The sequence below is a fragment of the Sutcliffiella rhizosphaerae genome (assembly GCF_917563925.1).
Lineage (GTDB): Bacteria > Bacillota > Bacilli > Bacillales > Bacillaceae_I > Sutcliffiella_A > Sutcliffiella_A rhizosphaerae.
Map to the genome: position 1 here is coordinate 26,683 of NZ_CAKJTJ010000004.1, position 115,343 is coordinate 142,025.

At 38.3% G+C, this 115,343-nt stretch carries 113 protein-coding genes and 2 riboswitches (1 of these 115 running past the window's edge); of the genes, 27 read left to right on the plus strand and 86 right to left on the minus strand.

The annotated features are described in order from the left end of the window. A partial coding sequence (locus tag LRP81_RS04980) for a hypothetical protein (protein ID WP_230500158.1) occupies positions 1 to 260 on the plus strand: 260 nt, incomplete at its 5' end. Positions 261 to 500: 240 nt separating this feature from the next. Here the strand turns inward: LRP81_RS04980 and LRP81_RS04985 are convergent. From LRP81_RS04985 to LRP81_RS04995, 3 genes are all read right to left on the minus strand, one after another. After that, a complete protein-coding gene (locus LRP81_RS04985) occupies positions 501 to 1,925 on the minus strand; it encodes a PTS mannitol transporter subunit IICB (RefSeq protein WP_230500159.1) in 1,425 nt (474 codons plus the stop codon). 582 nt (positions 1,926 to 2,507) lie between these two features. Further along, complete coding sequence (locus LRP81_RS04990) at positions 2,508 to 3,665, minus strand: ABC transporter permease (RefSeq protein ID WP_230500160.1); 1,158 nt, start codon at positions 3,663 to 3,665, stop codon at positions 2,508 to 2,510. Then, a complete protein-coding gene (locus tag LRP81_RS04995; RefSeq protein WP_230500161.1) occupies positions 3,655 to 4,407 on the minus strand; it encodes an ABC transporter ATP-binding protein in 753 nt (250 codons plus the stop codon). Before LRP81_RS04995 ends, LRP81_RS04990 begins: the two co-directional genes overlap by 11 nt. Positions 4,408 to 4,674: 267 nt before the next feature. Between LRP81_RS04995 and LRP81_RS05000 the strand changes: the two genes are divergently transcribed. The 3 genes from LRP81_RS05000 (at position 4,675) to LRP81_RS05010 (ending at position 7,579) form a co-directional block, all read left to right on the plus strand. Then, entirely contained in the window at positions 4,675 to 5,373 is a 699-nt protein-coding gene (locus tag LRP81_RS05000) for a LytR/AlgR family response regulator transcription factor (protein ID WP_230500162.1), read from the plus strand. 14 nt (positions 5,374 to 5,387) lie between these two features. Continuing rightward, the gene (locus LRP81_RS05005) at positions 5,388 to 6,362 is read left to right on the plus strand and encodes a sensor histidine kinase (protein WP_230500163.1); all 975 of its coding nucleotides are present in this window, start codon (positions 5,388 to 5,390) and stop codon (positions 6,360 to 6,362) included. Positions 6,363 to 6,565: 203 nt separating this feature from the next. Next, entirely contained in the window at positions 6,566 to 7,579 is a 1,014-nt protein-coding gene (locus LRP81_RS05010) for a UvrB/UvrC motif-containing protein (protein ID WP_230500164.1), read from the plus strand. 51 nt (positions 7,580 to 7,630) lie between these two features. Here the strand turns inward: LRP81_RS05010 and LRP81_RS05015 are convergent, their stop codons facing one another. The 15 genes from LRP81_RS05015 to LRP81_RS05085 all read right to left on the minus strand — a co-directional run bounded on the left by LRP81_RS05015 (position 7,631) and on the right by LRP81_RS05085 (position 23,328). Continuing rightward, on the minus strand, positions 7,631 to 8,227 hold the full coding sequence (locus tag LRP81_RS05015) for a class I SAM-dependent methyltransferase (RefSeq protein WP_230500165.1): 597 nt from the start codon (positions 8,225 to 8,227) through the stop codon (positions 7,631 to 7,633). Between the two features lie 87 nt (positions 8,228 to 8,314). Beyond that, on the minus strand, positions 8,315 to 8,707 hold the full coding sequence (locus tag LRP81_RS05020) for a bifunctional adenosylcobinamide kinase/adenosylcobinamide-phosphate guanylyltransferase (RefSeq protein WP_230500166.1): 393 nt from the start codon (positions 8,705 to 8,707) through the stop codon (positions 8,315 to 8,317). After that, complete coding sequence (locus tag LRP81_RS05025; protein ID WP_230500167.1) at positions 8,701 to 9,321, minus strand: histidine phosphatase family protein; 621 nt, start codon at positions 9,319 to 9,321, stop codon at positions 8,701 to 8,703. The genes LRP81_RS05020 and LRP81_RS05025 overlap by 7 nt, the downstream gene beginning before the upstream one ends. Continuing rightward, positions 9,273 to 10,034: an adenosylcobinamide-GDP ribazoletransferase gene (gene cobS, locus LRP81_RS05030; protein ID WP_230500168.1), complete on the minus strand. Its 762-nt coding sequence runs from the start codon at positions 10,032 to 10,034 to the stop codon at positions 9,273 to 9,275. Before cobS ends, LRP81_RS05025 begins: the two co-directional genes overlap by 49 nt. Then, the gene (locus LRP81_RS05035) at positions 10,031 to 10,576 is read right to left on the minus strand and encodes a bifunctional adenosylcobinamide kinase/adenosylcobinamide-phosphate guanylyltransferase (RefSeq protein WP_230500169.1); all 546 of its coding nucleotides are present in this window, start codon (positions 10,574 to 10,576) and stop codon (positions 10,031 to 10,033) included. The genes cobS and LRP81_RS05035 overlap by 4 nt, the downstream gene beginning before the upstream one ends. Further along, positions 10,573 to 11,652 carry a threonine-phosphate decarboxylase CobD gene (gene cobD / locus LRP81_RS05040; protein WP_230500170.1) on the minus strand — a complete coding sequence of 360 codons (1,080 nt, stop codon included), beginning with the start codon at positions 11,650 to 11,652 and terminating at the stop codon, positions 10,573 to 10,575. The genes LRP81_RS05035 and cobD overlap by 4 nt, the downstream gene beginning before the upstream one ends. Next, positions 11,649 to 12,623, minus strand: coding sequence for an adenosylcobinamide-phosphate synthase CbiB (gene cbiB / locus LRP81_RS05045; RefSeq protein ID WP_230500171.1), 975 nt, complete (start codon positions 12,621 to 12,623; stop codon positions 11,649 to 11,651). Before cbiB ends, cobD begins: the two co-directional genes overlap by 4 nt. Beyond that, positions 12,616 to 14,094: an adenosylcobinamide amidohydrolase gene (locus LRP81_RS05050; RefSeq protein WP_230500172.1), complete on the minus strand. Its 1,479-nt coding sequence runs from the start codon at positions 14,092 to 14,094 to the stop codon at positions 12,616 to 12,618. The genes cbiB and LRP81_RS05050 overlap by 8 nt, the downstream gene beginning before the upstream one ends. After that, entirely contained in the window at positions 14,087 to 15,160 is a 1,074-nt protein-coding gene (locus tag LRP81_RS05055; protein ID WP_230500173.1) for a FecCD family ABC transporter permease, read from the minus strand. Before LRP81_RS05055 ends, LRP81_RS05050 begins: the two co-directional genes overlap by 8 nt. After that, positions 15,126 to 16,106: an ABC transporter substrate-binding protein gene (locus LRP81_RS05060; RefSeq protein WP_230500174.1), complete on the minus strand. Its 981-nt coding sequence runs from the start codon at positions 16,104 to 16,106 to the stop codon at positions 15,126 to 15,128. Before LRP81_RS05060 ends, LRP81_RS05055 begins: the two co-directional genes overlap by 35 nt. Before the next feature lie 168 nt (positions 16,107 to 16,274). Continuing rightward, positions 16,275 to 16,487: riboswitch (cobalamin riboswitch) on the minus strand. Positions 16,488 to 16,545: 58 nt separating this feature from the next. After that, positions 16,546 to 17,586, minus strand: coding sequence for a nicotinate-nucleotide--dimethylbenzimidazole phosphoribosyltransferase (gene cobT, locus LRP81_RS05065; RefSeq protein WP_230500175.1), 1,041 nt, complete (start codon positions 17,584 to 17,586; stop codon positions 16,546 to 16,548). Positions 17,587 to 17,811: 225 nt separating this feature from the next. Then, positions 17,812 to 19,308 (minus strand): cobyric acid synthase, encoded by a 1,497-nt coding sequence (locus LRP81_RS05070; protein ID WP_230500176.1) that lies wholly within the window; start codon positions 19,306 to 19,308, stop codon positions 17,812 to 17,814. Next, entirely contained in the window at positions 19,301 to 20,677 is a 1,377-nt protein-coding gene (locus LRP81_RS05075) for a cobyrinate a,c-diamide synthase (protein WP_230500382.1), read from the minus strand. Before LRP81_RS05075 ends, LRP81_RS05070 begins: the two co-directional genes overlap by 8 nt. A 20-nt stretch (positions 20,678 to 20,697) precedes the next feature. Then, entirely contained in the window at positions 20,698 to 21,261 is a 564-nt protein-coding gene (locus LRP81_RS05080) for a cob(I)yrinic acid a,c-diamide adenosyltransferase (RefSeq protein WP_263458227.1), read from the minus strand. A 134-nt stretch (positions 21,262 to 21,395) separates the two neighbouring features. Next, positions 21,396 to 21,585: riboswitch (cobalamin riboswitch) on the minus strand. Between the two features lie 189 nt (positions 21,586 to 21,774). Further along, a complete protein-coding gene (locus tag LRP81_RS05085; RefSeq protein WP_230500178.1) occupies positions 21,775 to 23,328 on the minus strand; it encodes a DHA2 family efflux MFS transporter permease subunit in 1,554 nt (517 codons plus the stop codon). A 182-nt stretch (positions 23,329 to 23,510) separates the two neighbouring features. Between LRP81_RS05085 and LRP81_RS05090 the strand changes: the two genes are divergently transcribed. Next, complete coding sequence (locus LRP81_RS05090) at positions 23,511 to 24,377, plus strand: TetR/AcrR family transcriptional regulator (protein WP_230500179.1); 867 nt, start codon at positions 23,511 to 23,513, stop codon at positions 24,375 to 24,377. 405 nt (positions 24,378 to 24,782) lie between these two features. Here LRP81_RS05090 and LRP81_RS05095 read toward each other — a convergent pair whose 3' ends face one another. Both LRP81_RS05095 and LRP81_RS05100 read right to left on the minus strand, forming a co-directional pair. After that, positions 24,783 to 25,772, minus strand: coding sequence for a hypothetical protein (locus LRP81_RS05095; RefSeq protein ID WP_230500180.1), 990 nt, complete (start codon positions 25,770 to 25,772; stop codon positions 24,783 to 24,785). Continuing rightward, complete coding sequence (locus tag LRP81_RS05100) at positions 25,759 to 26,109, minus strand: PadR family transcriptional regulator (protein ID WP_230500181.1); 351 nt, start codon at positions 26,107 to 26,109, stop codon at positions 25,759 to 25,761. Before LRP81_RS05100 ends, LRP81_RS05095 begins: the two co-directional genes overlap by 14 nt. Before the next feature lie 298 nt (positions 26,110 to 26,407). Between LRP81_RS05100 and LRP81_RS05105 the strand changes: the two genes are divergently transcribed. Together LRP81_RS05105 and LRP81_RS05110 are read left to right on the plus strand one after the other, a co-directional pair. Continuing rightward, entirely contained in the window at positions 26,408 to 27,136 is a 729-nt protein-coding gene (locus LRP81_RS05105) for an alpha/beta fold hydrolase (protein ID WP_230500182.1), read from the plus strand. Positions 27,137 to 27,473: 337 nt separating this feature from the next. Next, positions 27,474 to 28,847 (plus strand): DUF4910 domain-containing protein, encoded by a 1,374-nt coding sequence (locus LRP81_RS05110; RefSeq protein ID WP_399207169.1) that lies wholly within the window; start codon positions 27,474 to 27,476, stop codon positions 28,845 to 28,847. Positions 28,848 to 28,867: 20 nt separating this feature from the next. Here the strand turns inward: LRP81_RS05110 and LRP81_RS05115 are convergent, their stop codons facing one another. The 3 genes from LRP81_RS05115 to LRP81_RS05125 are packed head-to-tail and all read right to left on the minus strand — an operon-like array spanning position 28,868 to position 31,207. Further along, positions 28,868 to 29,812 (minus strand): SDR family NAD(P)-dependent oxidoreductase, encoded by a 945-nt coding sequence (locus tag LRP81_RS05115; RefSeq protein ID WP_230500184.1) that lies wholly within the window; start codon positions 29,810 to 29,812, stop codon positions 28,868 to 28,870. 52 nt (positions 29,813 to 29,864) lie between these two features. Beyond that, the gene (locus tag LRP81_RS05120; protein WP_230500185.1) at positions 29,865 to 30,434 is read right to left on the minus strand and encodes a TetR/AcrR family transcriptional regulator; all 570 of its coding nucleotides are present in this window, start codon (positions 30,432 to 30,434) and stop codon (positions 29,865 to 29,867) included. 35 nt (positions 30,435 to 30,469) lie between these two features. Beyond that, entirely contained in the window at positions 30,470 to 31,207 is a 738-nt protein-coding gene (locus LRP81_RS05125) for a MerR family transcriptional regulator (protein ID WP_230500186.1), read from the minus strand. Positions 31,208 to 31,354: 147 nt separating this feature from the next. On the opposite strand from LRP81_RS05125, the gene uvrA reads away from it, so the two are divergent. Continuing rightward, a complete protein-coding gene (uvrA, locus tag LRP81_RS05130) occupies positions 31,355 to 33,823 on the plus strand; it encodes an excinuclease ABC subunit UvrA (RefSeq protein WP_230500187.1) in 2,469 nt (822 codons plus the stop codon). 78 nt (positions 33,824 to 33,901) lie between these two features. Then, on the plus strand, positions 33,902 to 35,632 hold the full coding sequence (locus LRP81_RS05135; protein ID WP_230500188.1) for an ABC transporter ATP-binding protein: 1,731 nt from the start codon (positions 33,902 to 33,904) through the stop codon (positions 35,630 to 35,632). 385 nt (positions 35,633 to 36,017) lie between these two features. Here the strand turns inward: LRP81_RS05135 and LRP81_RS05140 are convergent, their stop codons facing one another. Then, the gene (locus tag LRP81_RS05140; protein WP_230500189.1) at positions 36,018 to 37,487 is read right to left on the minus strand and encodes a protein adenylyltransferase SelO; all 1,470 of its coding nucleotides are present in this window, start codon (positions 37,485 to 37,487) and stop codon (positions 36,018 to 36,020) included. A 145-nt stretch (positions 37,488 to 37,632) separates the two neighbouring features. Between LRP81_RS05140 and LRP81_RS05145 the strand changes: the two genes are divergently transcribed. Further along, the gene (locus LRP81_RS05145; RefSeq protein WP_399207099.1) at positions 37,633 to 38,136 is read left to right on the plus strand and encodes an acyl-CoA thioesterase; all 504 of its coding nucleotides are present in this window, start codon (positions 37,633 to 37,635) and stop codon (positions 38,134 to 38,136) included. A gap of 78 nt (positions 38,137 to 38,214) precedes the next feature. Here the strand turns inward: LRP81_RS05145 and LRP81_RS05150 are convergent, their stop codons facing one another. The 3 genes from LRP81_RS05150 to LRP81_RS05160 form a co-directional block, all read right to left on the minus strand. Beyond that, a complete protein-coding gene (locus LRP81_RS05150) occupies positions 38,215 to 38,946 on the minus strand; it encodes a hypothetical protein (RefSeq protein WP_230500190.1) in 732 nt (243 codons plus the stop codon). Between the two features lie 140 nt (positions 38,947 to 39,086). Next, entirely contained in the window at positions 39,087 to 39,377 is a 291-nt protein-coding gene (locus LRP81_RS23325; protein ID WP_317987036.1) for a hydrolase, read from the minus strand. Positions 39,378 to 39,577: 200 nt separating this feature from the next. Beyond that, positions 39,578 to 39,961, minus strand: coding sequence for a VOC family protein (locus tag LRP81_RS05160; protein ID WP_230500191.1), 384 nt, complete (start codon positions 39,959 to 39,961; stop codon positions 39,578 to 39,580). 203 nt (positions 39,962 to 40,164) lie between these two features. On the opposite strand from LRP81_RS05160, the gene LRP81_RS05165 reads away from it, so the two are divergent. The 5 genes from LRP81_RS05165 (at position 40,165) to LRP81_RS05185 (ending at position 44,053) form a co-directional block, all read left to right on the plus strand. Beyond that, the gene (locus tag LRP81_RS05165) at positions 40,165 to 40,980 is read left to right on the plus strand and encodes a YitT family protein (protein ID WP_230500192.1); all 816 of its coding nucleotides are present in this window, start codon (positions 40,165 to 40,167) and stop codon (positions 40,978 to 40,980) included. A gap of 461 nt (positions 40,981 to 41,441) precedes the next feature. After that, complete coding sequence (locus LRP81_RS05170; protein WP_230500193.1) at positions 41,442 to 42,134, plus strand: RNA polymerase sigma factor; 693 nt, start codon at positions 41,442 to 41,444, stop codon at positions 42,132 to 42,134. 14 nt (positions 42,135 to 42,148) lie between these two features. Next, positions 42,149 to 43,156 (plus strand): hypothetical protein, encoded by a 1,008-nt coding sequence (locus LRP81_RS05175; RefSeq protein ID WP_230500194.1) that lies wholly within the window; start codon positions 42,149 to 42,151, stop codon positions 43,154 to 43,156. Positions 43,157 to 43,176: 20 nt separating this feature from the next. Then, the gene (locus LRP81_RS05180; RefSeq protein WP_230500195.1) at positions 43,177 to 43,641 is read left to right on the plus strand and encodes a GyrI-like domain-containing protein; all 465 of its coding nucleotides are present in this window, start codon (positions 43,177 to 43,179) and stop codon (positions 43,639 to 43,641) included. Between the two features lie 13 nt (positions 43,642 to 43,654). Beyond that, entirely contained in the window at positions 43,655 to 44,053 is a 399-nt protein-coding gene (locus tag LRP81_RS05185) for a VOC family protein (protein ID WP_230500196.1), read from the plus strand. 107 nt (positions 44,054 to 44,160) lie between these two features. Here LRP81_RS05185 and LRP81_RS05190 read toward each other — a convergent pair whose 3' ends face one another. The 17 genes from LRP81_RS05190 to cpaB form a co-directional block, all read right to left on the minus strand. Further along, on the minus strand, positions 44,161 to 44,694 hold the full coding sequence (locus LRP81_RS05190) for a hypothetical protein (RefSeq protein ID WP_230500197.1): 534 nt from the start codon (positions 44,692 to 44,694) through the stop codon (positions 44,161 to 44,163). A 32-nt stretch (positions 44,695 to 44,726) separates the two neighbouring features. Next, a complete protein-coding gene (locus LRP81_RS05195; RefSeq protein ID WP_230500198.1) occupies positions 44,727 to 44,978 on the minus strand; it encodes a hypothetical protein in 252 nt (83 codons plus the stop codon). A 422-nt stretch (positions 44,979 to 45,400) separates the two neighbouring features. After that, positions 45,401 to 45,598 carry a hypothetical protein gene (locus LRP81_RS05200; RefSeq protein WP_230500199.1) on the minus strand — a complete coding sequence of 66 codons (198 nt, stop codon included), beginning with the start codon at positions 45,596 to 45,598 and terminating at the stop codon, positions 45,401 to 45,403. Between the two features lie 15 nt (positions 45,599 to 45,613). After that, positions 45,614 to 46,300: a hypothetical protein gene (locus LRP81_RS05205; protein WP_230500200.1), complete on the minus strand. Its 687-nt coding sequence runs from the start codon at positions 46,298 to 46,300 to the stop codon at positions 45,614 to 45,616. A 1-nt stretch (position 46,301) separates the two neighbouring features. Further along, positions 46,302 to 46,469 (minus strand): hypothetical protein, encoded by a 168-nt coding sequence (locus LRP81_RS05210; RefSeq protein ID WP_230500201.1) that lies wholly within the window; start codon positions 46,467 to 46,469, stop codon positions 46,302 to 46,304. Positions 46,470 to 46,490: 21 nt separating this feature from the next. Continuing rightward, a complete protein-coding gene (locus LRP81_RS05215; RefSeq protein WP_230500202.1) occupies positions 46,491 to 46,979 on the minus strand; it encodes a hypothetical protein in 489 nt (162 codons plus the stop codon). Between the two features lie 143 nt (positions 46,980 to 47,122). Further along, on the minus strand, positions 47,123 to 47,944 hold the full coding sequence (locus LRP81_RS05220) for a hypothetical protein (RefSeq protein ID WP_230500203.1): 822 nt from the start codon (positions 47,942 to 47,944) through the stop codon (positions 47,123 to 47,125). Positions 47,945 to 47,986: 42 nt separating this feature from the next. Continuing rightward, complete coding sequence (locus LRP81_RS05225) at positions 47,987 to 49,222, minus strand: hypothetical protein (RefSeq protein ID WP_230500204.1); 1,236 nt, start codon at positions 49,220 to 49,222, stop codon at positions 47,987 to 47,989. Between the two features lie 71 nt (positions 49,223 to 49,293). Beyond that, a complete protein-coding gene (locus LRP81_RS05230) occupies positions 49,294 to 49,959 on the minus strand; it encodes a Tad domain-containing protein (protein WP_230500205.1) in 666 nt (221 codons plus the stop codon). Between the two features lies 1 nt (position 49,960). Beyond that, positions 49,961 to 50,359: a TadE/TadG family type IV pilus assembly protein gene (locus LRP81_RS05235; RefSeq protein ID WP_230500206.1), complete on the minus strand. Its 399-nt coding sequence runs from the start codon at positions 50,357 to 50,359 to the stop codon at positions 49,961 to 49,963. 83 nt (positions 50,360 to 50,442) lie between these two features. Further along, entirely contained in the window at positions 50,443 to 51,864 is a 1,422-nt protein-coding gene (locus LRP81_RS05240) for a vWA domain-containing protein (protein WP_230500207.1), read from the minus strand. Between the two features lie 6 nt (positions 51,865 to 51,870). Then, complete coding sequence (locus LRP81_RS05245; protein WP_230500208.1) at positions 51,871 to 52,104, minus strand: hypothetical protein; 234 nt, start codon at positions 52,102 to 52,104, stop codon at positions 51,871 to 51,873. 126 nt (positions 52,105 to 52,230) lie between these two features. Continuing rightward, positions 52,231 to 53,166, minus strand: coding sequence for a type II secretion system F family protein (locus LRP81_RS05250; protein ID WP_230500209.1), 936 nt, complete (start codon positions 53,164 to 53,166; stop codon positions 52,231 to 52,233). 4 nt (positions 53,167 to 53,170) lie between these two features. Then, a complete protein-coding gene (locus LRP81_RS05255; RefSeq protein WP_230500210.1) occupies positions 53,171 to 54,100 on the minus strand; it encodes a type II secretion system F family protein in 930 nt (309 codons plus the stop codon). Further along, positions 54,097 to 55,440 carry a CpaF family protein gene (locus LRP81_RS05260; protein WP_230500211.1) on the minus strand — a complete coding sequence of 448 codons (1,344 nt, stop codon included), beginning with the start codon at positions 55,438 to 55,440 and terminating at the stop codon, positions 54,097 to 54,099. Before LRP81_RS05260 ends, LRP81_RS05255 begins: the two co-directional genes overlap by 4 nt. A gap of 30 nt (positions 55,441 to 55,470) precedes the next feature. Continuing rightward, complete coding sequence (locus LRP81_RS05265) at positions 55,471 to 56,634, minus strand: AAA family ATPase (RefSeq protein WP_230500212.1); 1,164 nt, start codon at positions 56,632 to 56,634, stop codon at positions 55,471 to 55,473. Between the two features lie 15 nt (positions 56,635 to 56,649). After that, positions 56,650 to 57,465, minus strand: coding sequence for a Flp pilus assembly protein CpaB (gene cpaB / locus LRP81_RS05270; RefSeq protein WP_230500213.1), 816 nt, complete (start codon positions 57,463 to 57,465; stop codon positions 56,650 to 56,652). Between the two features lie 502 nt (positions 57,466 to 57,967). On the opposite strand from cpaB, the gene LRP81_RS05275 reads away from it, so the two are divergent. The 4 genes from LRP81_RS05275 (at position 57,968) to LRP81_RS05290 (ending at position 62,107) form a co-directional block, all read left to right on the plus strand. Next, the gene (locus LRP81_RS05275) at positions 57,968 to 58,360 is read left to right on the plus strand and encodes a RidA family protein (RefSeq protein WP_230500214.1); all 393 of its coding nucleotides are present in this window, start codon (positions 57,968 to 57,970) and stop codon (positions 58,358 to 58,360) included. Between the two features lie 317 nt (positions 58,361 to 58,677). Next, positions 58,678 to 59,967, plus strand: coding sequence for a UDP-glucose dehydrogenase family protein (locus LRP81_RS05280; RefSeq protein WP_230500215.1), 1,290 nt, complete (start codon positions 58,678 to 58,680; stop codon positions 59,965 to 59,967). Beyond that, positions 59,964 to 60,920, plus strand: coding sequence for an NAD-dependent epimerase/dehydratase family protein (locus tag LRP81_RS05285; RefSeq protein WP_230500216.1), 957 nt, complete (start codon positions 59,964 to 59,966; stop codon positions 60,918 to 60,920). Before LRP81_RS05280 ends, LRP81_RS05285 begins: the two co-directional genes overlap by 4 nt. Next, entirely contained in the window at positions 60,917 to 62,107 is a 1,191-nt protein-coding gene (locus tag LRP81_RS05290) for a glycosyltransferase family 4 protein (protein WP_230500217.1), read from the plus strand. Before LRP81_RS05285 ends, LRP81_RS05290 begins: the two co-directional genes overlap by 4 nt. Before the next feature lie 140 nt (positions 62,108 to 62,247). Here LRP81_RS05290 and LRP81_RS05295 read toward each other — a convergent pair whose 3' ends face one another. The 4 genes from LRP81_RS05295 to LRP81_RS05310 form a co-directional block, all read right to left on the minus strand. Further along, on the minus strand, positions 62,248 to 62,526 hold the full coding sequence (locus LRP81_RS05295; protein ID WP_230500218.1) for a hypothetical protein: 279 nt from the start codon (positions 62,524 to 62,526) through the stop codon (positions 62,248 to 62,250). A gap of 159 nt (positions 62,527 to 62,685) precedes the next feature. Continuing rightward, positions 62,686 to 63,156, minus strand: a complete 471-nt coding sequence (locus LRP81_RS05300; protein WP_230500219.1) for a hypothetical protein — start codon at positions 63,154 to 63,156, stop codon at positions 62,686 to 62,688. After that, on the minus strand, positions 63,157 to 64,218 hold the full coding sequence (locus LRP81_RS05305; protein WP_230500220.1) for a CotS family spore coat protein: 1,062 nt from the start codon (positions 64,216 to 64,218) through the stop codon (positions 63,157 to 63,159). Between the two features lie 16 nt (positions 64,219 to 64,234). After that, positions 64,235 to 65,374 (minus strand): glycosyltransferase family 4 protein, encoded by a 1,140-nt coding sequence (locus tag LRP81_RS05310; RefSeq protein ID WP_230500221.1) that lies wholly within the window; start codon positions 65,372 to 65,374, stop codon positions 64,235 to 64,237. Positions 65,375 to 65,620: 246 nt separating this feature from the next. On the opposite strand from LRP81_RS05310, the gene LRP81_RS05315 reads away from it, so the two are divergent. Together LRP81_RS05315 and LRP81_RS05320 are read left to right on the plus strand one after the other, a co-directional pair. Beyond that, positions 65,621 to 66,697, plus strand: a complete 1,077-nt coding sequence (locus tag LRP81_RS05315; protein WP_230500222.1) for a CotS family spore coat protein — start codon at positions 65,621 to 65,623, stop codon at positions 66,695 to 66,697. 356 nt (positions 66,698 to 67,053) lie between these two features. Further along, entirely contained in the window at positions 67,054 to 67,482 is a 429-nt protein-coding gene (locus LRP81_RS05320; protein ID WP_230500223.1) for a hypothetical protein, read from the plus strand. Positions 67,483 to 67,644: 162 nt separating this feature from the next. On the opposite strand, the gene LRP81_RS05325 is transcribed toward LRP81_RS05320, so the two are convergent. Both LRP81_RS05325 and LRP81_RS05330 read right to left on the minus strand, forming a co-directional pair. Continuing rightward, a complete protein-coding gene (locus LRP81_RS05325) occupies positions 67,645 to 69,438 on the minus strand; it encodes a YhgE/Pip domain-containing protein (protein WP_230500224.1) in 1,794 nt (597 codons plus the stop codon). Positions 69,439 to 69,440: 2 nt separating this feature from the next. Further along, positions 69,441 to 71,498 (minus strand): efflux RND transporter permease subunit, encoded by a 2,058-nt coding sequence (locus tag LRP81_RS05330; RefSeq protein WP_230500225.1) that lies wholly within the window; start codon positions 71,496 to 71,498, stop codon positions 69,441 to 69,443. Between the two features lie 165 nt (positions 71,499 to 71,663). Between LRP81_RS05330 and LRP81_RS05335 the strand changes: the two genes are divergently transcribed. Beyond that, complete coding sequence (locus LRP81_RS05335) at positions 71,664 to 72,230, plus strand: TetR/AcrR family transcriptional regulator (RefSeq protein WP_230500226.1); 567 nt, start codon at positions 71,664 to 71,666, stop codon at positions 72,228 to 72,230. Positions 72,231 to 72,657: 427 nt separating this feature from the next. On the opposite strand, the gene LRP81_RS05340 is transcribed toward LRP81_RS05335, so the two are convergent. The 8 genes from LRP81_RS05340 to LRP81_RS05375 form a co-directional block, all read right to left on the minus strand. Next, the gene (locus tag LRP81_RS05340; RefSeq protein WP_230500227.1) at positions 72,658 to 73,905 is read right to left on the minus strand and encodes a VanZ family protein; all 1,248 of its coding nucleotides are present in this window, start codon (positions 73,903 to 73,905) and stop codon (positions 72,658 to 72,660) included. A gap of 253 nt (positions 73,906 to 74,158) precedes the next feature. Further along, a complete protein-coding gene (locus LRP81_RS05345) occupies positions 74,159 to 75,349 on the minus strand; it encodes an iron-containing alcohol dehydrogenase (RefSeq protein WP_230500228.1) in 1,191 nt (396 codons plus the stop codon). 200 nt (positions 75,350 to 75,549) lie between these two features. Continuing rightward, positions 75,550 to 76,800: a methyl-accepting chemotaxis protein gene (locus LRP81_RS05350; protein WP_230500229.1), complete on the minus strand. Its 1,251-nt coding sequence runs from the start codon at positions 76,798 to 76,800 to the stop codon at positions 75,550 to 75,552. 159 nt (positions 76,801 to 76,959) lie between these two features. Then, a complete protein-coding gene (locus LRP81_RS05355; protein ID WP_230500230.1) occupies positions 76,960 to 78,657 on the minus strand; it encodes a methyl-accepting chemotaxis protein in 1,698 nt (565 codons plus the stop codon). Positions 78,658 to 78,929: 272 nt separating this feature from the next. Continuing rightward, a complete protein-coding gene (locus LRP81_RS05360) occupies positions 78,930 to 80,678 on the minus strand; it encodes an ATP-binding protein (protein ID WP_230500231.1) in 1,749 nt (582 codons plus the stop codon). Continuing rightward, complete coding sequence (locus LRP81_RS05365; protein WP_230500232.1) at positions 80,678 to 81,841, minus strand: beta-ketoacyl synthase N-terminal-like domain-containing protein; 1,164 nt, start codon at positions 81,839 to 81,841, stop codon at positions 80,678 to 80,680. Before LRP81_RS05365 ends, LRP81_RS05360 begins: the two co-directional genes overlap by 1 nt. A gap of 316 nt (positions 81,842 to 82,157) precedes the next feature. Next, complete coding sequence (locus tag LRP81_RS05370; RefSeq protein WP_230500233.1) at positions 82,158 to 82,640, minus strand: hypothetical protein; 483 nt, start codon at positions 82,638 to 82,640, stop codon at positions 82,158 to 82,160. Between the two features lie 129 nt (positions 82,641 to 82,769). Beyond that, positions 82,770 to 83,450, minus strand: coding sequence for a C40 family peptidase (locus LRP81_RS05375; RefSeq protein WP_230500234.1), 681 nt, complete (start codon positions 83,448 to 83,450; stop codon positions 82,770 to 82,772). Positions 83,451 to 83,533: 83 nt separating this feature from the next. Here LRP81_RS05375 and LRP81_RS05380 point away from each other — a divergent pair, with 83 nt between their 5' ends. Then, positions 83,534 to 85,702 (plus strand): diguanylate cyclase, encoded by a 2,169-nt coding sequence (locus LRP81_RS05380; RefSeq protein ID WP_230500235.1) that lies wholly within the window; start codon positions 83,534 to 83,536, stop codon positions 85,700 to 85,702. A 94-nt stretch (positions 85,703 to 85,796) separates the two neighbouring features. On the opposite strand, the gene mdh is transcribed toward LRP81_RS05380, so the two are convergent. From mdh to LRP81_RS05470, 18 genes are all read right to left on the minus strand, one after another. Beyond that, a complete protein-coding gene (gene mdh, locus LRP81_RS05385; protein WP_230500236.1) occupies positions 85,797 to 86,732 on the minus strand; it encodes a malate dehydrogenase in 936 nt (311 codons plus the stop codon). 84 nt (positions 86,733 to 86,816) lie between these two features. Continuing rightward, positions 86,817 to 87,173, minus strand: a complete 357-nt coding sequence (locus LRP81_RS05390; protein WP_230500237.1) for a BMC domain-containing protein — start codon at positions 87,171 to 87,173, stop codon at positions 86,817 to 86,819. After that, positions 87,148 to 87,450 carry a EutN/CcmL family microcompartment protein gene (locus LRP81_RS05395; protein WP_230500238.1) on the minus strand — a complete coding sequence of 101 codons (303 nt, stop codon included), beginning with the start codon at positions 87,448 to 87,450 and terminating at the stop codon, positions 87,148 to 87,150. The genes LRP81_RS05390 and LRP81_RS05395 overlap by 26 nt, the downstream gene beginning before the upstream one ends. Before the next feature lie 2 nt (positions 87,451 to 87,452). Continuing rightward, entirely contained in the window at positions 87,453 to 88,121 is a 669-nt protein-coding gene (locus LRP81_RS05400; RefSeq protein WP_230500239.1) for a hypothetical protein, read from the minus strand. Next, positions 88,118 to 88,774 (minus strand): phosphate propanoyltransferase, encoded by a 657-nt coding sequence (gene pduL / locus LRP81_RS05405; RefSeq protein ID WP_230500240.1) that lies wholly within the window; start codon positions 88,772 to 88,774, stop codon positions 88,118 to 88,120. The genes LRP81_RS05400 and pduL overlap by 4 nt, the downstream gene beginning before the upstream one ends. A gap of 28 nt (positions 88,775 to 88,802) precedes the next feature. Beyond that, positions 88,803 to 89,096 (minus strand): BMC domain-containing protein, encoded by a 294-nt coding sequence (locus tag LRP81_RS05410; RefSeq protein WP_230500241.1) that lies wholly within the window; start codon positions 89,094 to 89,096, stop codon positions 88,803 to 88,805. A 13-nt stretch (positions 89,097 to 89,109) separates the two neighbouring features. Continuing rightward, positions 89,110 to 90,645: an aldehyde dehydrogenase family protein gene (locus LRP81_RS05415; protein ID WP_230500242.1), complete on the minus strand. Its 1,536-nt coding sequence runs from the start codon at positions 90,643 to 90,645 to the stop codon at positions 89,110 to 89,112. Between the two features lie 35 nt (positions 90,646 to 90,680). Next, complete coding sequence (gene eutL / locus LRP81_RS05420; RefSeq protein WP_230500243.1) at positions 90,681 to 91,334, minus strand: ethanolamine utilization microcompartment protein EutL; 654 nt, start codon at positions 91,332 to 91,334, stop codon at positions 90,681 to 90,683. A gap of 17 nt (positions 91,335 to 91,351) precedes the next feature. Next, on the minus strand, positions 91,352 to 92,362 hold the full coding sequence (gene eutC, locus LRP81_RS05425; protein ID WP_230500244.1) for an ethanolamine ammonia-lyase subunit EutC: 1,011 nt from the start codon (positions 92,360 to 92,362) through the stop codon (positions 91,352 to 91,354). Between the two features lie 11 nt (positions 92,363 to 92,373). Beyond that, the gene (locus LRP81_RS05430) at positions 92,374 to 93,738 is read right to left on the minus strand and encodes an ethanolamine ammonia-lyase subunit EutB (protein ID WP_230500245.1); all 1,365 of its coding nucleotides are present in this window, start codon (positions 93,736 to 93,738) and stop codon (positions 92,374 to 92,376) included. 18 nt (positions 93,739 to 93,756) lie between these two features. Continuing rightward, positions 93,757 to 95,205 carry an ethanolamine ammonia-lyase reactivating factor EutA gene (locus LRP81_RS05435; protein WP_230500246.1) on the minus strand — a complete coding sequence of 483 codons (1,449 nt, stop codon included), beginning with the start codon at positions 95,203 to 95,205 and terminating at the stop codon, positions 93,757 to 93,759. A 163-nt stretch (positions 95,206 to 95,368) separates the two neighbouring features. Next, entirely contained in the window at positions 95,369 to 95,869 is a 501-nt protein-coding gene (locus tag LRP81_RS05440; RefSeq protein ID WP_230500247.1) for a EutP/PduV family microcompartment system protein, read from the minus strand. 19 nt (positions 95,870 to 95,888) lie between these two features. Further along, the gene (gene eutS, locus LRP81_RS05445) at positions 95,889 to 96,230 is read right to left on the minus strand and encodes an ethanolamine utilization microcompartment protein EutS (protein ID WP_230500248.1); all 342 of its coding nucleotides are present in this window, start codon (positions 96,228 to 96,230) and stop codon (positions 95,889 to 95,891) included. 31 nt (positions 96,231 to 96,261) lie between these two features. After that, the gene (eutH, locus tag LRP81_RS05450) at positions 96,262 to 97,530 is read right to left on the minus strand and encodes an ethanolamine utilization protein EutH (RefSeq protein WP_230500249.1); all 1,269 of its coding nucleotides are present in this window, start codon (positions 97,528 to 97,530) and stop codon (positions 96,262 to 96,264) included. A gap of 178 nt (positions 97,531 to 97,708) precedes the next feature. Beyond that, a complete protein-coding gene (locus LRP81_RS05455) occupies positions 97,709 to 98,281 on the minus strand; it encodes an ANTAR domain-containing response regulator (RefSeq protein ID WP_230500250.1) in 573 nt (190 codons plus the stop codon). Between the two features lie 4 nt (positions 98,282 to 98,285). Continuing rightward, positions 98,286 to 99,701 carry a sensor histidine kinase gene (locus LRP81_RS05460; RefSeq protein ID WP_230500251.1) on the minus strand — a complete coding sequence of 472 codons (1,416 nt, stop codon included), beginning with the start codon at positions 99,699 to 99,701 and terminating at the stop codon, positions 98,286 to 98,288. Between the two features lie 125 nt (positions 99,702 to 99,826). Continuing rightward, on the minus strand, positions 99,827 to 100,684 hold the full coding sequence (eutC, locus tag LRP81_RS05465) for an ethanolamine ammonia-lyase subunit EutC (RefSeq protein ID WP_230500252.1): 858 nt from the start codon (positions 100,682 to 100,684) through the stop codon (positions 99,827 to 99,829). Between the two features lie 48 nt (positions 100,685 to 100,732). Beyond that, complete coding sequence (locus LRP81_RS05470; protein ID WP_230500253.1) at positions 100,733 to 102,094, minus strand: ethanolamine ammonia-lyase subunit EutB; 1,362 nt, start codon at positions 102,092 to 102,094, stop codon at positions 100,733 to 100,735. A 283-nt stretch (positions 102,095 to 102,377) separates the two neighbouring features. On the opposite strand from LRP81_RS05470, the gene LRP81_RS05475 reads away from it, so the two are divergent. Then, positions 102,378 to 102,800: a hypothetical protein gene (locus LRP81_RS05475; RefSeq protein ID WP_230500254.1), complete on the plus strand. Its 423-nt coding sequence runs from the start codon at positions 102,378 to 102,380 to the stop codon at positions 102,798 to 102,800. 146 nt (positions 102,801 to 102,946) lie between these two features. Then, positions 102,947 to 103,381 carry a hypothetical protein gene (locus LRP81_RS05480; protein ID WP_230500255.1) on the plus strand — a complete coding sequence of 145 codons (435 nt, stop codon included), beginning with the start codon at positions 102,947 to 102,949 and terminating at the stop codon, positions 103,379 to 103,381. Between the two features lie 172 nt (positions 103,382 to 103,553). Here LRP81_RS05480 and LRP81_RS05485 read toward each other — a convergent pair whose 3' ends face one another. From LRP81_RS05485 to LRP81_RS05520, 8 genes are all read right to left on the minus strand, one after another. Then, a complete protein-coding gene (locus LRP81_RS05485; RefSeq protein ID WP_230500256.1) occupies positions 103,554 to 104,255 on the minus strand; it encodes a metallophosphoesterase family protein in 702 nt (233 codons plus the stop codon). 255 nt (positions 104,256 to 104,510) lie between these two features. Further along, on the minus strand, positions 104,511 to 105,164 hold the full coding sequence (locus LRP81_RS05490; RefSeq protein WP_230500257.1) for a permease prefix domain 1-containing protein: 654 nt from the start codon (positions 105,162 to 105,164) through the stop codon (positions 104,511 to 104,513). Continuing rightward, entirely contained in the window at positions 105,148 to 105,507 is a 360-nt protein-coding gene (locus tag LRP81_RS05495; protein WP_230500258.1) for a PadR family transcriptional regulator, read from the minus strand. Before LRP81_RS05495 ends, LRP81_RS05490 begins: the two co-directional genes overlap by 17 nt. 398 nt (positions 105,508 to 105,905) lie before the next feature. Beyond that, positions 105,906 to 106,058, minus strand: coding sequence for a hypothetical protein (locus tag LRP81_RS05500; RefSeq protein ID WP_230500259.1), 153 nt, complete (start codon positions 106,056 to 106,058; stop codon positions 105,906 to 105,908). A gap of 17 nt (positions 106,059 to 106,075) precedes the next feature. Next, positions 106,076 to 106,228 carry a hypothetical protein gene (locus tag LRP81_RS05505; protein WP_230500260.1) on the minus strand — a complete coding sequence of 51 codons (153 nt, stop codon included), beginning with the start codon at positions 106,226 to 106,228 and terminating at the stop codon, positions 106,076 to 106,078. A 12-nt stretch (positions 106,229 to 106,240) separates the two neighbouring features. After that, a complete protein-coding gene (locus LRP81_RS05510) occupies positions 106,241 to 107,449 on the minus strand; it encodes an excalibur calcium-binding domain-containing protein (protein ID WP_230500261.1) in 1,209 nt (402 codons plus the stop codon). Positions 107,450 to 107,556: 107 nt separating this feature from the next. Then, positions 107,557 to 110,148 carry an Ig-like domain-containing protein gene (locus LRP81_RS05515; RefSeq protein WP_230500262.1) on the minus strand — a complete coding sequence of 864 codons (2,592 nt, stop codon included), beginning with the start codon at positions 110,146 to 110,148 and terminating at the stop codon, positions 107,557 to 107,559. A gap of 48 nt (positions 110,149 to 110,196) precedes the next feature. Next, on the minus strand, positions 110,197 to 110,850 hold the full coding sequence (locus LRP81_RS05520; RefSeq protein WP_230500263.1) for a DNRLRE domain-containing protein: 654 nt from the start codon (positions 110,848 to 110,850) through the stop codon (positions 110,197 to 110,199). A 289-nt stretch (positions 110,851 to 111,139) separates the two neighbouring features. Between LRP81_RS05520 and hemF the strand changes: the two genes are divergently transcribed. Together hemF and yiaA are read left to right on the plus strand one after the other, a co-directional pair. Next, the gene (gene hemF / locus LRP81_RS05525; RefSeq protein WP_230500264.1) at positions 111,140 to 112,063 is read left to right on the plus strand and encodes an oxygen-dependent coproporphyrinogen oxidase; all 924 of its coding nucleotides are present in this window, start codon (positions 111,140 to 111,142) and stop codon (positions 112,061 to 112,063) included. Between the two features lie 44 nt (positions 112,064 to 112,107). Continuing rightward, positions 112,108 to 112,581, plus strand: coding sequence for an inner membrane protein YiaA (gene yiaA, locus LRP81_RS05530; RefSeq protein ID WP_230500265.1), 474 nt, complete (start codon positions 112,108 to 112,110; stop codon positions 112,579 to 112,581). Between the two features lie 148 nt (positions 112,582 to 112,729). Here yiaA and LRP81_RS05535 read toward each other — a convergent pair whose 3' ends face one another. Next, a complete protein-coding gene (locus LRP81_RS05535; RefSeq protein WP_230500266.1) occupies positions 112,730 to 113,509 on the minus strand; it encodes an alpha/beta fold hydrolase in 780 nt (259 codons plus the stop codon). A gap of 435 nt (positions 113,510 to 113,944) precedes the next feature. Next, a protein-coding gene (locus tag LRP81_RS05540; RefSeq protein WP_230500267.1) for an Lsa family ABC-F type ribosomal protection protein crosses the window boundary here: on the minus strand, positions 113,945 to 115,343 show its 3' portion. The gene runs 89 nt beyond the window's last position; only the last 1,399 of its 1,488 coding nucleotides appear in the window; its start codon lies off the right edge, out of view; the stop codon is at positions 113,945 to 113,947.

Here is a 115,343-nt window from a genome sequence, read left to right on the forward strand (position 1 = left end):
ATTTTTCGGGCACTTATTTTCCTTTTAAGTGCCCGGTTTTTTCATTTTGGGATTTTCCGGGCACTTATTTTCCTTTTAAGTGCCCGGTTTTTTCATTTTGGGATTTTCCGGGCACTTATTTTCCTTTTAAGTGCCCGGTTTTTTCATTTTGGGATTTTCCGGGCACTTATTTCCCTCTGAATTTTCAGTTTTTAAAATCTCTGTTTTTCGTACTTTCTATTCCTTATGGAAACCTCATTATCACACTACTTATTATGTAAAGACTGCTTTCGCAAACTTTGCTGCTTTTACGAACTTTATTAGATACTCGTAATTATCGTTACTGTCGTGCTCTTTTCCTGCCGTTTAGGTTAGGTCAAAAGGACAAGTTTTCAATGAACATTCAGGTAAAAAGTCCAGAACCCGACTTTTTACCGGTTACTAGCAACAACAATCTTTTAGAAAAGAGCCTATGTAAAAAAGGAAAGAGCTCACATCACGAAGCTCTTTCCTTTGGAGTATTACTTTTTCAATTTTTCAATTAGCTCATCATATTTAGGACTGTTTAAGAAGTTGTCTACGGAAATATGCGTTGCATCTGGATGCTTTGCTCTTGCACGGTCCGTTAAGTCTTTATGTGTGATGACGATATCAGCGTCCAACGGAATATTGTTGATCGAAGAATTCGTCACATCAATGGACAAGTCTGCTTTTTTCACTTTGTTTTTCATGATGGAAGCACCCATAGCACTTGAGCCCATTCCAGCATCACATGCGAAGATGATCTTGTTGACTTCTTTTTCTTCCACAGGTGTTTCTTCCTTTGCAATAAGTGTGCTTGCTCTGCTTTCTTTTCCTTTTAACGCAGAAGTTTTTTCTGTTGCTTTTGTAAGATCGTCATCTGTTGATTTAGATCCTTTTAAAATAATGGATGAAATTAAGAATGATACTGCTGCTGCCACCAGGACACCCGCCATTACTGCCAAGAATCCACCTCTTGGAGCCATTGCCATGACTGCGAAAATACTACCAGGAGATGGTGCTGCCACTAGTCCACCATTAAATAGTAGAAGTGTGAATACCCCAGCTGCTCCCCCACCGATAGCCGCTAAAATTAAAGCTGGCTTCATTAAAATATAAGGGAAGTAAATTTCGTGAATACCACCGAAGAAATGAATGATAGTTGCACCAGAAGCTGATTGTTTTGCCATCCCTTTACCGAAGATGACAAATGCTAGTAAGATTCCGAGTCCTGGTCCAGGGTTTGCTTCAAGTAAGAACAGGATGGACATACCTTCACGTGCAGCCTGCTCAATACCAATAGGACCAAGGATACCGTGGTTAATGGCATTGTTTAAGAATAAGACTTTTGCTGGTTCGATGATAATACTTGCCAGTGGAAGTAGGTTAGCTTGAACTAGCGTTTCTACACCTGCAGCAAGCGTTTTGTTTAAGGTTAATACGATCGGGCCAATACCTTTGAATCCGATAATTGTTAAGATCCCGGCAATAATCCCGGCTGAAAAGTTATTAACAAGCATTTCAAATCCTTGTCTTACTTTTCCTTCAATTGCTTGGTCGAACTTCTTGATGGCATATCCACCAAGTGGTCCCATTACCATTGCTCCAAGGAACATCGGGATATCCGCTCCGACGATAACACCCATGGTTGCTGTCGCACCGACTACCCCACCACGAAGGTCATAGACGATACGTCCGCCTGTGAATCCAATCAAGATAGGTAGTAGGTAGTTGATCATTGGGCCAACAAGTTTAGCTAGTTCCTCATTTGGCCACCAACCAGTTGGAATAAATAATGCTGTTATTAATCCCCAGGCGATGAACGCCCCAATGTTCGGCATGATCATCCCACTGAGATGACTACCGAAGCGCTGTATTTTCACTTTGAAGTTAGAGTTTGACTTTGCTGTTGCTTCAGAGCTCATAGTTTGTGCCCCCTTAATTATTAAAAAGTAGTATTGCTTATTTCTTATAGTAAAGCGGTTTCATGAAAGTTTCCATTGTTACTAATGACCTATTTGGCAAGATAATTGTTGACATAATTAAAATAGAAAGAGTAATAAAGTGGGAAGCCCAAGTTAATCAGGTGTAGTAATGCCTGAGTAGACAGCGGAAAAGAGTGGTTTTGTTATTAATAAAAATTATTGCCAAGTTTGAACGAATTATTAATATTCGTGCAAAAACACCTGAAAAAGATAAAAACACCAAGGTTTCCCTTGGTGTCAGACTGTTGACAAACCCAAATTATTTGTAGATTTGCATTTAACTGTTGCTCTTCGTTGCAGATGCTTCGCTTTCCGCGTGCGGTCCGGGAAGGCTTCGACAGCAATTTATCGCACGAAGAAAATGTGGTAGCATTTTCGAGGAGTCTTCGCGTCTTTCACTACGATCAACATAGGAATCGCGTTAACTTAAGAAAAGTACCTTTGTCTACACACTGAGACCGAGGTTTCCCTTGGTGTTCTAACAGCTAATACAGTATTCTCATTTTAATGAACTGATAAGTTTTAGTTCATCACCCATTTATCCTTCATAAACATTATTCTGCCAGCAATTACCGCGATTCCTACGCATAATAGGTTACTTCCAATCATTATTCCGAGATGTTGGTAATTAATGATTCCAAAGCTGAGTTCTTTTAAAATCGTAAATATGTTCATGAGTGGTATAGCATAATGGTGGAATTCAAGTTCGTTGATACCGATGCTTGAGATTATCATAATCGGAAATATTGCAATCATCATGATCGGCGAGCTATAGCTTTGCGCTTCTTTTACCGTTTTCCCCATGATGCTTGTAACCATTTGCAATGTGCCCATAAACATTGCATACACGATGGATACCAAAATGGCAAAACCAACAATTAGGAACGTATTGTCCCCAAAGGAAACCGCAGCCTTCATATATTTCGTTAAGAAGTTAATTTCTATTGCTACAACTATTAGTGTGATAATACCTGTAATTGATCCGACTGTGGAAATCGTCATCCATTTTGCAATTAATAATGTCAAGCGATTTATTGGTGTCATTAAAAGGGCTTCCATCGTCTTTTTCTCTTTTTCTCCTGCAAACAAATCGGATGCAGCCGGAGAAGCACCAACTCCTATGGCAAGAGCAAGAATTAACGGAATCAGCATTGCTATCATGTTGATACCGGCAGTTTCTTCTGTAATTTCTATTTGCTCGATAGTGAATGGTTGAACTAATTCTTGAGGTGTACCTTCTGCCTCCAATCGATCAGCAACAACAAGCTTTTCAAAGTTACTAAGTGCTGCCGTAACTTGAGCCATTAATATTGAAGAATTTTGACTGAAAGAGTTCCCAAGGACCGTGACATTTGCCGCTTCCCCATTTTCTACTTTTTCAAAGAAACGCTCTTCTAATACTAATGCTGCCTGCGCGTCTCCTTCTTCTAGCACTGCTTCTGGATTTGCCGATTTAATAAATTCAATATTATCCATTCCTATGAACAGAGCTTCTTCCTGTCCACCAAAACCGTCATTCACGGCAAGGGTAAAAGTTTTCCCTTCCCCATCTGAAAGCATGTTTTCGTAAAATAATACTAGACCACTCATCATAACTATCGGTAGCAAAACGGTTAATAAGAGGGTACGTCTGTCTCGGAAAGAATCTTTCATTTCCTTCAAATAAATTTTAAGAAGCATAGTGGTTGTTCCTCCTTACAAGCTTGCTCATGAAAATATAGTTCAGATCTTTACTTTCTTCTTCTTTGTATAGAGCTTCCAGAGAACCTTGATAGACAAGTTCTCCTTTATGCATCATTGCTACAGAGTCACATAGCATGCTGACTTCTTCCATAATATGGCTCGAAAAAATAATCGTTTTGCCTTCACGTTTTAACTGATGTACGAGCTGCCGAAAAACATTGGATGACGTAATATCAAGACCTGTTGTCGGCTCATCGAACAGGATAATCTCTGGATTGTGGATCAAGGTTCTAGCGATCGCCACCTTTTGACGCATCCCTTTGGAAAAACCACCGACTTTCCGATTCATGTAATCCCTCATACCGAACATTTTAGCCAGTTCATCGATACGAATTTTTGTTTCGTGTTTACTCATTCCATATAAAGCTGCAAAATACTCCAGGTTTTCTCTGGCTGTTAAGCGGTCATAAAGTCCTGTTTCACCACCAAACAAAACACCAATTTTCTTCTTTATCGCATCTGGATTTTTGATAGTATCATATCCTCCAACTGTTATGCTGCCATCAGATGGTGTTAGCAAGGTTGCAATGGATCTTAACAATGTGGTTTTCCCTGCACCATTTTCTCCGAGTAAACCTACAACTTGTCCGTTACTTACAGAAAAGCTAACATGTTTTAATGCGGTGATATGTACGTTTTTATCTTTAAACTTTTTTGTTACTTGATTAATTTCAATCATTTCATTCACCTCAACTGTTTCATATTCTTGGTACTATCATACAAACTAATTCTCATCAATTCTCTAACTTTGTCGTGAAAAATCCATTTGATGTCGTGAAAATAACCTATTTCCCTCTAATAATGGTAAAATAAAGATAAATCCATCCGTTAGCAGTGTGTCGAGCACACCTATATTTTCAAACTTGATTAATTAGTGTCCGAGTTATGATGAGCATGTGTTTGTCAACAGTTGGAATATCTTTCTTTGCAAGGTGAGGCGGTAACAATGAGAGTTGGACTCGTTGATGATAGATATATTGATTTAGATAAATTGAACGGCATTGTGGCAGCCATTCCGAATGTGGAGATCGTTTTTTCTACTCAATCTGCAGAAGAAGCCTATAATCAAATAAAAAAGGAAGCGATCGATCTATTAATTGCAGACATCGAAATGCCGAACTTGTCAGGTTATGAGCTTGCGGATATCATCCATTCCCACGCCCTAAACATCTCGGTCATCTTTGTTACTGGCAGTAGTGGCTATGCTGTACATGCTTTCGAGCTGAACGTGCATGATTACATAATGAAACCATATCCGAAAGAACGACTTGTGAAAAGTATTGAGAGACTACTTGAGAAAACAAAATCTGCCGAAATAGCCGGCAGACTCTATCTAAAACAAAAAAATGATATTCATATTATCCAAAAGAAAGACATTATTTTTATTGAACGTTCCGGACGTTCGACTACTATTTATACGAAAAGTGGACCTATTAAAACCTATCAAACATTAAATGAACTTGAAGGAGAACTACGGGAACGTGATTTCCTCCGTTCTCACCGCTCCTTCATTATTAATATCCATTACATCAAAAATTTCTCCCTCTATGCAAAAAGTTCGTACATCGTTACCTTTGAAGGTTTAGAAGAACAAGCGATGATTACAAAGGACAAAGTGGAATTTTTGCAAGAGAATTACTTTTAAAAGGTGGATTGATCTTGAGTACTTCTTCTATGTATTGGAGAGCATTTGCTGCATTTGTTTTTTTACATCTACATGTCATTGGCGGTGAGTGGTTCCCCTTTTATGTGAGCCTAATCTTAGCAGGTATAATCGCTTATTATTTTCACAAAAAAGTTTTAGTTGAAATAGAAAGTCTAGGCTGGCAAGTGAACACTTCCTTAACGATGGTCCAGGTGATAGTCGTGTTGCTATCTTACTTTGGAATGGATGCGCTTGTGGTGTCAGTGGTATTTTTTATCATCTTTGTCGTTTTGGAATATTTACGGTTATCACTTGGCCGGAATATGAGCGAAAAGAAACGAGAGCTTCTTCAACACAGAGAACAGCGGCAGCATATCAATGAAACATTCCGGGTAGTGCGCGGAGAGCGGCATGATTTTTTAAAGCATGTATCTGCCGTTCATTTTATGTTGGAAAATAACGAGGCAAATGATGCAAAGCGTTATTTGGATGAACTGGTGGAAAACTACGAAGAGACGAATTACTCCATTAAAGGTGAGCGTGGAGTAGTAGCTGGAGTTCTGCACCAAATGTACCGTCGGGCAAAAGCTGCCGATATCTCCATTGTTTATGATTTGGATGTTCCGCTATCAACATTGCCAATTCGTGATCAAAAAATGGTAGAGTTAGTAGGCAATCTATTAGGGAACGCATTGGATGCTTGTGAAGAGTATCAACTGAAACGTGGAGAACAAGCGCTTGTTTCACTGCAATTCTACAAGCGGAGCGGATTGTTTATACTGATATGCAAAAATAGTACTCTTCCTGTTCCTGTCGATGTCTTGGATTCACTATTCTATACATATGGCAAAACTACAAAGAGTGGAGAACATGAGGGACTAGGAACGAAATTAATCAAAGATATCGTCACAGATCATCAAGGTTTTCTCGATTTTGTATGTAAAGATGGAGAGTTTACGTTGAACATTAAAGTTCCTGCGATAAAATAAGCCGCTTGAATAGAGGTCTTGTTCAAGTGGCTTTTGTATTTGCAGGGAGTTCGTCATTTATCTTGTTGTTTTTTCGTAATATCTGCTACTCTTTACAGTAGGAAGTTGATATAAATGAAGAATCCATCTATCTAGAAAGGTGGCCTGACATGAGCCTTTCCGAAAAAATAAAACAACTCCCTCCTACTCCAGGAGTCTATCTAATGAAAGATGCTTTGGGACAAGTCATCTATGTGGGAAAGTCGAAACGATTGCGTCACCGGGTCCAATCTTATTTTCGAATCACATCGAATCATTCAACCAAAATTCGTAAGCTCATTACCCATATTCATGATTTTGATATCATAAAAACCGATACGGAATTTGAGGCACTTCTGCTCGAGTGGCAACTGATTCAGGAAATCCGTCCAACCTATAATCGGCAGATGAAAACGCCAGAAGCATTTACCTACTTAACAGTTAAAAAAGTCGGCAAGCTTTACCGGATGCGTATGTCCACTCATCCCCTGCAAGAAAGTAATGGTTGGAGCTTTGGACCTTATAGCAGCAAAAAGGCTGTAAACAGGGCTATTCAAGGACTAAAGGAAATGTACCAATTAGAATGCTCAAATCCAGCTATCAATGGATCGCCATGTTTGAATTATTCCATTGGTCTTTGTCGTGGAATTTGCCTTGGAGGAAAAGCAGTTGACGAACATAATGAAATACTGAGGAAATTCACTTCACTTTTGCTTGGAAAAAACAATCAGCTACTTATGGAAATGCAAGCAGAAATGGAACGGCTCTCCCAAGCGCTTGACTTTGAAAAAGCGGCTACTTATCGTAACTACATTCAAGCATTCTTATCCCTTTTACAAAAAGAAGAAGTAATGGATTTTACAGAAGGAAATCATCAATTTCTTGTTGCAGAAAAGCTAGATAATGACAACGTTAAGATTTTTGTTATTTGGCGGACAGATGTCTTATTTAGCAAGCTTTATAAACAAGGTGCCAACTTGGAAGAAATAGAAGTCGATGTGCTTCATACATTACATCGTGCCACTCCTATTCAGCCTGAGCAAGTCGGGCGTTACGAAATAGATAAAGCACAAATTATCTATAGTTATTTACGTAGTGATAAGTGCCAATATAAGTTATTGACTAAAGAGGAAATACAGTCGTTAGGGGAAATACTGGTGGACTGGTTAAGCTGTAGGAGCTGTCCAGAAAGGGAGTGAATATCTTTCTGGCAGTACCTTTTTAATAAATAGGATCACACTCCACTCCCTTTAGAAAGCGAGTTCATACACTAAAAAACGCTCGTTTGCATTTTTATTATATCCTTCTAATGGAACCTCTAATTTATAAGAAAACATCGGATGTTCCTCCAAAAAATACACATAGTCAGGGGCAGGATAATATAAGATAATGTTCACAGGCCTGTTCACCTTTTCCACAGAAAGCAAAATATTGTTGATAACACTCCGGAATATATCCACAGTAAAAGGATTAAAGAAATAAAATCGATTGGCAGATAACATAATATCAAAATCCTCTGCCATCACATGTTCAAAAGCAATCTTTTCTTTATATTTTCCCCGGTAATCGGCCAGGTTCATCAAACTATCTTTATAAAATAACTCATTCATTTCAATTCCTGTCGCCTTAGCACCAAACTGATTCGCCACATAAAAGTTTAGCCGACCTTTACCGCAACCAAAGTCGATAAAGTGGTCTTGAAGCGTTACCTTATATTTCTCAAAAAAAGCATCTAGCGCTTCATATGGAGTTGGCTCGTACCGATGATAAGTATAGGAGCGATGTATGCCCATCTGAATATCCGCGGTTTTAATATTCCAATTCTCCTCATAATTAACTGTTTGCATGGGACATCCCCCTTTCGCTAACATCAATCTAGCAAATCCATTTCATAATGTAAAGAAGTATACAAGAGAGAGAAGATACCAACTACATCACCTTACTTGCTCACCAATCCCGTGCCATATGTAATGAACCTCTTCACACTGAGAGGCAGCATCCTGGGTAAGCCAACCGGAAAGATCTCGTAGTCTGCGCAAGTGCGCCTCAACTGGAACAATGCCACGTCCCACTTCCAGCATGATTAAAATAACCCGCCCTTCTCTTTCCATCTCTGCTTGAGCTAACTCCTTCAACAGTGCAAGAAACTTTTTTCGAACAATAAAATCATCATTTTCCACTTTCAACGCTTCCTCCAGCCAAATTTCCCATCCTTCTAGAACCAAGTTACTTCCTTTTTCCCACGAATCTTTCCATCCGTCAACTGCCTGACTTTCATAAGCAGAAAACCATACTAACTTCTCGTTTTCATATGTTTTTCTTACCATGTTTCTTTTTCCACTATAGGCACCGCCGATATAGAGCTGCATCTCCACACTCCTGTCTGTTCCTCTAATCTTACTAATACACCTTGACCGTGCGTTGGCTGTGGTGCTTCCCAAAAGGAATTTGTCCCAATATATCGGGAGAGCAGATAGCGAACAACACCACCATGGGTAACAAGGAGAATGCTCCCCTTTTTTTCTGCCAAAAGGTCCTCCAAAAATGCATCTACCCTAGCTGTAAACCCTGTCCACGATTCTCCATTTGGCGGACTGACTTTTTCCAGGTTGTCGAGCCACTTACAATAGTCGGGATTCTCCTTAAGTTCATGGTACGTTTTGCCTTCCCAATCTCCGAAATTCATTTCTCTTAATCTCACATCAACTACTTCTTGCTTTTGGATGTCTAAATACCTTAGCGTACTCCTGCATCTTTTCAAATCGCTTGTATACACCGCATCAAACATAACATTCTCAAGACATTTCTTTACATTCTCAAGTTTTCCAAGCTCTCCTATTAATATATCTCTGTCTGTATACCCAAGATAGCGCTTCTCTCTGTTCCAATCTGTCAGCCCGTGACGAATGAGATAGAGATCCATACAATGGCGAGCCCCCATAGTTCTCCTCCTTCAATTGCTGTTCCCATCAGATCTCCATTGCTACCTTTAAAAGTTTTCATCATCCACCTTCCAAATATCAAGCCAAACAGTAGATAAGCAGGGAGTAGGAGTAGATATGTCGGCATGAGGATAAATAGTACTGCAATAGGGATGAAAGCGATGATCACATCCACTTTCGTTAGATTCTGTTTCCATTCCCATGCAAGACCGTTTTGCTGGGCAGTTGGATAAAAATACATAAGAACCACTGCTAAAAATCTTGAAAACGCAAGAATAATAAACAAAGTAAATAAATGTAAATAAGATGATTCCAATAGTAAATAGATAAAGATAGTTTTCCAGGTTAATAAAAATAGTAGACTTAATATACCAAAGCTTCCTACTCTAGGGTCTTTCATAATCTCCCATTTCTTCTCCAATGGTGCATTGGACCCAATCGCATCCCCAACGTCCATCCACCCGTCCAAATGCAACCCACCTGTTAGCCAAATCCATACAGTTAGTACTAAAAACGCAAGGACCCAAAGAGGAAGATACGTATGTAAAAATAGGACAAGCATCACTAGTATACTAGACAAAATAAGGCCAGCAACAGGATAGCATCTGAGTGCCCACCTGCTAGTTTCTTTATTCCAGGGACACTCCAACGACACTGGAATCCTTGTTAAAAACTGCAATGCCAGCAGGAATCCATATACTCCATTTTTCATTTGTGTATCCCTCTTCCTTTCCAATACTTGGGCAAACCTGCTCGAACTTGAATTACCTCATTTGAATGCTCCACTAGAAATCTATGTAACTTTTCCAACTGAATAATATAGTTTCTGACAAGCTCATACGGTGAGGGAAGATCTTCATTTACATCATTTGAGACAATGAATAAAGTTAACTCTTTCTCAGCTGCAATCCTCTTCCATTCATGTACACATTCTAAGCACTCCTCAAGGTCAAAATCAGCTTCTCCAAACATGACATTACTTAACCAAATGGTCAGGCAGTCCAGAAGAATCACATCTCCATTTTTACAAAGATGTAAGACTCTCGCTACGTCACACGGCTCTTCCACCAAATCCCATATGTTCCCTCGAATTTGTTGATGGATTTGAATACGCTGTGTCATCTCCTCATCACTTTTGTTCGCAGTCGCCAAGTAGACGAGACGAGTTCCCTTTTTCACATAAGTAGTTATGGCCAGTTTTTCTGCAAAACTACTTTTTCCAGAGCGCGCCCCACCTGATATAAATATAATCATTGGCTCCTTCTCCAATCACGAAGAGTATCCATTAGTCTAGTATTCTCCGTTTTAGACCGAACTGCAAATCGCATATATCTTCCTTGCAGTCCTTTGAAATTATGAGTATGTCTCGGCAAAACTCCTCGCTTAAACAAAAAGTTGAAGATTTCATTTGTCCGCTCCGGTTCTCTTTTATCCTGAAGTAAATAGAAATTCACCTTGGTCGGAGACATATAAAAATCATATTTTTCATAAAAGGCATGCAGTATTTCTATTTCTTCCTTAAGCCATTTCAGTGTTGTTCTTACAAAAGTGTCATCCTTTAATAGCTTCGGTGCCACAGAATCTGCAAGCGCATTTACACTCCAAGGAATCTGCGCTTTTTCCATGGCTTCCACCACAGATTTATCTCCAAGCAGAAATCCTAGCCTTAAGCCAGGGATCGTATACATTTTTGTTAAGGAGCGGAGTAAGATTAAATTCGGATAGCTTGTTAAGAGGAACGTCAACTCCTCTTCTGGAACAAAATCAATAAATGCTTCATCTACCACGATATAGGTGTCACTGTTCAACCCTTGGTCAAGTAACAGCTTCACTTCTGCTTTTGGAATAAGTGTGCCTGTAGGATTGTTAGGACGACAAAGGAAAAGTACATCAATATCACGCAAAGTATGGAGTAGTGATTCCATTGGTAGTTTAAAATAGTTTTCAGCTGTTAGTACAAAACTCTTCACATCCAAATGATAGTGCTGACATGCCCGTTCATATTCAGAAAAAGCCGGATGCACAATGGCTGCCCGTTTTCCTTCAAAATATTTTGCGGCAAGAAAAATCGCTTCTGCCCCTCCATTTGTGAGCAGGAGTTGTTCTTTTGTGACTCCAATGAAAGAGGCAAGTTCCTCTTTACTCGCAGCATAATGCGGATCTGGATAGCCCAATAGCTTGTCCCATTGTAATTCAAGCTCGCCTTTCAACCATTGGGGTGGTCCCAATGGATTGAGATTAGCGCTAAAATCAAGTACTTTCATACTTTCGTCCATTTTGTAAAGCTGCTTCATAGTTGTCGGCTGTCCCCCGTGATCTGGCCATTTCATGTTATCCCCTCCGTCCATAAAAAAAGTAAAAATAGTCCAACCAGCAAAAATCCAATCCAACCACCATGCATATAACGGATGGATGTTGTGATATCAGCAATTGCTAGTTCTCTCATCGGGTCCCCCATCCTTGCACGGTCTGACTTTACCCCACGATAATAATTGATACCTCCAAGCTGAATGCCCATCAACCCTGCAGTCATTGCTTCTGGCCATCCGCTGTTAGGACTAGGATGCTTTCTGGCATCTCGCCATGTAATCATCCATGCTGTTTTTCGCTTTGAGTTTTTAATAAAAATAGACATGAACCACATCGTTAAAGCTGTCAGTCGTGCAGGGAGGAAATTTGCAAGGTCGTCTAATCTTGCAGATGCCCAACCAAACTGCAAGTATTTTTCACTTTTGTACCCAACCATGGAATCCAACGTATTGATAGCACGGTAAGCCATCGCAAGTGGTGCTCCGCCAATCAGTGCCCAAAAAAGTGGCGCAGTAATTCCATCGACTGTATTCTCCGCAACTGTCTCTACTGTCCCTCTGACAACTTCACATTCTGAAAGTGTTTCGGTATCTCTGCCGACAATCATGCTCAAGCTTTTCCTCGCTTCTCCTATATTGCCTGTTAATAAAGGCTTCAACACATTTTTCCCCGCATCTGAAAGTCCCTTAATGGCAATAGTCGTCGATACTAGATAAATTTCTACTGCTAATCCTGCCCAAAAAGAAAGCTGATGTGCAACAAATACAATCGCAAAAGTCAGAGCATACACTGTAATCACCACCGTTGTGGCAAGCAGTACTCCTTTTTGCTTCTTGTAACTCCCCTTATTCCAACTTTTATCTAAGGAAGTAATTAACTTACCCATTTGGACAACTGGATGTGGTAGCCAGCGTGGATCTCCCATTAGTAAGTCAAGCAAGACAGCCCCTAACAGAACGATACTCCCTATATAAAAATAGCTTTCAAGCATTTAAACCGACTCTTTTCTGATATGTCAAAATAGCTTCTGTTACGGCTTTATAAACAATATGCCCTATCCCTTTACCTATTAGAGTGCCTGATCCTGCGTATGGAGTAGGTTCTCCATGTTGGGTTACTGCCAACACCATCGCATCTGTTGAAGTACCGGTGGCTAACGTGTTTGTTTGTGGATCCATAATCTGCAGATCATGCATCGCTTTCGTTTTTGCTTCCACTGCAGAGAGAAGTCCGTTCACTAACGCTCCATCTGTTAAGTGTGCATGAATAAACAGCATGATATTAATTGTTCCGATTGTTACTGGTATTTGTTTAAGAGCTGTCTTTGTGATATCAACTGCGTTACCAACCCCTGCCGTTACGACTGCCATCAGTTCCAAATCTTCTATTTTTTCCTTTTGGACCACCACATCAGAGAGCTGCACAGCCGTCATCATCCCAACCGTCTGCTCATGAGGGATAGATCTCTCTGTGAGCCACTGTTGGATGTCATTTATCGGATCGTTGCAATGATAGGTTTTGGAAACATGGAAATTACAAAAATGCTTGTGCCACTTAATCCCTTCACCTACAACACCATTAGAAATTGTCCGCAGTGGAGCAGAAGATTTTATATGCACATATTCTTCATCTTGGTAAAAAGAGAAATTTTCACTAAATGCTACTACTTTTTCTTTTTCGACATTACCAGGTGTCATTAAGAGCTGAGGTTTTGGGACAACTGGATGGGACTCTGCTTTTATCAGAACTTCATATACTTTTGCGAGTTGCTCTTCCTTTCGCAACGTTTCAGAGTCACCCACCTCTAAAAATTTGCCACCATGCAAAAGTGCAAGACGGTCTGCATATAAAGAAGCAATATTCAGGTCATGCAATATCGCAAATACTGTCAATGATCTTGTCCGTTGCCACTCCTTTATAAGATCGAGCATTTGAAAAGTATGCTTAATGTCCAGATGATTGGTCGGTTCATCAAGGAGGAGAATTTCCGGTTCTTGCGTCAGTGCTTTAGCCAATAACACCCGCTGCTTCTCCCCACCACTCAAGTTTCGGAACTGTTTATCTTTATACTTTTCTGTATTGGTGAGCTGCATTACTTCACGCATAATAGTTTTATCCTTCGTAGACAAGCTTTTTAAAAAGCCAGTCTGATGGGGATATCTGCCAAGGCTAATGATTTCCTCTACCGTGTAATCAAAGGAAATTTGAATTTCCTGCGTGAGAACAGCAACTTTTTTCGCTTTTTCTAATTTGGAGTAGTATGAAATGGGGTGATTGGTGAGAAGGAGTTCTCCCTCTAACACTGGCAATTGTCCTGTTACAAGTTTGAATAAAGTTGTTTTTCCACTTCCATTTGGGCCGAGTAAGGCAAAGAATTCCCCTTTTTCAATATGAAGATCTATCCCGTTAATAATGGGCTTTTCAGAACTATAGCCACCTACTAGGCCTTGGATTTTAATCATGTGCCTTCCCCTTTCCAATTCTCTCTCTCACCAAAAGTGCGGCAAAAACTGGTGCGCCAATTAGGGCCGTGATTACACCAATAGGTAATTCTTTTGGTGCAATAATGGTTCTTGCCATCAAATCAGCGAGGACTAGAAAACCACCACCAACGAGCATTGATAAAGGCAGGACATGCCGATGGTTCGGTCCTGTTAAAAGACGGACTAGATGTGGGATGACTAACCCAACAAATCCAATAGAACCAGATACAGCTACTGCTGATCCTGTTAAAAGGGAAGCACCAAGTAGAATCAAGATTTTTCCTCGTTTAACATTTACTCCAATATGGTCTGCTGCCTCTTCCCCAAGTGCCATCGCATTGAGTTCGCGATAATGCAAAAATAGCAGGATTGCCCCTACTATCATGAATGGAAAGATAAGCTGTACATGCCCCCAGCTACGCATTCCTACACTTCCATACAACCAATAAATAATTTGGGTCATGGAATCCTTGTCCCCTAGAGCAATAATTAAAGAAATGAGAGACCCGATAAAAGCGCTAATGATAATTCCAGCGAGGATAATCGTTTCGATCGCTAAGCCCCTGTTACTTAAACGGACAAGTCCAAATACCAATAATAAAGACAACAACCCACTAATAATTGCGACCACAGGCAAGGTAAAGCTACCAAGGCCAATAATGGTTATGTTAAAAAACAGGACAGCCACTGCTCCAAGTGCAGCTCCTGAAGAAACTCCTATTGTATAAGGATCTGCAAGTGGATTTCGTAATAATCCTTGGAAGGCAGCTCCCGCAAGTGCCAGAGAAGCCCCAACAAACATCGCAAGTAAAACACGCGGAAAACGGATATTCCAAATAATCATTTCCTCGTTCTTCGGAACATCTGCCAACCATCCGAACCCAAAGGCATTTTCACTTAAAATATGTAAGATCGTAGGAATAGGGATGGCCACACTACTATTTAATAAACCAAGAAGGGCTGTACCAAGTACAAACCCTCCACACAAAATATAAAGCCAGACAACTTTTTCACTCAAAAATCTCCGGATAGATAAGCTTAGCAAGGTGCTCCACTCCTTCAATTAAACGTGGTCCTGGTCTTGTTACAGTATCACTGTCCACATCATGAACTTCCCCACTCTTTATAGCAGGAACTTCTGCCCAACCAGCACGTTCCAAGACACCTTCTTTTGGGTTATCCACATAGTATCCATAAGTAGTGATAATAACATCAGGATTAAGCTTTACGATTTCCTCTTCCGTCAGTTTGACCCATCCTTCTTGATCACCAGCTGCATTCTCCGCCTGGATTGCTTCAAGCATTTCATGCATAAATGTCCCCTGACCAGTCGTAAAAATATCAGGAGCAGGAGAAACCTCTACCCAAACTTTCTTTTTATCTGTCACTTCTTTCGCTTTTTCTTCAACGGCTGCTAAGCGCTCCTTCATGTCAGCGATTAACGCTTCCGCCTCTATCGTCTTACCAGTTGCTTTTCCAATTAACTCCATCGTCTCATATACATCGGCAAAGGAAGATTCACTTCCTATAACAACAACTGTTATGCCAGCCTCTTCATATTGTTTAAGGATAGGCTCATGATTTTGGTAATGATAATCGGTCACAAAAATTAAATCAGGTGTCAAACTTAAGATTAGTTCCACATTCATATCCTGTCCGCCAACCTTTTCCACATCTGCAGTTTCACCGGGATAATTACAATAATCGGAAACCCCAACCATCTTATTACCTAATCCTAATGCATACGCTACTTCCGTTGTACTCGGTTGCATAGATACAATACTTTCTGGTTCCTCTTCAATGGTTATTTCCTTCCCTGAATCATCCTTAAATGTGACTGGGAATAACGATTCCTGTGTCGCTTCCTGCCCCTTAGCAGGTTGTTCATTAACCGACCCATTTGCTTCATTTGATTCTGCTCCACATCCTGCTAATAACCCCAGAGTCAGTGCAAGGATAAAGGCTAACATTTTACTTCGAACATGTTTCATTTTATTTTCCCCTTTTTTATTTTCTAAAATAAAAAAACGCCATCCCAAAGGAAAGCGTTGAACGTTAAAGAGCATATTAGATATCCTGCTTCTCAAATAGATTGTTAGTAAAATAGAATCTATCAAAACAGAAGTGGCTGCACTTTAAACATCCTTTTCCTCGAAGGAGCTTAAAAGACGAAATAGGCAGGTCTCCTGACTTACGCTTCATTAGTCAGCTGCGCCTTCCCATGTACTTTTCATACACAGTGGACTTATGCAGCTTCCTTCCACGCTTACAGTGGCGGGACCGTGTTGGACTTTCACCAACTTCCCTTTTCACCCTACCGTCACAACTTAAAAGCTGCACCCCGATAGGGAACCTATTTGTCATACTATTCGTTTTTTTATCCTGTCGTTATTATAAAATAACTTTCTAGAGTTGTAAATTTTTATATTACTAAACTTTTCCTGAAACACCAGCTGATTCGAAAGTGGCCATCTCTTTTACAATATTAGTAGCCGCCAAAAGGATTGGAAAAGCAAGCGCTGCACCGGTTCCTTCTCCAAGTCTCATCCCAAGGTCAAGTATGGGGTCTTTTTTTAACAGCTTAATAGCATATTGATGACCATATTCTGCTGACTTGTGACCAATAAAGAGATATTCTGCTGCTTCTTTATACAAACGCGTAGCAATTAATGCAGCAACAGTACTGATAAAACCGTCAATTAGAACAGGAATTTTTCGTTCAGCTGCAGCCAAAATAGCTCCAGTGATTCCCGCAAGTTCAAGACCTCCTATCTTTGCAAGTACATCGATGGCATCATCGGAATTAGGTTGACGTTTCACAACGGCTTGACGGATAACCTGTTTTTTATAGTTCTGCTGTTCTTCTGTGATACCAGTACCTGCACCAACTACATGCATCGCATCCATTTCACTTAAAACAGATAGAATAGCGCTGCTGCTTGTCGTGTTGCCAATACCCATTTCACCCAGTAAGAGGCAATTTATTCCTTTGTCCAGCATGCTAGTAGCGATATCCGCACCAGTTTCTATTGCCTGCATTGCCTCACTGCGACTCATCGAGTCCTCTTTTAAAAAGTTCGCAGTACCGTAGCGGATTTTTCGTTGGAGTAAACCTTTCCTATCTATATCGGTTGCCACACCAATGTCCACAATTTCAAGTTGGGCATTAATTTGACGAGCCAACACATTGATTGCGGCTCCTCCATCTAAGAAATTATGAACCATTTGAGCAGTCACTTCTTGCGGATAAGCAGATACTCCTTCGGTAGCGATTCCGTGATCAGCAGCAAAAACTAAAATTCCAGGCAGAGTAATATCTGGTATCTTATTACCGGTAATCCGGGAAAGCTGAACCGCAATTTCCTCCACGATTCCAAGACTTCCTTGTGGCTTTGTTAAAGTATTAAGATAAGCACCCATGTTATCTCCTGCTATGTAGCTGACTGGCTTTATGTTAAACGATCTCATCATATATACATCCTTTTTATCTAAAATAGATTCGGTTTTTCGTAGAGTTGGAGCGCTTTTTCAATGATTTTTTGCATTTGGACAAAGTTGGATGCTATTTCGGACATATTGCTCGCCCAATCGGACAAATCACGCCTCTATTTCCTATTTTTATACAAATAACTTATAGATCTTATTGGCATTCGGAAAAACACTCAATTAATATGGACATAACACCAAAAGCCCCTTCTACCTCTCCTGAAATTCTGCCATTCTTCTTTTTATCGTCTCCATATCTAGATGTTCTCTCACTACATCAGCGAGACGGTCAAACGACTTCTCCCGCAACTGTTCAAACGAAGCTCGTCCATGAATAGATGACAGCCCCTTAGCTTTTCTTATCTTATTCAAATAAGCCTCTCTAAACTCATCATTTTGAAAAATGCCATGAAAGTACGTGCCTATAACATGATCAATTTGTATACCTTCCACACGATTCTTTAAAGACACAAAAGGCGACGTGCCGGGTTCGACTTCCGAAACCCCCATATGAATTTCATATCCTTTTACAGGTATCTCTTCTCCCAGAAATGTTACCATTCCTTGAGACAATACCGTAGTTTTTTTGTTGGCAAGGAAGGTTTTCATCGGCACAAAACCTAAGCCCGACACAACTTTTAGCGATGATTCCACTTCATACTCATCAATAACAAGCTCACCAAGCATTTGAAAGCCTCCACACACACCAAATATCTCCACACCTTCCGCTTTGGCTGCTTGAAGCCTATTGGCCAACCCTGTCTCATGCAAAAAAAGCATATCACTTAAAGTGTTTTTACTACCAGGTAGAATAATGATATCTGGACTTCCAAGCTCCTCTGCTTTTTTCACATAGCGCACATGGCAATCCGGCTCCGCAATAAGTGGGTCCATATCGGTAAAATTAGAAATTAACGGAAGGCGGATCACCGCAATATCAATTTCTTTTTCCTCGTTCTTGCTTGTAGAATAGCTATCTAAAATAACGGAATCCTCTGCTTCAATGTTTAAGTTAGGGACATACGGAACAACCCCTAAAACTTGCAAACCTGTGTATGCTTCAAACCACTCCAATCCTGGCTGAAGAAGCTTCACATCTCCCCTAAATTTATTGATGACTACACCAATGACCCTCTCTCTATCTTCTTCCTCCAACAGTTGCAATGTTCCAACCAAGCTAGCAAATACACCGCCCTTTTCAATATCCCCGACAAGTATGACTGGTGCATCTGTTAAATTGGCTACTCGCATATTTACGAGCTCTCTGTCATTCAAATTAATTTCAGCAGGGCTGCCAGCGCCTTCTATCACAATTACATCAAACTGATTTTGCAACCGGTGAAACGATTCTGTTATGAGCTGCAAGCCTTGTTTATAAAAATCCTGACGATATTCCCCTGCTTTCATATTTTTGAATGGTACCCCATGAACAACTATTTGAGATTGATAGTCACCAGTAGGTTTAATTAATATTGGATTCATATCGGTTGTGGCTGTTACACCAGCCGCTTCAGCCTGTACTCCTTGGGCACGACCAATTTCCCTTCCATCCACTGTGATATAAGAGTTTAAGGACATATTTTGTGATTTAAATGGCGCTGTCCGCAAACCATCCTTGGCAAAAATCCTGCACAATGCAGTTACAATTGCACTTTTCCCCGCATCCGAATGCGTTCCCTGCACCATAATTGGCGTTCCATCAAACATGCTGTTTTACCTCTAAACAGCGCTGAATCCAGTTGTCCACAAGCTTAGGTTGGGAAGCAAAATGGAGATGAGTGTAGCCAGCTACAAGATTATCCAACAAGTATCCTTCCTGAGCAGCACCACGAGTTCCCTTCACTTCATAAGCCTTTGGATTGGCACCTACTGGATGAAACGTCGAGTAATGGAATTCATGCCCCCTTGCAATTTCCCCTTTTTGTAAAAGAAAATTATCGCCTATGCCTTGAATTTCCCTATAACCAAGTGCAGCCAAATGCTGCTGCATGACGACAGTACCAGGGATAATACCAATCATCTCGTGACTCTTCCCATCTACCTTTACCAACTCGTTTGCTAAATACATAAACCCACCACATTCCGCGAGCGTAGGTAATCCTCTTAAAATTGCTTCACCAATGGAATCTGCGCTATTTTGTTGAACCGACAGCTGTTCGGAAAACTCCTCTGGAAAACCTCCCCCAATATAGAGTCCATCCACATCCTCAGGTACCCGTTCATTTTTCAACGGAGAAAAATACACCAATTCTGCCCCCATATGTTCCAAGAGCTCCAAATTTTCTTGATAGTAAAAGTTAAACGCCGCATCCCTTGCAACAGCAATTTTCACAAGTTTCCTTTTTTTAGGTAATGTAAAAATACTGTTTTTAACGTCAAAATCCTGTGCACCCTCAGCAAGTTCTACAATCTTCTCCAAGTCCACCGTTTTTGTACATAACTCACCTAACTCTTCAAAAAATCCATTAAGATCGCCTCGTTCAATAGAAGGAACTAAACCAAGGTGACGCTCTGGCATCACTATTCCCACTTCTCGTAACATATAGCCTACAACCGGAATGCCACACTCCTGTTCAACAGCAGCTTTAATGAGTTGAAAATGCCCTTCACTTCCAACTTTGTTAGCAATCACTCCTGCGATAAGTACGTTTTTATTTAACAGCTGATATCCCTTTACCATCGCAGCTGCACTTCTTGCCATTCCGCTACAATCAACCACTAGCACAACTGGACTTTTAGTAAGCGTGCTAATTTCTGCTGTGCTTCCTGTATCACTTCTTGGATCTTTTCCGTCATAAAAGCCCATTACACCCTCAATAATAGAGATGTCGGCTTCTTCACTCCCTTTTTTGAGTACTGCTTTCACCGCCTCAAGAGGAAGCATCCAGCTGTCCAAATTTCGCGAAGGTCTCCCAGTTACTGCTGTATGATAGGAAGTATCAATATAGTCAGGTCCACATTTAAATCCTTGTACCCGTAGTCCCTTTTGTTGCAGGGCAGCCATCAATCCAAGCGTTACGGTTGTTTTGCCTACCCCACTTCCTGTCCCCGCAATTACGATTCGTCTACTCACTATTTCTCCCACCCTCAGATTTATTAAAATTCAATGCCCTTTACAGCAGGTATCCCTTCATCATAATAGTGCTTTTCTGCTCCTATTACAGAAACAAGATCCGCAGCACTCTTAACCTTTGAATGAGCACTTCTCCCTGTAATGACTAAGTGCACATGATCTGGCTTATTTTCTATCAAGTCCACCACTTCATCTAATGGCAGCACATCATCAATTGGAAATGTTTCTATCGCAAGTGCATTATTCAATTCATCCAAAATCACCACATCATATTCTCCACCCATCACAGCCTCTTTCGCTTGTGGCCATGCACTTTTTAAAGCTTCCCGATGTTCTTCAGGTGTTTTTGTCCAAGTAAACCCAATACCAAGCTGCTTCACCTCTACACCTAGCTTCTCAAGTGCAATTTGCTCTCCATATGTGCGCTCTGGTGACTTAATAAACTGAAGAATTTTCACTTTCATCCCCCTGCCGACTGCACGGACTGTCAAACCTAGTGCTGATGTGGTTTTCCCTTTTCCATCACCTGTGTAAACTAACGTAAGACCCTTTTGTTTTCTTTGTTTATTCATGTTCTTCTCCTCCATCATTTTAAATTTCTAAAAATAAAAAACGCCTTTCTGCAACAGATGCAAAAAAGCGTTAAAGGTACATTCTTTTTATTAAAAAGACATAGGTCATTATTAATGAATGTCACTTCAAGCATTCCCTCCTCGCAGAATCCTTAAAAAACAAATAGGCAGGTCTCCTGACTTACGTCTCAAGCACTTTACTGATCCTTCCCATGTAAAATTACACAGTGGCAAACTTCAGCAAAACTTAACGCTTACAGTGGCGTGGCCCGTGCTGGATTTTCACCAGCTTCCCTTTTAACCTTTTATAAAAAAGGCACCTAAATGTTACAGCATTATGTAATTATCTTCAGGTTAATTGTAGCTTATCTGTGTATAAAAGTCTTTCGTTTTTTAAATTTTAGAAAAGTGGTTGCTCTTAATAATGTATCGGGAAAACCTAGCTCCACTTAAATTTTGGTAAGGCTTCTTGACTGCTAAAAAGCAAAAAGCCCATCCCCACCAACGCTGGCAGGAATGGACCTCCGTTTAATTATTTTCCACTAATTTTGCCTTTAGCGTAGGTTTTTCTGTAATATCTCCCATAGGCTCTGGTTCAGCTTCCAGTGGATCTGGAGCCTGTGTGGCACGTTTAATAAAGAACGCCAGTACTAAGGCGACTACAGCAATAAAGGTAGAGACGAAAAATGCAAAGTTAATACCCTCAAGCAAGCCTTGCATTAACACCTGTTGCTCGACAGCTGCAATTGCTTCAGGTGTAGGATTTGCACCCAAGTCAGACATAGCGCCGCCAGTCAGCTCACGTCCATAGTTTGCAGCTCTTGTAGACATCAGTGTTACCAGTAGAGCTGTTCCTATTGCACCAGAAACCTGCTGCAAGGTGTTGTTCATTGCGGTACCGTGCGGGTAAAAGCGAGCAGGCAGTTGATTCAACCCGTTCGTTGATACTGGCATGAATACCATAGACATACCGAACATGCGGACAGTATAAAGAATCAATAGCTGAGTGTAAGTCGTTTCAAACGTCAGCTGACTGAAAAAATAAGTGGTCACTACGGTAATTGCTAAACCAGTTATAGCCAGCACTCTACCACCATATTTATCGAATAGCTTACCAGTAATCGGTGACATCAATGCCATGACAATAGCACCTGGAAGCATTAATAAACCAGCGTCAAGTGGGGAGATACCACGGATATTTTGCACATAAATTGGTAGCAAAATCATCCCCGAGAACATGGCCATCGTCACCACCATCGATATGGCAGAGGATAAAGCAAACATCGGATACTGGTATATTGTAAAGTTTAACATAGGTTTTTTCTGTCCAAGCTGGCGCAAAATAAACCAAACTAGCGCTGTGACTCCAACAGCAATCGTACCGTACACAAGCGGACTATCCCAACCTCTAGATCCAGCAGAACTAAAACCGTATAATAGCCCACCAAATCCAACACTAGATAGAACTACTGATACTAAATCTAAACGGATATTCTGCTTTTCCTTTTTATCTTTCAATAAGAAAATTCCGATAAAGAAAACGGCTAATGCAATGGGAGCAACTACATAAAATAGCATTCTCCAGTCGTAATGCTCAATTAACCAACCGGAAAGAGTTGGACCAATGGCTGGAGCTCCCATCATAATGAGTCCAAAAAAGCCCATAGCCGTTCCGCGCTTTTCGATTGGGAAACTGACAAGCATCACGTTCATCAATAGCGGCATGAGAATGGCGGAGCCACAAGCTTGAAGCATACGACCAGTCAATAAAATACTAAAAGCTGGCGCAATTCCCGCTAATATAGTACCGACCGCAAACAGTCCCATCGCAACAATAAATAAGTTTCGAACAGAATATTTTTGAATTAAAAAGGCTGTCGTCGGAATTAAGATCCCGTTGACTAGCATATAACCAGTGGTCAACCACTGAACGGTGGATGGACCAACCTCAAGTTCTGCCATAATGGAAGGCAGAGCAATATTTAATAATGTGTTATTTAAAAATGCGATAAATGCTCCAATCATTAAAATGGCAAGGATACCATATGGCGGTCTGCCTGTTGTTTTTTCTGCTTGTTGCATACATACCCCTCCGTTTTATACTTACAGTTCAAATTTTATACTACTATTTCACCTTCGTATATTTTATACCATCAGTCTATTTTTAGCAATCTTGAAATCTTTGCTAATTTGGTATTTGTTAAAAGCAAAAATATCATGTACTATTATTTTTGTACCAACAGTCTATTTAATAAGGTGATAAGATGAAAAATCGAAAACAGCATGTTCTTGCGTGCGCCCATAAACTATTTATTGATAAAGGTTTCCAAGCGACATCCATTCAAGATATCTTGGATGAAAGTAAAATCGCTAAGGGGACGTTATATAATTATTTTTCTTCAAAAAACGAACTTCTAATCGAACTTTTTAAAATGTTATATATAAAAATGGAGAAAGAACGCGATGACCTGCTATTAGGCGAAGATCCAACAGACATTCACGTATTTGTGAAACAATTCGAACTGCAAATGGAAACAAACCGCGCAAACAAACTTATCTCCCTTTTTGAAGAGGTCATTTTTATCAACGATCCAGAATTGAAGCAATTTATTCGCAATGGGCAAATGAGAATGCTCTCATGGGTCCACCAACGCTTTGTCCAAATTTTCGGATACGAAAAACGAGACTACCTATGGGATTGCGCCATTATGTTTCTTGGCATATTAAACCATAATATTCGGTACTACTCCATGACACATAATAAACTAGACATTCCTCGAGTCGTCCATTTTAGTATTAACAGGTTAGTTAACATTGTGGAGGATGTTTCTAAAACTGGGGAGGTACTGTTAGAAGCGGACGTGATGGATCGGTTGTTCCCAGAGGACGCTTCCAAAAGCCGTGGGTCATTGTGTCAGATAATCAATGAGCTCAAAACAGATATTCGGGACACCATTGAAGGAGAAAAAATCACGGAACTTTTAGACTTTATTCACGATGAATTCTCAGCCATTAACTCGAGAGAACCGCGTAGATTTCTAGTGGAAAGTGCAATGAAGACACTTGGAGAATATGAGGTTGTTCATAGGCATAAGGGTTGGAATAAGTTAAAGGATTTAGTCCTTAACTAAGGGGTGTAGCAGAAATACTAAGGGGAAAATAAGATAATAATATAAAAAATCCGAGCTTTAATTCAAAACTGAAAGAATTTGAATTAGTCCGGATTTTTTTATCAACATTTTTTCAAAAATTTTATGCTTTATAAAATTGGACATATTAGATAAATCTATGCCTCCTTTGTAGTTGTCGTGTAAGTTGACATGATAATATCCTTATCTTCCAATACTCTCTACAATATCTATATCACCAAACCTTTAACAAAAAACAACCTATCCTCAAAAATAATAAGTGTTGGGAAGGGGCAAGTGCCAATGGGAAATTTAGTGCAAAATACTAGGACATTTCTGAGAAACATTCACAAAACAGAAAAAGGCTAGAAGCATTTGTGCCCCAGCCCCAACAAAACTTATTTACTATCAATACTTTGCTTTTCGATATCCTTGAAAAATGTCAGATGCAGAAGATACTATATAGATCACAATTGCTCCCCAAGTAAACCAATGCAAGTTGGTGATTATCCCAAGTCTTTCTTCAAAATAGGTGAAAAACTCTGGATTAAATATAGATAAATTGCTGAAGATCAAGATAAATATCGAAAGGGAAATGAAATGAATGACAGCATTGATGGCAGCAAGTTTTTTCGTCCATTCCCCAAGTTTCCACTTGTATGCAATAAGACCAATCTCTATAAGGATAACAAAAACAACTAGTGGCCAATAGGTAAGCAGATTACTTTGGACAAATAGAGGTACCTTCATTTCCAAGCCATTTGCACCTTTTTCAAATACTCCAAGAAAATGATTTGCATTAAAGTAAAGTGATACCCAAATAACGGTCCAAATGAGACTACCAAAAAGCTCTATTTTTGAAATAGCCCGTTCTTTTGGTATATAGGAAACTTCTTTTAAATCATCTGGGGTCCATTCTTTCCAATTTGCTGTAATTGGAGTTGTACTTGTTGATTTTTCTACCCTTTCTGCTACTGCAAATGTTAAGGTAATCCAAAAAACAGTTTGCATCACAGCTCCAAGACTACCCCATATTCCTTCTCCGATAATGGACAATAGGAAATTGATTACCTCTATTTCACCTGAATGGGAATAGATTGCGACAAATGTTGTGATACTGAACGAAATGATGAGCACAATCGGAATAAGTAATTTCAAAAGACCTACATACACATCAAAAAATCTGGGACCTATCAAATGCATGGGCTTTTCATTATATCCATTCGCCATTTTTGCCGGATGCCCAAGCTCCGTAAGTGCTATTTTTACATCCTCTTCTGTATAATCATTAGGCAACATATCTTCAATGGTCGATCTCAACTCCAATCCGATATCTTCTCGCAGTTTTTCCGGCAGCCTTATGGTCACTTCCTGTACATATAACTCAATCAGTTTCATTTTTTTCCTCCTCCTTCAATAATATCGTTAACTCTTTAGACATCTTCTCCCATTCCTTTCTTAACTTTTCTAGTACCTCAATCCCATAACTGCTCAATACATAATATCTACGAGGTCTACTTTCTATTTTATCCCAGCAGCTAGTAACTAGCTCCTGCTTTTCCAATCGGCGGAGCAATGGATACAATGTACTTTGCTCAATGGTAATTTCACTTTTCTCTAACAATTGCACAAGTGAATACCCATACTGGGGAGTTCTCAATTGACTTAAAACTGCAAGTGTCAACGTTCCACGCCTAAGTTCGGTTGTTAATGACTGTAATAACGTATCACTCAATGTAATTTCACCTCGCCTCATACACTATGTGTCATACAGTATAATTTATACTATGTATCATACAGTATAAAGGTGAAATATGTCACCTATTTATGGAAAATATTTTTTTAACTCTTATACTTGAAGTAGAGATAGTAGACTTTAAGTTGCAAAGGAGGACGGAAATCGACGTGCAACATATGTAATTAAGGAATTTTTTATAAAAATGCTCTATCCAAAAAAAATCGGGTAACTGAGATAAAGTACTTATGAGGATTATATTAATAATTACAAATAGCAATAAAGGAGCATGAGCAGTATGACAAAAGAGATGGTCGTCCAGATAAGTGATTGTAAACTTTTTGCAAGATTTGCAGGAGTGGAATATGAAGATAAACCTACTATTATAATGGAAGCTGGGTATGGGGATCACTCAAAAGTATGGGATTCCATCATTCAGGATATTTCCATTTTTTCAAGAGTACTAGTTTATGACAGAGCTGGGCTTGGTAGGAGTGACTTCAGTACAGCACCGAGGACTAGTCGTGAGATGGTAAAGGAATTACACGAGCTCCTTCATAAAACAGGAGTAAAACCGCCTTATCTTTTGGTTGGACATTCATTCGGTGGAATTATTGCACGCTTGTTTGCAACAGAATATCCAGATGAGGTATGGGGACTTATTTTGGTTGACTCGACGCCAGAGGATTATAGAGAAAGGTTTCTTCCATTAATGTCAAGTGAGTTCCAAACGGCTTACAGCAAACAGTTCATCCATGAGTGCAATTACGATGAATTTATGGAAAGTTTACAACAAGTCAAAAAGTCTAAGAAAGAATTATCTATTCCGCTAATAGTTCTTTCTGCGGGGAAAAAAGCACATTACTCCAAAGAATCACAAGCATTATGGCACGAAATGCAACAGGAAATCCTTGAGATATCGACAAATGGTGAATTCATTATTGCAAAAAATAGTGCCCATTATATTCAACATGATGAACCGGAAATCGTGGTTGATGCAATAAAGCGATTGATAAGCATCTATTAAAACTAAAAAAGCTTTTTCATCGATCATTTTTATACTGGTTATGAAAGGCTTTTTTTATATCTAGGTACGACCGCTCCCAATATATCAAAAAGATCCTTGAAAATATCGAATACACCAGCTGACCCATTAAACTCAACCCGAGATCTGAAAATTATCGGGGACTCTAGTAATCGTTGCATTCTCCATTATTTTAAGATATTTGTGTAAAATCGGGTCATGTGCCCTGCTAAAATTAGGAAATTCTCCCCTTAAAAACATGAATATTTTCAATTATTATAAAAATTAAATCTATTTACTAGGAGTGATTGTATTGAAAAAGAAAAAGAGATTAATAACGATGGCCTTAGCTGCAACTTTGGCATTCGGGGCGTTTAATGTTCAAGCGAATGCACAACCTACAGCCATTGCAGAGCAGTCATTCCAGGGAGTCAACGGGCTGGATAATAAGATATTAAAGCAAATTAATGTGGACAATATCTACAATCATATCGCCCATTTAGAACAAACCCCACGTGTAGCTGCTTCTCCTGAGGAATATGCAGCGGTGCAATACATAAAACAACAGTTCGAAGCGTATGGGTACAACGCAGAAATACAACCATTTGAGTTCTTTGGCTTTACTACTCCACATACAGTTGCGCTTACTGTAAACGGGACAAGCTTACCAGCTGGATTTTTTACGTATACAGCAAGTGGTGAAGTTACTGCTCCGCTAGAATATGTAGGACTTGGGAGATTAACAGATTTAGAGAATAAAGATTTAACAGGAAAAATTGCCCTTATACAGCGTGGTGACATCCCTTTTGGTGAAAAGGTGCTTAACGCTGCAAGAAGTGGTGCAGAAGGAGTCATCATATTCAACAATGCTGCTGGTTCTTTAAGTGGAACATTAGGTGGAGCAAGTGAGGAATATGTACCAGCAGTTTCCCTTTCCTTAGCACAAGGACAAGCATTAGTGGCACAGCTTGAAAATGAGGAAGTGACAGCCTCTATTAAAGTACTTGGGGCTTCATCTGGGTTAAGAACTTCCCATAATGTCATTGCATCGAAAAAAGCAACCAACAAAAATAAGGATAACGGGAAAGCGATTGTGTTAACATCCCATCATGATTCAGTTCCTGGTGCACCAGGAGCAAATGATAATGCCTCTGGAACGGCAATGGTGCTAGAGCTTGCACGAGTTCTTAAAAACCAACCAACAGACACAGAAATCCGCTTTATTACATTTGGGGCTGAGGAGCTTGGATTAATTGGTTCCCGTCATTATGTGAGTAATTTACCAGATAGTGAGCTTAATAGAATTGCAGCAAACTTTAACCTTGATATGGTTGGAAGTCGGGATGCAGGTGACTTAGTGATGAGAACGGTTGATGGACAAGCGAATCTGGTAACTGAACTTGCACAAGCGACAAGCACACGACTTAATGGAGAGCCTACACCATTCGCCCGTGGAGGAAGCAGTGACCACGTACCATTTGGAGAGGCGGGTATACCTGCTGCATTGTTCATCCACAGCCCACTTGAGCCTTGGTATCATACACCAGAAGATACGTTGGACAAAATCAGCAAAGAAAAATTGCAGGACGTAGCACAGATTGTTGGAACGGCCATTTATGATTATGCTCGATTTGATAATCAAGGACCGAAGCCAAAACGAGTGAAGCCAGCTAGTATCCCACAACAAATGTATTTTGAAGAAGACGTACAATAATAGGTTGGGCCTTGGGTGGTTTATTGCTGCCTAAGGCTTTTCATATGTTCAATTGTTTCTGTAAGGCCTTGCTCGTAAGAAGTCCACGTTGCTTTCGGTAGAAATTTCTTTAGCTTATCACCACAAAGAATGGTTGCTTCCTCGTTAATATATTGTAATTCAGATGCTTCTCTAATATCCCTTCCTGCAAAAAGCCCCAGAAATTGAAACATTTTTCCTGTTATAAAATAAAATCGTTTTTCTTCACCTAGTAGTGTTTTTACAAGACCCTCGAGTGTTTTCCCTGTGATTGGTTTTATGGCAGGGACATTCCAAGACTGACCGTAAGCATATACATCAAGAGCCAAATCCACCATAATTTGAGCACCGTCATATGTATATAGAAACTCCCTTGGGATCTCCTTTCTGCCTATATAACCTGCTCTTTTTTTCGTAAGAAGCTGCTCTAATGTAAAATGCATATAAGTATTGTCTGCGTTAGGTCCATAAAAATCAGGGAAATGGCAAATAAATGCAGGGATTTTCGCTTGGTCCACCACCTTTCCCATCTCCATGCGTAAACGCCCTTTTTTTGTAGTTGGCATTTTGGGCTTATCTTCCATTATCGGTCTTCCACTGCTGCTCCCATATGCATAAATGTTATCCACTACCGCAAGCTTTGCCTGAGTTTGTTCCGCTGCTTGCACAATATTTTCAGTGATGGTTATTAAGTCATTTTCCCATTGGTGATAAGGTAGATTAAGAGCATGAAAGATGATATCGACCTGAGCTGCAGCCTCGATAATCATTTCTATATTCCTCGCATCCCCACTAACAATTTTGACTGAATCTAGATGCTGAAATAGTTCCTTCAATTTCTCTTCCCTCCTAGCAAAAGCAACCACTTCAAATTTACGCTTTACCAATTCCTTTACTAACGCATAGCCCATCCCACCAGAAGCTCCAATTACTAATGCTTTTTTCATCATATACATCTCCTTTTTCAAATTAACCAATGGTCAATAAAACTCAAAAATTTTATCCTAAAGCCTTTAGGATAAAATTCACATGTTCATTTGCTAATGTTTCCACTTGATCATATGTCTCTTCCCTACGACAATAATGACTAACAAAACCGTGTAAAGAAAGGAAAACGGACCATATTTCTTGAATGTTCAACTCGCGGCTGGACCATTGCATAAGAAAGCTTGCAAATACTTGATAGGTCTCATTCGGTCCTTCCAACACATAACTTTTCACTTCTTTATCTGTCATCATAAACATCATTTCATATTGACTTTTATGAGTCAGACCAAACTTTATAAAGGTCAAAAATAGTTCCGTTAATTTTTTTTCATCAGAAAGATTCTGGTCTGATACCTTTCTTATTAAGTCGTTTAATAATTGGAAATCCTTTTCGATCATGGCATAAAACAAATCCGCTTTGTTTTTAAAATGATAATAAATAGCACCATGGCTGTATCCTAATACAGAAGCAATTTGTCTCATGGAAACCTGCTGATAACCTTTTTGATGAAAAAGATCACGGGCTGCTTTCAACACCATTTCCTGAGTTAGTTCTTGTGTTACTGCTTTTCTTGGTGACATTAAAAATCCCCTTTTATTGACCATCGTTTAATTAACTATATCTGTTTAGAAAGCCCAAAGTCAAGGTTTATTTCGTTATTATCTTTCTCCACCATCTCACACAATCTATAAAGATAGCTTACTCCTCGCAATTGCTGTTTTAAAAGATAGTCGAGATAATCAAGAGAATCCTGCATCTTTTGTATGGCATCATTGACATTATGGTAGTTTAATTCATCTAAAATGTCGCGTACAATATCTAAGGAATAAACGGCATTTTGCAAAGTACGTATAATAAGAAGCTTTCGTAGATCACTCTTGGAATAACAACGGTAGCCATTGTCTGGATTACGCTCTGGCACTATTAGTTGTTCTTTTTCCCAGTGCCTTAAAGTAGACATAGGCACTCCAATTGCTTCTGCCGCTACTTTTATTGAGTACCATTTCTTGTTTCCTTTCGGTGCATCTATCTCATAGTTTTCATCTTCTAATAGTTGCAGAGCTTGTTCTGCTTTTATTTTTTCTTGATATAGATCAGACTGGATTTTGCTAACCTTCCATAAGGTTTCAGAAATTTTACCCCTTTGTATGAGAGGCATAATCTCGCGAATGACGTTCATCCCAAAACCTGTGTTCATTGCCCTGATGCAATCAAAATACGCGACATGTAGCTCTGTATACATCCGGTATCCGTTTTCATTTCTGTTGACCTCAGGAACAATTCCCCATTCCTCATAATGACGCAAAGTGCTTGTGCTTACCCCGAGCCTTTTGGCAATATCAATTGGCCTCATCGGTATCCCACCTTTAAACATTCATGTAAAACATTAAAGTAACATGATAAACTTACCTTTATTATACCAATTATTTATACGTAAAACATTATCACTTGCATCAATGTTGTAGAATAAAGTAGTAATTTTCAAAAAGGAGTGAAGTGAATGAGTCAATTTATTGAGATTATCGGGGCACGCGAACATAACCTGAAGCATTTATCTCTGAAAATCCCTAAGAATAATCTAGTGGTAATAACAGGTCCCTCTGGTTCAGGAAAGTCAACTTTAGCTCTCGATACTTTGCAACGAGAATGCCAGCGCCAATATATGGAGTCTATGGGAATGGCTGCAGATGCACTTAGCAAGCCTAAGGTCGATTCCATTATTGGTTTGTCCCCCTCTATTAGCATCGGTCAACATAACACCAATCGAAATCCACGTTCCACAGTTGGCACCATCACGGATATGTATACCTATTTAAGAGTCATATTTGAAAAACTCGGGGAGCGCACTTGCCCTACCTGTGAAAGATCCGTTCCACCAGTTATTGATAAGGAAGAGTATGAAGAAGGTTTAGGCTTCAAACAATTCATCCATTGCCCTCATTGTGATAGTAAACTGGAAAAATTAACACGCAGCCATTTCTCCTTTAATAAACCGGAAGGCGCCTGCGAAATCTGTGATGGGCTTGGAAAAGTTAGTGAACTAGATCTTGATTCCGTTTTTCAAAAAGAACTTGGTTTAGTAGACGATGCCGTTACCATATGGAAAGGACAGTACCGGGATTATCAACTTGCCATTGTAAAGGCTGCAGCTGATTATTACGGGGTTCCCCTCGACTTCCATCAACCATTAAAGGACTATACAGATGTCCAAAGAGATCTTTTGTACTATGGGGTGGAAAGTGAACAATTTATCGCCTATTTCCCTGACACCAAGCCCCCAAAGCAGGTAGCAAAAGGAAAATTTGAAGGAGTAATAACAGGCATTTGGAGAAGATTTCAGGAAAAAGCAGGGCAATCTGGTGAGGCAGCTTTATTTTTCTCTAAAACCTGCCCTTCCTGTTATGGAGAAAGGTTGAAAAAAGCTAGCAGAGAAGTGTATGTTGCTGGGTCCTCCCTCCCTTCTCTAACAAAGCAATCACTTGAAGACATTCGAAATTGGACTGAAGAGCTTCCTCGAAATTTTAATGAAAATAGTTTGATTGTGCTTGAGCCTTTATTAAATGAATTAAAAATAAAGTTAGATCGCATTCTGTATGTCGGATTAGGCTATTTATCATTGGACAGGCAGACAGTCACTCTTTCTGGTGGAGAAGGACAGCGCCTTCGATTGGCAACCATTCTTGGCTCTGCGTTGACTGGCGTACTTTACATTTTGGATGAGCCAACAGCAGGACTTCACCCTAAGGATACCCATGGGCTTTTAAAAGTGATGAAGGAGCTACGAGATCTCGGAAACACAGTACTTGTCATAGAGCATGATGAAGAAGTGATGAGAGGTGCCGACCACATTATTGATATTGGACCTGGTGCCGGAAAGTTTGGTGGAAACCTTGTTGGTGAAGGAAGTCTCGAAGAATTGATGAACCAGAAGGAATCCATCACGGGACAGTTTCTAAAAGAATCGATTCGAGCCAAATCAAATAGAAGAACAGGAATCGGAAAAAGTTTGACCATTCATCACGCTACCAAACATAATTTGAAGGATGTTACCGTATCCTTTCCGCTTGGAACGTTAGTTTCTGTGACAGGTGTGTCTGGATCTGGGAAATCATCTCTGGTCTTTGATGTTTTAGCGAAAGGCGCAGAAAACAATATAGATGGCTGTGAAAAGATAACTGGAATGGAATACGTGGAGAATGTCATTACAGTTGGACAATCCGCACTTACTAGAATGCAACGTTCCAATATTGCTACTTATACAGATGCTTTTACGTTCATTCGGAATCTATTTGCTTCTTTGCCCGAAGCCAAAAGGAAAGATCTCAAACCTAAAGATTTTTCGTTTAATACGCAAGGTGGCAGATGTGAGCATTGCCAAGGACTTGGATTTGTATTGACTAATATGCACTTTCTCCCTGATTTGGAGGTAGTATGTCCAGCATGTACAGGGAAACGTTTTAAGGAATTCATTCTAGAAATTATGTTTAAAGACCAAACCATTTCCTCCATACTGGATATGACGATAGAGGAAAGCATGGAACTATTTAAAGAAGAAAAAAAGCTTGCTCCGATTCTTCAATTATTATGTGAAGTAGGACTCGGCTACCTTAGCTGGGGACAATCTGTTACAACCCTTTCCGGTGGTGAAGGTCAACGATTGAAACTTGCCAAAGAATTATACAAACAAAAACCGAATCATACTTTATACTTGCTTGATGAGCCAACAACCGCTCTCCATCCGACTGACGTCAAAAAATTATTAGTACTATTAAATAAACTAGTCGATGCAGGAAACACTGTCATCATTGTGGAACATACGTTAGAAGCTATTAGGGAATCAGACTGGGTGATTGACATCGGGCCAGAAGGAGGAAATCAAGGCGGACAAGTCATTGCAGAAGGAACACCAGAGCAAATTGCCATGAATTTTTCCTCGCACACTGGAAAGTTCTTAAAATGGACACAATAATATAGAAACATTTCCCTTTTATAGAAGTAAAGATATGGAGCAGTTTCTTCAGCTGCTCCATATAAAGGAGGCAACGCCATGGAACAAAAATCTAACCTAAAAAAATTTATCGCTCTTATACTATCTACTAGAATTCCAAAGCTAGCCCTGACTCTTGGGCTAATCGGAAGTCTATTCACTACCTTGGTAGGGCTATCTATCCCACTTTTAACAAAGGAAATGGTTGATGGCTTTTCAATGGAGTCACTGAGCATCACGATTATTATCATTATTGCTGCGGTATTTATTGTGCAAGCAGTGATTGACGGGCTGTCCTCCTATTCACTTGCATACGTTGGGCAGCGAATTGTTGCAGGACTTCGAGAGAAAATGTGGTTCAAGCTCATTCGCCTGCCAGTCAGTTATTTTGACAAAAAAACGAGTGGGGAATCCGTCAGCCGTGTCGTTAATGATACTGGTATTGTGAAGGATCTCATTTCCCAGCATTTCCCTCAGTTTATTAATGGGGTCATTACAATTATTGGTGCTATTATTATTCTGCTTGTCATGGATTGGAAAATGACCTTACTGATGCTGGTTTCCGTTCCAATTACCACCATTGTCATGATTCCGCTCGGCACAAGAATGTCTAAAATATCCCGGGGCATGCAGGACGAAACAGCAACTTTCACAGGTAACATTCAACAAACTTTAAGTGAAATCCGCCTAATGAAAGCTTCCAATGCTGAAACTGCAGAAGGGGAAAAAGGACAAAAAGGAATTCATAAACTACTCTCATTCGGCTTAAAGGAAGCAGCAATTTTCTCTATCATTGCCCCATTAATGTACATGGTGGTCATGATTGTCATAGTGATCATTATTGGTTATGGAGGAATTAGGGTTGCAGAAGGAACGATGACAACTGGTTCTCTTGTTGCCTTTCTACTTTATCTATTCCAAATTATTTTTCCGATTACATCCTTCACAATGTTCTTTACTCAGCTTCAAAAAGCAAAAGGAGCAACAGAAAGAATTATCGATATTTTAGAAATAGAGGATGAACCTAGTCAAAAAGGGACAACACTTGATATAACAAATCAACCCATTGTAGTACGTGACGTTTCGTTCGGCTATAATGAGAATGAACCTATTATTCAAAATGTATCATTTGATGTAAAACCTGGAATGATGGTGGCTTTTGCAGGTCCTAGCGGCGGTGGAAAAACAACATTATTCGGTTTACTCGAACGTTTTTATGAACCAACTTCTGGAGAAATTTTAGTAGGACTCACCCCCATCAAAGAGTTATCCATGAAGTCATGGCGCGAACAAATCGGCTATGTATCACAGGACAGTCCGATGATGGCAGGAACCATCCGTGATAACTTGTGCTATGGTTTAGACAATAATGATAACATCACTGACGAGCGCCTGTGGGAGGTTGCCCGCATGGCATATGCTGACCAATTCATTAACGAATTTGCAAATGGACTTAACACTGAGGTTGGCGAACGTGGCGTAATGCTCTCAGGTGGTCAGCGTCAACGTATTGCCATTGCACGAGCATTTTTACGAGATCCAAAAATTCTGATGATGGACGAAGCAACCGCGAGCTTAGACAGTCAATCAGAAGGAATTGTCCAACAGGCATTAACGCGCTTGATGGAAGGCCGCACCACCTTTGTTATTGCACATCGCTTATCCACCATTGTGAATGCTGATAAGATTATCTTCATTGAAAAAGGCAAGATTACAGGTGTTGGCACACACCAGCAGCTAGTAGAATCGCATAAGCTGTACCGTGAGTTTGCAGAGCAACAATTGACTTGATATTGGTAAACTTAAAAGGATCCCTCACCTGTTATTATAGGTATGGGTCCTTTATTTATGTTATTGAAACACTATAATAAAACCTGAACTTCCTTTAATCAGCACATCTTGAAAAAAACTTAATTCTTACTTTTCAATGGAAAGTAGATTGACTATTAGTTGAGTCTTGGCTAATTATTGATGGTTCGCAGACCTTAAATCAAAAGTTCATGCGGAAATATGGGAAGTTGGTGAGGAAATGAGAAAAGTTCCTGCCAAACTAAGCAGACTTCGTGCGAAAGGGTTCTACAGGAGATATTTGCATAACAACATAAAAAAATACCCATTAAAACGTGAAATCCCGCACTTCCTTTACAAAGGAAGGCGGGATTTTTCCATTTTTCTATCATGTACCACAATAAGTACGGTACCCAAGTGCTTCTACACCTGGTGCAACACAATAATCGCCTTGTTCAAGTGAATATGCAAATGGATTTCGCAATACCTTCACTAAATTCTCCATGACACGGTAATTACCATGTTCAACTGCTGCTTCAAGAGCAGTTTCAACACGATGATTGCGCGGAATTATGGCAGGATTATTTTTTCGCATCAACTCTCGGACTTCTTGTTCCCCTTCCCCCTGCCTACTCAATCGTGCTTGCCATAGCTTATCCCACTCTTCGAAACTTGGTTTGCCTACCAATCCTGTTTCTTCTAAGTTTCCTAAAGTAAGCCCACGGAATGTATTGGTAAAATCCGCTTTTTCCTGAAGCATGACATTTAAAAGCCCTTCTGCCAATGCTCCATCTGCTTCTTCTTCTCTAAACAGACCAAGTTTAGCACGCATTCCAGTGAGCCATTGATTTTTAAACAATTCCTCGAATTTATATAATTCCTCCTGTGCAAGCTCTACTGCTTGCTTTTGTTCTTTATGGAAAAGCGGAAGCAGCGATTCGGCAAAACGAGCCAGATTCCATCCACCAATGCGAGGTTGATTTTTATAGGCGTACCTACCTTGCGCATCTATTGAGCTGAAGACAGTGTCAGGATTATACGTGTCCATAAAAGCACATGGTCCGTAATCAATCGTTTCTCCGCTAATGGTCATATTGTCTGTATTCATCACTCCATGAATAAAACCAACAAGTTGCCATTTGGCTATCAAGGTAGCATGACGTTTCATAACTGACCTGAAAAAACCAAGATAATCCCCTCTATCAAGAGTGGGATAATGACGTTCCATTGCATAGTCAGCGAGGGCACGCAATTTTTCCATATCACCCCAGTTCGCGACATATTCAAAGGTACCAAAACGTAAATGACTGGATGCCACACGAGTTAATATTGCGCCAGGCAGAACTCTTTCACGAATAATTTTTTCACCTGTGGATACGACTGCAAGGCTTCGGGTGGTCGGTATCCCAAAACCATGCATCGCTTCACTAATAATATACTCTCTTAGCATCGGGCCAAGCGCTGCGCGACCATCGCCGCCCCTGGAGTAAGGCGTCCGACCTGATCCTTTTAATTGCAAGTCAAATCGCTCACCTCGAGGTGTAATTTGCTCACCTATCATAAGCGCACGACCGTCACCTAACATCGTAAAATTACCAAACTGATGACCAGCATAAGCTTGAGCAATGCCAGATCCCTTATTAGGTAAAGCGTTTCCGGCAAGGATTTGAATACCTTCTTCACTTTTCAGTACATTTGCATTCAAGCCTAACTTTTCCGCAAGATCTTCGTTTAAAACAACTAAACTAGGTGATTCTACTTCATTTGGTTCTACTTTTGAAAAGAACAAGGAAGGCAGCTTCTCATAGCTATTGTCAAAATTCCAGTCGATAACTACTTCATTATTATTATTTGTCATCTTATCTCCTCCTTTTTTCTGACTTCTACTTACATTTATTATACCCTTAGCGTACAGAATGAATATGAAAGAGCTCAACTTTCTCATCCGAGGAAAAAAATGTTAAAATACAATGAACATATACTTTAACTAAGGAGCCATTAAAATGAACATAACATGTAAAGAAACAAGGGTTATTAGAACCAGTCGGGTATTTCCAAATGATATCAACAATCATCATACATTGTTTGGTGGGAAGTTACTGTCGGATGTGGACATGATTGCTTCCATTTCTGCCTCCCGTCTATGTCGATGTGAATGTGTGACAGCCTCCATGGATTCCGTTGACTTTCTATCCCCTATACGACCAACAGATGCCGTCATTTTTGAATCATTTGTCACTTGGACTGGGAAATCCTCCATGGAGATATTTGTGAAAGTAATTGCTGAAGGCTTAACCACAGGTAACCGAACAACCGCCGCTACTGCCTTTCTAACCTTCGTAGCATTAGATGACAATGGGAAACCTACTACTGTCCCATGCATCCATCCCGAAACGGAAGAAGAAAAATACTTACATAACACAGCCGACCAACGTGCCATAGCCCGAAAACAAAGAAGAAACGAAAGTAAAGAACTAGCAAGTAAACTTGGTCAGCAAACTTTGTAATGGAGGGACGCGTTTTGACGATTTGTTCATGCTAAAAAACCCATCCAACATGGCTGGATAGGTTTTTAAAAGATAAATTTACTTTATTGGCTGATCACTTTCTATTCTTTGTTCAATTTGTAGAGCTTGGGAGAGCAGATGAATAAATGTTTCTAATAAAGAGGAGTTTTCAAAGTGTGCGGTGAGGTGGCGCTTGACTTGCCTCGCAACATGTTCACGGGCTTGATAGTCAAAGTGGTAGAAATCTATTATTGGAAAGTAGAGCCCATCTCCAATAGGTAGTAGGGTTCCCAATACGATTTCACCAGATTTTGGTGGAATGGCGGTTCTATCATAAATAACTACATCTAGGGTTTCATTTGTCAGAATATCTACGAGTACCATGTTACGATTGTTGTACATATATCCAACATAATAGAACTTGGTGACGGCCTTTTCCCATTCTTTTAGCCACGAGGTAATAAGAGGTTTGTCTTTTAGGAAGGTAATATTCTTGGCGATGTAGTCCTCAACAAACGGGACTTCCATCCCATGATTGACTTGATACAAGATTCTCCACCAAAACAAATTTTGCAATAAAGCAGGGCGTTTTTCTCCACTTATGCGATGTTCATCAATAAACGCCTCTAAAACGCTCCGTGCCTCAGAAAAGTGTTTTTGTACAATATCTTGCGCCAATTCATTATAGATTTTGATTAAAAGCACTTCTTTCAGCTCTTCTGAAACTGGCAAATCGTGGCGAAACTCTTTTTTCATCGACTCAGATTGTTCAAATTTCACAACATTGTCAACTGGCTCATTTTTCTCCATTCCCTCTATCCTTTCATATAGTAAATTTTCATACAAGAAAGGATTTCGACATGAATTTACAATTACCTTTATTTTACCTCAAAAAAGGAGGGGAGGGTTCTTTTGCTAACAAAGCATGCAAAAGAACCTCCTTGAAAAAATTAATCTCTTTCTAAACGAATACCAATAATTTGGGTACAGTCAAAAACCAAGGTAGATCCAGGTTCAGTAGTCGGATCGGAAAAAATAGCACAACAATTTTTACGATCAAAGCTAATAAACAACACGTCTTCTACCACAGTCCCCCCTTTTAAAAACAAGTCTAATTCTGTTTGTATCTGCAGTTTACGTAACTGATCACAGACACAGCCTTCACATTCATGTTTCTTTTTTTTACAACCACAGTCATGTTCTTCATGCTTGCTTCGTTGACTTTGATAATAATATTTCATTTGCATTTCCCCTTTTTGGTTTTTTAGGATATCCTACCATATAATATGTTTCATATAAGATTGAGCTTGGACGGATAATCTAGTAAAACAGTACATTTATTACTATAATCACACTATTTCTATTAATCTATCAGACAGGAATTTAGAAATAAAAAGCCCAACTTCTACATCTCTAGAAATTGGACGTCGCATACAATTGACTATTCTATTTTTTCCATCACCGCAAAGTAATTTTCTTCTCCATCAGCAAAATTAAATACTTTTCCAGATGGCATATTAACTATTTTCCCAACCTTTACACCCTTACTTAATAGTTCCTGATAATACGATTCCAGATTCTCTGTAAAAAACATCAGAGAAGGTGTTCCAAGATTTAATCCTGGAGACATTTTCGCGACAAAATCTTTATTATGCAGAATGATACTTGTTTGTGTCTCCTTAGTAGGAGCCACTTCAATCCATCGCATTCCCTGACCGGTATTTTCCTCTGAAATGATGATGAATCCTACTTTCTCTGTCCAAAAAACTACTGCATCATCCTGATTATTCACATACAACATTACTTGACCAAGCTTACTAATCATTCTCTATTCCTCCTAATTAAATATTTGATGTAATACTTACTATTTCTATTAAAGGACTGCTCTATCCTTTACGAAACCGGGGAAAAAGGGTTATATTTTTAATAATAAGCTATAATAAGTAAGAAATTATCAGAATGAAGGGCATGATACTTTTGGTTGTTACTAGAAAAAAAATTATTTTAAGAGAAACTAAACAAATAGTCATGATTACGATTGGAGCAATAATTGCCGCAATTGGACTTGAACTATTTTTAGTGCCAAATGCCATATTGGATGGTGGAATCATTGGCCTCTCTATCATTGCCGCAGAATTATCCGGCATGAAAATGAGTTTATTCCTAATTCTTTTTAATTTACCTTTTCTTTATATTGGATACAAAAAAATGGGTAAAAAATTCACCTTACATACATTGTACGGCGTTATCGTACTATCAGGATGCACCGCATATCTACATCACTTTGAACCCGTAACATATGATTTATTTCTAGCCACCATTATTGGGGCAGTTATACTTGGTACAGGTGTAGGGCTTGTTATCAGAACGGGTGGAGCATTGGATGGCACCGAAATAATTGCAATCCTTATAAGCAAAAATCGTCCAGTTTCCGTGGGTCAATTCATCATGATTGTTAATGTGTTCATTTTCATCCTTGCTGCCCTCTTAGTTTTCACTTGGGAAACAGCTATGTATTCCATCATCACCTACTATATCGCCTACAAAATGATTGATATCGTTGTGGAAGGATTAGAAGAGTACAAGTCTGTCACCATCATTTCAGACAAGCCTGAAGAAATAGCACCTGAACTAAATGCTAAATTGGGTAGGGGTATTACTTATATTAAAGGTCAAGGTGTATTCTCCAACGAACCAAAGAAGCTCATCTATACGATTGTCACTAGAATTGAACTATACACCTTGCGTTCCATCGTAGAAGAACTAGATCCAAAGGCCATTATCGCCATTGAAAATATTGCCGATATCAGTGGCAGTAACTTCAAAAAAGCTTCTGCTCATTAAACAAAGAAGGTTAGGCATCATTGCCTTTTTTACGATGAAGAAAAGAGGGACATATCCACCCTCTTTTTTGTTTGCTTTTTATTTAAATCATCTCCTAAAAAAAAGACCATAACTTAGCTTCTTTCGTATACTCCTTTTCTCTTTTACACAGGCTGATGTCTGTGTTTTTTTACATTTTTAAAAAAGGAAATGGAATGATGTATAAAGAACTAATAATAGAAAAAGCTGATTTTCTTGTCGTGTTTTGCAACGGATGGAAATGATGAGAGATGGGTACTTCGGTTTGTTTAGGCATCTACCCATAAAGAAAAAGCTAACTTTGAATTTAGTAACAATATGAAAGCTCCTGCATAAATAGAATTTTTCAAAGTTGACGACGCTCTTTCAATTTTTTTATTTTTGTGAGTTTTTTTGAACGATTTGCATCAAAGTTAGTGGTGGTGTGGAAAGGAGTTAGAATAATGGCAGTCATTTTGGATGTTCCTAGGGAAGAGGAAGTAGAAAAAGAGCGTTTAGTAGAGTTGGCTAGAACAGGAAATCAACATGCGTTCAATGAACTTGTTCGTTTACATAGAGCACGTGCTCATGGTTGGGCTTATTCTGTTACAAAAGATACTTTTTTAGCAGAAGACATCGTACAGGAAGCTTTATTCAGAGCTTTTCTTAAACTTGGAACATTAATGGACACGAAAAAATTCACCCCTTGGTTACGTCAAATTGTCCGAAATGAAGCATTGATGAAAATAAGAACGGCGAGTTATCGGATGGAAGCTCCTAGTTCAGAAAACGTCGATTGGGCAAACATTGATCAAATTCTGTCTTTTCTCTCTACAAAAGCAACTGAGAAGGCAAAACAACAAAACCCAGAGGAACACCTTCTTCGCTTAAGTGTAATCGAGGGCATTTGCTCGCTCATGAGCTGCCTTAGTAAAAAAGAAAAAGCCATTTTTGAGGCATATTTTTTCGAAGATCTTCCACCATATAAAATTGCGGAACTGTTTCATACAACAAAAGCCAATATATACAGTACACTTTCCCGCTCAAAGCTCAAAATCCAAAAGGAAAGACGCAGAATTTGCATTCAACAATTTGTGCAAAGAAAAAAATTGGATGGGGCGACTAGAAGAAAAATACTCAGAGAACCTGATATGTAAAGGGGGATATCCTCATGAAAAAGGCACTAGATAAGGAGAAAGATTGGGTAAGAACACAAACATCCGCAGCAGCGGTAATTCACGGAGTTATAAAATATACAGATAAAAAGGATCTCAGCTTAGTAGATGTCATCGGATTGACGGGTCATGCTTTTCGAATTAACATTGATCCCATTGAAGTGAATGTTGCAGGACCGACAGCTTTCCCAGGGGGATATTTGATAAGGAAAAATCTAACTAACCTCGGTTTCATTAGTAACCTTGCAGATCCGGAGGCACCTGTCCCACCAGACAAATTAGAACGGACCCTCCAACTTATTCAAGACTCCATTGACCGTGGTATTCCTGCGATTACATTTGATTTGTTTATTCCTGAATTTGGATTAATTTATGGGTATGACGATGATTTACAGACTTTTTATGCGAAAGATTGTTCAAAAGACGGGGAAGTTTCATACGAAGATTTTGCAAATATAAATGGAGTCCTATACACTACCACCGTCGGGGAAAGCCTTCCTCATTCTAAATACGAAATGCTTCGAATGGCGTTAGATACAATACTAGACCACTCCTACGGAAGAGAGTGGCAACATATTTTTCAAGATAAGTATGTCATTGGATTAAAGGCATATGACACGTGGATTGATGTACTTCATAGACGCCAAGCAGATCCACATGGAAATGCATTTAATGCCCTAGTAGTATCTGATGCTAGGGAATTTGCAGTAAAATTTTTGCATGACCTGAGTAAAAATTGGGACGGTACCAATATCGTGGAAAGAGGGGTAAGGAAATTTTCATCAGAAGCAGAAAAGCACTTTTCAAAGGTTGCTAACGCTCTTGTGGAACTGCGGGAATTATTTCCCTTCCCAGGAGGTGGCGATCCCTTAGACAGTATCAGGGTGGAAAAAGGAATTGAGCTACTTACAATAGCCAAGAATGCTGAAATTGATGGAATTAAAACCCTTGAAACACTTGCTAATTTTATGAAAAACTATTATGCAGAAAAGTGGATTCATTAAAAAGAGATGGGGGAAAACGAATGATTTTTGATAAAAAAATAATGGAGCTTGGAGCATTGAATTTAGTAGGGTTCAGAGTATGGTGTGAACCAAATGAATATCCAAAGGAAATCGGTCAGGCTTCAAAGCAGTTAGATAGGCGCATAAATGAAATTAAGAATCGGATTAATCCTGACAAACGATATGGTGCCTTTATCGTTGATCCTTCCACTCCACAAGAAGATGGATACTGGGTTGCAGTTGCGGTAGCTGCAATTGAAAATACACCAGATGATATGGTCTCTATCATCATTCCACCTCAAAAATATGCTGCCGCTACATACCATGGTTCTAATAAAAATATTTTCGAAGCATATGATCACCTTCACACATGGGCCCATTCTCATGGATGGGAGAGAAAAACGGACAAGTGGCATATTGAAATTTTTTCAGACTGGGAAGACCAAGACAAGCTAGAGGTACAACTATTAGATACGATACAATAAGGAGGCAGTTCCTATGGAAGAAAGATTAGTTAGAATTGGCACGACCTATTTACCTGTAACCAATGTGGAACGCTCTGCTGATTGGTATGTGAGCATGCTTGGGGCAGAACTGACCTATCAAGATCAGGACAAGGCGATTATTAACCTTGCAAATCAAAGTATATTTCTAGTAAAATCACCCGATCATCAAAGTGCAAACTTCATAGATAGTTATGGAAATGAGCAATTCTCTATTACATTTGAAGTGGATGGCTTAAAAGCATTAGAAGAGCTTCGCCTAAGTTTTATTACTAATGGCATTCAAACCGGGGAAATCGAAAACCGCGGGCATGCAGGACGAAACTTCGTATTTCAAGATTTAGACGGAAACAAGTTTGATGTGTGGAGCGAACTCAGCCTTCATTGGAAATAAGCTAGCAGGAAGCATAAGACTAGAATAGTTCTTATGCTTCCTACTTACAATCTCTCGGTTTACTTCCATCCACTTCCGTTTTGTCCTTTTGCAATTGATTTTTTTTATTAATTTCTCAAATAAGGAAGAAGGTTTTTTTGTGTACTTTTATTGACCATATCCCTATAAACCTCTATCCACTTATCTGCTCCATTTTCTTCGGAGGAATAGCTTACTTTATTCCCATCATAGTCTTTTAAATGAACACTATGCGCTTTTCGTAATATATTCATTGCTTTTGTTCCAACTGATTCTTTCAATAGTTTTATTAAATCCTCCTTAGAGCTATCTACCTCTTCCAACCAAGATATCGTCTTTTTCACTTCTTCTTCATTCTCCAATTGAGTAACAGCTATAATAAACTGACCTTTACTGAATGACTCTGTATACTCGCTAACAGTTCGAAGGTCTTCCTCTGTAAAATAACCAACCTCATCCAAAATACGATTTTGAATATCTCTAATTTTATTAACTATTTCTTCTTGACCTTTTCTAGTGATGACGACTGTCTGAAAGCTTTTCAACGTCGCTTTTGTAAACTCTGGAGATGATTCATCAACTAATTCCCCTAAAAAATCAACCACCAACTCAAATGGCTTCATGGACTTTCTTGTTTTCGGAATCATAACAGTAATTACAGCATTAATATAGTTATTGTATGATTGAATCCTATGTAAGGTTGAATTGCCTCGTCTTTTGGAACCAACTCCCCTTCTTCCGATAAAATGACTCCTCCCACGCTTTTTCCAAAGCGTAGATAATCTACATGAAGGTAAATTTTATCTTCATATTTAAAAGCATATTTATAAATGTCCGTACTTTCTAGGAACTTCTTTTTGTTGTTTATTGATTGATTTATTATAGATGTGAGTGGGGTTTTAAACATAAAAACTTTACTCCTTTATATTTATTAAACAACCATTCTTATTAATTTATTTCTTACTATACTAATTTCTTAGTCCTGACAATATATTGTCTCTTGTACTTTGACGAACAATATCACGATATACTTCTTTAATTATCGTGTTAATTAAAGAATGCAACAGCTTGTTCAAGTGGTTTTAGGGATTTTCTTGTTTCAGGAAGGATGATTCTTATTACTGAATGTATGTGGCAAAGTAGGGTTAATGCTTGAATAGCTTCTTCTCGAGGTATAAACTCTCCATCTTCAGATAAAATTAAGTCCCTTTTTAATTTTGGAGTAGAGTTAACTTTAAATATAGTAATTCACCACTTTTCATAAAAAAATAAGTAAAGGGACGTAACTCATACTCCCCTTATGGGAGAAGAAGAGCCGTCCCTTTCTCCTTACATTCCTCGTTGTCTAATTTGGTTTATATGATTTTTACGCATAAAAGGGAGTGCAATAGCTACAATGATAATTCCCCATGGTGGAGTAGCTTCGTCTATTAGATAAAGTATAGCCGATAAAGGTAAGATGACAGCATAGATTAGACTCATCATAACTTTATAAAAAAGGCGCCATTTCTTTTCTTTCTTAGACATCGGGAGTTCTCCTTTCTAGTGAGCAGTAAACATGTCTTTGTACCATCCGTTAAATTTGAGGGTTAGGATTATGATACCAATCGGATATACAACACTTGCAATGATTAGTTTAGCGATAAGAACTCCGAAGTAACTATCGGTGAAGTTAATTGCCAGCATCGTAATAGACATACTCAGAACTGTATCAAATACTCCAATTAATACAAGAATGAGAAGAATAGCGAAGAAATGTTTTTTTGCCAGACTTGCAGCCCGTGAAAAACCTTTTTTCCATCCAAATCCACTTTTTGTCCAAACGTATGGGACAAAATAAAAGAATACTAATAGGACAATACCAGGAATTAAAAATAGTGTACTTCCCAAAACAACCATTAATGTGAAAATAGCGCTAAACATAAAATAAATGAATGCATTATCTAAAAAAGTATGAAAAGACTTCCTTACTAATCTTTCCTCGCCTTCGTCTTCCAATAGTACAAATTTTATATATGGAACTTGAATAATAGTCAAGACTAATAAACTCATAAACGCATTTGCGAAATCACCCAAAATCATAATATCGTCGACAGTTGTTACCGCATAGATATAATTAACAAAGAATGTTTGAAGTAACATTAATGGAAGCATAATAATAAACGCAAACAAAAGAAACTTATCAAAATACTGTGTATAGATACCTATACCTTGTTTTAATGTTTTCATATTAGTTCCTCAATACTGGTTTTATATTTTTTTCCGTACTTTTTTTCACCATATTTCGGTAAACTTCTAACCATTTTTCTGCTGCCTCCATAATATTACTAGGGTATGTAACACTTTTTCCATCATAATCTACCATATGAACTTGGTGTGCCTTCTTCAAGATATTCATAGGTTTATCTGCTACCGTTTCCTAAAGGATTCTTATCAATCTTTTGTTATTGCTAGTTGATTTTTCTAACCAGCCGTTCATTTTAACCTCTTCTACATGTCCTAATAATGTCCTAGCAATAATGAATTGACCCTTTGTGAAAGCTTCGCAATGTTCTATAACCTTTTCTAAATCAACTACTGTTAAATACCCAATATTATCTAAGATATTGTCCTGAATATCCCTTATTTTATAGACAAGCTCTCCTTGCCCTTTTCGTGTTTTTACAAAAGTTTCATAACTTTTTAAAGTTCTTTGAACATACTCAGGAGAATCGTTATCTATTAGCTTACTTAATTGAGTTACTACTTCTTCGTATGGGTCTATTGATTTTCTAGTTTCAGGAACCATGATATCAATGACATCTTGAATTAAGGAATTATTTTGGTTAAAAATGAATGCAGGCTGCAATACCTCTTTTCCAGGTATGATTTCCCCGTTCTCTCCCAATATCTCTAGTATATCCAACATGTAAGTACATCTTATTGTTATACTTTAAAGCAAAATTAAAACAACTGCTTTCTCCAATACTTTTTTCTTCATTTTTATTGACTAGGTTGTATTTGATGAAGAATTTATTTTATACATTAATACCATCCATATATTTGTTTATATTAATTTCTTAATCCCGGTAAGACATTATCTTTCGTGCTTTGATAAACAATATCACGATATACTTCTAAATACTTCTTAACTCCCTCTTCCCCTGGCGGATATAAAACCTCCTTATGATAATAGTCACTTGATTGTTCTTTGTATGCTTTTTTTAAGATACTAATAGTACTCTCACCTATACTATCTTCTAGTAATCTGATTAATTTTTCATTATTACTTTTGTTTTCTTTTAACCAGTATATTGTTTGTTCTACATCTTTGATGTGATCTAGCCGTACCCTAGCAAGTTTAAACTGACCGACATTAAATGATTCACAATACTCTCGCATAGCTTGTAAATCCTCTTCGGTGAAATAGCCAACTTCATCTAAAACTTTGTTTTGAATGTCTCTGATTTTGTATATAATTTCACTTTGAACTTTTCTTATTTCCAACACTCTTTTAAAGTTGTGGTGTGTGCTATTAACAAACTCTAGTCCGCCCTCTACCTCAAGTTCGTTAAATAAAGCAACTACTTCTTCAAACGGTTTTAGTGACTTCCTTGTTTCTGGAATCATAATGTTAATTACCCCGTCAATATAATTGTTGAAATGACTATGAAAAGTTAGAGCCTGAATGGCTTCTTCTCTAGGAATAATGTCACCATCTTTAGATAAAATTAGCGTTCCCTTTTTCTTATTCCCGTACGTTAAGAAATCAACGTTTAAGTAAATCTTATCCTTGAATTTTAATGCATAATCATATAGATCTGTTTTTTCTAAAAGCTTTTTCTTACTATTAATTGCTCTTTTTATTTTTGAGGTACGCTGAATTTTATACATTAAGTAAACCTCTTTCAACAAGTATTAGAATTGTTTTCAAATCTATTTAAACCAAGATGCTATTTTACTACCTACATTCTTTATCCCATTTCCTATATTCTTAACAGTATTGACTGCAGTATCTTTAATTTTCCGCCAGTTTCTTGCAGCTTTATAGACAACGCTCCCAAGAGATAGAACCGTACCGACAGCTAGTAAACCAGCTGCAACTACTTGCCCACCTGGTATCATCGCTACCGGAGCAGCCAATCCTGAAATAACACCACCTGCACTACCAATGGTATTCATAATTGCATCCGCCCTATCCCAGCCTGATGTGCCTTGAATAGATTGGGCATTATTCCAAGTATCTGCTACGGAGAATGGCAGAAGCGCAGTAGAGACAATTGCATTTGTGGCAGAAAAGCTTTTAACAGATCCTGCCATTTGAAGCGCATCATCAATTCTTCCTGCCCTGGAAAGGTCTCTTATATTTCTTAGAGTTGAATAATCACTTATAGCATCATATGCTTTTTTGGAACTATCCACTACATCCTTAACCATAAAGGCACTGTCAAAGAAGTCGTTACCCTTGGTAAAGGTTTTTACCCCCGAAAGGAACATCCCTTTCTGAAAGTCTGTAAAGTTTCTCAATGCATCTGCATCATCAGCCCTGACCATTTTGTCTGCGAAGTTTACTGTTGAACCAACTATATCTTTTGATATAAATTTTATTGCATCGTACGTTGATGGTCCAGTGGAAGAACCAGAATCAGAACCTGTTCCTGGTGCAGCAGTTTCTACACTTGATGGAGAGTTTCCTGCGTATTGGTCATTACCATTGTTTTGAGACGGATTGTTTATGGATGGCTGGTCTTGATCAGGAATCGGCATTGGCCCTTGAGCAGGGGGAGAATTAGCAGAAGTGTTTCCTTCTAGTCCCCCTGTTGGGCCGCCTCCCTGCCCTTGAAGCTCAAGGTCCCACTGTTCAAGCTCCCAAGCAATAAGTTCATAATTCCTTACTTCCCATGGGGTTAAATCAGGATTGTTATTTAGTTCCCAGGCAACCATTTGGTGTTGAGTGAGAACCCATTGTCTTAACTCCCATTTTTGGAGATCTGTTGACGACGGATTCCATTCTCTCATTTCTGTTGGTGGTTCAGGTTCCCATTTTTTTAATTCCCAAGGCTTTGGTGTCCATGGTTTTGGACTCCAAGCATCTGCTGTATGCACAAAGGGGACGACGCTTGTCATGAAAAAAATAGCAATTGCAGCAAAGGCTATAAATATTCTTTTCATTTTTTATCCTCCGTTAGATGGGGCCGCAAGTAGCTAAGTTGAATGTCTATAGTTGTAGACTTCCCATTTATTTAATATTGTCTTTTCCAATTACGCCATTGACTGTCATTCATTTGTTTTAGAAAAACAAATGTGGGACTAACACTTGATTGTTTGACATAGCGATTTCGTTCGGGAATGTATTGATCAAATTGTAAGGCTGTAAAACGAACGGATGTTGTCACTTCAATGCGATAATTATTAGTAAATTCAATTTCAGTACCATCCAAATGTCCGTCATTGTTACGGATTGTTCGCTCCACTGCTTGAGGTATTTCCGCCTTTGCATTATTGAGCGCCAGCTCTATGTAATCCTTTAAAAACGGATTGTTGGACTTTAATTCTTCTTCTAGCACTTCGTTCACAGCTTTTAAATTGAGCTCAAATTCTAACCAATCTGACGTTCCTCTTAATTGCTGCTTTCTTTCTTCAATCTTGTCTTGCAAATTTTCCGCATCAATTAGTTCGTCAATGAAACCTGGAAGGGATCTATCATAATTTTCAATTTCCTCCACTAACTTTTCATAGAGTACAGATGCAGCTGCTAAACTAGCTTGGTCAGAATAATTAGAAGCCGACTCCTTTACAACAAACACTTTAGCAAAATGAAAGACTAGGAGAAATAGCAGTGACATGACAGCAAATATGCCAAGTGTCAGTAGAATAACATTACCTCTTTGATCTTTTAAACTTTTCATATCAATCTAAAACCCTTCCACTTACTGTCCTGGATATATTAACAGATGGTGTATTCCGAACCCACTTTTTGGGGATGAAAACAAGCTCTAAATCAGCATGAACGGTAACTTGAAATTCCTGTGAACCTGAGTAATTGTTCACAGAGACACTTCTGTATTTAAGGTTACTTCCTGCCTGCAATGTATCGCGTGCAGCAGTCCTTGCCTCCGATTCTCTTGCCGATAGCGAGAATGCTTTTGCAGCATCATTGGCAGCGGATTGGGTAACAATGACACCATAGGCACTAATCATAAATTGCCAAAGAATGATTACCATAAGGAGCATTAACGGTAGCATCCCCAAAAATTCTATCGTTAATGACCCTTTTTCGTTTTCCTTCCACCCTTTTATCCAATGCATGTGCTCATCCTCCTGGTTTGCCTATTAAACTTGGAAATATAGCTGAATAGAAGGGGATACCTTCTATTCAGGATATTTAGTGATTATTGACGATTCTGCTTATATATCTCGTTAACTTCTTTCATCATTGAATTGTAGTTATCTTTGTTCAATTCAAATAGTTTACTATACAAGTCTCCTACTTCATTTTCTTGTATTTTACGTTTTTCTCTTAATTCTTCCTGCATCCAATCTCTTTGCTCATACGAAATTTTATTTTCAATACTTAAGTTTGTAATGGCTGTACTTGCTGATAAGAAAAATTCGATGTTATTAGACATCCAATTTTGTTGCCAATGTGCCACACTCCAGAAATTATCACTATAATTTCCCATTATTTCATCTCTTGATTTTAGATGCCATGCCTGCCATTTCCTTACTTCTTCTATTGATTTCGTAAATTGTTCATTTAATTGAGATTGATTTTGGGCATCTGCGTAATTTCCATCAGCTGCCTCAGCAATTTTCTTTAATTGCTCTCCTTCTTCAGAACTTACTCCAAAGCCAATTATATTAACAACAGGATCAATACCAGATGCTTTTATTGTTTTTGCAGCTTCAACAGGATTTCCGTCACAGGTTTCAATTCCATCACTGACGAAGTAGATGATGTTCCGACTATTCTCTGCACTGAATTTCTTTAAATCTTCTGCTGATTGCAGCAATGCATCAGCCAATGGTGTCCAACCAGCTGGCTGAATAGGATTTAACGCATTGTTAAAATTACTTTCATTATATTGACCAATTTCATATATTAAATCGTTTGCTTTACAAGACAATTGTTTATCGGTATCAGAACCTGATCCTTCATGACCATACACCCGCAATCCAACATTTGCATCCTCAGGCAAAGAAGCAACATATTTACTAATTGCTTCTTTCGCAATTTCCATCATCGTTTTATCTCCAATATAATTACCCATGCTTCCACTTGCATCTAGTGCAATAACTACATTGTATTGTTCTTTTTGGAGATTTTGATCGATTACCTCATCTGGGTTATCGGAGTTAAGTATTTCCATCGATTCAATTAATGAATCCGGAGACTCATAATCTACTTTAAATAGACTATAAATATAGTTAAGATATTGCGCCACTTCCTCTTCACTTGCATCTTCGGCTAAAGCAGGAAGTGTTTTCAAATAATCTTTCACTTCATCTGTAGTGCTTTTAATATGAGCAAATTCCCCTACAGGATAGTTGACAACTCCTTCAATCGTTTCAGGTATTGTATCTGCATTACGAATTGTTTCTAAAAGCTCTTCGTTTTCCACATTATTATCGGCTACTTCTTGGGTGGTATCTTCTTCCACTTCATTATCCTTTGGCTCTTCAGAAGCAGTATCCTCAGGGTTATTTGTTTCTGCATCTGTATTTCCTGTTGAATTATTTTGGCAACCTCCAAGGATGAGCAGGATAGAAAGAAGCACTAGCAAGAAGATATTTTTCGCTAGGGTTCCTCTCATAAACGATTACTCATTCCCAACTCGATTAATTAATTCAGAAATCTTGCTTACCATCGTACTAGCAATATTTCCTCCATTCCCATCCATTGCACTTGCAACTGCCGCCATTAAGAAAAGAATAACCAAAGCCAGCGCTACCCACTCAATTGTTTGTGCTCCACGCTCATTATTTACCACACTTTTAGCTTGCTCCATTACACCTTGAACTTTCTCTACCATAGTTTGCATTAATTTTTTCATTTTTATTTCCTCCTATAAAAATAGTATTTTGTCAAAATCAAACTTGTCACTTTTAGTTCTAATACTTTCTTGGAAAATTAAGTGAATAGTAGTTATCTCTACATCACTCCTCTCAAGAATATTGTTTTAGAGCATATCCAAAATGTTGTTATCACCGTAAATAAGGTTCAATACCACCAGACCTAAAATAAAGAGCATGATTGTTGGTGCGATGACAAAAGAGGTAATGAGGGTTACTTTAGGTGAGGCTTTTGCCGCTTTTTCTTTCACCTGCTCGATACTTACCTTTCTGATTTCCTCCGCCTGTATTCGGAAGGTTGTAGAGACAGGTACACCAAGCTTTGTACCTTGTAATAATGATTTAATAAAATTCTGAAAATCTACATTGTCATTTCTTTCTAACATGTCAGCGTAGGCTCTTTCTCTAGGAACTCCGATATTAATTTCACTCATTAGTCTGGCAAATTCATCTCGAATTGGACCATTAAAATGTAGGATGGTTTCCCTGATTGCTTGATCAAGTCCTGCTCCCGCCTGAAGACTAATTGTGACCGTATCTAGAAAATCTGGTAGGTCTCTTCGCAATTGATTTTGTCTTTCTTTTGCTTTGGAGCGAATCCAAATAATTGGTAGAAAAAAGCCAAGGAAAGGTAGGGCTACAAATAGTATATTTGAAAAAGGCAAACCAAGAATGACCGATGTTGCCCCTGCCAAAAACCCTAAAATGAAGAATACTATCTTGGACCCCTGCAATCTTCCTATTGTTAATTCATAAGGATATCCTGCCTTTTTTAAAATGATTGCCAGATCAGCTGATTCACTAAAAAAGTTAATACGCTCTCCTAGTGAGGCAAAATCATCTGCATATTTTGATATTTTTGCAATTAGCTTACTTACTCGTGTAGTTCTTTCAGGCTTTCCCAAATAGGAGCTTTCCACAATTACTTCATTAAGATGATTTGTGAGAAGTTTCTTCTTCGTGTTGTATGTATAAATATTGACTAAGCCTAGTAAAATACATAGCCAGAACATGATTACAATTACTAAAATTAAAGAATCCATTCATCTACACCCTTATATTTGTAACTGCGCGAACGAGTACAAATGAGATTATTAATCCAATGGTAAAGATTATTAACAATATCATTCCTGGTAAGGTAAAAATAGGGCTAATAAAACCATCCATTACTGTATTCATCATAAAAATCATGACGATTGGCATTGCTGGGAGAATGTAAGAGATAAACCTTTGTTCGGCTGTCATCGTTTTAATGGTTTGTTTTAAGATTTTTCGTTCATCAAGTGTTCTTGCCATTTCATCTAGAACGGCCGAAAGATTTCCACCAGATTTCCGTTGAATTAGGATGGTTGCAACAAATAATTTAAACTCTTTTGTTGGAACTCTTCTTTCGAGTTGTTTTAGAACACGCTCCATATCCACTCCTAGGCGTAGGTTATGAGCCATGTTTTTAAATTCTTCTCCTGCAGGTCCTCCAACCTCTCCTGCAACGACTTCGACCGCTTGATTGATCGTTAATCCTGCCTTTGTACTATTGGCCATCATTCGGCAAACTTCTGAGAGCTGATCACTCATTCTGTCCATGTATTTATTTTTACGAATGATGAAAAATAGGAAATTCGAACAAATACTAATGATGCCTCCAACTAAAAAACTAGTAAAAAAACTCATATTCATTACAGTGAACATAAAGATTCCTATTGCAAATCCAATTAATATTAAAATGGCATAAAACTCTGAAGGTAAAAGTGTAACATTTGCTTGCAGGAGCTTTTCTTTTACTTTCGCTGCTTGTTTGGAAGTGTCAAATCGATCCCCTATGGTAGAGATAAAGCTTGTGCGCTCTTGATTCTTCTGGAAATGGGCACCAAATACTTGCTTGATCTCTTTTTTCTCTTTTCGAAATCCTAGATATGCGTACATTCCCCATATAAAAAGCAAAGCAGCTAAGCCTGCTAAAGAGGCTTCAAACATCATAGGGCTTTCACCTCCATTTGATGAAACATTTGCTCATCAATTTCCAATCCATACATTTTCAACCTTTTTAAACATGCTGGAATCTTACCTGTTGGTCCATAATAGCCGTCTGCTTTGCCATTTTCCTTAATTCCAGTTCGGTAGAAACGGAAAATTTCGACTATTTCCATATCACCGTCGGAAGTTCTATGTACTTCTGAAATACTTGTGATTCGACGACTTCCATCTGTTAGGCGTTCCCCTTGAACGATAAAATCAAGTGCTCCAAGGATGTATTCTCTTATTACAGATGTAGGCAAATCCATACCTGCCATGATGACCATCCCTTCAACTCTTCGAAGTGCATCAAATGGAGAATTGGCATGAATAGTTGTTAAGGATCCTTCGTGTCCTGTGTTCATCGCTTGCAGCATATCAAATGCTTCAGAGCCACGAACCTCTCCGACGATAATACGATCCGGTCGCATCCTTAGAGCATTTTTCACTAGATGCCTAATCGTAATTTCACCTTTGCCTTCGACGTTTTGTGGTCTAGCTTCCAAACCAACAACATTCGGCTTGTCGAGGCGTAATTCTGCGGAATCTTCTATCGTAATGACTCGTTCATTTTGTGGAATGGAACTACCTAGAACGTTTAGTAATGTGGTTTTCCCACTACCTGTACCACCAGAAATTAAGATATTATGCTTTGCTTTTACAACAGCTTCCAAGAATGACGACATTTCCTCACTTAGAGAGTCAAATTGGAGTAAATCCTGCATTTTAAACGGATCCTGTCTAAATTTACGAATAGAAACAAGCGGACCATTTAAACTGATAGGTGGAATTACTGCGTTTACACGACTTCCATCTGGCAATCTGGCATCAACCATTGGTGAACTTTCGTCAATCCTTCTTCCAATTGGAGCAACAATTCGGTCAATAACGTGACGGATATGTTTATCATCTCTAAACGTAATAGAGGAAAGCTCCAATCTCCCTTTACGCTCCACATACACTTCTTGATGACCATTAATGAGAATTTCGGTGACGGAAGGATCACTAAGCACCGATTCAAGCGGACCGTAACCAACCGATTCATCAATGATTCTAGAGATCAATAACTCTTTATCATGCCTAGAAATAATGACCTTTTCTTCACTCATAAATTGAGAGATTAATTGCTCAATCCGCAACCGCATTTCCCCTTGGGACATACTGGTCAGCACTTCTAAGTTTGATTCTTTAAGAATACGAGTTTTATAGTGATCTACTAACTCATTAATATATGGATTTTCGTATAAAGTTCTTTCTGTTTTTTTTCTGCTAGAACTTTTCCCTTTTCTATCAAAAATTGACATCCATATTCATTCCTTCATTATCCATTTTTCTTACTCAATCATTCCGCTAACCCATTTTCTAATATTTTTAGCAAATGGAATTATTTTCTTTTCATCCGCTTCTTTTCGTAATGGTTCACTTTTATTAACAAACGATTGAACCCCTTTTATATCTCGCTTCAACTGTACTGCAGTTGGATACTGAAGCACATCCTTGACATCATTAGGCTTAATTTCATTCTCTCTTCCAACTTCATTAAATACGAGCTGCACCCGTTCTTTCATATCCAAGCCTAACCTTGCAAAAAGCAATTCCACTTGCTTCAACATGCTAATAGATGGTGTATCCAAATTTAATACGTAGAAGATTTTATCTGATTCCTCCAAGGCTGTGAGTGTTTGTTCATTCATTATCACTGGAAGGTCAATAAGGACGAAATCATAGCTTCGGCGGCATGTTCGAATAAGCTTAGAAATAAATTGATCATTTAAACTCTCCGCAACCTCCGCATCTCTAGGACTCAATAAAACCTCAAGTTTGGAAAAAGGCTCTCGTTCTGAAACATTGCGGATATGGGATTCATTTAACTCATCTAAAACTGGGAGTAAATCTGCGATAGATCGGTTAGACTCAATAGATAGAAATGTTTCTACCCCACCATATTGTAAATTTAAATCAATTAACAATACTTGAGCGGTTGATTCAAATTTCAATGTTTGAGCAAACGTGGAAGAGATCAGTGTTCTACCACTTCCTCCTTTACCGCTGTAAAAAGAGATTACCTGGCCTCGACCTCGCTTAAATGTTTGCTGCGTCGCTGCTGTTTCTTCATATTGTGATTTACGCTCTGTGGCAGTATGCAAAATACTTTCTAATCTGCCATTAAATAATGTCCATTCATCTGGAAAGACAAAGAAATCAGTCGCACCAGCTCGCGTAACAAGTCTCAAAAGTTGGAAGTTTTGTGAACCAGCTATAAATATCACCATTGCCATTGGATTTTCCTGATGAATATACTCAATGGCATCCACACACGACGATTCATCTTCCGTTTGAACCACAAAAACCAAATCAGGAGAAAGTCTATCAAACTCCCCTTTTAACTCCTTGTAACTCACTATTTCCATTTGACCCTCTTCCGAAAGAACTCGATGAAGCTGATCTGCAATCACTTCTTCTTCACTAACGATTAACATTTTCAGTTTATCTTTCATCTTTCCGTCCCCCATCTAGTTGTTGCCGTCATTATCTTTTTCTTTGTCATCTTCTTTCTCTTTATCTTTTTCCTTATCATTCTCTTCTTTATTCGCTTCTTCTTTGTTTCTATCATCTATTTTCTCTTCTTCATTAGATGCTTCGTTGTTTGTTTCTTCATCTACTATCTCTTCTTCAGGCACTTCTTCTACTTCTTCACCTGTATCATTTATCGCATTTCCATTGCCTACGTTCGCTTTAAGTATACGGATGCTGTCTGCGTAATTTTGCATATGTATGAGTTTAGGTGCATCTTCTGAGTTGATTTCAACCGCAATACCAGAGAAGTCCCCACCGCTTTTTACTTCACCGGCAACCAAAACGTCTGTCATAAAAATTTCTGTTTTGGAATCACCGTCGAATTTGTGAGAAACAATGATGTCCACACGATCCAATGCTTCTAAGCGTTCATCAAATCTTACTCTCTCCGTTTGGCTTATTGTAACAATACGGTTGTTCTCTTCCCGGATACTATCAATGGGTTTAATCATACTGGAAGTAATTAGCTCCCCTTCTGAAAGTGGAACCACTGATACCCTGTTCGCAAGTTCTGAAACATCGGTTATGTGGGATTCATTCACAAATCGATTTGGAATGTCCGTGGTTGTTACTTGATTAGGCTGAATGACCGCCCTTGATGGGATATTCTCTGCTGCTATATAGACTTTTGTCATACCACCAAGCTCGGTATTAATTGCACTTACCTTTTGCAAAAACAGAAATCCTGCTGCAACAGCAAGCAGTAAAGATAACGTTAAAAAGATAATGGCTCTTCTTTTAGACTCCAACATACGTATTCCCAACCTCTTTCTGGCAAATTTTCATTATTTTGTTAACAAAAATAATCTCTTTTGGATATTAATACCACATTAGTCAAACTTGAAAACTATTTTTTTGAAAATTACTAACATTTTTTCGCTTACTATTTAGTACCATGTGTTCAAAAATTGGTCAATCTCGCATGACTATTGTCGAATTTTGTCTAGTAAATACATCCTAAATTTCGCCATATGACCTTGTGACTTGCCTCCCGTTATTATCTCTAATTCAAAATAATTTTCTCCTTTTTCCTGTTTGTATATGTAAAATAAACCCATTATTATTTCAATACCATTACACAATGTGAAAAACATTAAAAAAAATAGGTAAAAAGTTCTGTTTTTTGAAAAACAGAATTTGTAAGCCCACTTCTAGCTCTTTCAATGACAAATTTCCATCTAAATGAAATAATATTATTTAGAGAGAAATGTCTCCACTTCTTTTATTGTTTGTAATTCAGAAAGGATGGTTTAGTTGAAAATTGTTAGAAATCCTGAAGCTGTACACCAACCAGTAGCACCTTATGTTCACCAAATAGAAGTAACAGGGCCGAATAGATGGTTAACATTGTCTGGACAATTAGGCATGAGAGTCGATGGTACTGTACCTGAAGAACCGATAGAACAGTTAAAAGTGGCACTAAGTAATGTCCAGAAGAACCTTATAGCAGCAGGTATGGATGTTCAAGATTTGACAAAGGTAGTCTTTTATTTAGTAGGAGAATATGACATTGATGCAAGGAGAAAAGTGATAAGCGATTTTTTTGAAAATCATCTTCCATGTACAACACTTCTGTATGTTGCCGGTTTAGCAGCACCAGCATTCAAAGTAGAAATCGACGCTTGGGCTTGCAAAGGAATAGAATAATAAAAAAATGGGGTCTAGAAATTTACTTAGCCCCATTTTTTTTATGCTCTATTTCTTCACCTTTTGCAATGCAGTCTTCTCGGTAATCTCCCTTCAATAGCATCTGTTAGCAATAACTCCCCCTCTGAAGGAAATATCTCTGGCTATTTGGGCACTGTATCCGTCACCATCAGCCTTTGTCCCGTAATAGTATATTAAATGAATATTCTTGGCACAGTCGTATTTGTTGCAATAGATTCTTTGTGCAAACAATATGACCTATATGAAAACCAGTCAGGCTCTTTGCTTAATTGGGGCAACCAAAAGGAGTGTAAGCCATGGACATCTGCGTTATAGGAGCCGGTTATGTAGGGCTCACCACCTCTGCCGTGTTAGCGGAATTCGGACATAATATTTATTGTGTAGATAACCATTCAGAAAAAATACAGAGACTTCAAAATGGGATTGTTCCTATATACGAGCCACAACTAAATGAGATACTCCATAAACATAAGGAGAGGGTTACATTCACTACAAGTTTACCTGAATCCATACATCAGTCATCTGTTATTTTTGTGACCGTCGGAACACCGAGCCTAGCAGATGGGGGCACCGATTTAAGCTTTCTGTCTTCCGTTTTCACAACCCTTGCGGAGCAGCTCCAAGACTATAAAACCATTATTATTAAAAGCACCATACCTCTAGGAACAAATAAAAAAATGCACGACTATCTATTGGAAAAAGGAGTAAGCCCTTCTTTTTTCAATATTGTATCCAACCCTGAATTTTTGCGAGAAGGAACCGCTATTCAAGATATGTTTTACCCAGATCGAACAGTCATCGGTATAGCAGAAGATGACAATCGATCCGAAGTTATTTTAAAAGAAATCTATCAGTCAATAAACGCACCATTTATCGTTACAAGCTGGAATAGTGCTGAATTGATCAAATATGCAGCGAACGCATTTCTTGCCACTAAAATATCCTTTATTAATGAAATGTCCAGAATATGCGATGTATATGATGCTGATATAATGGAGGTTTCCAACGGATTAGGTACTGATCAGAGGATCGGCCCTCTCTTTTTACAAGCAGGCATTGGTTATGGAGGATCTTGTTTTCCTAAGGATTTGCAAGCACTTCAACATTCCGCCACAAACAAACTTGTCAATACTCCGATTTTGGATGCGGTTCAAGCAATAAATGCGACTCAACTAGATTTTTATATAAATAAATTACAAGAAACGCTTCCTTCTTTTCCAAATAAAAAAGTCACAGTTCTTGGAATAGCCTTTAAACCCCATACAGACGATATTAGACATTCACCAGCTATTGCACTCATACATTACCTGCATGCGCTCGGAGCAGATGTTCATGCGTATGATCCAAAAGCATTTTTACCAGCAGAGTTACGCCATAAAGTTACTCAGCATAAAACGATAAAGTCTGCTTATCTTGATTCTGAAGCCATCATCATAGCAACCGAATGGCCAGAGATTTGCCAACTAGATTGGATGGATGTCAAGACTCATCTAAAGGGCAATATCGTGTTGGACGGTAGAAATTGCATCAATAAGGAAGCTGTTAGGAAAGCTGGATTAATCTATAAAGGGGTGGGACGAGGATGAGAATTCTAGTGACAGGTGCCGCAGGTTTTATCGGTTCCCATTTGTGTGAGGCACTGCTTAAAGAGCACACATATGAAGTGATAGGGGTGGACACCTTTATCGGACCAACTCCCCCAGAGCATAAAATGAGAAATATCCAAACTTTAATGAAGCACTCCCGCTTCACCTTTAAAAAAATGAATCTATTAGACGAAAGTCTACCTGATTTATTAGAAGGTGTGGAAGCTATTTACCACTTAGCTGCTATACCTGGCGTGAGATCAAGCTGGGGAGCAGAATTTTCCCCCTATGTATACCATAATATTTTAATGACCCAACGCCTTTTAGAAGCAGCGAAAGACAAAGCTATTCATCGATTCATTTATATTTCTACTTCCTCTATATATGGAGAGAAAACTGGAATGGTAACAGAAAGAGCCTTTCCAAAACCTCTGTCTCCATATGGCATTACCAAATTATCAGGGGAACATTTATGCCGTGTTTATGAAAAGAGCTATGACATTCCACTTGTCATACTTCGCTATTTTACGGTTTATGGGCCAAGACAGCGTCCAGATATGGCCTTTCATCGCTTTATCAAACAACTAATTACAAATCAACCAATCACCGTTTTTGGAGATGGAAACCAATCAAGGGATTTTACCTATATCGATGATTGTGTAACAGCTACAAAAGCCGCCTTAACAGCAGAAGATGCGCTCGGTGAAACCATTAATATAGGCGGAAAAGAGAGAGCATCCGTACTGGAAATAATTGAACGTTTAGAACGTATTACTGGTAAAAATGCAAATATTTCTTTTTCTAAAAAAGTAAAAGGAGAACCTACACATACGTGGGCAGATATTCGAAAAGCAGAGAAAATACTAAACTATTCACCGGTCATTCCCTTAGCTGAAGGATTAGTCAGGGAATACCACTTTTTGCAAGGTTATTATGGAGAGGATATGCAATGAAATTAGCTATTATTTGCACAGAGAAACTACCAGCTCCTTCAATAAAAGGAGGAGCTATTCAAATGATGATTGATGGGGTAACCCCTTTTCTTTCAAAGCTATATGAATTAACGATTTTTTCCGTCTCAGATCCTGAACTCCCTAATCAAGAAAGTGCTAATGGGGTTACGTATATCCGGTTTCCACGTGAAGACTATCGACAGCTTGTTGCGAATGAACTTTTTCTCCATCAATTTGACGTAATTCATATATGCAACAGACCAAAAAATGTGCTTCTATACAAACAGTCCTCACCTGATAGCAAAATTGTCTTAAGTCTCCATAATGATATGTTTTCCCTTAAGAAACTGTCTGATGAAGAAGGAAACGAAATCGTGGACGCAGTTGATACTATTACGACGGTCAGTAACTATATAAAAGAAACCGTTGTGAAACGGTTCCCTACTGCAAAACCCAAAATAATAATCGTATATTCGGGAGTTGATCTATCTTCCTACCCTTTGCGAAAAAGCAAAGAATGGTTCAAGATTAGAGATAGATTCCGAGAAATGTATAATCTTGAAAATAAGAAAGTCATATTATTTGTTGGCCGTTTGAGTAAAACAAAAGGCCCTCACCTCCTAATTCAAGCAATGCAAGCATTAGTTAAAAAACACGATAATCTTGTATTACTGATTGTTGGTGGGAAATGGTTTAGTGACGACGGAATGAATCACTATGTGCAGAGTTTATATACAATGGCGAAACACCTTGGAGATAAGGTGATTTTCACCAAATACATTCCAGCAGAAAGGATCTCTGAAGCCTTTATTGGAGGAGATATGTTTGTCTGCAGCTCCCAATGGAATGAACCGTTAGCTAGAGTACATTATGAAGCCATGGCAGCAGGAATCCCATTAATCACCACGAATCGCGGAGGAAATGCAGAGGTAATTCTCGATAACTTTAACGGGCAAATTATCGATGACTACGACGATCCAACTGCATTTGCAAAAACCATACACTATGTACTAAAAGAACCAGAAATCTGTGAATGGATGTGCCACAATGGCAGAAAATTTATTGAATCCAATTTCACCTTTAAACACGTCGCCAATCGTCTCATCACTGTCTATGAAAACACACTGCAATTGAAAGAAGAAACAGAGATTCCCTGCGACACAAGTGAGTCATACCAACTAGACTGAGCCCTATAGGAAAAAGAGAAACGTATCAGGTTTGCAGCTCAATAATCAAAGGCTCTAAAGTTAGCCATTGTGATTTTCAGATGAACAAAAAAGTGCCTGCCTCCGTCAAGGAATCCTGGCACTTTTTTCGTGACAATCTATTATTCTTCGTCCTCTTCGTCTTCGTCTTCTTCGTCTTCATAGCCTTCATCCAAAGCCACAGCTAGCTCTTCCGAGGCATCATCATCTTCAGCATCTTCTTCATAATCTTTTTCAGATCCATCATAATACTCTGCTGCTATTTTAACCTCAGATACATCTCCATCTCTAATTGCTCTCAAAAGGGCTTCTAACGCATCTTTTGCACTAAGATCTGGAGATAGTTGAAATCCATTTTCAAAATCCAGCTTAAGTTTTGCTTTTCTTAACTCATTTGACATTTCCTATCACTCCTACCCAATATAATAAAATTTGATATATTACAAATTTATGCATACACTTAGTACTTTCATGAATATTTTTTCAGAATAAAATAGAAACTAATAACCATCGTCTTGTCAAGGTTAAACGACTCGCACACGCTTTTCAGATTTCATGGATTATTTAGGACTAGATTTAATATTAATTGAAATCCAAGGCAACTTTAAATTGCTATCTTCCACAACGATAGTTACTTTTATTTTTGGAACTTCGATTTCTTCCTCTATTACTTCTTCTTCCTCAAGTTCTTCCTCAATATCCTCTTCAAGGTTCTCCTCATTTTCATGTTCATAATCTATTTCCTCGACTTCTTCCTCCACTTTAATTTCTATAATATCCTCATCATCCAGAACTTCTTCATCTTTTGAACGGTGCTTATTAGTGGATAACTTACCACTCAGAGATAATTCCACTAAGGCATTGCTTGACAATGCTTCTAGCTGGGAATGAACAGTTGTTTCATTTAAAACGAGCTGATCAGGGTTTTTAAGCATCTTCTCGTATTCAGCCATATTCCATCCCATTGGACCTGGAGGTGAGAAAACGAATTTCTCAAGCTCCAGCTTTGGAATTTTTGAGTTTTCCGTCATTTAATTTCCCTCCCTATTGGTAGAAATGACTTCTTTATAGATGGAAGGGTACTGTTTTAGAAATTCTCCCTTTGATTCTTCTAATGCGATTATATTTTGCAGTGCCCAAATGTATTTTTCATCCGACCAAGATCTTTTTTGAGCTAAGAAATACTTATGGGCAATTGCACAAAAGAGATGAGGGAATTGAATATCTATGGATAGAATTTCGTAGTATTCTTCTGATAAAGGGTTAGTAGTTTGGTAGGCACGTAACAAATCAAATACTAGATTATCATCCCAAACGGAGAATTTTTTCATCATTTTATTTAAGATTATGCGGATATCCCGAGTAGGTAAATCGTATGTTACTGAATGCAGTTCCTTCATAAACAGCTCTTCTTCCATTTCTGTAAATCTCGCTAAAGTGAAATCCTGCTGACAAAAGCCTTTTAAATTACTAACTTCTCTGGATATATTAGTATAACTAGGGTTTTCAAGAGCTATTAATGCCAATTGAGCCCGAGTAATCATCTCATCTACATGCGCTAAAAATAATTGTGAAAATGCATCTTCAGGATACGATTGAGCAATTGTCTTGTTTCCTTCAAGTTCTTGAAGCTTCCACCGATATAATTTATGCCACTTCCCTAGTCTGCCGCGGGTTTTGCTCTCTTCTGAAGGAACGTATCCTTTGGAAGCCTGATAGAAGCTACCGGCAAATTTCATCGCCTTTAGCATTTGCTCTTTGTTATAATAAATGACCTCATTGCCTTCCACTTTATCAAAAAGAACATAACTAACAGGACCCGCACCGATACAAATCCCACCATTTTTTGTTTCATGAATAGGCGTTATCGCAAGCCCCTGATTGTATAAATGCTGATGAGCACCTGCTAAAAATAGCATCCTCTCAGGTTTCATGTTTGCTTGCTTTAAAATTTTTTTCCCTTCTGTTGTATCCACTTCCCAAGTAGTTCTTCCGCTTCTGCTAGATACTAACCATACATCAGAAACCTCTAATGGATAAAAATCGAGTACTAGCTGCAAATGATCCTTTTCTACCTCATGATGTTGCTCCAAAATTCATCACCTCTCTTTAATTACTATTCGCTTCGTTATACACTCTCATCAGATTATTTTCTACATTATTCCAGCTGAATTCCTTTTCAACTTTTTCGCGTCCATTTCTACCAAGCCTTTCTCTTTTATTAGAATCAGATAAAAGGGAATTTATGAGCGATGCATAACTTTCTGGATCCTCAAATTGCTCCACAACAAATCCGTTTTTCCCTTCATTAATGACTTCCGGATTTCCTCCACGCTTACTCGTAATGATAGGCAAGCCCGCCGCCATGGCTTCATAATGGACCCTTGCTAATGGTTCCTGCCATTGGGAGGAACAAACAAAAACTTCCGACATCGCAAATAATTTCGGGATGTCAACAGGTTTTACAAATTTAATAAACATGACATTCTCCTGGTACATAGCGCCTAGAGTATATAAATGTTTCACATAATTGTTGACCTGATCATCACCAAACCACTTGGACCCGATAAAAACCATCGTGACATTCGGATGTTCTTTCTTGATAGACGGAAGCGCTTGCAGCAGTATATGTGGCCCCTTAACCTTACTAAGCCTTCCGACAAATAGAATAACCTTTCTATTGGATAGGCCAAGTTCACTTCTGATGTTTTCTCTAGTATTGCTTCCCCTAGAAGTCCATGGTGGTTGGAAAGCATCTAAATCAACTCCAGAATACACAGTGTTTACCTTTGATTTTGCGAAAGGAAAGCGGTTTGTAATAGTACTTCCGATATAATCACTCACCGTCACTACCTTTGATACAAGATTTAAGCATTTCTTCCCTTCTTCATCACTTAATTTCTCAAACGTAAACATTTCATTATGGACACTTAGTACTATTTTGGATTCTGGTGTTGCCTCTTTCACTGCCTTCACCCATAATGGCCGATTACACAAATGGATAACATCATACTTTTCCTGCTGTAGTTGGGAAATGACGGATGATAAGTAGTTTTTTTCATCAAAGCGAATGTAACGTACATTTCCTCTCTTTTCCTGATTCTCAAGCTCCTCATGCTGAATGGAAAAAACAGTGACATCATGTTTCGTTCCAATTATGGCAGCAACGGAAGATATATATATTTGAATGGCACCACCACGAATTGCCGGAACAGGAAGTTTTTCAGTAGCTATATAGGCTATTTTCATTTGCAATCTCCTTTTTCCTAAAAACGGTAGTTTATATGTATGTTATGGATGAGCAAGTTCAAAAGTACCATCCGCACCCCATTTGTTCTGGAAAAAGGGCGATTACCTTAATTTCATGGCATACGCCGAAAAAGCACTACTTGCGATAACATTTCTATGGAAAAGTCCATACCTTAAAGAAAAGGTACTTCCTACTGGAAGAATAAATCAATCTTAGTTCGTCTGAAAAACAGGCGACTAAAGAGGATGGTGGAACGTTTGTTGGAAGAAAATAATCCGATACAAGATGAAACTGCGGAGGAATATGCACTGACTCCCGAAGAAGAACAGAAGCTTATCTCACTAGCTGAAACAATCATCAAAAACTGGGAAGTAAACGTAACTTCCGTAGAAGTCGTACAAGGCGGACAAATGGCAATCGTATGGAAAATCCATACTACAGAAGGTCCAATCTGCTTAAAAAGAATACACAGACCAGAAAAAAAAGCATTGTTTTCCATCAATGCACAAAATTATTTAGCTGTAAAAGGTATGAGGGTACCAGGAATCATTCCAAACAAGAATGGAGTACTTTACACTAAACACGGCCCATTCCTATTTGTTGTATATGATTGGATCGAAGGACGACCTTTTGAATTAACCGTTCAAGAGGACCTCGAATTTATCATGAAAGGGTTAGCAGAATTTCACACTGCATCCATCGGTTATAGACCGCCGGAGGGGATTCCTATTTTCACCAAATTAGGTCGTTGGCCAAATCACTACATTAAAAGATGCCAACAAATGGAAACATGGAAGCTCTTAGCGCAATCACAGCCAGATGATCCGTTTTCCCAGCTTTACTTAGCAGAGGCCGACACTTTCATCCAGGAAGGACGAGATACACTTAAAAGATTATTAGATTCCGAATACCGAGAATGGGTCGGAACAGTTAAAGCTACGCCAAATCTCTGTCACCAAGACTATGGAACAGGTAACTCTTTACTAGGCAATGACGGCCAAATATGGGTAATCGACCTTGATACTGTATCCTTTGACCTTCCAATCCGTGATCTGCGGAAAATGATTATTCCGTTATTGGATACGACTGGCGTTTGGAACGACGAGCAATTTAATATCATGCTGAATGCATATGAATCTATCTCTCCATTAACCGACGGGCAAAAGGAGATTATGTTCATCGACATGCTCTTCCCATACGAGCTTTACGATATTATCCGTGAAAAATATGTAAGAAAAACCCCCATGTTAGAAGCAGAATTAGCAGAAGCATTTGCATACGAACGGATTAAATCTGAGGCATTAAATCAATTGATTAGATAGAGTGCTGGATGTTATAAAAGTACCTGTGAATGGCTGAATCTCTATGGATAGAAAAGATGATATTTCTGATTGCTGAACTTCATTGAAATAAATGCTGACTTTTTTCACACACGCAGTTTGGGTCTTCATCCCCTTTATGAAGGCCTTTTTTTCCTTCTATACAAGCAATTTTGGTCTCCATCTATATCATGATCGTATCGTATCCAACGCTGGCAATGTATCTGGGTGAATCGAAATTTTGCTCTACTTAGAAAATTACCAATGAGGATAATGCGCCTATTTTCCATCTGGATAGGCTCATGTTCCAATAAAGAGCAATATGATATCGAGATTCTAAAAGAAAAAGGTGATATGCGATGACAAATTCGATTCCACCATTAAATGAACAAAGACAATTATTTGGAAACCCGTATGACATGCAGAATGTACAATCATATGGACACGGATACCCAGTTCACTATCCATCTTATGGGTTTGGACACCATTTTCCATTTCATCACGGACACCATGGGCATCACCATCATTACCCATGGCATCACGGGCACCACGGTGGGTACGGAGGTTATGACGGACCATACCATGGCGGCGGTGGGCAGTTCCCTGGTGGACCGGGTTACGGAGGACAATTTCCTGGAGGTTCGGGCTATGGAGGACAATTCCACGGTGGTATGGGGCATGGTGACTTTGGAGGACAATTCCCTGGCGGGCCGGGTTACGGAGGGCATTTTCCTGGTGGACCAGGTTACGGAGGAGAATTCCACGGCGGTTCTGGACACTGGCAATGATAATCTCGATTTGATGTTAAAAATACTTGTTGGGGGATAATCTATCTCCCTTTTTCTATTTATCAATGTTTAAACAAAAAAAAGAGATTCCAGTAATGACACTGGAACCTCATTGATGATTTTACATCCGGAAAGTCAGCAGACAATTCGTCCCGACGTTTCCTAAAACAAAGCCTTTAATAATTCCCAGAAGCCTTTCTTTTTTTCTGGTTCTGCTTGTTTAGTTTGTTTTTCTGGCTTTTTGATGCTTTCGGTTTTGATTACGAACTGGACGGATGAAACATTTTCATTTTTTGGTGAAACGAACGATACAGGTTTGAAATCAGATTTGTCGTATTCCTGTATCATTTTATTGATTTCTGCTTGCATTTGTTTCGGTAAATCTTTCGTTTCCTCATACAATTCTTCTGTACCATCTTGAAGTTCCCCGACTCCATTATTTAACTCACTTGTTCCATCTGTTAGTTGAGCAATACCTGAATGTAACTGTGCGTAGGATGAGGATAATTCGCTCACGCCACCTGTATAGCTTACTAATCCAGAATGGAAAGCATGGTAGTTGGAAGACAAGGCTTCGATGCCTTTTTGTAATTCACTCAGTCCGCTGAGATCTGTTTCTTTTAGGGAAGCAGAAATGTCATTAGCAATCGATGTTAATGCTCCACTCATCTCGCGAACAGCACCATCCACCTGTTGTAAAGATGGTTCTACAGCTGCAAAGGCCTGCTCTACATTTGCATAGGTCCCTTTTACTTTTTGGGCAGCTGCATAAGAAGCAACCAGTTTGTCTAATGATTCAGAGTCTGCTCCACTTTGATACAGTGCGGCAATTTCCTTTTCCGAAAGCTGATTAGCTGGAATCTCTTTGATTGCTCCGTCTAATGCCCCATATGCAAGGGAGTAGTTCTTTTGCAAACTACTAAGACCATTTGCCGCTTCTGTCAACCCTTCTGCTAATTGAAGAAGGCCACTTGGTAACTTACTCAAACTAGATAAATCAATATCAGCAGTATCTCCTGAGAGTCCTGCATTAATTTTTTTCAGAGCATCTTGTATAGAGCTTGAGGCATTGACGATCTCAGGTGAAGATCCGCTCAGTTTATTGATTCCATTATTATATTGTGCAGAACCGTCCCTAAGACTTGATGCACCATTATTTAGTTGAGCAACTCCATCTTGTAGATCCGTGACGCCTTCGTTTAATTGTCTGATTGCATCAGATAATTGTCCCATATCTTCTGTCATATTTTCTGTTCCACTAGTATCTATTGGTAAGGTCGATGGAACAGCCGCTATTTCCACACCTTGAAATTCAAAATCCTTCACTTCCGCTTTAACAGAAAGCTTCTCCTCATGTCCAGGCATGACTGTAAATGTGATTTGCTTGTTTTTCCCTGCATTTGCAAGCATCCCACCATCAGCTTCTAAGTTTTCATAAGTGCTTGGCAACATAAGTGAAACCTGTAATAAATAGTTTTCAAAAAATACCGAATCAGCATTTTTATTTTCAGAAGTCTCAATATTTATTTCTAGCTGACCAGACTCTCCTGCCATGTTTGCCGGTTCGACCTTATGCCCATCTAGTAAAAAAGTTACCTTCACATCCCAAGGCAAGACGGTTCCTTCTACCATATTACCTTGATAATAGAACTTACCTTCGTGTGCATCAAAGCGGACATTTTCGTCCTCTTGTTGCAGCTCTGCTATGTCTGTTAGATTTTTCACACTGCTGTAGGTTCCATAGTCTAGAATCTCACCAGCTTGTGCTATCTCTAGGGTATTTACAACATAAATTGATCCTAAGTCACCATTAGCTTTTAATGTTGCGTAAATAACTTCATCTTTTGTAGTGACATGGCCATTTGTTTCTGCTTTTACCCCTTCAGCAATACTAAGGAAGGAAGGGAAGAAGATCATTCCTGCAAGCGCTACATATAGTATTTTTCTTTTACTCATCATCACTTCTCCTCATAGAAATTGGCTTTATAGGTGGTTTTCTTCACAAGCTTATCGCACACTAACAACAGTGCGGGTAACAGGATTAATACCATCACAAAGGCTAGTAAAGCTCCTCTTCCAAGTAATAATCCAATAGAGCCAACAATTGGATTGGAAGATGTAATCCATAAAATAAATCCAACACTTGATAATATGGCAGCAGATATAGAAATAGAGAATGTCTTCTCATCTAACGTTTTAATGATGGCATTTACTGCAGACATTTCTTTTCGTTTATGAGTATATTCCTCTATAAATAAAACCCCATAATCCAAGGTCGCGGCAAGCTGTACCGTACTTACGATTAAGTAACCAACAAAGACTAATGGTGTATCTGTAAAATAAGGAATCGATAAGTTTATCCATACTGCCGATTGAATGGCAATGAGCAATATGACTGGAATACTGAAAGAACGGAAACTTACCAACAACACAAGGGCAATCGTTCCAACGGTCAACGCATTTACGAGTGTATTGTCTTTTGTGACAGTATCTTTGATATCATATAATGTCACACTTTCACCTAGGCTCAGAGCCTCATTACCATAATAGTTGGAGGCGGTTTCCTGTACTTTTTCTACAAGGGAAAAAGGTATGTCCCCCTCTGTCCCTTGGTTCGTATTAATGATAATTCGACTGTAATTTTCCGAGTAAAATTGATCGGTGATCGATTCGTCCAAATACTCAGGCGGAATAACTGGGTCGACCATGTTGACATAAGAGATGACACTTGTAACATAATCAAGCCCTTCTAAATCCTCTACTAACTCCTCTTCTTTTGGCACATCTCCATTCGGAACGAGCAGAACTATCGGGGTCGTTTCACCAAAATTATCTTGAATCAACTGATAATCCTTTCCTGCTCGAGTATCTTCAGGCAGTTCTCCAAGTCCATATGTGAACGTTGTATTACTCTGTGCTAAAAACGCCGGTATAATGAGGGCAAATACAAGTAATATACTAGGAACTTTTAGCTTGATAACCTTTTTCCCAATGCCATCAAAACTAGGAATAAAGCTGCGATGTTTCGTTTTCTCCATCCATTTATAAAAATACAAAGTCAATGCAGGCAAGAATACCATGACACTGATAAAACTTAAGACAATCCCTTTTACAAGGTTTAGCCCAAGATCTGAACCAATTTCAAATTCCATAAATGTAAGGGCAATAAACCCGAAGAATGTAGTAGCTGCACTTACTGCAATTGCTGGAAATGATTTTTTCATCGCAAGCTCCATCGCTTCTTCCGGATTATTCGTCTTTTTTAAGTAATCGGAAAAGCTATGAAGCAAAAACACCGCATAATCGAGCGAAACTGCGAGCTGTAATATTGGTGCCACTGATTGGGTAACGAATGAAACCTCACCAATAAAAATGTTGGTTCCAAGGTTAATCAAGACGGAAACTCCAATTGCGGTAAGGAAAAATAGCGGCTCTATCCATGAATTAGTGGAGACAACCAGAATGAAAATGATAATAGGAACGAGTAAAAGCGCTGCATACAAGGACTCGTTCCCAGCCATTTTTTGTGAACTGGCTGTATTAATAGCCTCTCCTGCAATTGCTCCATCCTCACCAATCATTTCATAAATGGCATCCGTAATTACAACTTCATCGCCATCTCGTACACTGATAGAGTAAAGTGCATGGTTATTTTTATAGTAGGTCTCCACCATCTCTATATCGGCCATTTCCAACGGTGTCTTCAAATCAACGACATCATCCAGCCAAAGCACATCGGAAACACCGTCTATAGTGGACAACTCTTCTTTGAACGCAAGTGCATCCTGAATGGAAATGTCCATTATCATTACTCTTGTATTTGGAACCGAGCCTGTAAACTCTTCTTCCATAATTTCCATCGCTCTTGTAGATTGAGCATCTTTTGGCAAATAATCAACCATATTATAATTGACTGATACAAAAAACTGCGCAACTGTAGCAAGAATCGCAACTAATGTAAACGCAAGTAATACAGCCTTTTTATGTTTAATGATACGTGATGCTATATTTATCATGTTTCATCCTCTCTCTTGTGCTTTTCGGCTTTTCACTTTATCATTATATAAGACACTGTGTTGGATATTCAACAAACAGTTGCGCATCCGACGTTATATAGGCAACACAAAATATATTTTTGTTGGATAATGGAAAATTTTTTGGGAGGAAGGACCGTTGAAAGCATGAGCGAAAAATTAGACCGGAGAAAAAAATATACACGTAAAGTATTGAAGGAAAGTCTTATGACGTTATTGAAAGAAAAATCAATTGGAAGTATTACCATTAAAGAAATCTGTGAAATAGCTGATATTAACCGCTCGACTTTTTATGCTCATTTCTCTAGTCAATACGATTTACTCAATTCTATAGATGATGAATTTACGGAGGATATGGTCAAAACGTTAAACCAATACAATTTTTTAAAAGAAGATGAAGCATACCAAATGACTGAGAAAATCTTTGAGTATATTGCCGCTAAAAGTGAAACTTGTAAGCTGTTACTAAGTGAAAATACCGAAGTTCAATTTCAGAAAAAGGGCATGCAGATCGCCAAGCAGTACATCCTGAAAAACTGGCTTACCGACAAAAAAATAGACCCTGAAACCTACGAATACCTTAGCGTATTCTTCGTCAGTGGCAGCATTTACACCATCAAGAGATGGCTTGAAAATGATATGGACAAAACCCCAAGTGAAATGGCCGACCTCCTCCACCTTTATATCAACCGTGGCCTATCTGATATGCGATAGAGAGAAACGAGATGGTTGTTGTGCTTTTAAATCGAGGACCACAACAACCGTCTTTGCTTAAGGTCCCAAGAAATAATAGCCAAGTGCCATGAAAATAAAGAAACTAAAAGTCATAAACAAGTTTAAAGCTGCTAACAGATATCTCTTAGCCAAAAGCCCAAAAGTCAGTCCAATCGGCCCAACCAAAAAGGTCAACATCCAAAAACCAGAGCCGTATTCAAACACGATATTTGGTACCAACCAAACAAATTACAGACAACCTATAATACGTTTTCTTACTCACGATAAATCCGCCCTTTCTAAATTCCAGGAACTAAAAGTGTCGTCTCCATACCATTTACCATGCAAGAGAACTCATAGATCGGTTGATAAAAACCTTTTGAATCTAGCATATATGTTATTTCTATTTTTTGGATATGTAACGTTTCTATTTTTTCATCCTCAGTGTAGTATGGAAATTTCCAGACACTAGTTCCTCATATGCCTCTAGTTCGCTCTTCATTTCGATATTCTTTATTTTGTCATAGGTTATTAACCGATTTTCAATGGACTTTATTGTATCATCCTCGTAATATCTAACCGTTAACTCCCCATCAATTAGCTGATTATCACTTACTATATTAGGCGCATTCCATTTATATGCTCCTGTTTCCATTTTTTTAAAAAAAGTATCTTGAGGTATCACGATATCTAAATCCATTAGCCTATTAATTAACGTTTCTTCATCAACATCTTTTGGCTTCATACCTTCGTTGTAAATAGAAAAGTCCGTGTAATCGTAACTACCACCAAGCGCCTTAAACCGTAAATCGTTACGATAAATCCCCTCATTTTGATAGTAAATTGTCTCCATATCTGATACATGAATACCTTTCTTCTCAAAAAAGGTAGTAGCGAAAAGGTCGCCTTCTTCTTTCGTGTATACAGGTGCCTTATAAATTGGGGCTGAAATTACTGATTCCTCTAGTTCAATATCTAGGATGGTAGTCACTTGAGTCATATCAACCTTTTTATTAGGAACAATCGAAAGGTTGCCGAATTCTTTTAGATGATAATAAGTTAACAGACTACTAAAAAGAAAAACTATAAGAATTAGAGGGATATTATATTTAATTACTTGTTGAAATCCTTTTGACCTCATCCTAGTGAATCCCATAATTATTCCATAACCAATAATTGCACCAAATACATTATTTAATAAATCATCCACATCGAAAATTCCAAAGCCTGTTACATATTGAAAACTTTCAATAGAAAGGGTAAAGATAATCGCTACCCCAACCGTCCACTTTATTTTTTGAAAAATAGCATGGAGTAGTGGCAAAAGTGTGCCCAGTGGTACAAACATAACAATATTCAAAATGACGAATTGCCAATGCCTTACGCTTGCATTATGCCATGCCTCACGATACGAATTGAACAGAGATAGACCAATCCAACCTTGATAATTGGACCCTCTGCTGCCTAAAAAGGTCACACCTATTACCATGATGACATATCCCATCAGCATGGTTCCAACAAGGAGTTGCCTTTTTGAAATTTTTTTATTTCCCCCCAAAAGTTTTCTGTACACTATAAAATATCCAAAATAAAAAAGTATTACTAAAACCACGACAGCTATGAACGCTAGAAAAAAATTCTCCCCAATGATTTCGATAATTTCCTCAATCCTCATATTCTAACTCCTTCTTTTCTTCTTTCTCATCTATTAGACGAACTACTCAGGGAAAAGTTTTTTTATAGTTTAAAAGGTACTTTGCTTTTCTATTATTTTTAAACTCATAAGGGATGGTTTTCCAACTTAACTTATAGACAAAGACTAAGTACTAGGCAGGTTTAAACTAGCATTAGATTTATCCCCATAATTAACACCCCCCCCATTTCAACCATTAGCTGAAATGGGGGGGGTCTGCGGTTTGTGGTCATCTTTATAAATGCCCAAAACAATCCAGCTCAAGATTCCCTTCAAAACACTCTCTATAAATCTGTTCAATATCCATCTTGGTTAATCCGCGGGGATTATTATTCAACAGCCTATCAATTTTGCTTGCTTCCTCAGCCAGGGCTGGTATGTCTTCTTCTGTTACCCCTAAATCTTTCATACTTGCTGGAATCCCTACATCGCGAGACATTTTATTTAATGCATAAACCGCTCGATCAGCTGCTTCGCGTAAAGATAAGCCATCGACATTCTCACCCAGTACTTTAGCCACTTCTGCAAATTTCTCTAAATTAGAGATGACATTATATTTCATCACATATGGAAGGAGAAGAGAGTTTGCAACACCATGCGGAACCTTAAACTTGCCACCTAACGGATACGCCAATGCATGAACTGCTCCCACGCCTGCATTCCCCAGAGAAATTCCAGCCAATAGACTTCCCATAGCCATGTCCTCTCGCGCACTCAAATTCTCACCATTATATACAGCTGTTCTAATAGAGCGAGTAATTAGTTTGATTGCTTGCAAGGCGATACCATCCGTCAATTCATTAGCTCGCAACGCTGTAAAGGATTCTACAGCATGGACAAGTGCATCCATTCCTGTAGCAGCTGTGATAGCTGGTGGTACACCTAGTGTAAGTTCTGCATCAACAATAGCTACATCTGGCAGTAAATATGGAGATACAATTCCTTTTTTTACATTATCCTTAGTATCCGTAAAAATGGCATTCCAAGTGACCTCTGAGCCTGTCCCAGATGTAGTTGGAATGAGGATAAAAGGTATGCCCTTTTGTGCCACCTTATCAATACCAACTAAATTACGAACATCTACATCATTTGTCATTAATGTCGCCAATACTTTGGTTACATCCATGACACTTCCACCACCAAATCCGACAAACAGATCATACCTTTTACCTTTAATCTTTTCAGTCATTGCTTCCAAATTTTCGAATGGTGGCTCTGGAATAACCTCATCTATAACATCAACAGTGAAGTTAGCTTCTTTAAGAGGAGCGATGACTTTATTAACCAGACCATTTTGATTGAGAACATTGTCTGTCACAATTAATATATTTGTAGCTCCTAATACCCTAGCTTTTTCCCCAATTTGCTTTACTGACCCAGTACCCAGTACTAATTCTGTTGGTGTTCGAAAAATAGTTATGCTCATTATTTTTCTCCTCTCAATCTTTATATCATTCGATTCCCTATGAATTTGATTTCTAAAACATTCACGGATAGCATCTTACTACACTCTACCTGAATGAGTAATTCTAAATATTGAAAATGAAGAATTAGACTGGAGGGAAAAATCATAGAAGAAATACTTTCTACATTAAATGTTGTCACTGTTTTCTATCCTTATCTATTTTAGACCCTAAAAATAGATACATGATCTTGTAGCTCTTGTGCCATATTGCTTAAAGCATTTGCAGAAGCAGAAATTTCCTCCATTGAGGCATTTTGCTCCTCTGCTGATACAGCAACCATATGGGAACTATCTGCCGTTTGTTCTGATATATTTGTAATCCCCTTCATTTGTTGCACCATTTCCTCGGCACTTGCATTTATCTCCTCTGCAACTGTAGACACTTCCTGCGCTTGAGATGTAATTCCGGCGATCATTTGCGTAATTTCCTGAAATGACCTTCCTGTTTCATTTACCTTTTGAATTGCATTTTTGACGGAGCTTGTACCTTCATTCATTGATTTAGAAACATTTAGAATTTCTTCCTGGACTTTTTCAATAACTTGGCGAATTTTTTCAGTTGCATCACTAGATTCTTCTGCTAATTTTTTCACTTCAGCTGCTACTACTGCAAAACCACGCCCATGTTCACCAGCACGTGCGGCTTCAATTGCTGCATTTAACGCTAATAAGTTGGTTTGACTAGAAACTTTGGCGATAAGATCGGTAATTTCTCCAATTTCCATGGAGTGTTCTTTTAAACTAGTAATATTAATGTCAATTTCTGAAACACGCTTTTGTACAGTACCCATTTGAGATACAGTCTCCAATACCGTTTCGTTTCCAGATTGAGCTTTACTGTTAGTATCTAAGCTTAAACTTGTTACTGTTTGAATTGCTTGAGAAGCTTGCTCCATTCCCTTTGCTACCTCGGTAATGGATTCATTTGCAGCTACTACACTCTCCACTTGGTTTTCTGAACCACTTGCTATTTCTTGTATGGCTTCTGTTATCTGCTCGGTTGCTTTAGTAGTTTGCTCTGATCCTGCAAGAAGTTGTTGTGATGAAGTGGAAACCATTTCAGAAGCTGTTTGCACCTTCCTAATTAAATTTGCAAGGTTTGTCCCCATAATATTAAAGGAATTTGCCAGATCAGAAATTTCGTCCTTTGTTTTTACCACTATTGGATCAATTGTTAAATTCCCCTCAGCCACTTCTTTCATTCCTTGATTAACAATTTCAAGAGGCTTTGTTATCATACGTGATACTACAAAAGCGATAAATAAACCAATTAAAAATCCAACTAGTAGAAAAAGCATTCCTTCTTTGTATGTAATAGATGAAAATAGGCTAATTAATACACCTTGTACAAGTACTACCGTAAAAAATCCTACATAAAGTTTCCTTGCAACAGTCCACTTAAAACTAATCATAAATGCCCTCCTGAGACTATTTAACTGTACTCCTAGTTATTTACTACTAGTTAATCATAGAATATAAAGATTTTTATTTCAATAATATTCAGATAATTAAAGGAGGGGTGGTGTCACAAGGTTAGGTACTAAGCAACAAAAGACCTATCCTCTGCTTATTTATAGCTTGAATCTACTGATTAGTTCATTAAGTTTTTCCGCCTGCCCTGCAAGGTGGTCTGCACTGCCTGCCACTTCTTCCATAGAGCTGCTTGTTTGTTGAATGGAAGCTGCGGTTTGCTCGATACCTGCGGCTGATTCTTCTGATACTGCTGCAATTTCTTCAAAAGATTGGTTTACTTCCATTGTGCTAGTCGTGATACCAGAAAGATTTTGAGAGATTTGCTGAATATGTTCTCCCATAGCCGATACCGCTTCATTGATAACTGTGAATTTGTCACCTGTTACCTTAATTTGAGAAGTTCCTTTTTGCACTTCTTTATAGCCCACTTCTAATGAGGTGGTTACTTCGTTTGTTTCTTCAAGAATACTCGTTACAATACTCGTAATACTCATGACAGATTTCGAAACCTCCTCTGCCAATTTCCTCACTTCATCTGCAACAACAGCAAAACCTCGGCCATGCTCTCCAGCACGTGCTGCTTCAATTGCAGCATTTAGTGCTAATAAGTTGGTTTGATCTGCTACTTCTTTAATAACGGACACTAATTGCGAAATTTCATTAGAACGTTCATTAAGTCCATTTACCTTTCCAACTGCATTTTGCACAATCCCATCAATCAATGCCATTTGTTCTACAGAAGAATTCATAAACTCTGTCCCCTCGCTAGATAAGGATTGAATATGATTGGAAGATTGATAGATCTGCTCCCCTTTTTGATTGGCTTCCTTTACTTCAACTGAGAAGGACTCCATCGTAGAAGAAAGGGTGGAAGCAGAGTTCGCCTGTGCCTCAGAACCAGATGCCAGCTGTTCCATTGTGGACGCTACCTGCAAGCTGCCATCCTTCACTTCATTTGCAGATTGTGTTAATTCTTCACTTTGACTGTTTACCGTTTGAGATACTATATTTATTTCATTTAAAAGCTCCCGAATATTGTCATTCATCAAATTCGTATCTTTTACTAGCTGACCTATTTCATCCCTTGCATTCGTTTCTAAAGGTGGTTGACTAAGATCACCATTGGCAATTAAGTTCATCCGCTCCATCACTTTTTTAATTGGTCTTGTAATTAAGCTCGCAGTAAATGTACCTATAACTCCTGCTAAAACTAGAACTAGGACAGAGACAATAATTCCTGTTTGGGCAGTAAAATTACCATAAGCAATGATATTTTCTCCTGCTTCCTGAATTTCTGTTTCTCGTTCAGCAGTCAAATCTACATACCCTTGCATTATTCCCCTTGCTAGAGGTTGAACTTTAGTTACAATAATTTGTGTTGCTACATCTCTATTTCCATTATCATATTGTACAAAAACTTCCTCACGAACAATTCTTTCAAACTCTTTGCTTTGATTAATCATTTCCCTTGCTTTTTCAGAAGTACTTAAAGATAAAATTTGCTCCTCATAAGGAACACTCTCTTCCGTAAATCTATTAAAGTCTTCTTTATAGCTTGAATCCCCTAACAGTACATATCCTCTAGTCAATGCGATTCTTTGAGAGATATTATAAGCCATCTGTTCGTTTGCAATTAATAATGGTAATTGTCTATTAATCATATCATTGGTATCTTCATTAATGTTTTTAATGGAAAACCCATTGATTCCAGCCAAAATTAACGTCAACAAAGTTACAAAGGCAAAACCAGTCAATATTTTTATTCTAATACTCTTAAAATTAAATAGATTCTTCATTCTTGCACCTCATTCATTTAGTATGTTAATAAAATGCTATTTAAATAGAATTTACTTTCACATCCCTTTTATAATTCACTGAATATTATGAAATATAGAAACCTACATACCCTTACAATAATCATGTAATAAATTCCAAAAATATACATTACCTATGAATTTTTGAGTACTCTTCCTTTATATCGATAACTTTCTTCTACCCTTTAGCAATTATTAAAAAAGAAGCAAGGTAACGGTTCTGTATGTAAAAACAGAAATCGTCCCCTTGCTTTTTAGGTTTCTTCCTTGTACTGTTTTGTATGAGAAATTAATATAATTGATGTTACCGTGCCCCATCCTACCTTACTTAAAACGTTCATTTTTCCAGAATAATCATTAATCAACTTGAAACAGATGGTCAAACCAATACCTGTTCCTTTTTCTTTACTAGTAAAATAAGGCTCTCCTATTCTAGAGAGTCTAGCTTTCGAAATCCCTTTACCGTTATCTGTTATACGTATCCTGATGTTCCCATCATACTCATCAAGTGTAAGCTTTATACTCCCTTTTTCAGAAGTAGCTTCAAAACTATTTTTCAGGATATTTATGATAACTTGCTTAAAATGAGAGGGATTAAAGTAAGCCATAGGCTCGTATGTTAATTTATTTACCAGAACAAGGTCTTTATTTTGCTCTAAAGCAACCGCATCATAAAGAAGTTTTAAATTATTTAGTTCTTTAACAATATCTATATGGGTAAGTTTCTTTTCTCCCTGAACTTGTGCTTCGGGCTTTGCCAGAAGCAACATTTCTTTTAACACTCCATCTATACGATCAATTTCGTCTAATATTATTTCTTTATGCTGTCTTTCCTTCTTTTCCTCTTTCATAATTTGAATAAATCCCCGTATCGTTGTAAGAGGGTTACGTATTTCATGTGCAATGCTTGCAGCCAATTCTCCTATGACTTTCGATTTTTCTGAGGAAAGCAACAATTGTTCACTTCTTTTTTGGTTTGTATAATCCATACCAAAAAATAAGGTATACGACTCTTTGTCTAAATGTCTTAAAACCTTTGATCCCCACTCAATATATACCGCTTCACCATTCCTATTAATTCGCTGAAGTTCTCCAGACTCTATTACTAAATTATAAGGTTGTTGTTGTAAAAGTTTAAAATCTTGCCCTAATATCTCACCTTTTCTAGTTGGTGATAAAAGGAATTCCATTGAATCGTTCATTTTAACAATTTTATTTTCACGATTAAGAACCATTATAAAATTTGGATTAATATTCATTATTTCTTCTAACAAGCTACTCTGCCTTGCTAAATTTTGATTTGCGGTGTTGAGCCTTTGAGCTTGCATTTGAAAAAAACCTAAGAATAGTACAATAGCTACCAATATTGAATTAAAGCTAGAAAAATATAGTGGCAAAACTCCGAAACCGCTAATAACCCCATTAATAAATACAAACACGGCACCTATAACAAGCTTTTTATAGAACGTTCTATAATAACGATCCTTGACCTTAAAAGAGAGAATAAAAAGGAAAAACGTGTGAATAAACACGAATAAAATATTTACCACAAAGGTAATGTTAAGTGGGCCATAAATAGGAATAAGATGTGTTGGAGCAAACATCCTATCAGGCATTATGGAATATTCCTGAACACCAATGTTTGTAAAATTTATTAAATACACGAACACACTAAAAGAAGTAACAATCAGAAAAACAGGATAATTAAAAATTTTCTTGAATCCTATTAAATTAGGAGTTTCTTTTACAAGATAGTAACAAAAAAAGTACATAATAGGCATAATCATAATAGGGCCAACTCTAAAAATTCTAAAAAGAATATCAATTATTTCTAAATCAAAGAATTGGTGAGAGTATAGTAAAGATATGTCTAGTTGCCAAAAAGTCAGCATTAGTAAAAATAAAGCTAATGCTCTTGATAAAGGAGATTTGGATTGAACCATTATAGAAATAGAAATAATTAATGGAATCATTGCAATCGCTGATAATAGTAAAAAATTCATTAGGACTTCCCTTTCTCAATCATTAAACAATTGTTACTTCCCCCGTATCCTTGGGAGGTAATGAGAACTTTTTCAACCAGCTGAAAAATAACGTCAGTAACTATTGGTACTCCTGGGTGTTGTTCTGTATCACAAAATAATGTTGGTGGAATAAAATTGTCCCGAATGCTAATTAGTGCCGAGACAATTTGAAAAAGACCAATTGCGCCCATTGAATGTCCTACCATGCCTTTAATGGAGGTGATCGGAATATTAGTACTCTTGAATTTTTGCCGATATAATTTTGCCTCTAGCTCATCAATACGTTTTATACCAAGTGCTTGACTATTTATATAAGTTGGAAAATTTTCAAATATACAGTAATCAATCGCACATTTTAACTGCTTTCCTAAAGGATCTGACCGATATGCAGAAAGTCCATCTTGAGTTAAAAGTGAGCGAGTTATTTTTCCATATATACATGACGGTTCTCTATCTGGAATATCTGCCCGTTCCAATACCAAAACTCCCGCTCCCTCGGAAATCATAAATCCTTTTCCTTTTGAAAACGGACCATGGGGAAAGCCTTCTTCTCTCCATAATTGTAAAAGTCGCAAATCGGAGAATCCCCCTAAAATCAAACTCTCTAGAGTTGAATCTGTAGCTCCGACTAGACAAACATCGACTTGGTTTGATTCCAACAGGATTTTCGCCAGATGAATAGCATCCATTCCTGAAGTACAGCTGTTATTGAGAGTAAAACTCATTCCATTTAGTCCAAAAGCAGCACTCAAACTAGAAGATAGAGAATAGTTATTCATGTTGCCAATTGTGTATGGAGAACGGTCTTTTTTATCATTCAACTTTATGATTTCGGAAATAGTGCCTCCTGAGGAACCTACTAAAACCGCTGTTCTATGTTTAGATAATTCAATGTTTGCCATCTTAATCGCTTCCCGTGCGGTATGTAGCAACATTTTCGCTGTTTTAGGAAGATGACTAAATTCTTTGGGGTAGGAAGAAATATCAATATCTTCCTCTAATACTCTACCTAAGTAGGTGTACTTACCAAAAATGTTCTCCTTCTTTAATACAAAAGATTTGTTAAAAAGGATATCCCTAAATTGATCACTATTATTAAATCCAGGACCCATAATTCCAAACCCTGTAATACCTATCTCCATATGAAGTTTTCTCCTTCAGGGTGTTTGCTAATTTTCATTTTACAATTTTCGACTAAAAATGCAATTACTAGTTTCATGATTTCCATAAATGCTGGGATACAAATGCTTAAATGATAGATAAAAGAAAAGGACGGAAATGACTGATAATCACTACAATTTGAATTCAAAGAGCATCAAAGGAAATGGCTTTTGTTTGCCGATTGGAAAATATGTTCATAGCCCACAATATAGATTCCTTAACATTTTTATGGAAAATCTACCTTCATCCAGTGTTAGTAATTAAATAATATTTTACCTTAATGTAAGTTAGTTCCTTTTAGGTAAAAAACCTTTTGAAAAGGGAATTCATTTTCAGGAAAGGATTAAGAGAACCAATATTATCAGAAAAAAGAATCCCTGGAATTCGACCAAAACTGGGCAAATTCCAGGGTTTTTGAGTTGGGAAATAACGTGGAAATGGGGGTGAAGTTGGAGTAGAAAAAGACGAATCCCTATAGATACGGAGCAGACACAAATTATCAAATTCATTGTGATGAGCAACACGTTTCTCCGATTCTATAAATTGTATACCTATCACATCATTAGGAACATACCCTTCCTCCGTCATTGAAAATAGCTTTTCAATCGTTTGATCAACTTTCCTCCATGAGCTTTCCCTTTTCAAGTGAAGAACGAGATAGTCATACTCATCGGTTTTCTTGCGTTGATCCCATTTCCACCAAGAGAGATCCATTGGCAGTGTTCGGCCTTTTAATTTATCAAACTTGGAATCTTCCACATAACACTCAAATCCAAGCATTTCACCAAGTCGTGCAAAGTAATCGATTTTCCTTTGGAGAACATCGATTTGTTGTGATTGTGTATTTAGGTAATTCCTAACATACCCTTCAAAATTTACATGTGGTTAGATGTTGTTTTTGAACCTCTCTCAATCTCTTACCTTAAATGGTGCGGAGCTTGATTCGGAAGTAATAGAAACGTCCCCCTGCTCTAACTCTATTAGCACTTCTTCACCAAGTTTAGCTCCTGTTAGTTTTACTCTTCCGGGAGAGGAGAAGTCTGCAGGCATGTAGCCATTGAGTGGCATGTCTGGGAAGAAGAGGCCTAAAGTTTGGTACGTTTCGGCGATCAATTTACTGCAGGTGTAATCGTTGCTCTGAGAGGTAATATGGAAGAACCTTCCTTCAATTACTTCTTCAATCATTTTCCATTGTGAAGGATTAGGGATGCCATGAACTTTTTGCATATAGACAAATAGCTGTTCTTCGTCTATGTTTTCCCCCTCTAAATTTATAGAACGTAATGCATATTGGGGTGGTTCATATGGATCAAGGTCTTTCCCATATGTGTTCAATCGATCAATTAACTTTACAACTTTCGGTCCTGTCTTGTGATCGTGAAAATAGACATCTTCTAAATTTGTTAATGCAGTCGATTCAAAGAAATATACCTCGCCCGCAGGATCAGGACGAACTACCATCCCAACATGAGACCACATGCTGTGTTCTAGCTTTTCTACAAGCTTACTAATAGAATATTTGCCGCTAAACAATACCAAATCCCCTGTTTTCAAATGTGGAAGAAGTGATTGATATGTACTTGTTTTCATAAATTACCTCCGTTGACAATATTTTGATAGTGAGTCATGGTATAATTATATCGAAAAATTCGAAATTTAAGGAGTATAGTTGAATGAAATTTATCTCTTCCAAACTATTAATACTCTTCTTTTTCATATATTTCCTTCTTTCCTTTCCTTTGTATTCCAAAGCTACCACTGATCCTATCGTGGTTCCGGAACAGTTTACTGAAATATCCCTTACGAAAGAACTTCACATATATTTAGATAATAATAGTGAAATGCCAGATGAAGAAATTCTTCAAAAACAAGAGGAGTTCCTATCCCTTCAAGAAGCAAATGTTTCCGGAGATCTTTCTGACGTTACTTATTGGATAAAAGTAACCCTCCTGGATGAAGCTTCTTTTAATCGAGAATTACTTCTTGAACTAAAAAAGCCACATCTTAGTTCGGTCGAATTGTTCTCAGTTAAGAATGAGAGTCTTCTTTTAGAAGAAAAAATGGGCTACCAATACCCATTTAATATGCGGGAAATCGATCATCGAAATTTGGTGTTCCCCCTTCAATTATCGTCTCAGCAAGCTGAAACATTCTATTTGAAAATAAAAACAAATAGCTTTTTCCAGGCACCGGTGTCGTTATGGGAGCCAATCGCTTTTTCTGCTGCCAATTATGAAGCACAAACATTGTTCGGTATATACTATGGCGTCATGCTAGCAATGATAGCTTATAACAGCTTTTTGTTCTTATCCTTAAAAGATCGAGCATACCTTTATTACATCTGTTTCATTATGGGATTCATGATGCTACAACTAATTTGGGATGGTTTTGCATTCCAATGGCTTTGGGGAGATTACCCATGGTTTGCGCTTCGATCTAATGCATTTTTCATCATTTGGAACTCCTTGTTTTCCTTACAATTTGCCAAGCATTTTTTACAGTTGAAAACCTATGCACCATACCTTAATAAAATAGCAAATATTTTTATTACAATCTGCTCTATATTACTTTTCGTACCCTTTATTTTAGATGTAACGACCAGCACTAGAATTAGCATGCTTCTAGCAACTGTTTTCGTCATACTGCTGATAACTACAGTTATGAAAGTAAGATTATATACAAGAGAAGCTAAGTTTTTTATCTTGGCTTGGTCCCTATTATTTTTCGGAGTGATAATAAACTTACTGGCAGCCTATAAAGTCATTCCACTAACTCCCATAGCTTTATATGCTCCAAAAATAGGTTCATTAGTTGTGGTAATCGTTCTGTCACTTGGACTTGCAGACAAAATAAAACGAATTACAGCTGAAAAGGAACGGGAGGCAAGAAAATATTACATTCAAACTTTACTCCAAAACTCTTTTAGCCAATTAGGAAAAATAAAGGACTTTCCGACATTAATTGAACGAGGATTACAAAGTTTAATGGCCGTAACCAAATATGAAAAGGGTATTTATCTTGTGTATGAAAATGAGGAATGGAAACTGATTAAAAAAACGAGCGAAGACATAACCATTAATCAGCCCATACCTTTATACAAACCGTCTCTTGAAAAAAAACTAACCAATCTCGATATCCATCCTGAAGCATTCGGCATTGAGGACGATATTAACACCCTCTTCTGTATTCCCATTACTACCGAGCAACACACTGGTATGTTTGTCGTCTATTCAGAGGAATGGACTGAACTACAAAGCTTTGAGGAAGACATCATCTTCCCATCCTTTACAGAACAACTGACCTTATTTATTAGTAATATCAAAGATTACCAACTTTTAAAAGAAACCGTGATGTATGATCATTTAACGAAAGTTTTTACTCGCAAGTATTTTATTGAAAATGCCGATGACTTAATTGTTCATGCCTTCCAATCAGAACAACCAATTTCGTTACTACTATTAGATATCGATCATTTTAAGCAAGTGAATGACAACTATGGGCACGCAATTGGAGATCTTGCTATTCAATTTGTAGCGAAAAACATTCAAGAGGTATGTAAAGAGAATGGCATAGTAGGAAGATTTGGAGGGGAGGAATTCATCGTCCTTTTACCAAACACCACTAATAAGCAAGCTTCACAAATTGCAGAAAAATTAATTAACGCCCACCGCCAGCAGCCTTTCGTACTTGAAAATGGGCCATCGCTTTCCATTACGATCAGCATCGGTGTTTGTACAAGCGACCAGTACCTTATGAGCTTGGAAGACATGTTCCAATGTGCGGATGAAGCTTTGTATGAGGCCAAAAACCAAGGGCGAAATCAGGTAGTAGTATACTCATAGAAATTTAAAGAGGCGTGAAGAATAACCCTTTTTATGTTTTATAAAAAGAACCAAACCTTCATTTATTGTAAGGTTTGGTTCTTTTTCAATCGAACTATAACATTTTCATGACATTCTTTACCGCTTTTACAGACTTATCAAGTGCATTTTTTTCAATATCGGTCAATTGCAGTTCAATGACACTTTCAATGCCATTTCCCCCAATGATCGTTGGCACACCTAAATAAAGGTTTTCATATCCATATTCTCCTTCAAGATAAGCAATAGAAGGAAGAATTCTCTTTTTATCTTTTAAAATAGCTTCTGCCATCTGGACCATCGATGCTGCTGGTGCATAGTAAGCACTACCTTTTCCTAACAATTCTACGATTTCTCCTCCGCCTTTTCGAGTCCGTTCAACAATAGATTCAATTTTTTCAGCAGATAGAATTCGATCTAGTGGAATTCCTCCTGCATAGGAATATCGAATTAATGGGACCATTTCATCTCCATGTCCACCGAGCACAAAACCCGATATATCTTCTACTGATACATTTAATTCCTCAGCCACAAACGTATTAAAACGGGCAGTATCTAACACTCCTGATTGACCAATTACACGGTTTTTCGGAAACCCTGTTGTTTGATAGCAAACATATGTCATAGCATCAACTGGATTGCTCAATACAATGATATAGCTTTCTGGTGCATATTCCTTAATATTTTCCGATACTTGTTTCATAATGTTAGCATTGGTAACGACAAGTTCATCCCGACTCATACCCGGCTTTCGTGGTAAGCCTGCTGTTATAAGCACGAGGTCTGCACCTTGAATATCCTGATAGTCGGCGGTACCAGTCATTTTTGAATCGAATTTTTGTATAGGACTAGTTTGTAGCATGTCCAATGCTTTTCCTTTTGTAGGTTTTTCCTGTTCAGGTATATCGACAAGTACAATATCTCCAAGCTCTTTTTGTGCCAACATCAATGCTGCTGTAGCCCCAGTAAATCCTGAACCGATTACTGCTATTTTTCTTCTTTTAAAAGCCATTTGAAACCCTCCGTTTATTTTTCTGTGAAGCAATGTTGATCATGGTACTTTTACCTCTATCTGTAAAAAAGAATTACCCAACTATTACACGCCTTCGTTAGGTAATTCTTCTGAATGGTTTTTTGGTTTTCTTCCAGTCTTCTTACGCGGTAGTTTATTTTGTTGGGTTTTATTAGATTGAAAAATACCCCCTATTCCCTTATCCGGGTTTGGAATGACATGAGCTGACACCAGTTCTCCGACTCGGGTTGCTGCTTCTTTCCCCGCATCAATAGCAGCTTGTACTGCCCCAACATCTCCTTCTACCAAAACAGTGACAAGCGCAGCATCCACTTTTTCCTGTGTTAGTAATTGTACATTTGCTGCTTTTAGCATGGCATCAGCAGCTTCAATGGAGCCAATTAATCCTCTCGTTTCAATCATTCCTAATGCTTTCCTCATGCTTGCCGCCTCCTTCTATATCGACTGAATCAATTATTCCTATTATGAGGGCGTCAATAGGCAAATTTGCTTCCGGCATCATATTTGTTGCTGCACTACCGTTAGTTACCATTACTCTATCCCCTACTCCGGCACCAATTCGATCCACTGCAATATATGGTTCTTTTGTGGTATCACCATTTGGACGTTCAGGCTGTACAAACAGAAACTTTAAACCCGTTAGGTTTTCTTCCTTTCTTGTAGCCCATACGTTTCCTATAACTGTACCTAATTGCATCGTTAATCTGCTCCTTTGGGATCGAGTCTATGGATTGTTTTTCTTAATTCTCGTGCAGCATCACGGGCTAATGGAGTAATAATCGTGGCCGAAGAAATATAGATGATGTCCTCTTCTTGTAGATAAATATCTCTCTCTGTTAACAGGGGGCCTTCAAATGTACTAACATCTTTAGTGCTTTCCTTAGTTGCTAACCTTTCTTCAAAAGCCGCAAAAGATTGAAAGGAGACCCCAAAGCTCTCCAACTTCTTTTTATATGTTAATAGTTGGGACATGTATTCATTATTTACTACCTTTCTTTCATCTTCATATATTACTTGTTTCAGCATTTCTGTCGGGATGATGGTCGTATCGATTCCTTGCATTAAAATGGAAGCTAATCTGGACGTCTCTGGAGTATCTGTAATTCCTAAAGCTCCTTTTACAAGCAAGTCTCGTGAACCATGTAGAAAAAGGACTGCATGAACATCATTTGGGACTGTTTCATCTTCCACACTTTTACTAATAATGTTCCATGAATGTTCCATGGCAGGAGAAGTAATGGTTTCATTGCTTTTTGATTTATATACAAGTAAGTTCCGTTTGGTAACAACTTTTGTATTTTCATCCGTGATTGGCAACCGTTTTAAGACTTCGAGAACTATTTGTTCTACTAACTCTCTTTTATTCATGAAGATCCCTCGATTTTTGCTAATATGCCGTTTGTATCTTTTCCTATTAAACTAGCATTTGCTTCATCTGTATCAATATGCATTTCCAATTCATATCTGGAAGAAACACGTATTAAGACCTTAGAAAAAGCGATTGGCCTTTCTGTGGTCGTCGTGATGGTGACATACTCTCCATTCTGAACGGAAAACGATGCGGCATCACTAGGATTCATATGGATATGTGCCTGAGCAATGATTAACCCTTCTTGTTTATACAAGCTCCCTTTTGGTCCAACCAATGTGATGGGAGCAGAGTTCTTAATATCCCCAGACTCCCTTAAAGGAGGTTTTAAACCAAGTTTAATGGAATCAGTTGCACTTACCTCCACTTGCGTACTTTTACGTACAGGACCAAGAATACGTACTTTTTCAATACTTCCCCTTGGTCCAACAATGGTAATGGTCTCATTCGCAGCAAACTGTCCTGGTTGGGAAAGGTCCTTTTTGTGAGTTAATGTGTATCCTGACCCAAACAATGCTTCCACATCAATTTGGGTCAAATGGCAATGCCTAGCAGATACCGCAATAGGAACAGATCGTGGTTGAATGGATGGTTGTTTGGCTAATTGACTGACCACTTCCTCTACAATCGCTTTAATCGCCGTTTCATTCATCATTACGTGCTCCTAAGCTCTGACTTGGTTATGCTTCTATCTCTAGCTTTGGTAAAATGCTTTCTAATTCATTGTGTGGACGTGGGATAACATGAACGGATTTCAACTCTCCAACTCGTTGGGCTGCGGCTGCACCTGCTTCCGTTGCAGCTTTCACTGCTCCTACATCTCCTCGCACAAGAACCGTAACGATTCCGCCTCCTACATGAACCTTTCCAACCAAATGGACGTTTGCTGCCTTTACCATTGCATCCGCTGCTTCTATTGATGCCACTAATCCCTTTGTTTCAATCATTCCTAATGCTGTCAATTCTCTTGCCATCATCATTTCCTCCTCATACATTCATTTGATATTTTTTGATTACTTCACTCACTAATTCGGCTATTATTTTTGGATCGATTTCTTGTTTCGGATCTATTTTTTCTACTACACTTTTAACAATTTCATCTATCTGTTGCCCATTCTCATTTTGAGAGTTCAAAGTCTGGTTTGAAGATAATGATTGCTTTGGAATGGATATTTCCTTTATCCCATAGGCCATTTTTTTCACATTGAGTAAATGTCTTGCTGTTATATTATCAGAGGTAATATTCCCTCCATAGGAACCGCATCCTAGTGTAAGGGATGGCATAAGTGCTGTTGTACCCCCTACTGCACCAATTGAAGACAGTGTGTTTACTAAAATTCTTGAAACAGGCATGGTTTGGGCAAATTCCTTTGCCACGTTGTCTTCATTCGTATGAAGCGACAAGGAGTGGCCTCTACCTCCAAGATTGAGAATGCGTAAACACAAATCTTTTGCTTCTTCATAACTATTGGCTGTATAGAGAGGAAAGATTGGGGATAGCTTCTCAATGGAAAAGGGAATGTCCTTTCCTATTTTCGTTTCCTCCACAATAAGCAGTCTCGTATCCCTCGGAACAGATATTCCTGCCAGACTAGCAATCTTTACAGCACTTTGTCCGACAATTTCTGGATTAAGCTTCCCAGGTGTAGGGGAGATCAGTTTCTCCATTTTTCTTTTTTCTTCTTCATTTAAAAAGTATGCTCCGTTGTTTTTCAATTCACGAATCGTCATTTCTTTAATGTTTCGATCGACGACAATCGCCTGCTCTGTAGCGCAGATTGTCCCATTATCAAAGGTTTTGCTATCAACTATCATCTTTACTGTTTTTGCAACCTTGGCGCTTCGATGTATATAGACTGGGACGTTTCCTGGTCCCACCCCATAAGCAGGCTTGCCGGAGCTATATGCTGCCCTGACAAGTCCACCTCCTCCTGTCGCTAAAATCAATTGGACATCCCTATGCATCATTAATTCTTCTGTGGCAGCGAGGGATGTCTTCTCAATCCACCCTATGATTCCTTCTGGTGCCCCTGCTTTTACCGCCGCTTCTAAGCAGATTCTTAGCGCTGCGATTGTACAATTGACGGCACGACGGTGAGGACTAACAACAAGGGCATTTCTTGTTTTTAACGAGATTAGCGCTTTAAAAATAGCAGTAGAGGTTGGGTTGGTAGTTGGAATGATTCCAGCAATGACTCCAAACGGATCTGCGACTTCCACCACTTTATTTACACGGTCTTCCTTAATAATCCCCACCGTTTTTTCATCTTTAATAGATTCATATACCGCTTTGGAACCAACTTCGTTTTTAATCTTTTTATGTTCAGCGACACCCATTCCTGTCTCTTCTACTGCCATCACTCCAAGCTCTAAGGCTTTTGCAAACGCGGCATCTGCGGCACTTTTCACAATGGCATCAACAGCTTCTTGTGAAAAAGATTGATAGATTAATTGCGCTTCCTTTGCTTTTTGGACGACCATTCTCATTTTTTCTAATGACTGTTGATTCTTCTCAATGGACATTTATAGCATCACTCCTTTCTGGAAGCATTCCCTAATTAATAGTGAAGTGGATTTTGGGCAACAGAAAGAATGGCTTCACGAAAGGCATCTGCTGCTGCCTGGCAAGCTGATTGAGAACCTGTTAACAAACCACCCCCAAAATTTGTTTCAGATGGAGGACCAAAAAATTTCACTAAACGAACATCCGCTGCTTTAATGGCTGCATCTAATCCATAAACTGCTTCTAAAGGAGGAGCAATTAAATAAGCAAGTGGCTCTCCTTGTTGGATTCCTGCTTCTTTTGAAAGATAGGAACCTGTTCTTGCCACAACATATGCATAGATAGCATGAGTTTTTTCCTCATTAATGGCTTCGAAATATGCGTCTGATTCAGCAGTTTGGATAATGGAGTCCATGCCGCTTTTCACTTCATCAGGAGTGGGTCCTGCAAGTATACCGATCATTTCTCCGGATAATGGCCCTGAAGCATGAGCAGATCCTGCGTAAAATGATTTAGCATACACAACTTCCACATCTGCTCGCTTTGTTGCTTCATCCAGTGCTGTATAACCGACATCATCTACGCTAGAAGTAAATACAGCTAAGCTTCTGTGATTCGGTTTCAATTGAAAGCTTTCAGCCAGAACACGATCGACATTCGGAATTATTCGTATCGCTAAAATTTCAGCGTGTATTTTGGCTAATGACAAAATACTGACCCCCTTTCCTAATTTTCTTTCTGTACAAGAGATACACCGCTAGCTTCATAATGAAGAATTTTTTGGATAACGGTACCTAAATAAGCACCCGCTTCGACTGGAGGAATTCCTCCTTTATGGATATTTGATATGACCATGCGATCTGCCTCAATGGTCCCTTTCCTTGGTTCATAACATAAATACGCACTCAAGGACTCTGCACTTACCAAACCCGGACGCTCTCCAATCAGCAATACGACCACCTTGGGACGTAATAATTCTCCAATATCATCCATCACAGCTACGCGTCCTTTTTCGATAAAAAATGAGGTTCCTATCTCCAATCCCATACTTTGTAAAGCTTGCTGCAAGGACAAATAAACATCTTCCACATTTTCATCCACCGCTTTGGAACTTAACCCATCTGATACCACGATTTGCACAGCAGGGGCATGCTTACACTTTTCTTTAATAAGTGCTTTTGCTTCATCCGAAAGCTTTCTTCCATAGTCAGGGCGGCGAATATACACTTCTTTATCCGTCACTTGTGTATGTACTTTAAACAGTTGAAGATTCTTCAGTAGCTTCTCTTGTACATCTCCATACACTGCATCCACTGCCGCAGCATGATCATAACGGAATTTTAACCATGATTCAGTTTTGGGACGTAATCCCGCTCTTCCAATTCCGATTCTTGCCGGTGTTTTACTTTTTAAAAATTCTAATTCCTCTTGATCGGCAGGCTCCTCTAATCCTTTTATTACCCGATTGATTTCTTCTACTGGCACGTCATCCGTTTTCCTTGAAGGCGGTGTGGTTTTCTCTACACTAGTAATATAAGGTTGGATGGAAATCAGTTCCTGAGTTTTTGCCTCGGAAATTGGTAAACTACTTAGGTTTTCTAATTTTGCTTTTTGTTCTGTATGTGGCCAGAATTGGACTCCGCCATTCTTTTCAGTGACCTCTGTTTCTATAGATTGCTGAGATTGAAGCTTTTCTACTACCAATCTGGTTATTTGTTCTAACAATTCAGGATTCATCGGTAGCCCTCCTATCTTGTAAAAATGGTCGGATCTCCAGCTATCTTGCTAAGCTTTCCATTCTCGAAAATCCCCATTTTCTCCAGCCATTCTTCAAATAGAGGTGCTGGTTTTTTATTCAATGTCTGGCGTAATGTTGCTACGTCATGATAACTCATAGATTGATAGTTCAGCATACAGTCATCGCCCATTGGTGTAGCAATGATAAAATTCACACCAGCTGCAGTAAGCAATACACCTAAATCTTCTATGTCATTTTGATCTGCTTTTATATGGTTGGTGTAACAAATATCGACGCCCATCGGAATGTTGTGCATCTTCCCCATAAAATGATCTTCAAGCCCTGCCCGAATTACTTGCTTACTGTTGTACAAATACTCTGGCCCAATAAATCCCACGACCGTGTTTACGATAAAGGGATCAAAGAAGCGAGCAAAGCCATAATTTCTAGCTTCCAGTGTCATTTGATCAATGCCAAAGTGAGCTTCCGCGGACAATTCTGAACCTTGTCCCGTCTCAAAATATAATCGTTGTGGCCCGGTTCCAGTACCATGTACTTTTGCTAATTGATTGGCTTCCTCTAACATAGAAGCGGTAATTCCAAAAGAACGATTGGCAGCTTCCGTTCCGGCGATACTTTGGAAGATCATATCCGCCGGTGCTCCTTGTTTTATTGCTTTCATTTGAGCTGTCACATGTGCCAACACACAGTTTTGTGAAGGAATTTGCCATTCTTGGATAAAATCGTGGGTGGCATGGAGAAGCCGTTTCACACTTTCCACTGAATCATCTACTGGATTTATGCCAATTACCGCGTCCCCAATTCCATATGCCAGACCTTCTTTCAAAGAAGCAATCATCCCCTCTACGTTGTCGGTTGGATGATTAGGCTGTAACCGAGAAGCAAGTGTTCCTTTTTGACCGATAGTAATATTACATTTTGTAAGGATCTCTATTTTATTGGCTGCATGAACCAAATCAAGGTTGGACATGATTTTTGCTACCGCTGCAATCATCTCGCTATTTAGTCCAATACTCAGGCGCTTTAAGTCTTCCCCAGTAGTGTCATCATGCAGGATATACTCTCTTAATTCTGATACTGACCAATTTTTAATAGACTGATAGATTCGTTCATTAACCTGACCCTCTATAATCCGGGATACTTCATCTTCCTCTGGGTTGAGTAAAGGATTCTCTCTAATATCACCAAGCATTATATTGCTTAGAACTTCTTTAGCAGCTATACGCTCTTGCACGGTTTCTGCTGCAATTCCTGCTAGGCGGTCCCCGGATTTTTCTTCATTTGCTTTTGCCAATACTTCTTTTAAAGTCGAAAATTGATAAACAGTACCTAAATAATTCGTGCTTAATTTCACCTTCTAATGCCTCCTTTCCTAGCTGTTATGAAAGGTTAATGTTTTTATTACAACTGGAACCACATTTGTTTGTAGCACATTTCCAATATCGAGATAATCACCATGCTCTACACGTATTTGATCAATGCACACGACACTCTTTGTTGGATCTTGAACATTCAATGTTTGTCCCAAAACTTTTGCATGGTCACTTTCTAATACGAGGACAAGTGGTTGATCTTGGTTTGGTTTATTTTTAATTGCGGAAAGGATCGTTTCTGCTAGTCCTTGAATGTCCTTAAACCCCATATGTGGCAACTCCGTAAAGTAAAGCGCAAAATTTTGACCTTCTCTTTGAGCATCAAATATATCAATTGCTTCTTTAATACCTGTAGAGATTTTTTGAATGCCTGTTTCAAAGTGATGCTGAAACCTTATTTGATATACTGGTAAATTCTTAATAGGAAGCTCACTTGCTTCCACTTGAATCGTCGCACCGCTTATCTCCGTTGTTTGAGTACCTGCTCCCAGCACGGTAGCACGAACCGTTTCTTCTGGCTGTATCCATGTCCATTCTTGAAGCTGTTCATTCTCTTTTAACGTCAAAGCAAGCATTTCACCTATATCATCATAAACAGCAGAGACAGGCTGCCCTTCTTCTAGCCTGTACAGACATTCACTAATGCCTCCCGAGAACATCACTATTTCTACTACATCATTCCAGTTTGGCGGATGACCTAATAAAAGATTTTTATCTTCATTCGTTAGTTCTTTTTTCAACATACGAACGATAACATCACTCATGTATTGGCATATCTTCCTCACATCTTGATGGCCTTTGTCATCACCAACTGATAAAGAAGAATTCCAGTGATTTAATACTTCTTTTACTGGTGAAGAAATATGTGTGATTTTATTATTCTTAAACTCTATTAAGCGACCGCCAATATGCAACGTACATGTGCCGCATAATCTACCCGATTTAAATACAGCAATATTAGCCGTTCCTCCACCGATGTCTATATTAGCGATCGTCTTTCCTGTTTTTCTTGAAAAGGCAAATGCACCGGATCCCTTTGCAGCAATGATACCCTCCAAATCTGGACCTGCTGTTGCAACTAGAAATTCCCCTGCATGTCCAGATAGATGATGTAGCATCTCTTCTGCATTCTTTTTCGTTGCTGTTTCGCCTGTGATGATAACAGCTCCTGTTTGAATATCACTTGTTTTAATCGAAGCTTCCCTATACTCTTTTTCCACCAATGCATCCACTGCCTGAATATCAATAGTGGACTGGGAAAGAAGCGGGGTCCGGTAGATGGGACTTCTGTAAATAACCTCCTTATCAATAATTTCTATTCTTGGCATATGTGTTCCGCCAGCCATATTCATGAGAGAGAATTTACTGATTACAAGCTTTGTTGTGCTCGTTCCAATATCGATTCCCACACTTATTATTTCTTCTTTTTGTGGATCATATCGCTTCATAAGCTACATCTCCCAAAATACTTCTTTGCCAAAGGGCTCATTGATGTACAAACAAAAAGGCACCTCATACTAACTACCTGTAAAAGATAGCTGTATAAGGCGCCTTTGCCGATTATTATTTTATATAAAGAATATAATTTATATTCAGAATTTTGTAAAGGGGTTACATGAATATAACATAATCGGATGGGTTTTCCTTCAAATAGCTTTCCATTTCCTGGTGAGATTGACAGGTTACTAGCTCTTTTATCTCCTTTACCCCCTCCCCCTTTAATGAAGAGGTAATAACGATTGGACCTTTCGGGATTACCTTTTTTAACTCTGCTATGGCAAATGGTACATCGGCATCCTCTTCATCCGATTTTGTCACTATTCCAATAGGGATTTTATTTAAGCCATGGCTGAAGCCAGGCGGAAATATAGTCTTTCTTTTTGTTGCATCCTGTAGAAATAAAATGTGAGAAACCTCGAGAGCAGTTGCCATGATATTTTTATAGAAAAGAGGATTTTCCGTATATTCACCAGGTGTATCGACAATCCAATCATAATAGTGAAGAGACTGTGTTTTTACCGCCTTCCTCTTTTGGCCAAGAAGAGCATGGGTCAATGTTGATTTCCCTGCTCCAATGGATCCAATGAGCATGGCACGGTTTTTTCTTGTCATATAATCCCCCTTTTCATTTTTATGATTTAGTTATATTTGCAGGGGTATAACTAAGAGTATCGTGAAGAAAGCGATTAATTTCTCTCATAGACATGTCCACTTCCGAAACACTTCCGACAATAACAAGGCTTCCTGTAAAGCGATCTAAAAAACCAATTTTGACATTTGCTGCTTTTGTTGCAAGGTCGCCTGCGATAATCACCGTTTCACTAGGGGTTAACGTTAATATTCCTAGTGCACCCGCTTCTTGTATCCCCAATTTTTCAAACATATCTGGATCAGGGTTTGCAATCAAATGACTTAGCGTTACTTGTTTACCAGGTACAAATTCTTGAATAAACCGTTTTTTCTCTTCACTCATCGGGAAAATCCTCCTTGCTGTTTATGATCTGCTACATTGATTTTGTTCGATGGTCAATAGTAAAATCCTTCTCCATATATTCGTCTTTTCCAATAATCCCTGCTTCCCGATCCTTTTTCTCTAATTCCAAAGCTTTCGGGACAGACAACCAATAAGCCAGTCCAATTCCAATCACACCAGCTGCCAACTTACCAACGATAATCGGTAATATCAAACTTGGCTGGAAATTTGCCGTGAAAGACAGGTGATCACCTAGTAGGAATGCCGCACAAACTGCAAACGAAATATTAATGACTTTATCTTTTGGCGGCATATTCCGTACTAACTTAAACATAGCTAGAATATTAGCTATGGTCGCTAGAATACCTGCACTTCCTTCTTTACTTAATCCGAATTTTCCACCCATCGCTTCAAGTGGTCTTCCTGCATATTTTTGAAGTAAATAGACCATCGGGAAGGCACCTGCCAGCATAATTCCGATATAACCAGCAGTTTCAAGTGCACGGAATTGGTCAACTTCGTCTGCCATAATCGGGTCGAATCCCCACGCTCCAAATACGGCTGAAAATACCCCTGTAAAAATTTCAACAATGGAAAATACCAAAACAAGCTTAATTCCAGCGTCCAAAAATTTACCAAACCACATAAATCCTTTAATCATCAGATCAGGGAGGAAATATAAACCAATTGCGATTAAAATAACAAAAATTAAAAGAGGCGATAAATTCAGAAACATTTTCAAGTAAGAAATGGTAAATTGATATGATGATTCCGAAGAAGTCGAAACGATTTCACGAACTTTTGTATTGGTTACTAAAATCAATACACTGGAAATGAACGCACCAATTGGAATCGTCAATACACCCGACATGATTCCAAGTGCCATGTACTTATGGTCCCTCTTATCCAACATGGCAAGTCCCATGGGGATAGAGAAAACGATAGTTGCCCCTGCCATGAATCCGACAATCAAGGCCATTATCCAGCCTTCATAGGATTGCTTTAATACCTCAGCCAACTGATAGCCACCCATGTCGGATGCCAAAATTGCCGTTGCAGCAATGGCTGGATCTGCTCCGATTTTTGCGAAGAATGGTCCACATACTTTATCTATGAACCATGACAAATATGGAATGGAAGCCATAATTCCTGCGGCCGGGACAAAAATATGCCCTACCGAGTGCATCCCCTCCATGAATTGCTTTCCAACACCTTCCTCACTATTAATGATAGCGCCAATTGCACCAATTACCGCACACACCATAATGATATAAATGACAATGTTTCCAACCAAGACCATAGCATACCCCTCCAACATTTAATTTATTTTTTCTATTTCAACGGAAGATTGTTTCTTGGCTTTTCTTCAAGAAGATATATATTCGTTCCTTTCATCCCCTCCTAAAAATGACAAAAAGGTACTAGGTGGTTTTATTTTGCTTAAACCACTTAGCACCTTTGCTACTTTTATTTACTTGTTATGTGTTGTACTTTAGAATAATGGTTTTGGCTACTTTTTCAAGTGTAACTTGCCTGTCCATGCTGATAGTTCGCATTCTACTATATGCAACTTCCTCAGTCATCTGGAACCGTTCCATCAAAATTCCTTTTGCTTTCTCCACAATCTTCCGGTTTTTTAATCTAGTATTCATTTCTTCGACTTTTTGTTTATATTCGTTCGCATTCTCTGCCTGCTTCAGCGCAATCTCTATTGCTGGAATTAAACTTGCTTCTGAAATCGGCTTAACTAGATAGCCTAAAATATTTGCCTGTTTCGCTTTATCAATATACTCTCGTTGGCTGTAAGCGGTCAGAAGAATAATAGGAATGTTGAATTTAGATGATATGATTTTGCTGGCTTTCAATCCATTTAGCTTAGGCATTTTTATATCCATCAAAATTAGATCTGGCTTAAGGGAAAAGGCCAGCTCAATAGCCTTTTCACCATCCCCGGTTTCCCCGACAATTTCGTAACCTGCATCTTGTAGCATCATAGAAATATCTAACCGAACGATCGATTCATCTTCAACAAGCATAATTCTCTTTTTCATCCCATCACTCGCTTTCCATAGGGAACCCTATAGCTGCAATCGTTCCTGACTGTGTTTTACGAATGGTAAAATGACCGGAAAGATCGTGTTCCGCCATCATTTTGACTACCTCCAGCCCCAGTGATGGCTTGGAGCTTTCAGAGTATCCCACCCCATCATCCTCTACTTGTACGTTCCATTCAAGTCCATTGGCATAAAAGGTAACATGGATATTTCCCGAACTGCGATTTTGGAAAGCATGATTCACACAATTTTGGATGAGTTCATTTATAATAAGGGAAACAGAAACAGCTTTATTTGATTTAATGGTCAATCTTGGACCTGCATAGCTAATACTAATAGCTTTTGAATCTTCTTGTGGCTGTTCCACTAGCATATTGCCTATTTTCTCAATTAAACTATAAACCTCGACATCGTCCTCACTAGAATTGGATAATATAATTTCATAGACATGAGCGATACTTAGGATCCTATTCAAGCTTTCCACAAAATGAACTTTGCTTTCTTCAGGCACACCTCTTCGCATCTGTAAACGCAGCAAGCTTGCTACCGTTTGTAGATTATTTTTTACACGATGATGAATTTCCCTTATTGCTACACTTTTTACAATTAGTTCTCGCTCTTTTTGGCGCAGTTCTGTCATATCCCGAAAAATGATAAATGTACCTTCCGTTTTTTCTCCCAAACAAATTTTTTTCACTTGGAACGTCCGGTTGGTTATTTCGACCTCTGTTACTAATAAATCTTCTGAATTTTGTAAGATAGGATTTAAACATGGGAAGTAGGAAATGAGGTCCGTTCCCACATTACAATCTGTAGAACATACTTCTGACACAAGGTTAATGGCGGCCGGATTGTAGTAAAGCAACTTACCTTTAGGATCGATGAAAAATAATGCCTCTTCAATCACTTCGGAAATGATAGGTCTATTTTCTGTCATTCCAATCAAAATCTCACTTAACGTTTCCGTTGTTTTTGATAGCGCTTTCATTTTATCTTGGTGCTGCAATTTTTCGCTGATGTCTTTTTCCATGATTAAAGTTCCTATAATGCGGTTACTTGCCCCTTTTATAGGAACGACACTTTGTTCAACTGTTTTTCCCTCTTGCGTAATGGCTCGGTTAAGAAACATATTCTTTCCTGTCCGCAACGAATAGAAAACTGCTGGTTCAAACGCCTCGTATGCAAACTTCCCTACAACTGGATGTTTGTATACTGATTTGGCTGTGGTTGGTGCTGCTTCTGCAACCACAATGGCATGTTTTCCCTCTATAGTTGGACAATCAATGAATACATTGGCTTGGTTCAAATCTGCCATAAATGGGAGATTACGCGATAATTCTTCTATTTTTACAATATCATCTTCTATTAAATTAGTATGAAGATGACAAAGCGACTCTACCAAGGTGGTGTTCGTCATAAAAATATCTCCAAATTCCCTAGAAAATAGTTAGAATATAGTGAATATTATATTTTTTACAAAAGTATTTGTCAATGCAAGTTTATTCCTCTAGGAATATTTTACTTAGTAAAAAGTCTCGGATTTTATTCACCTTTTATTCTAGCTAACTTAACTCCACTTGCCTTATAATGTAATGACTGTTCTAATAAATCTGCTAAGTAAGCACCAGCTTCCACGGGAGGAATACCACCTTCATGGATATTTGAAATGACCGTACGATCCGCTTCTACGGATTTCTCATTAGGTCGATAAATGAAATAAGCGCTGACACTCTTGGAGGTTGCTAGACCTGGACGCTCACCAATGAGAGATATTACAATCTCACAATCTGTAATGCTAGCAATTTCATCTTGAATCCAGACACGACTCTTTTGGATAAACACCGGCTCTCCTACTGAAATGTTCTTCACCTTTAATCCTTGTAAAAGGGCAGGCAACAAATCTGGTATGGTTGCTTCCACTCCAGTTGAACTTAACCCATCAGAAATGATTACTTGGACTTGTTGTTTTTGTCGGAGGTTCTTTTGTGCCCACTCTATTGAGTGTGCGGAAAGTCTTCGTCCTGAGTCCAAATTCATCAAATATTGTTCCATCGATTCCGCTCTAGACTGCAATACAGGAAGGCTCATCGTCTTAATAAACTCTTTTGACACATCTTTAAACACAGCATCCTGTGCTGCTGCATGGTCAATTCGAAAATCTAAATAATTTTTCGTCTTCATCCTCGTTCCTGTTCGCCCAATTCCAATCCTTGCAGGGGTGATTGCCTGGGCTTTCTCTATATCTTCTTTCTTGATGGCATCATCTACTGTTACAATCTTTTCCGTTTTATAGATTACTTCATTTACTTGATGCTTTTTAGATGGTGTGGTTTCTACTATCTTTGTATCATTTTTCTCCAATTCCTTCATGACCATTTCCACGATTGCTTGAATATCCATTTATTTTTCCTCCTCCCTTAAGTATCGTTTTCAACCTTTAGAAAAGAACTAAGTAAAAATCGATAAATCTCCAGCGCTCTCAGTCAGACGACCATCCTTCATTATCCCCATTTTCTCCAACCACACCTCAAACTCTCGTAACGGTCGTAATCCTAGCATCTCTCTCAAGCTAGCATCATCATGATAACTTGTATCTTGGTAGCTAAGCATGACATCATCTCCACCTGGCACACCCATATAAAAATTTGCTCCTCCCAAGGCAGTAAGCATGCCAGCAATCTCCTGGTCATTCTGATCAGCCATCATATGGTTGGTATAGGTAGGGGCAATACCCATTGGAAGACTATGGAGTTTCCCCATGAACAAATCCTCCAAATCTGCTCGAATTACTTGCTTGCCGTCATAAATCGTTTCAGGACCAATAAAGCCTGAGACATTATTCACCATAAAAGGATACCAATGCCTTGCATACCCATACGTTCTTGCTTCTAATGTTTGCATATCGACACCATCATGTGCATCAAGGGATACTTCAGAGCCTTGTCCTGTTTCAAAGTAAAACTGGTTAGGACCAGTTGATGTACTATATTTCCTCATCATTTCAAAAGCCTCATCCAGTATCTCTTTTGATACCCCAAAATCATCATTAGCCTTCTGTGTACCAGCTAAACTCTGAAACATTAATGCAATTGGTGCACCTTTTTTCAATGCTTGCATTTGCGTAGTGATATGAGCCAACACACAGTTCTGAGTAGGAATATTCCATTTGCTCATAAAGTTATGTGTCATATGTAATATCCTTGAGACAGATTCCACAGAATCATTATTTGGATTTACGCCAATAACAGCATCCCCTGCCCCATAAGATAACCCCTCTTTTATACTTGCCAGTATTCCATCTAGATTATCTGTCGGATGATTAGGCTGACAACGAAAAGCTAGGCGTCCCTCTTCACCTATTGTCGTATTGCAATGAGCAGTAGGACGAATCTTTTGAGAAGCAAGTACAAGATCAATACTGGACATGAGTTTTGCCACCGCTGAAATCATTTCACTAGTCAGACCTTTGCTGAGTCGAAATAAATCACCAGTTTTTGTAGAGTGGGATAAAATATAGTTTCGAAGCTCCCCTACAGACCACTCTTTTATTTCCTTATAGATGAACTGCTTAATATCATCGTAAATAATCCGGGTTACTTCATCTTTCTCATATGGAATTACAGGATTTTCAAAAATCTCCTTCAAAGGTAGTTCACTCAACACTACCTTAGCTGCCATTCTTTCTAAAGAAGAATTAGCTGCAACACCTGCCATAATATCTCCCGATTTTTCCTCACTTGCCTTTGCCAGAATATCTTTTACTGACTGAAAAGTATAATGTTGACCTTTTATTTTTGTAGAAAACAACATACTGAAGCCTCCTTGTTTTTTGTAGAAGCCATTTTCTTTTCTAATCAAACAAAAAAATGCCAAACGAGTCCACTTCATTAGATTGACTTCGTTAGGCATCTTCACCCAGCACTATTCATTTTGTACTTTTGAGTATAGCAGAAAATATTTTTAAAATAAAGATAGTTCTGATAATTACTCAAAGCAAGGGATCGTTTTAACACTACCTTTTTTCTAAATATAGGAAACTTTTCCACCTGAAAAACGTCTAATTAAGGAGTAAATCTTATGGAGGTTGGTTGAATTGCGTTTCATACGGGTAATTAGTTTTATAGGAATTATACTGGCTTCTCTACTTTTAGGATGCCAAAGCAAGCAAGTGAACGAGCTGCGTGCACATGAAATTACAAGTGTAAGTATATCTGAATCTGCTGGCTTTAGTAATTTTAATACAGAATTCTTTATTACGTATGAGGATGAGAATTCACTTGCGTTTTTTGAACAGCTCTTCACACATGCCAAAAAAGAACAAGGTGTTGCAGACATGGCAGACCCTGAATACGACATGGAAGTTCTTTATTCTAATGGTGATAGACATACCTACTACCTTTGGGCTGGAAGTCCTGGAAACCAAAGTGTTTTAATGCAATTAAAGGACACCCATACTATCTACACAACATCGACTGAGCAGACACTTCAATTGTTAGAAATGCTGGATGGAAATTGATGTAGATATGATAGCAATTTTTAGCGAGAGTTAATTATGTGTGGTTGTTTATCCGTTGTTCATTAACTCATTTCAATACCCTTTTGGTTGTTCATATCTGACCAGAAAACACGTTAAATTACCCCAGCAGATCAGGAGGTTAAAATTTGCGTTATATACGCCTATATATTTTAAGCTTAGTGTTAACTTCTTTGCTCATTGGCTGTCAAAACAATCAAGTGAATCTGTTGGGCTCACAAGACATTACAAGCGTAAGTATCTCTGCATCTACTGGTTTCGGGACAACTAACACAGAATTCTTTGTCACTTACTCAGATGAGATATCACTTACTTTTTTTGAACAGCTACTTGCACAGGCAACCAAAGAGTCTGGGTCCGTTAATATGCCAAATCCCGAATATGACATGGAGGTCCTTTATATGGAGGATGAAAATGTCACCTACCATTTATGGGTAGGTGATTCCGGACATAATAGCACCATTATGAAAGCGGAAGACACCCACACTATCTACACTATTTCGGAAGACTTCACACTTCAACTAATTGAAATGATAGAAGCCAAGGATACCATGCAGGAATAAAGCGTTTAACTTAAAAGATCTCTTTTTTCGGAAAACTTGCGTCATGACATCGATGATGACCAAGATTCTTTTAATTGAATAAATGCCATCATTCCAGCGATGATGGCAAAAGTATACCTGCTTTACTTGAAAAAATGTTGTCATACCAAGATGATGACATTTTTTCATGGACCTAGCTATCCTGCAAAATCAATGCATTTAGCTTGCCTCCATAGACACAGCCGCCGTCAATGCAGATGCGATCTTGGTCTTGGTGATACCAAATGTCGTTGTTGCTTGTGGAGGTTCCGAAGGTTGGATGTTTATGTAGATGTGGAGTTGGGGTGTGCCCAAAGATAATCGTTTTGCCAGTATTGTTTTGCTGTTCCCAGAATTTCTCACGTAGCCATCGGAAATCCCATCTACTTGTTTCTTTCCAATCTTTTAATGAAAGGTCTACCCCAGCGTGAACATAAATATATTGGGAGTCTTCATAGTAGTTTGGCAAACTCTTTAAGAATTCGATATGTTTTGGATAGTGTTTTAAAATAGTCTCTTTTGCAAGTGGATTTTCACCTGAAACGTTGTAAGGATTACAAAAGCTCTCCACCGTTTTCATGCCACCATTTCGGAATAATCTACTTTGTGGGTCATACCCAGGCTCAGCTAACCAGTCTAAAAATATATCCTCATGATTGCCTCCCAAGACAATTACATTCTCACATTCAGATAATTCCATGACCAATTCTAGCACTTCTAGCGACTTTTCCCCTCGATCCATATAATCACCAAGTAGAATGAGAGAGTCTTTTCCCCGTTGATACGATTTCTGCTCTAACAATTCGCAAAACTCATCATAGCATCCATGTATATCCGAAATTACAATTGTTCTCATCGAGTGCCCTCCAATATATGCAATAATTTCCTCTTACTTTAGGCTAATACAACTGGATGAAAATGTCGATTCATTTCACTTTACGAGTATATCAATCCGCTGCTTCTAGATTCTCTAAACAATTTTTTATATAATAGAAAAGAGAAGTGCGCCAACACTTCTCTTCAATTTATTTATTTTTAGGAAGCCACCTATGCTTGTGATGGAGTATGGTGTTTTTTTTTCTTTATGGACAACAGCCATAGATAGCGCCTCCTATTTTCTTCTGTCAGTTCCAGTAAAGAGAAGTCCTAAGAATAAGCCTAATCCAATTAGGAAAAAGACCATAAATGAGCTGATGGCAATATACATTTCACCGGTAGCAAAACCTGCCGTAAAGGCCACAAATAAACTAAATGCAAGAAGCCCTATTGCTACTGAGTAAAGTATGGCCCGTATTTTATTCATCGCATATTTTTTCTTTGTTTCTCTTGTGAGCCAGCTATATGTGACAAGTGCTATACCAAACACAACAAATATTGCCGGACCTGCCACAGACTGCAACTGTAGTCCCATAAAGAACAGCATTGCCGTTGTTAAAATACCGAAAGAAATAATGAGTATCCCAGTAATCAATCCAGCTGCAGAAATACGGTCTGTCATGGATGAATAGACTGCTTGCTTCGCTTTGTCCTTCCCAACTTCCCGCATGTCATCCACCAATCCACTTAGATCTCCCATCGAGCTAACCGCTTCGTTAAAAGCTTCCTTCTCATCCATTCCAGCTTTTTTATAATCCGCAATTTTCTCTTTCAGATTAGTTGTCAACTCTTCTTTAAGATCAAATAATTGCTGACTCTCCCCAACACCAGAAAAGAGATTATCCACATATGAATGAATCTTTTTATCCAAATCACGTTGGTTCTTCATTATGATCTATTCCTCCTTCTATTAATTGTTGTAATACCTGCTTTGCAAAACGCCATTCTTTTTTATTTTGTTCATAGCGTGCTGCTCCGTCTTCTGTTATCCGGTAGTACTTCCTTCTTCCGCCTTGCGTTTCATCTCCCCAATACGATGAAATGAATCCATCCTTTTCAAGGCGGCGAAATGCTGTGTACAACGTCGCTTCCTTCAATTCGTATTGGCTTTTACTCAATTCAATAATGGTCTTATAAATTTCATAGCCATAACTGTCTCCTTGACGAAGGACATTTAAAATAATCGTATCCGTATGACCACGTATCAAATCAGTCGATATTTTGGTTACCACATTACCTCACCTCCTACTATATAATTTATAACATATTACTGTGCGTGTCAAAGTAATATTTGATGTAATTTTGATTTTTGTGGTAATTTTGACAAGGGTTATACGGCGTAGGCTTTTTCTGATGCTTTTTATGAGATTACGAATACTTTTCCGCTTTAAATCTTGGGTTATAGATCGTTTCAGAGTGTTATTTGATATTTTCAAGGGGTATTTGGATATTTTCATGATGTATTTAGATATTTTGGGAGGTTATTTGGATATTTTCTGGCGTTATTTAGATATTTTTGAGAGGTTTTCGATATTTTCTTTAAATCCATCAATTTTCCAAGCTAATTTAAGTTGTAACAATGCAAATAAAAAACGAACCTCTTTTCAATAAGAAGGTCCGTTTTAGATAACTATTTAAAAAATTTACCCAACGCCTTACCAGTTGCCTTTCCGGCAGCTCTACGTGCAATTCTTTTACCTACAGTTCCTTTATTTACTGCATTAATGTCACCTATAATTTTTGCAATAAAGTATAGCCAGCCCCTTGTTTTGTTAATGCTCATTTTCCCACCTCTTAAAGTTATTTACTCTCCTTCTTTTGGCTGCTAGCATTTTCTTTGGTTGTGCGATAAGTACTGACTTTTTCTTTAACAAGCTCTGAATCTTGTTTTTTTGAAAGTAACTTTACAAATACGTCTTCTACCTTATAGCAAACGGTTTTATATATCCCCATAACTTTTCCATCCTAACTAATCATTTTTTTCGCAACATAAACTCGTCGTCCTAACCATGCTAACCCAATGGCCACTACTCCACCTGCCGCAGCATTTGTACTTTTCCTGACATAGTCTTCGTATTCTTGAAAACCCAAATCATAGTAATGATTAAAAATGATCTCGCCCTCGTTAAACTTACTTGGCATAGATTTTTGATTTCCTTCTTTCCCAAGAGTGAATGCAAAATCCTTAATTTCAAAGACAACATCATTTGATTCGAATCCTTCTTTATGCCACGCTAATAATTTTTCATTACTTAAAGAAGGTTTCTGATATTCTAACATCTTGAACGCATCATGGTAGCCTCGATAAAAAAACTCATCTTTTAGTTCATTTTGACCTTCTTCATATCCTTTTTCATATTCTTGGATAAAGTCTTTTTCTTTCGTGTCTGGTAACGAGTAGTTATCTTTTTTTCCATCGGTAAGACCTTGGTTATACATTTCAGCTTTTTTTGCTTCTCTTCTTTCATTCCAAGCCTCTTGAAAACCTTCCTCAAAAGATTTAATTAATAGAGCACTGTGTGTAAATGCACCTGGAATTTGAATATCATCCTGTTTTTGTCCTAATGCATAGCCTGCATCGTATGCCTTCTTTTTTTCCGCTTCTACCTCTTTTTTTCCTTCTTGGTATCCTTTGGTGTATCCTGCTGAGTAACCTTTTTTATATGCATTAGACCCTGAAGCTGCTGCGCTATTAGTATTACTCTCATTTAATCCATCCTTGAAGCCTTGTTCATATCCTTTTTCTTCACCATTTGCTTTGTCTATTTGGTCTTGTTTGTATTGTATTTGTTCCGGGCTATTATTTACTTTTGTTCGATCATAGCTAGAAGGAGGCTCACATGGAATACCGTCACCATCCCGGTCGAGGTCCTCTGGATCATAACTTGCTGAATAACCTTTTGCATTCCAATACTCTACTACCTCATCAAAGCTGGAAAAATCGGAACAGTTTTTATCTGTTCTAACAGGTGCAGGAGCTGGAGCTGGTGTACTTCCGCCAGAAGAGCCGCCACCATTATGGTAATGATATCCCGTGCATAATCCCTTTGCTATGGATTTTTCGCTGCAATTATGTCCTCCATTAGAATCGGTTCTTCCTGAGTGTGCTTCGGCATAATCAGTTATAAATATAATAGATAAAAATAGTAAAAACCCTAGTAGATATTTCAACATACCTTTGTCACTTCTCCTTAAATGAAGCAAGAAAAAAGCCAGTAGTAGGAAATAGAACTGGCCGCTTACTTTCTTTACGTATTTGATTTTTAAAATCTATTAAACAACTATTTCACCACAATAGAAGTTGCCTTACTTTGGTTACCAGCTGCATCTTTTGCGGTGATGCTTAAACTTGTTTTCTTCGGTTGCTTCGAAATTTTCACTGAATAGTTTCCAGCTGAGTTTGCTTTGGCGGATCCTAAAGTGATACTGCCTTTTTTTACTGTGACTGTTGCACCATTTTCTGTTTTTCCTTTAACAACTGTAGAAGTGGAGTAGACGGCATTTATACTTGGCGCTGCAGGTGGTGTTTTATCAACGACTATTCGTTTTGTCGCATCACTCACATTTCCTGCTGCATCTTTTGCAGTAATACTCAAGGTGGTTCCTGCTTTTTGTTTTGCAATACTAACAGAATAGGTTCCATCTGTTTTTACCTTCCTTGAGCCAAGTGTCTTGGAACCAGCTTTTACCGTTATCGTCGAACCTTTTTCGGCTGTGCCCTTAACGGTTGTCGCATTATTCCCAACTTCATTCACTTTTGGAGCTGCTGGTGGGGTGGTATCAACAACTGTTTTCGTTGAAGCCACACTCACATTTCCTGCTGCATCCTTTGCAGTCACACTTACAATTGCACCGGCTTTTTGTTTTGCGATGGTTACGCTGTACTTTCCTTCACTATTCACTTGAGCTGACCCAAGCGTGGTTGTTCCTCTTTTGACAGTTACTGCGGAGCCTTTTTCGGCTGTACCAGTAACTTTCGTGTCATTATCCCCTACCGTGTTTATTTTTGGAGCAGATGGTGGAGTTTTGTCTATTACAGTTATAGTAGTCGCCGTACTCGAATTACCAGCAGCATCCTTTGCTATAACAGATAAAACAGATTCAGCAGCTTGGTTGTTTATTGTTATGGAAAAATTTCCATCCGTATTGGTAGTTCCTGTGCCAATTGTTATTTTTCCTTTATTCACAGTAACAGCGGAACCCTTTTCAGCCTTCCCAGTAACTGCTGTCGAATTATCAGCCACTTGATTGACAGTTGGTGCTCCCGGTGGCGTTACATCTACCACTTTGACGGTTGTAACCTCGCTTACTATTCCTGCTTTATTTTGAGCAAATACCTTAAGCGTTGTTCCTCCAGATTGCTTAGAAATAGAAACGGAGTAAGTCCCACTGTTTGTGACTAGAGACGAACCAAGTACTTGGTCTCCTTTTTGGACATATACCGTTGTGCCAATTTCGGCTGCTCCTGTTACATTTATAGATTGATCTGTCACCTTATTTACTACTGGTGCAGGCACAGGCAGATTTACGTTCACTTCCTGTACAACTGAATTTGTATTTCCCGCCTCATCAATGGCAGTTAATTTCAACGTATATATACCGGAAGATAATCTACTCGTATCCCATCGGCCTAAAACCTCATTATTTACTTCGGAAGTGCCTTGTGAAATCAGCACCCAATTTTTCGGATTGCTCCCTGCCCCATAGTCCAAGCTATATTCTTTTAGCGTATAGTCTGTTACTGTTCCGATTATATCTACAATTTTATATAAAGAATCGGAGGATTTTGGGCTTACGATCTGTACTTCCGGCATGACATCATCAAAAAACGTAATAGTTCCTGTAAATACATCCCCAAAGTATCCGGATTCTCTACTATACATCTGCCACTTTAAAGGAATCGTTCCTAACGGATGTTTCCCTATTACTTTTATCTGAAAAGTTTTGAGTTCATTCGGTGCAATTACTTCTCCTTTTATAAGCGGCTCTGCCTCAAATGACTCCAATCCATTCACAGCTTTAAGCGCAAAGCCCTTTTCCACTGTCCAAGGTTCCGTTCCTGTGTTTTTCATTGTGATGGTCATTGCTGGATCTATAGTTACGGAAGATCTTTCAGGAGTCGAGCTTGTGATTAGTGATGCATCTTGTTTAACTCCTAATGAAAACGGAAAGGGTGCAGAATAACCCGTATAGTTCCCTTCCTTATCAATTGAATTAATAGAAACATAGATAACACTTCGTTGTAAAAGGCTACTTGATGTGACAGAAATTTCATTCTTATGTGCATTTACTTCTGCTATAATATTTGCATTATCTGGAGTGGTCCCTATTCTTACCCGATATTCCTTTATATTGGTATCGGGCGTATCCCATACAAGTGAAACCATTCCCTGTGAAAAATCTGTCAAGCTAATGTTTTGTACTGGATTTGGTGCAGTACGATTAGGAACCGTAACACTTACTTCTTCGGAGGCGCCCGAATCCCCAAACTCGTTATAAGCAATTATTTTAAAATAATAGCGATTTGGATCCTTCTCCGTTCCACCTGCATTATTGTATAAAACACTTGGGTTATCAGGAAGATTGGTTCCTGTTTGATCAAGTTTCAATCGGTATGCCCCAACCTTAATTTCATTGGGACTTGGCCATAGTTTTTGGTTTAACGAACTCCATTCATTCGTCATGCCGATATCAATGGTTTCATACTCTTTTCCATTAAAAATAGAGAGCTTATATCCTTTCGCTCCTTGAATATGATGCCATGACAAGCGAACATAGCCTTCTTTGGAGTTTGCTGATAAACCATACGCTAGTGCGCTATGGATCGCTGGCCTAGGTGTGTAGTTTATTTCTAATCGTGGGGCTATGTCCATTTGATTGTAGCTTTTATTAAGATAACCTTTACTCTTATAAAATTGACATTAACTACCAAGTTCGTTCCCCATGATTGCTAACCCATAATCTTTTTCAGGGGCTTGATACCATTCAGCGACCAGTTTACTAACATCCCATTTAAAATGTCCGCCATCAACACCAATGGGGAACGTTTTATCTGCATAAGGATTGCTTAACGCAGGCTGATCCGCCCACGTAACATCTTCCCCATCCCAAGGGGTTAATACCTTATGGACACTATAACTTGAATCAATATATGTTGGATCAAAATACCCCCATTTAACAGGCTTATCTACTTCAAACATATGTAAAGATGCATTTTGGATTAAGCCACCATTTAAATCAGGAAGCATCTTACCAAACTTCAATAATGTCACATTATGTAGAGTATCCTGTTCCCCAGCAACCAGATGCTGTTGCGAAGAGAGGTTATTTGTAGGATCTTCTTCTGAAAGAGAAATTTGATAGACTGGAAAACTTCCCCCCTCCCCATCTGTAGTGGGAATCCACTCATTTGCTATGGGGTCTTTCAAATAAATTGGCGATGTAAAAACAGTTAATTTATTCGTTAAATTGGGATTACGGGTTGTTTCCGAGAATTCCGTTATACCTATAATCGAATTAGCACTTACTGATAAAACAGGTAACAATGATTGACCTACTAGCAATGTGATAACCATAAACTACTACTCTTTTAGTGGCACGATTCAAGTAATTCTTCTCCCTTTTCTAGTAAAATGACCAACTCCTATTATATTTATATCCTTTTTTTCCAAAATAAGCTATCTGTTTTTCGATGGGTATTTTTTACAATTGTTTATATTGAAGTTTAAGTAAAAATCGAATAAAAAAGGGGATTTCTGTTAATATGTCGAATGTTACACAATGTAACTTTTTCCATAAAAAAGGAGGGGAATCTGGTAAAAATCCCTTGCATCTTCGTTTGGCAAGGCTTCGTACCAGCTAATTATGAAGACAATAATGGAAAGTTTGGACAACAATACCATTACATCATTTTTCAAAAGCTTACAGGATACGATAACCATTGATATCGAAAAATGCGACGGAAAAGCAGTTTTCACAGAGGAATTATGGGATCGAAGCGGTGGTGGTGGGGGAAGGACAAGAGTAATCACTAATGGCAACATCATTGAAAAAGGTGGAGTGAATTTTTCTGAGGTATTTGGGATCTTGCCCCATGCTGCAGCAGAGGGATTAAATGTGGACAAGAATCAAGAATTTTTTGCCTCTGGTGTATCAATAATTATGCATCCCAAGAGTCCGAAGGTTCCAATTATTCATATGATCGTAAGATACTTTGAATTATCTAATGGATTAAAATGGTTTGGAGGCGGAATCGACCTGAACCCAATTTATATTAAAAAGAAAGATGCAAACTTTTTCCATCAATCACTAAAATCTGTTTGTGATCAACATGACCCTTCCTATTACCCTCACTTCATACAAATTGCGGATGATTATTTTTACATCAAGCATCGCAACGAAACCCGCGGAATCGGAGGCATTTTTTTTGATAAACTGACACCTTCTGCGGAATGTTCCATTGAAGATCTTTTTTCCTTTATAAAAGATGTTGGCCTTTCGTTCTCCCCCATTTATTTAACTTTAATCAACAACAACAGGGATATTTCCTATAGTGACAAGCACAAGCAATGGCAGCTTGTTCGCCGAGGACGCTATGTAGAGTTCAACCTTATTTATGACAGAGGAACAAAATTCGGGCTTGATACAAGCGGAAGAATCGAATCTATCTTTATGAGTCTTCCACCTCAAGTCAATTGGCTATACAACTTTCAAGCCGAAGAGGGCAGTGAAGAACAACATACCCAAAGTTTGCTCAAAAAAGATATGGATTGGATTAACTTAGAATAAACATTACTAAGGGCTATTTTCATAACCTAAAAGGAGGGATGCAAATGTCAGATAACCATGATAATCCAATAGTAAAAATCAATGAAAAAGAACATCCAAAAGTGAAGATAGAACGAAAAGAGGGAGAGCCCACTGTAGCCTTTAAAGGGGCTAGCTGGGCGGCATTAGTAGTGGGAGTTTCAGCTTATCTTATCGGTTTGTTTAATGCTCAAATGGAGCTGAACGAAAAAGGATACTACTTTGCTGTCTTAGTATTCGGTCTTTATGCTGCAGTCTCCCTCCAAAAAGCGGTCCGGGATAAAGAAGAGGGAATCCCGGTAACGAGTATTTACTACGGCATCAGTTGGTTTGCATTAATCGTATCCATTTCCTTAATGGCGATTGGATTATACAATGCGGGAAGTATTATTTTAAGCGAAAAAGGCTTCTACGGAATGTCATTTGTCCTTAGCCTATTTGCAGCAATCACGATTCAAAAAAACATTCGCGATACACAAGTGGCTAGAGAGAGGAATTAGGAATCAGGGGACGGTTTGAATCGTCCCTACTTCGATTTTTTGAATAAATATCGCTTTTCTCCGGGCAGAATTTGGTTTATTGAATTTTTTAATGAGGTTATCGATATTTTCGAATAGGCTCTGCTTTTTCGTCATAAGTAGCTGTGCTTCACCCTATCACTCTACCATCCTCTGGCAAGGTCCCTTTTTGCAACCAATCTTCCACCATATGATTAAAGTAGTCAGGCTTTGCTAAGGAAACTCCATGGCCAACCTTTGGTATGATGATACCTGTGCAATTGGTATTGGCTGCTACAATTTCCCTTGCAGATTTTATCATAATAGATTTTTCTTTTTCACCAACTGTCACCAATATCTTTGTATTTGCTCTTTTAAAATCTTCCGGAATTCCAAATGACATGTTTTCTTCTAGGACTCGAACAAGCGTATCAAGTTTGATTTGACAGCTTTCTTCATAATATCTTTCAAAGTAATCCTCACTTACATATAATGTTTTTGCTTGTAGTTTTGAAAAGTATTTGTTTTTGATTAATGGAAAAGATAATTGAATAGTAGGTTTAATTAATTTTTTGCCGATAGCCATTGGTCTGACGGAAGCACTATTAATAATGGCAAAATCAATTAATTTCGGCTTCATGCTTAACAGTTGAATAATGACTTGTGAGCCTAAAGAAAAGCCATTTAGTATAACCTTCTTCCCTTCCGCTTTTTCTTCAATTAATGTAATTATTTCCTCCGCACTTCCCTTTATGGAAAAAGGCATCTCATCATTATGTAACCCATGACCACGGAAAATAGGAACAATGCAATGGTAATGAGTGAAGTACTCCACCTGCTTATCCCACATCCAATCACTTACGCCACCGCCATGCAAAAAAACCATTAATGGGGCGCTTTTATCACCGTATTCTTTGTATGGTAACTTCATTATTTACACCTCATATCTATTAGGATCGCTCTATCTATTAAAAATTTGATATGCCACATAAGACTCTCTTTTCATATTTTCTCATGTACGAAAAATAAAATATAGGAATTTATTACAGTTAGGCCATTTTTTGAAGGGATTTATCATTTTATTTCGTTATCTCTCCTAAAGCGCCAGAAGTCATATAGATTCACTTTAATTATTGAAACAATCACATGGTCCAATACGTAAAATGTATAAGAGATTTTGTTAGGAGGGTGTTTATTGCTCCAATTTGATTTATATAAAAAAGATAAACGGTTTTATGTAAGCGATTCGAACGGTGCAGTAATGGCAGAGATTCAAAAAATAAGATCATATTCCTTTTTTCCTTCTTACATAACCAGTAAGAGCGATACATTATTTTGGTATCGCTTCTACTGGTTAGTGAGCATCTTATTCTTTTTCTACAGATATCGTTTTGGTTGCAATTGACTGTTGAAAAGCCTTATCGTGCTCCACCATAATCATTGTTGGATTAAAGCTTTGGATAAGCTCTTCAATCTGCATGCGCGAATAGATATCAATAAAATTTAATGGTTCATCCCAAATATATAAATGTGCTTTTTCACATAAGCTTTTGGCTATCAGCAACTTTTTCTTTTGACCACCGGAATAGTGAGAGATATCTTTCTCGAATTGTATTCTGTCAAAATCCATTTTTCGTAGAATGGATTTAAATAATGTTTCATCAATCTCATGCTCTTCTATAAAATCTGATAACTGCCCCTTTAGATAAGAGGTATCTTGTTGTACATAGGAAATGGTGAGGCCAGAACCTATATTCATTTGGCCAGTGTGCTGAATTGAATTTCCTAAAATCAGTTTTAGAAGACTACTCTTCCCGCTTCCATTCCTTCCATCGAGGACAATTCGATCACCCTGTTCCACTTTAAAACTAATTGGCTTATTTACAATTTGATCATCATAGTTGGCAGACACATCAGTCAAAACAATCAAATCGTTTGCGTGATATTCCAATGGTTTTAATTTTAAGGACTCTGTCTTTTCCAGATTTTTTAGCAATTTTGATTTTTCTTCAATGGCCTTTTGTTGTCTTGATTCCAGATTCTTTGCTCTTTTCATCATCTTTGCTGCTTTATGACCGACAAATCCCTTATCCAATTTAGAACCAGAATTTGTTGTCCCATTTTTGGAAGCTTCCACTTGATTAGACCATCCTGCTGAACGTTTTGAGGACTGTTTTAGCCTCCCTATGTCTTTTTGCAGACGTTGATTGGTTGTCTCTTCGTGTTCCTGCTGCCGATCAAAATTTAATTTCCAGGAAGAATAGTTTCCACTTTGTACTTCAATATTTGCCTTATTAATTGATAAGATATGGTCTACACATCCATCTAAAAAATGTCTATCATGTGAAATTAATATAAAGCCTTTTTTCTTCCTTAGATAATCAGAAACTATCTTCCGTCCATCTGTATCTAGGTGATTGGTTGGCTCATCTATTAAAAGAAATTGACCTTCATTTAAAAAGAGTGCAGCAAGCAACACCTTAGTTTGCTCACCATTTGATAAAGTTTTAAATGGCCTGTACATTGCCTCCGCATCTACATTTAAATAGGATATTTCACGAAGAAATTCCCAATCTTCGGCTTGTGGGCAAATTTCCTCTAATACTTCATGAGTTAACTTCTCTTTATTTGAAACTGGAAATGGGAAGTAATTAAATTCTACCGAAGCAGAGATGTTGCCACTGTACTCAAATTTTCCTAATAATAAATTAAAAAATGTAGTTTTACCTCGTCCATTTCTACCGATAAATCCAAGTTTCCAATCC

Coding starts and splice junctions, on each gene's coding strand:
- eutC (WP_230500244.1), bottom strand. CDS start 92,362: ATGAATCCTGAATTGTTAGAACAAATAACCAGATTGGTAGTAGAAAAG.
- LRP81_RS05010 (WP_230500164.1), top strand. CDS start 6,566: ATGAAAGATGCTTTGGGACAAGTCATCTATGTGGGAAAGTCGAAACGA.
- LRP81_RS05390 (WP_230500237.1), bottom strand. CDS start 87,173: ATGAGGAAAGCATTAGGAATGATTGAAACGAGAGGATTAATTGGCTCC.
- LRP81_RS05535 (WP_230500266.1), bottom strand. CDS start 113,509: ATGAAGTTACCATACAAAGAATACGGTGATAAAAGCGCCCCATTAATG.
- LRP81_RS05225 (WP_230500204.1), bottom strand. CDS start 49,222: ATGAAAAGAATATTTATAGCCTTTGCTGCAATTGCTATTTTTTTCATG.
- LRP81_RS05505 (WP_230500260.1), bottom strand. CDS start 106,228: ATGGGGATATATAAAACCGTTTGCTATAAGGTAGAAGACGTATTTGTA.
- LRP81_RS05165 (WP_230500192.1), top strand. CDS start 40,165: ATGATTACGATTGGAGCAATAATTGCCGCAATTGGACTTGAACTATTT.
- hemF (WP_230500264.1), top strand. CDS start 111,140: ATGAAGACAATAATGGAAAGTTTGGACAACAATACCATTACATCATTT.
- LRP81_RS05315 (WP_230500222.1), top strand. CDS start 65,621: ATGGTGGAACGTTTGTTGGAAGAAAATAATCCGATACAAGATGAAACT.
- LRP81_RS05490 (WP_230500257.1), bottom strand. CDS start 105,164: ATGAAGAACCAACGTGATTTGGATAAAAAGATTCATTCATATGTGGAT.
- LRP81_RS05150 (WP_230500190.1), bottom strand. CDS start 38,946: ATGGAGAAAAATGAGCCAGTTGACAATGTTGTGAAATTTGAACAATCT.
- LRP81_RS05470 (WP_230500253.1), bottom strand. CDS start 102,094: ATGTTGTTTTCTACAAAAATAAAAGGTCAACATTATACTTTTCAGTCA.
- LRP81_RS05205 (WP_230500200.1), bottom strand. CDS start 46,300: ATGAAAACATTAAAACAAGGTATAGGTATCTATACACAGTATTTTGAT.
- LRP81_RS05310 (WP_230500221.1), bottom strand. CDS start 65,374: ATGAAAATAGCCTATATAGCTACTGAAAAACTTCCTGTTCCGGCAATT.
- LRP81_RS05290 (WP_230500217.1), top strand. CDS start 60,917: ATGAAATTAGCTATTATTTGCACAGAGAAACTACCAGCTCCTTCAATA.
- LRP81_RS05140 (WP_230500189.1), bottom strand. CDS start 37,487: ATGACAAATAATAATAATGAAGTAGTTATCGACTGGAATTTTGACAAT.
- LRP81_RS05460 (WP_230500251.1), bottom strand. CDS start 99,701: ATGACGAACACCACCTTGGTAGAGTCGCTTTGTCATCTTCATACTAAT.
- LRP81_RS05400 (WP_230500239.1), bottom strand. CDS start 88,121: ATGAATAAAAGAGAGTTAGTAGAACAAATAGTTCTCGAAGTCTTAAAA.
- LRP81_RS05025 (WP_230500167.1), bottom strand. CDS start 9,321: ATGGGGGCTCGCCATTGTATGGATCTCTATCTCATTCGTCACGGGCTG.
- LRP81_RS05255 (WP_230500210.1), bottom strand. CDS start 54,100: ATGATGTTTGAAGCCTCTTTAGCAGGCTTAGCTGCTTTGCTTTTTATA.
- LRP81_RS05265 (WP_230500212.1), bottom strand. CDS start 56,634: ATGAAAGATAAACTGAAAATGTTAATCGTTAGTGAAGAAGAAGTGATT.
- LRP81_RS05120 (WP_230500185.1), bottom strand. CDS start 30,434: ATGTCACCAAGAAAAGCAGTAACACAAGAACTAACTCAGGAAATGGTG.
- LRP81_RS05245 (WP_230500208.1), bottom strand. CDS start 52,104: ATGAAAAAATTAATGCAAACTATGGTAGAGAAAGTTCAAGGTGTAATG.
- LRP81_RS05375 (WP_230500234.1), bottom strand. CDS start 83,450: ATGAAAACAAGTACATATCAATCACTTCTTCCACATTTGAAAACAGGG.
- LRP81_RS04990 (WP_230500160.1), bottom strand. CDS start 3,665: ATGCTTCTTAAAATTTATTTGAAGGAAATGAAAGATTCTTTCCGAGAC.
- cobS (WP_230500168.1), bottom strand. CDS start 10,034: ATGAAAAATGGAGTATATGGATTCCTGCTGGCATTGCAGTTTTTAACA.
- LRP81_RS05170 (WP_230500193.1), top strand. CDS start 41,442: ATGGCAGTCATTTTGGATGTTCCTAGGGAAGAGGAAGTAGAAAAAGAG.
- LRP81_RS05355 (WP_230500230.1), bottom strand. CDS start 78,657: ATGAAGAATCTATTTAATTTTAAGAGTATTAGAATAAAAATATTGACT.
- LRP81_RS05035 (WP_230500169.1), bottom strand. CDS start 10,576: ATGATTATATTTATATCAGGTGGGGCGCGCTCTGGAAAAAGTAGTTTT.
- LRP81_RS05360 (WP_230500231.1), bottom strand. CDS start 80,678: ATGAATTTTTTACTATTATCAGCGATTGCAATGATTCCATTAATTATT.
- yiaA (WP_230500265.1), top strand. CDS start 112,108: ATGTCAGATAACCATGATAATCCAATAGTAAAAATCAATGAAAAAGAA.
- LRP81_RS05195 (WP_230500198.1), bottom strand. CDS start 44,978: ATGTTTAAAACCCCACTCACATCTATAATAAATCAATCAATAAACAAC.
- LRP81_RS05240 (WP_230500207.1), bottom strand. CDS start 51,864: ATGAGAGGAACCCTAGCGAAAAATATCTTCTTGCTAGTGCTTCTTTCT.
- LRP81_RS05370 (WP_230500233.1), bottom strand. CDS start 82,640: ATGCTTGGATTTGAGTGTTATGTGGAAGATTCCAAGTTTGATAAATTA.
- eutC (WP_230500252.1), bottom strand. CDS start 100,684: ATGGATATTCAAGCAATCGTGGAAATGGTCATGAAGGAATTGGAGAAA.
- cobD (WP_230500170.1), bottom strand. CDS start 11,652: ATGAAATGGCCAGATCACGGGGGACAGCCGACAACTATGAAGCAGCTT.
- eutS (WP_230500248.1), bottom strand. CDS start 96,230: ATGAGTGAAGAGAAAAAACGGTTTATTCAAGAATTTGTACCTGGTAAA.
- LRP81_RS05135 (WP_230500188.1), top strand. CDS start 33,902: ATGGAACAAAAATCTAACCTAAAAAAATTTATCGCTCTTATACTATCT.
- uvrA (WP_230500187.1), top strand. CDS start 31,355: ATGAGTCAATTTATTGAGATTATCGGGGCACGCGAACATAACCTGAAG.
- cpaB (WP_230500213.1), bottom strand. CDS start 57,465: ATGTTGGAGTCTAAAAGAAGAGCCATTATCTTTTTAACGTTATCTTTA.
- LRP81_RS05020 (WP_230500166.1), bottom strand. CDS start 8,707: ATGGTAAGAAAAACATATGAAAACGAGAAGTTAGTATGGTTTTCTGCT.
- LRP81_RS05215 (WP_230500202.1), bottom strand. CDS start 46,979: ATGTTGGATATACTAGAGATATTGGGAGAGAACGGGGAAATCATACCT.
- LRP81_RS05105 (WP_230500182.1), top strand. CDS start 26,408: ATGACAAAAGAGATGGTCGTCCAGATAAGTGATTGTAAACTTTTTGCA.
- LRP81_RS05190 (WP_230500197.1), bottom strand. CDS start 44,694: ATGAAGCCATTTGAGTTGGTGGTTGATTTTTTAGGGGAATTAGTTGAT.
- LRP81_RS05235 (WP_230500206.1), bottom strand. CDS start 50,359: ATGCATTGGATAAAAGGGTGGAAGGAAAACGAAAAAGGGTCATTAACG.
- LRP81_RS05320 (WP_230500223.1), top strand. CDS start 67,054: ATGACAAATTCGATTCCACCATTAAATGAACAAAGACAATTATTTGGA.
- LRP81_RS05295 (WP_230500218.1), bottom strand. CDS start 62,526: ATGTCAAATGAGTTAAGAAAAGCAAAACTTAAGCTGGATTTTGAAAAT.
- LRP81_RS05060 (WP_230500174.1), bottom strand. CDS start 16,106: ATGAAACATGTTCGAAGTAAAATGTTAGCCTTTATCCTTGCACTGACT.
- LRP81_RS04985 (WP_230500159.1), bottom strand. CDS start 1,925: ATGAGCTCTGAAGCAACAGCAAAGTCAAACTCTAACTTCAAAGTGAAA.
- LRP81_RS05350 (WP_230500229.1), bottom strand. CDS start 76,800: ATGATTAGTTTTAAGTGGACTGTTGCAAGGAAACTTTATGTAGGATTT.
- LRP81_RS05200 (WP_230500199.1), bottom strand. CDS start 45,598: ATGTCTAAGAAAGAAAAGAAATGGCGCCTTTTTTATAAAGTTATGATG.
- LRP81_RS05335 (WP_230500226.1), top strand. CDS start 71,664: ATGAGCGAAAAATTAGACCGGAGAAAAAAATATACACGTAAAGTATTG.
- LRP81_RS05015 (WP_230500165.1), bottom strand. CDS start 8,227: ATGCAAACAGTTAATTATGAGGAGAATTGGAATATTAAAACCGCGGAT.
- LRP81_RS05210 (WP_230500201.1), bottom strand. CDS start 46,469: ATGAATATCTTGAAGAAGGCACACCAAGTTCATATGGTAGATTATGAT.
- LRP81_RS05115 (WP_230500184.1), bottom strand. CDS start 29,812: ATGAAAAAAGCATTAGTAATTGGAGCTTCTGGTGGGATGGGCTATGCG.
- LRP81_RS05285 (WP_230500216.1), top strand. CDS start 59,964: ATGAGAATTCTAGTGACAGGTGCCGCAGGTTTTATCGGTTCCCATTTG.
- LRP81_RS05280 (WP_230500215.1), top strand. CDS start 58,678: ATGGACATCTGCGTTATAGGAGCCGGTTATGTAGGGCTCACCACCTCT.
- LRP81_RS05250 (WP_230500209.1), bottom strand. CDS start 53,166: ATGGATTCTTTAATTTTAGTAATTGTAATCATGTTCTGGCTATGTATT.
- LRP81_RS05515 (WP_230500262.1), bottom strand. CDS start 110,148: ATGGACATAGCCCCACGATTAGAAATAAACTACACACCTAGGCCAGCG.
- LRP81_RS05070 (WP_230500176.1), bottom strand. CDS start 19,308: ATGTTTGATGGAACGCCAATTATGGTGCAGGGAACGCATTCGGATGCG.
- LRP81_RS05220 (WP_230500203.1), bottom strand. CDS start 47,944: ATGTATAAAATTCAGCGTACCTCAAAAATAAAAAGAGCAATTAATAGT.
- LRP81_RS05325 (WP_230500224.1), bottom strand. CDS start 69,438: ATGAGTAAAAGAAAAATACTATATGTAGCGCTTGCAGGAATGATCTTC.
- LRP81_RS05090 (WP_230500179.1), top strand. CDS start 23,511: ATGAAAAATCGAAAACAGCATGTTCTTGCGTGCGCCCATAAACTATTT.
- LRP81_RS05000 (WP_230500162.1), top strand. CDS start 4,675: ATGAGAGTTGGACTCGTTGATGATAGATATATTGATTTAGATAAATTG.
- LRP81_RS05340 (WP_230500227.1), bottom strand. CDS start 73,905: ATGAGGATTGAGGAAATTATCGAAATCATTGGGGAGAATTTTTTTCTA.
- LRP81_RS05080 (WP_263458227.1), bottom strand. CDS start 21,261: ATGGAGGAGAAGAACATGAATAAACAAAGAAAACAAAAGGGTCTTACG.
- LRP81_RS05260 (WP_230500211.1), bottom strand. CDS start 55,440: ATGTCAATTTTTGATAGAAAAGGGAAAAGTTCTAGCAGAAAAAAAACA.
- LRP81_RS05410 (WP_230500241.1), bottom strand. CDS start 89,096: ATGGCAAGAGAATTGACAGCATTAGGAATGATTGAAACAAAGGGATTA.
- LRP81_RS05435 (WP_230500246.1), bottom strand. CDS start 95,205: ATGAAGCGATATGATCCACAAAAAGAAGAAATAATAAGTGTGGGAATC.
- LRP81_RS05300 (WP_230500219.1), bottom strand. CDS start 63,156: ATGACGGAAAACTCAAAAATTCCAAAGCTGGAGCTTGAGAAATTCGTT.
- LRP81_RS05125 (WP_230500186.1), bottom strand. CDS start 31,207: ATGAGGCCAATTGATATTGCCAAAAGGCTCGGGGTAAGCACAAGCACT.
- LRP81_RS05440 (WP_230500247.1), bottom strand. CDS start 95,869: ATGACAAGAAAAAACCGTGCCATGCTCATTGGATCCATTGGAGCAGGG.
- LRP81_RS05330 (WP_230500225.1), bottom strand. CDS start 71,498: ATGATAAATATAGCATCACGTATCATTAAACATAAAAAGGCTGTATTA.
- LRP81_RS05500 (WP_230500259.1), bottom strand. CDS start 106,058: ATGAGCATTAACAAAACAAGGGGCTGGCTATACTTTATTGCAAAAATT.
- LRP81_RS05415 (WP_230500242.1), bottom strand. CDS start 90,645: ATGTCCATTGAGAAGAATCAACAGTCATTAGAAAAAATGAGAATGGTC.
- LRP81_RS05380 (WP_230500235.1), top strand. CDS start 83,534: ATGAAATTTATCTCTTCCAAACTATTAATACTCTTCTTTTTCATATAT.
- pduL (WP_230500240.1), bottom strand. CDS start 88,774: ATGAATGAAACGGCGATTAAAGCGATTGTAGAGGAAGTGGTCAGTCAA.
- LRP81_RS23325 (WP_317987036.1), bottom strand. CDS start 39,377: ATGAAATATTATTATCAAAGTCAACGAAGCAAGCATGAAGAACATGAC.
- LRP81_RS05455 (WP_230500250.1), bottom strand. CDS start 98,281: ATGAAAAAGAGAATTATGCTTGTTGAAGATGAATCGATCGTTCGGTTA.
- LRP81_RS05085 (WP_230500178.1), bottom strand. CDS start 23,328: ATGCAACAAGCAGAAAAAACAACAGGCAGACCGCCATATGGTATCCTT.
- LRP81_RS05230 (WP_230500205.1), bottom strand. CDS start 49,959: ATGAAAAGTTTAAAAGATCAAAGAGGTAATGTTATTCTACTGACACTT.
- LRP81_RS05365 (WP_230500232.1), bottom strand. CDS start 81,841: ATGGAGATAGGTATTACAGGGTTTGGAATTATGGGTCCTGGATTTAAT.
- cobT (WP_230500175.1), bottom strand. CDS start 17,586: ATGATGAGATCGTTTAACATAAAGCCAGTCAGCTACATAGCAGGAGAT.
- LRP81_RS05345 (WP_230500228.1), bottom strand. CDS start 75,349: ATGAGCATAACTATTTTTCGAACACCAACAGAATTAGTACTGGGTACT.
- LRP81_RS04995 (WP_230500161.1), bottom strand. CDS start 4,407: ATGATTGAAATTAATCAAGTAACAAAAAAGTTTAAAGATAAAAACGTA.
- LRP81_RS05110 (WP_399207169.1), top strand. CDS start 27,474: ATGGCCTTAGCTGCAACTTTGGCATTCGGGGCGTTTAATGTTCAAGCG.
- LRP81_RS05050 (WP_230500172.1), bottom strand. CDS start 14,094: ATGATTAAAATCCAAGGCCTAGTAGGTGGCTATAGTTCTGAAAAGCCC.
- LRP81_RS05095 (WP_230500180.1), bottom strand. CDS start 25,772: ATGAAACTGATTGAGTTATATGTACAGGAAGTGACCATAAGGCTGCCG.
- LRP81_RS05160 (WP_230500191.1), bottom strand. CDS start 39,961: ATGATTAGTAAGCTTGGTCAAGTAATGTTGTATGTGAATAATCAGGAT.
- LRP81_RS05520 (WP_230500263.1), bottom strand. CDS start 110,850: ATGGTTATCACATTGCTAGTAGGTCAATCATTGTTACCTGTTTTATCA.
- LRP81_RS05145 (WP_399207099.1), top strand. CDS start 37,633: ATGAACATAACATGTAAAGAAACAAGGGTTATTAGAACCAGTCGGGTA.
- eutH (WP_230500249.1), bottom strand. CDS start 97,530: ATGGTCTTGGTTGGAAACATTGTCATTTATATCATTATGGTGTGTGCG.
- LRP81_RS05185 (WP_230500196.1), top strand. CDS start 43,655: ATGGAAGAAAGATTAGTTAGAATTGGCACGACCTATTTACCTGTAACC.
- LRP81_RS05485 (WP_230500256.1), bottom strand. CDS start 104,255: ATGAGAACAATTGTAATTTCGGATATACATGGATGCTATGATGAGTTT.
- LRP81_RS05175 (WP_230500194.1), top strand. CDS start 42,149: ATGAAAAAGGCACTAGATAAGGAGAAAGATTGGGTAAGAACACAAACA.
- cbiB (WP_230500171.1), bottom strand. CDS start 12,623: ATGCTTGAAAGCTATTTTTATATAGGGAGTATCGTTCTGTTAGGGGCT.
- LRP81_RS05180 (WP_230500195.1), top strand. CDS start 43,177: ATGATTTTTGATAAAAAAATAATGGAGCTTGGAGCATTGAATTTAGTA.
- mdh (WP_230500236.1), bottom strand. CDS start 86,732: ATGGCTTTTAAAAGAAGAAAAATAGCAGTAATCGGTTCAGGATTTACT.
- LRP81_RS05510 (WP_230500261.1), bottom strand. CDS start 107,449: ATGTTGAAATATCTACTAGGGTTTTTACTATTTTTATCTATTATATTT.
- LRP81_RS05395 (WP_230500238.1), bottom strand. CDS start 87,450: ATGCAATTAGGTACAGTTATAGGAAACGTATGGGCTACAAGAAAGGAA.